The organism is Actinomadura sp. NPDC048955, assembly GCF_040649435.1.
Taxonomy (GTDB): Bacteria; Actinomycetota; Actinomycetes; order Streptosporangiales; family Streptosporangiaceae; genus Spirillospora; species Spirillospora luteofluorescens.
Map to the genome: position 1 here is coordinate 1 of NZ_JBEZJI010000017.1, position 113,260 is coordinate 113,260.

Here is a 113,260-nt window from a genome sequence, read left to right on the forward strand (position 1 = left end):
GGGGTGGGGGGGGGCGCCCGCCTCGGCCGCGGGCCGGCGCGCCCCGCGGGGGGGGGGGGGCCCGGCGCGGGTCTCCGCCCGCCGCGGGCCCCCGGCCGGGACGCCCCGCGCGTCCCGGCCGCCCGTGCTCAGGGCTGGGTCTCGTTGCGGACGGTCTGCCTGATCAGTTCCTGGTCGGGCTGCGCCGCCGCCTTCGCCGAGACGTAGGGACGCAGGTAGGCCTGCTGGACGCCGGGGACGCGGTCCTCGATGACGAACGTCGCCTTGGTGGAGATGTCGGCGCCCGGGGTCCGGACGGTCGGCAGCGTCTTGAAGTCGGCCCTCATCTCCTCCTTGCCGATCGTCGTCAGCACGTAGCCGCGCTGGTTGTTGTAGAAGCGCAGATGCGGGTTGATCTTGAGGAAGGGCTGGTCGGCGGGGTCGGAGTCCTTGCCGTCGCCGGTGCTGGTGATCGAGGTGCACACCAGTTCCGAGCCGACCGTCCTGGAGTCCGGGTCGTCGTAGTCGGCCTTCAGGTCGCTCGCCCAGTGGGCGTGGACGTCGCCGGTGAGGACGACCGGGTTGCGGACCTTCGCGTCCAGCCAGCCCTTGGTGATCCGGTCGCGGGAGGCGGCGTAGCCGTCCCAGGCGTCCATCGAGGTCTTCTTGACGGGCCCGGCGGTGTTGTCGCGCTGGGCGAAGAACACCTGCTGGCCGAGGACGTCCCACCGGGCGGTGGAGCGGCGGAACCCGTCGAGCAGCCACTTCTCCTGCTCGTTGCCGGTGATGGAGCGCTTCGGGTCGGTGGCGGCGGGGCAGTCCTTGTAGCCGTCGCCGCAGCCCTGGTCGTCGCGGAACTGGCGGGTGTCGAGCATGTGGAAGCTGGCCAGCCGGCCCCACCGCACCCGCCGGTAGACCTGCATGTCGGGGCCCGCGGGGATGGACCGGCGGCGCAGCGGCATGTTCTCGTAGTAGGCCTGGAACGCGGCGGCGCGCCGGGCGCGGAAGTCGTCGTAGGAGGGCGTGTCGGAGCCCTCCTCGGGGATGTAGCCGGCCCAGTTGTTCTCGACCTCGTGGTCGTCGAACACGACGAGCCAGGGGGCGGCCTCGTGCGCGGCCTGGAGGTCGCGGTCGGCCTTGTACTGGGCGTGCCGCAGCCGGTAGTCGGCCAGCTTGACCGTCTCGGGGCCCTCGTGGTCGCGGACGTTGCCGCCCGGGATCGTGTAGACGCCCTTCTTGTACTCGTACTGGTAGTCGCCCAGGTGCAGGACCAGGTCGGGGTGCTCCTCGGCCAGCCGCCGGTACGCGGTGAAGTAGCCGTGCTCGAACTGCGAGCACGACACGAAGGCCATGGCGAGCGCGGGGCCGAAGGTGGCGGGGTGGGGGGCGGTGCGCGTCCGCCCGACCGGGGAGACGTGGCCGTCCACGCGGAAGCGGTACCAGTAGTCGCGGCCGGGGCGCAGGCCGTTCAGCTCGACGTGGACGGAGTGGGCGGCGTCGGGACGGGCCGCGGCGGTGCCGCGCCGGTCGATGCGGCGGAACCGGGAGTCGGAGGAGACCTCCCAGCGGACGGGGACGGTCCGGGCGGGCATGCCGCCGAGGCCGTTCTCGGCGTGCGGGTCGAGGGCCAGGCGGGTCCAGAGGACGAACCCGTCGGGTTCGGGGTCGCCTGAGGCGACGCCGAGGGTGAACGGGTCGGAGGGCAGGGCGCGGCCGCGGGGGGCCGCGTGGGCGGTGCCGGGGGCGCCGGTCACGGCGACGGCGGTGAGGAGCCCGCTGGTGGCGAGCCCGCTGGTGGCGAGGAAGGCGCGCCGGTTCAGCGGGCGGGCGGAGTCGGCCATGGAGAGGTGACCTTTCGGAGGGGTCCGGCAGTGCTGCTCGCCGGACAGCCTCACGAAGATCGATGACCAGGGGGTTCCGCTCGGATGACGCCCGCCACAACAGAGACGATCTTTTGGGGGGCTCTAGAAGATCACGCGATGCGCGGAAAGGGTGCTAGACTTCTGAGCTGCAAATGCGCATACAGATAATCCACCCTATGAATAGGAGTGTAGCCGAGGCATGGGACATCGTCAAGCGGGCGCTGTCAACCCCGGGCGGGAAGAGGGGGCGGCGCGAGCCGCCGTCGACGTCGAGCAGGAGTACGTGTCCCGCGTGTACGCACGGCTCGACACCGAGCGCGACAGTGCCGCGACCGCGCTGCGCGAGGGCCCGGCGGCGGGCGGCGGCGCCGCGTTCCAGGCGCGGGTCGAGAGCGCCATCGCCACCGACGAGGCGGCCCGGCGGCTGGTCCGGCTGAACGCCGTCGAGCACGGCCTGTGCTTCGGGCGCATCGACCACCGCGCCGACGCCGGCGGCTCCGGTGACACCTTCTACATCGGCCGCATCGGCCTGCGCGACGAGGACCACGAGCCCCTCCTCATCGACTGGCGCGCCGCCGCGGCCCGGCCCTTCTACACCGCGACGCCGGGGGCGCCGGGCACGCTCGCGCGCCGCCGCCACCTGCACCTGCGCCACCGCGAGGTCGCCCGCCTGGACGACGAGGTGTTCGACCTGGAGGGCCTGGAGGAGTCCGAGCGCGGCGGCGTCGTCGGCGAGGCGGCCCTGCTCGCCACCCTCCGCCGCGGCCGGACGGGCCGGATGAGCGACGTCGTCGCGACCATCCAGGAGGAGCAGGACCAGGTCATCCGCTCCGGCCTCCCGGGGGTGCTGGTCGTCCAGGGCGGTCCCGGCACCGGCAAGACGGTCGCCGCCCTGCACCGGGCCGCCTACCTCCTCTACACGCACCGCGACGTCCTGGAGCGGCGCGGCGTCCTCATCGTGGGGCCGAACGCCACGTTCCTGCGCTACATCGAGCAGGTGCTGCCCGGCCTGGGCGAGACCGACGTCGCGCTGGCCACGGTCGGCGAGCTGTACCCGGGGCTCAAGGCGACGGCGGCCGACAGGCCCGAGGCCGCCGTCGTCAAGGGCGGCCTGCGCATGGCCGGCGTCGTGGAGGCCGCCGTCCGCGACCGGCAGCGCGTCCCCGCCGAGGGGCTGCGCGTCGAGGCCGACGACCTCACGCTGAGCGTGGACGTGGCCAAGTGCGAGCAGATCCGTGAACGCGCCCGCGCCCTTCGCGCCCCGCACAACGTCCAGCGGCGCCGCTTCGTCCACGACATGCTGGAGTCCCTCGCGTTCGACCGGGCCGAGCAGTTCGACCGCATCATGGACGAGCCCCTCGAAGAGATGGCCAGGTCCGGCGGGCTGCCGAGCTGGCTCCAGGAGCTGATCGACGAGGCCGAGGACGAACCCCTGCTGGACGAGACGGACCTCCGCCTGGCCAAGGAGGCCCTCTGGCAGCACCCGGCCGTCAGGTCCGCCCTCGACGGTCTCTGGCCCGAACTGACCCCCGAGCGGCTGCTCACCGACCTCTACGGCTCCGCCGAGGCGCTGGAGCGCGTGGGCGCCGAGGCCGGCCTGTCCCCCGGCGAGCGGGAGCTCCTGCTCCGGCCGCCGGGCTCGCCGTGGACGGTCTCCGACGTCCCGCTGCTGGACGAGGCCGCCGAACTCCTCGGCAAGGACGACTCCGCCGACAAGGCCCGCGCGCGTGCGGCGCAGGCAGCGCTCGCCGAGGAGGAGCGCTACGCCCGCGAGGTCATGCAGACCACCGACGGCTCCGAGATGATCCTGGCGAGCGACCTGATCTCGGCGAGCGAGCTGGCCGAGCGCCACGCCGGCGGCGGTCCGCGCCTCACCACCGCCCAGCGCGCCATGGCCGACCGCGAATGGGCCTACGGCCACGTCATCGTGGACGAGGCGCAGGAGCTCTCGGAGATGGCGTGGCGGACCGTGATGCGCCGGGTCCCGACCCGCTCCCTCACGGTCGTCGGCGACATCGCCCAGACCGGCAGCGCCGCCGGGGCGGCGTCGTGGGGCCAGATGCTCGACCGCTACGTCCCGGGCCGGTGGCGCGAGCAGCGGCTCATGGTCAACTACCGCACCCCGGCCGCCATCATGAAGGTCGCCGCGGACGTCCTGGCCGCCGTCGCCCCGGACCAGACGCCGCCCGAACCGGTCCGCGACGACGGGCCGCCGCCGGTCGCGGTCGCTCTGCCGGTCGCCGAGCTGCCGTCCCTCGTCCGCTCGGAGCTGGTCCTGGTGACCGGCGGCGAGGACATCGGCGGCGCCTTCAAGGAGGGCCGCCTCGCCGTCATCGCGTCGGCGGGGCGCCACGCCGAAATTCTGCGGGCCCTCCCGGACGCAGCCGTCGGCGCGACCCCCGAGGCCCTCGACTCGCCCGTGGTCGTCCTCACCGCCGAGGAGGCCAAGGGCCTGGAGTTCGACTCGGTCGTCGTCGTCGACCCGTCCGGGATCCTCGCCGAGTCGGCCAAGGGCGGCCAGGACCTCTACGTCGCCCTCACCAGGGCCACCCGCCGCCTGACCGTCGTCCACGACGGCGACCTGCCGCCGCTCCTATCGGCTCTGGAGTAGGCCGGCCAGGGTCCGGTCGAGCTCGGCCCTGACGGCCTCGCCCGCGGCCGCAGGGTCCCGGGCGCGGACGGCCTCGACCAGGGCGGCGTGGGCCGCCCGGCCGTGGGCGTCGTCGGAGGCGCGGACGTCCACCAGGGAGGCGAGGTCGAGGAGGCCGTCGCGCAGGACGGGGACGAACCCGGCGAACAGGTCGGCGAGGACCGGGTTGTGCGCGGCGGCGACGACGGCGGCGTGCAGGGCGATGTCGGCGTCGATGAACGCGTCGACGCCGGGGCCGGCGCCTTCGCCGGCCAGGGCCGCGTCGCGGTCGGCGAGCGCCCGGTCGAGGGCGGCCAGGTCGTCCGGCGTGCGGCGCTCGGCGGCCAGTTCGGCGGCGCGGACCTCCAGCATGGCGCGGATCTCGTAGACGTCGGCGACGGAGGCGCGGCGGAGCCGGGCCGGCCAGTCCTCGGCCGGCTCCGTCGCCATGACGAAGACGCCCGCGCCCTGCCGGGCCTGCACGAGACCCGCCCCGGCCAGGGCGCGCAGAGCCTCGCGGACGGTCGAGCGGCCCACGCCCAGCTCCTTGGCGAGCGTCGTCTCGCCGGGCAGCCGCGTGCCGACCGGCCAGGCGCCGGCGGCGATCTGTTCGCGCAGGCGCTGCGCGGCCTGCTCGACGAGCGGGCTGGGACGGAGCGGGCCGAGCGGCATCGGGAGTCCTCCGGGGACGGCGGCGGGGACTCCAGGCTAGGCCACCTCAGCTTGTCTGAGGAGCTGAGGTGTGGTTGGGTGGGCGGCATGTCGTGGCAGGGCCTTCTTCTCGGTCGCCGCGGCGGGGCCTGATCCGGACCGGCACCCCGCCGCGGGGTCCGGTGCCGCCGGTCGTCCGGCGATCGAACGAGGAACAGGCCCGTGAACGTCCCGACTCCCCGCACGCCCTTCCCCACCCTGCGCACCCCGTCCGGCCCGGTGGCGGACGGCGCGCCCTTCTGGAACCCCCAGCGCGGCAGCTCCATGCCGTTCCACCGCTACCGGTCCGTCCACGAGCGCGTGCCGTCGCCCGTGCCGGACGTCGAGCGCACCTGGCCGTCCGGGCGCGTCCAGAGCGCGCCCCTGTGGGTGCCCGTCGACCTGCGGGACGGAAACCAGGCGCTGGCCGAGCCGATGGACACCGCCCGCAAGCGCCGCATGTTCGACCTGCTCGTCACGATGGGCTTCAAGGAGATCGAGGTCGGCTACCCCTCGGCCAGCCGGACCGACTTCGCGTTCGTCCGGCACCTGGCCGAGACGGGGGTGCCGGACGACGTGACGCCCGTGGTGTTCACCCCTGCCCGCTCAGAGCTGATCGAGCGGACGTTCGCCTCCGTCGAGGGGCTGCCGAGGGCCGTCGTCCACCTGTACACGGCGACGGGGCCGGTGTGGCGGGACGTCGTGCTCGGGTCCGGCCGGGACGGGGTGCGGCGGCTGATCCTGGACGGGGCGGCCGACGTGGCGCGGCTCGCCGGGCCGGGCGTGCGGTTCGAGTTCTCCCCCGAGACGTTCAACGTCACCGAGCCCGACTACGCGCTGGAGGTCTGCGACGCGGTGACCGCGCTGTGGGACGCCTCCCCCGACCGCCCGGTGATCCTGAATCTGCCGGCCACGGTCGAGGCCGCCACCCCGAACGTGTACGCCGACCAGATCGAGTACATGCACCGCAACCTGTCCCGGCGCGAGGCGGTCATCCTGTCGGTCCACCCGCACAACGACCGCGGGACGGGCGTCGCGTGCGCGGAACTGGCGATGCTGGCCGGCGCCCAGCGGGTCGAGGGCTGCCTGTTCGGCAACGGCGAGCGGACGGGCAACGTCGACCTGGTCACGCTGGCGCTGAACCTGCACGCGCAGGGCGTCGACCCGCGGATCGACCTCTCCGACATCGACGAGATCCGTCGGACGGTCGAGCACTGCAACCGGCTGCCCGTCCACGAGCGGCATCCGTACGGGGGCGACCTGGTGTACACGGCGTTCTCCGGAACCCACCAGGACGCGATCGGCAAGGGCATGGCCCGCCACGCGCGCCTCGCCGGGGAGCGCGGCGTGCCGCCGGAGCGGCTGCCGTGGGACGTGCCGTACCTGCCGATCGACCCGGCCGACGTCGGGCGCGGGTACGAGGCGGTCATCCGCGTCAACAGCCAGTCCGGGAAGGGCGGCGTCTCCTACCTGCTGCGCACGGAGCACGGGCTCGACCTGCCGCGCCGCCTGCAGATCGAGTTCTCCCAGGTCGTGCAGCGGGCGACGGACGGCAGCGGCGAGGAGGTCACGGCGGACGAGCTGTGGGAGCTGTTCCGCGCCGAGTACCTGGACCGGGCGGAACCGGTCCGGGTGACCGGATGGCGGACCTCCCGCACCGGCCCGGGGCGGCACGTCTTCACCGGCGCCGTCCGCGTCGGCGGCGACGAGCGGGAGCGCACCGGCACGGGCAACGGCCCGCTGGACGCGCTGACCGGCGCGCTGGCGTCCGCCGGGATCGAGGTGGAGGTCCTGCGGTACGCCGAGCACGCGGCCGGGACGGGGCAGGACGCCGTGGCGGTCGCCTACGCCGAGTGCCGGGTGGACGGCGCGACCCGCTGGGGCGCGGGACGCGACACGTCCGTGCTCACCGCGTCGGTGGAGGCCGTCCTGTCGGCGGTCAACCGCGCGAAGAGCGGCTAGACGACTTCAGGGACCGTCTCCACGTCAGGCCGGTTCCGGGGATGCGCAAGGTCATCTGGCGGCGCCCGTCCGCCGAGCGGGTGTAGCGGGCCCCGCGCGCTCCGACGCTGTGCCCGACGCCCTTCTTGGAGAAGTTGAGGCGAAACGGGCCCATCTTCAGTGATTTTCGATAGCTCCAACCCATGGGACGGGGGTGCCCGGCCGGCACGCCGGGCATCCCCGTACCCCGTTCCCGGACGCCCGAAATCCGCAATAGGGACATCTCCGCCGAGGCAAGAGCAGGACATGACCAAATCCGGACCGTCTTCGTCGCGCACCGCCCTTTACCCGTGGCCCCCGGGCGAGGAGCCTGTGCCCAGTCGGAGATCATTTGCATACTCGGAGGTGCGGGTTGGCCAGGCGATCCCTGAGACGAACCCGGCGGACCATGGCGGTGGCCGTGCTGACCGGCGCGGCGCTCGCCGGCGCGGGCGGCGGCGCGACGGCGCTGGCCGGGACGTCCCCGAAGATCGTGGTGAGAGGCGGGGTCACCCAGCCCGTCTTCTCCTACAAGGACGCGATCCGCGAGCACGTCTACGTCGAGTCCGGCGTGGACAGCGACCGGGACGGCAAGAAGGACCGCGTCAACGTGGACATCATCCGGCCGAAGGAGACCGAGCACGGTCTGCGGGTGCCGGTGATCATGGATGAGAGCCCCTACTACGACAACGCGGGGCGCGGCAACGAGAGCGAGCGCAAGACCTACGACGCGAACGGGAACCCGGTGAAGTTCCCGCTCTACTACGACAACTACTTCGTGCCGCGCGGGTACGCGTTCCTCGCCGTGGACATGGTCGGGACGACCCGCTCCGACGGCTGCCCGGTCAGCGGCGGCCCGACCGACGTCCTCGGCGGCAAGGCCGTGATCGACTGGCTCAACGGGCGCGCCCGGGCCTACCGGCCGGACGGCAGCCCGGCGAAGGCGACCTGGACGACCGGCCGCACCGGCATGATCGGCAAGTCCTACGACGGGACGCTCGCCAACGGGGTGGCGGCCACCGGCGTCGAGGGGCTGGAGACGATCGTCCCCATCTCGGCGATCAGCAGTTGGTACGACTACAGCCGGATGAACGGCGTGAAGTACACCGACGACGAGCAGCCGTGGCTCGCCGACTACGTCGACACCGACCCGCCCGCCAAGTGCGCGGCCGTCAACGCGGATCTGGACGAGGGCGAGGACGACGCGACCGGCAACTACAACGCCTACTGGAAGACCGCCGACTACCGGGACGGGACGATCGCGCGCGCCTCCCGGGTCCGCGCGAGCATCTTCGCCGCCCACGGCGTCAACGACCTGAACGTGAAGGACGACCACTTCGCCAAGTGGTGGAGCGCCCTCGCGCGGCGCGGCGTCCAGCGCAAGGTCTGGCTGAGCCAGCGCGGCCACGTCGACCCGTTCGACACCCGGCGGGACGCGTGGGTGGCGACCCTGCACCGGTGGTTCGACCACGAACTGCAGAAGGTGCCCAACGGCATCATGAGCGAGCCGCGCGCCGACATCGAGGTCGGACCGGACCAGTGGATCACCCAGCGGGACTGGCCGTCCCGGGACGCGCGCGGCGTCGTCCTGCGCCCCGGCGCGGACGGTTCCCTCGGCCTGAAGCCGGCCGCGGCGGGCGCGACCGCGTCCTTCACCGACGCCGCCGGACCCCAGGGCGCGGGCTACCCGGAGGAGGAGATGGTCGCCGATCCCACGGCGGCGCGGCCCTACCGGACGGCGTTCGTGTCGGCGCCGCTGCCGAAGACCGGCCGCCTGTCCGGCACCCCGGACGCCCGGCTGAGGATCAAGCTGGACGGACCCACGGCGAACCTCACCGCGCTGCTCGTCGACTACGGCGAGGACACCCGCGTCAACTACCTCGGCGCGGGCTCCGGCATCCGGACCCTGAACACCGAGGACTGCCACGGTGAGAGCACGCCCGCCGACGACGCCTGCTACAAGCGGACCGAGGTCACGACGGTCACCTCGCCGGTCAACGTCGTCGCCCGGGGGTGGCTCGACGCCCAGAACCACCGGTCGCTGAGCAGGCCCGAGCCGCTGAAGTCCGGCCGCTACTACACCGTCTCCTGGCAGACGCTCAGCCAGGAGTACCTGCTGAAGAAGGGGCACCGGCTGGCGCTCGTCCTCGCCGGAACGGACGCCGACTACAACTTCGACACGCCCACCGGCGCCCAGGTCACGGTCGACCTGCGCGGCAGCTCCGTCTCCGTCCCGGTCGTGGCGGCCGGGGAGGACGTGAACACGCTGGTCGCCCCGCCGCCCAGCGCGACCACCTGGCGGGGCCCGTCCGAGGTCAGCCTGCCCGTCCAGGAGCGCAGGCTCTACTGATCCCCTGACACGCCGACCCGGCCGTGAGGCCCGCCGCCCCGAAGCGGCGGGCCTCACTCATGTCACAACGCGACGCTCTCGCCGACCCCGAGAAGGCGGAGGCGATCGGTCAGCCCGGCCTTCTCGAAGGCCGGGGCCAGGGTGCCGCGGCCCTGGGAGAAATGCGCCCAGCCCTCGAAGTGCAGCGGGACGATCTGGGCGGCGCCCAGGATGCCGGCGGCCTCGGCCGCGCCCTCGCTGGTCAGGGTGAGGTAGGCGTCGCCGATCAGCGGGGTCTGGGCACCGCCGGCGAAGAGCACGGCGACGTCGAACGGGGCGAACCGCCCGGCCACGGCCCGGACCACGTCGAGGGACGCGTTGTCGCCGCTCACATAGACCGTGGGCAGGCCCTCGCCGGAGAGGACGAAGCCGGTGACCGGGCCCGTCAGGTGCTCGGTGCCGTCCGGACCGTGCTGGGCGGGGACACCGGTGACGCGCAGCGTCCCGCCGTCCGGGCGGGGCAGCTCGGCGTGCTCCCAGTTCGGCAGCGCGCGGGCGGTGCCGCCGAGGCGTCCGGCGGCTGCCTCCGTCGTCAGCGTCAGCGGAACCCCGGCCAGGTAGGCTCGGCCGCCCGCGTCCAGGTTGTCGGGGTGCTGGTCGTGGGACAGCAGAACCACGTCGACCGGGCCGACGTCGTCAGGCCCGAGCACCGGCCCGGCGGTCTTGGTCAGCTTCCGCGACCCCATCGGGTAGTCGCCGGGCGGGTCGAACGTGGGGTCGACGACCAGCCGCACGCCTCCGATCTCCAGGATCGCGCTCGGTCCTCCGAGATACCGGATGGTCAATGTGGACATCGCTCGCCTCTTCGTCTCGACCTCATGCCACCGGTTGCAAGAAAGGCCGCGCGGCGGAAATTCCCGAGGGCCCGTCCCGAAGCGGCTTCGGCAACGCGCGCGAGCGCGTGACCTGGCCGGTGCCGCGAAGCCGGAGGCGAGCGGCACCGGCCAGATCGCGAAGCGATGCCGCGTTCGCCCAGGCCCGGTCACGCAGCGAGCCGCCAGGCGAGCGAAGTGGGCCGGGACTGTGAAACACGGCCTAGGGGTTGCCGGTGTCCTTGCTGGGCTGGACGCGCTTGGGCTCCCCCGGCATCTTCGGGTAGTTCGGCGGGTACGGCATGTCGCCGAGGCCGTGGTCCTTCTCGTCGCGGTCGGCCATGTCGAGGAGGGCCTCAAGGGAGAAGGACGCGTCGTCGATCGCGGCGTGCAGGTCGCCCACCTCGGCGAAGCGGGCCGGCATCGTGGCGATCGTGAAGTCGTGCGGGTCGACGTCGGGCAGCTCGTCCCAGGTCACGGGCGCCGACACCGGGGCGTGCGGGGCCGGCCGGACGCTGTAGGCCGAGGCGATCGTGCGGTCCCTGGCGTTCTGGTTGAAGTCGATGAACACCTGCTCGCCCCGCTCCTCCTTCCACCACTTCGTGGTGACCTCGGCGGGGGCGCGGCGCTCCACCTCGCGGCCGAAGGCGAGCGCGGCGCGGCGGACCTCGGTGAACGTCCAGCGCGGCTCGATGCGGACGTAGATGTGCACGCCGCCCTTGCCGGACGTCTTGACGTACCCGGTGTACCCCAGCTCCGCCAGCAGGTCGCGGGCCGGGCCGAGCGCCACCCGGACGGCGTCGGAGAAGTCGGTGCCGGGCTGCGGGTCGAGATCGATGCGCAGCTCGTCGGGATGGTCGACGTCGCCCTTGCGGACGGGCCACGGGTGGAAGGTCAGCGTCCCGAGATTGGCCGCCCAGGCGATCACGGCGACCTCGGTCGGGCAGACCTCGTCGGCGGAACGCCCGCTGGGGAAGGCGATCCGGGCCGTCCGCACCCAGTCGGGCGCGCCCTTCGGGATGCGCTTCTGGTAGAACGCGTCGGACTTGCCGGCGCCCATGCCCGCCTGGCCGCGCGCGTAGTCCTCGCGGGTGGCCATCCTGGCGCCCTCGAAGACCCCGGCGGGCCAGCGTTCCAGCGTCGTCGGGCGGTCGCGGGTGGCGCGCAGGATCCCCTCCCCCACGGCCAGGTAGTACTCCACGAGCTGCCGCTTGGTGTAGCCGTGCTCGGGGAAGTAGACCTTGTCGGGATTGGTCACCTTGACGAGCCGATCCCCGACCGGGATCTCGATGAAGGGCGAGGCCATAACCGCACGTTAACCCACGGGCACGACAGTCTTCCCGCGCGGCGCCGCCGGGTACGGTCGAACCATGGAGAAGATCCGCAAAAGCGAGGACGAGTGGCGGTCCCGGCTCAGCCCCGAGGAGTACCACGTGCTGCGGGAGGCGGGCACCGAGAAGCCCTTCACCGGCGAGTACACCGACACCAAGACCGTCGGCGTGTACCGGTGCCGCGCGTGCGGGACGGAGCTGTTCCGGTCGGAGACCAAGTTCGAGAGCCACTGCGGATGGCCGTCGTTCTTCGCGCCGTCCGACTCCGACGCGGTCACGCTGATCGAGGACCGCTCCCTCGGCATGGTCCGCACCGAGGTCCGCTGCGCGGTGTGCGACTCGCACCTGGGGCACGTCTTCCACGGCGAGGGCTACGACACCCCGACCGACGACCGCTACTGCATCAACTCGATCTCCCTCACCCTCGAACCGGCCGAATGACGCAACCTCCCCGGGCCCTGACGCGTCACATCGACGATCGCGGTCACACCGACGATCGCAGCAGTGGCCGTCAGCCCCCGGGGAGTCGCCGTGGACGAGTTCACCCCCTACGAGACCGCGTTACTCTGCGGCGGACCCACACGGGCCGCGCAGGTCGCGCTGCTCGCCCTCTACGAGAAGCGCCGCGTGCGGGTGTCGCGAGGCACGCGGCGCGTGACCGTCGTCGAGCGTGAGGCGGAGGACGCGGTCCAGGCCGCGCTTCTCGACGAGGTCCCCGACACCGGCTTCCAGCTCGGCTACGTCCTCGACGCGGTCGCCGAATCCGACGAGGTGGCCGCCGTCGCGGGCGGTCTGGTCGAGAGGGGCCTCCTGCGCCGGGGGTTCCGCGGCCGGCTCCGGCCTACGCGCAAGGGGAAGGCGGCCCGGCGCAGGCTCCGCGCGGACGCCGGGTCCGGCACACCGTCCGGGCTCGGCGCGTTGAAGGGCGCGGCACCGGACGCGGTCACCAGGCTCGCCGCGCTGGGCACGGCCGCAGTCGAGGACGTAAAGCTCCGCCACGTCATGGAGATGGACAACCCCAAGCCGTTCGACCTGCCCTACGACTGGGCTCTGAACGGGGTCAACCGGAACACCGAGCAGAGTCGCCTGTCCGACACGCAGTACTCGGGCTACTACGACTCGAACGACAGCGGAAACGGCCCCTACTAGCGGGTCTCGGGGACCTCGCAGTCGTCCTTGTCGCTCTGCTTGTTGGCGAGGACGACGCTGCCGTTGTCGTCGCTCTTGCCGTGCACGAAGACGCGGGGCTCGTCGTCGCCGCCGTCCTCGAGGAACTGGGTCGTCCACTTGCACAGGTCGATGGCCGGCTCTGAGTTCTCGTCGGACTCCCCGAGGTCGGTGTAGACGCGGACGAAACTGCCGCTGCGGCGGACGTCGGTGACGTGCTTGACGACCTTCTTGCCGGGGTCCTTCGTCTCGAAGTACGGCACCGCGTCGGTGATCTCGTCGGGGTCATCGGCGGCGCCGACGCGCTCGTTCGGGGACGGGGCGGCGGCCGTGCGGGCGGCGACGGCGGCGCGGGGGGCGGGGCCCGAGCCGCCGGGCAGCGCCAGGACGGCGACGGCCGCGAGCACCGCGGCCGTCGCGGTCACCGCTCCGGCGAGGCCCAGCCGGCGCCGCCGGGAGCCCCGCAGGGACGCGATCAGGCCGTGCAGGCGGGCCGAGAACTCGGACGGCGGCCGGGCGTGCCGTCCGCGGGCGTGCCGGGCGGGAGACTTGGTCACGGACGGCACTTTACTGCCGGCCGCCCCCGCCCCACGCGCGAATCGGAGTGATGCGCGGACTAGGCCAGACCGGCGACCAGTTCGGCGACCGGCTTGCGGCGACCTGTGTAGAACGGCACTTCCTCGCGGGTGTGCAGGCGGGCCTTCGCGCCCCGCAGGTGCCGCATCAGGTCGACGATGCGGTGCAGCTCGTCGGCCTCGAACGCCAGCATCCACTCGTAGTCGCCGAGCGCGAACGCCGACACCGTGTTGGCCCGGACGTCGGGGTAGTCGCGCGCCATCATGCCGTGCTCGGAGAGCATCGCGCGGCGCTCCTCGTCCGGCAGCAGGTACCACTCGTAGGAGCGGACGAACGGGTACACGCACACGTAGGCGCGGGGCTCCTCGTCGGCGAGGAACGCGGGGATGTGGCTCTTGTTGAACTCCGCCGGGCGGTGCAGCGCCATCTGCGACCACACCGGCTCGCTCGCGCGGCCCAGCGCCGTCCGCCGGAACCGGGTGTAGACCTCCTGCAGGTCGTCGGACGTGGGGGCGTGCCACCAGAACATGTAGTCGGCGTCCGCCCGCAGGCCCGCGACGTCGTAGGCGCCGCGCGTGGTGACGTCCTTCTGGGCGGCCTGGTCGAGGAGGTCCTGCACCTCCGCCGCGTCCTGCTCGCCCACGGTCCCCGGGTTCGCGACCCGGAACACCGACCACATGGTGTAGCGGATGACGTTGTTGAGTTCGCGCGCCTTGGGCTTGCCCGGCTGCTCCGTCATGGTCCAACTCCTTCTCGACTGCGCAAATGGTCCAGGACGCGGAGCGCCGCGGCGCGCGCGGAGGCGATGCACGCGGGGATGCCGAGGCCGTCGTAGGCGGCGCCCGCGACGGCCAGCCCCGGCGCTCCGGCGACCGCGGCCCGGACCTTGGCCACGCGGTCGGCGTGGCCCACGTTGTACTGCGGGAGGCCGCCGCCCCACCGGGTCACCCGGCTCTCGGCTGGCAGCTCGGTGACGCCGCACGTCGCGGCGAGCTCGGCCATGGCGGTCGCGGTGAGCTCCTCGTCGGTCCGCTGGAGCAGATGCTCCTCGCCGTACCGCCCGATGGAGCAGCGCACCGCGATGACGCCCGGCTCGCGGTCGCGCAGGTGCGGCCACTTCAGGGAGCTGAACGTGACGGCCTTGACCCCCCGGCCGCCGCGCGCGGTGTCGCACTCGACGTTCGGGACGAGGTAGCCGCTGCCCTCCGGGAGCCGCGGGAACGCGGTGGCCCGGTAGGCGAGCGTGATGATCGCCATGCTGGCGTACTCGATGCCGCCCAGCTCGCGGGCGGCGGCGGGGACGTCCGGCTCCAGCAGCCGGGACGCCGGGGCCGCCGGGACCGCGACCACCACCGCGTCGGCGTCGAGGTGCTCGGGGTCGCGGGTCGGGCCGACGGTGAGCCGCCAGCCGTCCTCGCGGCGGCGCAGCTCGCGGACCGTCGCGCCGGTCCTGACCGTCCCGCCGGCCTCGGCGATGTCGGCGGCGACCAGGTGCGGGAGCGTGCCGAGCCCGTCCGGCAGCGTGGCGAACACCGGGCCGGGGTCCTTCGGCGCGGCGTCCCTGATGCCCTGGACGGCGTGGATCAGCGACCGGTGGGAGCGCGCGGCGGCGGCGACGGCGGGCAGCGTGGACTCGAAGGACAGCCGCTCGGCCCGTCCCGCGTACACGCCGCCGAGCAGCGGCTCCACGAGCCGGTCGACGACCTCGCCGCCGAGGCGGGCGCCGACGTAGTCGGCGACGGAGACGTCCCCGCCGCGCGGCGTCTCCGGCAGCACGAGGTCGAGCGGGACGCGCGCGAGCCCGGCCGGCGACAGCACGTGCGAGGCGGCGAGCGCCTTCAGGTCGGACGGGACGCCCATGACCTGGCCGGACGGGATGGGCCGCAGCTCGCCGCGGCTGAGGATGCCCGAGGACGTGGTGCCGGGGTTCACCAGGTCGCCGGAGCGGCCGAGGTCGCGCACCAGGTCCAGGCCCTCGGGGCGGCGGGCGAGCATCGACTCGGCGCCCTCGTCCACCGGCACCCCGGCGATCTCGCTGACCCGCAGCTTTCCGCCGATCCGGGGGGAGCCCTCCAGGACCGTCACCCGGACGCCCTCGCGGGCGAGCAGGCGCGCGGCGGCGAGGCCCGCGATGCCGCCCCCGACGACAACGGCATGGGACGTGGTCATGCCTCCAGCCTTCCAGACGCCTCGGCGAACCGCGCACCGGGGCGGGTCCGGCGCCGCGCCCGGCCGCCCGGTTTTTTGTCGCGGAGATGACAAGATCCCCAATACCTCGCCAGTGAATACTGGCAAACATGATGCCTCGGAAGACCTCCCTCCTCGTCACGGCCGCCCTCACGGCCGGAGCGCTCGCGGCCGGCGGGCTCGCGTCCCCCGCTTCGGCCGGGTCCCGCGGCGGGTTCGCGCCGGTCCCGCTGCCGTTCTTCTGGCCGAACAACAGCCTCTACGACGTCGCCGCCGCCTCCCCCGACAGCGTCTGGATCGCCGGGAACCAGGGCGAACTGGTGGTGCCCGGCCCGATCCCGGGGACCGGGCAGAGCATCCCCGGAAACCCCGTCGTCCGGCGCTGGAAGGACGCGCGCTGGGTCGAGTACGACCTGCAGAACCTGTCCAGCCGCGGCACCATCACCGACGTCGACGCGGCCGGGCCGGAGGACGTGTGGATCACCGGCCCGAAGTACGGCCCGGGCGACCCGGCGACGACGGCCCCCTACGCGGCGCGTTTCACGGGCTCGCGGTTCGAGCAGGTGGCGCTGCCGTCCGGCGCCCGCGCCGCGAACCTCCAGGCGAGGGCCGACGGCGTCTGGGTCGGCACCGAAAGCGCTGTCTACCGCCGGACGGGCGACACCTGGACGCACATCACCGCGATCCCGGACATGCAGCAGTACGCGTCCTACATCCGGGCGGACGACGACATCTGGTTCCTCGGCACGGTCTCCCGCACCGACCAGACGCTCGTCGCGCACCACTGGGACGGGCGCTCCTGGCGGAGCGTCCCCGTGCACGAGCCCGTACCCGGGACCGGCTTCACCGACGTGATCGCCCTCTCCCCCACGGACGCCTGGGCCACCGGCATCAGCTACCGCACGTCCCCGGCCTCACCCGTCCTGATGCACTGGGACGGCACGGCCTGGACGGGCGTCGCCCCGCCGCCCGGCCTCAACGCGCTCACCAGGATCGTCGAGGGCGGGGACGGGACGCTGTGGGCGCTCGGGCACTCGCTCGACGAGCCGGCCAAGCCCGGCCTGCTCCGCTACGCCGGTGGGACCTGGGAGCGCGTCCCGACCACCGCCGTGCCCAACCGGAGCAACATCTACGCGACCGCGCTCGCCGTCGTCCCCGGCACCGGCGCCCTGTGGACGCTCGGGTCCGTGAACATCGGCGGTCCGGTCGTCCTGACCGACGGCCCGTGACGAGGGACGGCCCGTGACGAGGGACGGCCCGTGACCAACGGAGGCCCGTGACCAACGGCGGCCTGTGACCGCCGCGTACCCGCTTCGTGCCCGGATCGCGACCGGTCCCGGGGAACGGTGATCCGCCGCACCCCGTCCAAGCCCCATGCGGATCGTCAGGAGCATCACCTGTGCCTTGGTCGTCCTGCCGCTGGCCGCGGGCATGGCCGCGTGCGGGAGCGGCGACCACTCCTCCGGGGCGTCGGACTCCGGCCCCCGGGGCGTGGCCACGGCCCCCGCCCTCCCCGGCGGCGCCCGCCGCGCCGAGGGCGTCCCGCAGAGCGCGGGCGCGAAGCCGACGGCGGCGCCCCTGCCCACCGGGCGGGAGGTCGTCCACACCGCCGACCTGCGGGTGCGGGCCGGGGACGTGGAGGCCGCCGCCGCCAAGGCCAAGCAGCTGGTCACCGCGGCGGGCGGCTACGTCGAGCGGGAGTCGACGTCGAGCGACCCGGCCCGCTCCGAGATCGCGCTCAAGATCCCCGGCGACCGGTACGCCGAGGTGCTGGGCCGGCTCGGCACCGAACTCGGCACCAAGCTGTCGCTCAGCCAGCAGGCCGAGGACGTCACGGGCGAGGTGGCCGACGTCGACGCGCGGGTGCGGTCCGCGAAGGCCACGCTGGAGTCGTTCCGCAAGCTGCTCGGCCGGGCGAACTCCGTCGGCGAGATCATGAGCATCGAGCAGGAGATCTCCGAGCGGGAGGCCGACCTGGAGGCGCTCCAGGCGCGCCAGAAGTCGCTCGCGCACCGCACGCAGTTCGCGACCGTGACCGTGACGCTCGTGAGCAGGGCCGCGCCGGCCGAGAAGGACGAGCCCCGCGGTGGATTCGTCGGCGGGCTGGAGAACGGCTGGCACGCCTTCACCGCGTTCGTCGGCGGCGTCGCCGCCGTGCTGGGCTGGCTGCTGCCGTTCCTCGTCACGGCCGCCGTGGTCGGGCTGCCGGCGCTCGCGCTGCGCCGTCGGCGGCGCGCCCGCTCCGCGGCCGACCCGGCGCCGGAGCCGGAACCGGAGAGGGAGCCGCAGAACGCGAAGGCCGCCGTCGGCGCGGGCGAGGGACCCTCGCAGGCGCCGCGGCAGGGACCGCGGCAGGGACCGCCTCCGCCCGCCTAGCCAGTGCGGTGACCTCGAACGTTCACCGGTCTGGGTGAACGCCGGGAAGGGTTCAGGTCACTCTCATGACCCATTCGCCCTTCGCCTCCACGTGGAGGAAGACCGAGCCCGCCACCTCACCTTCAGCGGACGAGATCCCCTTGCCGGACAGGACGTGAGGGCCCTGGTGGAACTCCGGGGTCAGTTCGGTGACGGAGTACCTGCCCCCTTCCCTGTGCTGCATCTGGATTCGCGCCGCTCCGCCGACATAGCGGCAGATGAACGGACCTCGCGAGGCGATGGTGCGGTCGATGACCGGAACGGTGTCACCGGCCTGCAACCAGGCCGACCATGTGCCGGTGCACGTGATGCGCAGTTGGACGGGCCAGTCGGTGCGCAGGGAGAGCGGCTGCACGATCCGGAACGGCCCCGGCTCTTTAGCCAGCCGCACGGCCTTCCCCTGCTGGACGTGTTCGATCCGTCCGCTTCCGTGGAGACGGACGATGACCAACGACGGAATGTCCCAGGCGGGGCGTTGCAGCAGCGCTTCGCCGTCGCCTCGCCCTTTGACGTGGTGTTTCTTGCCCAAATTCGGGGGCGCCACTTTGAACGGCCCAGGCCGCCTCGCCGGACGGGGAGGCCGGGGCGCCTGCTTCGGCTCGCGTGGCCGACGCGTGTCACCGGTGTCCCTCGGACGCTCGGGGCGGGTCTCCGGCCGGACGCCCGTCGCGATCGGCGGCAGTCCCTCGGTGAGGCGGATCGCGTCCGCGGCGCACACGTGGACGTCGCGCGGGGCGCCGCCCGGCGGGGCCCACGCGACGCAGTCCACGGACGGGCCGTGGCGGGGGTCGAAGAAGCAGAGGGGCCGTCCCGACAGGGCGGCTTCGGCGCGGGCGAGCGCGCGGCGCCCCCGGTCGATGCTCCGCAGGACATCGGCGGCGTCCCCGCGGTCACGGTCGCCCAGGATGTCGAGCTTGGCCTGCTCGTACGCGTCCAGGGCGCGACCGTAGTCGGCCATCAGGTCGAGGTCGGCGCCGTGTTCGTCCGGGTCGAGCGGCAACCGCGCGAGTTCCTCACCGAACGCGGTGATCTCGGCTTCGATCTCCGCCAGCTCGTCCCCGCGTCGCCGCTTGAAGATCCCGAACAATCCCGCTCCCCATGATCAGGGAGATCCTACCGGCACGATCGTTTCCCCACGATCCCGGCCAGCCTTCGGGGCCGGGGTCGGTCGAGATCTTCCGGCGTGTCACCTGGCCCGGTGGATGTTCGTGGTCACCGCACTAGTGCGCGTCTTCGGCGCTCGCCTCGTGGACCAGGTCGGCGAGGCGGGCCAGCACGTCCGGGTCCATGGAGGGCAGGACGCCGTGGCCGAGGTTGAAGATGTGCCCCTCGGCGGTGCGGCCGCGGGCCAGCACGTCGCGGGCGCGGCGCTCCACGACCTCCCACGGGGCGAAGAGGACCGCCGGGTCGAGGTTGCCCTGCAGGGCCTTGCCCGGCTCGACGCGGCTGACGGCCTCGTCCAGCGGCACCCGCCAGTCGACGCCGACGACGTCCGCTCCCGCCTCGCCCATCAGGCCGAGCAGCTCGCCCGTCCCGACGCCGAAGTGGATGCGCGGGACGCCGAGCGGCTCGATCTCCTCGAAGATGCGGCGGGCGTGCGGCAGGACGGACTCGCGGTAGTCCTGCGCGGCGACCGCGCCCACCCACGAGTCGAAGACCTGCACGGCGCTCGCCCCGGCCGCGATCTGCACCTTCAGGAACGCGATCGTGAGGTCGGCCAGCCGCTCCATGAGCCGGGCCCACAGCTCCGGCTCGCCGTACATCATGGCCTTCGTGCGCTCTTGGTTCTTGGACGGGCCGCCCTCGATCAGGTACGAGGCGAGCGTGAACGGGCCCCCCGCGAACCCGATGAGCGGCGTGGAGCCCAGCTCGCCGACCAGGCCCTCCACGGCCTCGGTCACGTACGGGACGTCGTCGGGCGTGAGGGGGCGCAGGACGTCCATGCCCGCGGCGTCGCGGATGGGATCGGCGATGACCGGGCCGACGCCGGGCTTGATGTCGAGGTCGACGCCGACCGCCCGGAGCGGCACCATGATGTCGCTGTAGAAGATCGCGGCGTCCACGGCGTACCGGCGCACCGGCTGCATCGTGATCTCGACGATCATGTCGGGGCGGGCGCACGAGTCCAGCATCGGCACGCCCTCGCGGATCCGCAGGTACTCCGGCAGCGAGCGCCCCGCCTGGCGCATGAACCACACCGGCGTGTGCGGCACCGGCCGCCGCCGGCAGGCGAGCAGGAAGGGGCTCTCGGCGAGGCCGCCGTCGTCAGGCGTCCGCGCAGAGTGGTCGTTCGAACGGGCTGCGTCAGCGGTCACGTTGTGATGGTCCCACGAAAAGCCGACGGGAGAGCACCGGAGTGGCGCGTGAGGCGCAACGAACTTCCGGACACGCCGAGCGAAGTCCCGCATTCTGTCACCGGCGCGTGCGAACGTGATGCGTGTCATAGCCGAGGGAGGTTCCCCCTTGTACTGCTTCACCTGCGGTGATGAACGGGTGTTCGAGCAGCCGCCGTGCGAGGACGGCCACGGCGAGGAGTGCCCCGAGCGGGCCTGCGTCGACTGCGGTTCGGCCGTCCTGGTCGGCCTGCCGCCCGCCGTCACCGCCCCGCCCCTCCGCCGGGCCCGCGAGACCGCCCCGGCGCGCGGTCGCTCACGCGCCCGCGCCGCCACCGCGCGGGCCGTGGCCTGACCGGCCCGGCCCCCGAGACGAAACCTGTGCCGTGCCTGCCTCCCCTCCACGTCCACCCGCCGCTTCCTGCGGCACCGCCCCGTCCCACCGCCACCGGCCCGAGCCGGTGCCCGGCGACCCGTCACTCCCCCGCGATCAGGCCGGTCCACCCATGAACCCACCTGCCTTCCAGCGGGCCGTCGACACGCTGCGCGAGATCCTCGACGGGCCCGCCCTCCGGCCGGAGCTCGACCTGGAGGACATGCCCGCCCCGCAGAGCCTGGCGCCGTACGCGGCGGCCATGTCCGGGAGCGTCTACCGCGACGACGACACCGAGGTCGCCATGGGCCGCCTCATCGTCCTGTACGACCCCGACGGCCGCTCCGGATGGACGAACGGCTTCCGCGTCGTCGCCTACATCCGCGCCGACCTGGAGCCCGACATCGCCGCCGACGAGCTGATCGGCTCCGTCGCGTGGGACTGGCTGCTGGAGGCCCTGGAGCCCGCCGGCTACGCCGGGGTGTCGGGAACGATCACCCGCGCGGTGTCGGAGAGCTTCGGCGACAAGCGCGACGAGCCGTCCACCACGGAGCTGGAGCTGCGCGCCTCGTGGTCCCCGACCGGCGACGATCTCACCGCTCACGTGCTGGCCTGGTGCGAGGTGATGTGCACCACGGCGGGGCTTCCGCCGGCCGGTGTCGCGTCGCTGCCGGACCGACCGGGCGGCGGGGGCGGCTGAGCCACGTACGGTAGGGGGCGTGAGCACAGCGTCCGAAACCGAGGCGGCGGGGGAGAACACGGAAGAAGTGGGAGTGTCCGAAACGCGCGCCACCGGCCCCGAACGGGACGCCGGTGCGGAGAAGACGGCGGCGACCCCTCCCGGGACCGTTCCCGGGCCGGCCGGGGCTGACCCCGGCCCGGCGACCCTGGAGGCCGACACCGGTCCCCCCGCCGTCCCCCTGCTGGAGCCGCGCGAGGGCGTCCCGCCGGTGCTCACCGCCCCGGCCGACCTGGAACGCGTCATCGCGGCGTTCGCCGCGGGCACCGGGCCCGTCGCGGTCGACGCCGAGCGGGCCTCCGGCTACCGGTACGGGCAGCGCGCCTACCTGATCCAGCTGCGCCGCGCGGGCGCCGGCACCGCGCTGATCGACCCGGTCGCCTTGCCCGACCTGTCCGGGCTGGACGCCGCGCTCGCCGACGCCGAGATGGTGCTGCACGCCGCCAACCAGGACCTGCCGTGCCTGGCCGAAGTCGGTCTCGTCCCGCGCCGGCTGTTCGACACCGAGCTGGCCGGGCGGCTGCTCGGCTACCCCCGGGTCGGTCTCGGCTCCATGGTCGAGAACGTGCTCGGTTTCGTGCTGGAGAAGGGCTACTCGGCGGCCGACTGGTCGACGCGCCCCCTCCCGGAGGACTGGCTGCGCTACGCCGCCCTGGACGTCGAGCTGCTGGTCGAGCTGCGCGACGTGCTCGGGGAGGAGCTGGAGGCCGCGGGCAAGCTGGAGTGGGCGCGGGAGGAGTTCGCGGCGATCCTGACCACGCCGCCGAAGCCGCCGCGCCCCGACCCGTGGCGCCGCACGTCCGGCATCCACCGGGTGCGCAACCGGCGCGCGCTCGCCGCCGTCCGCGAGGTCTGGGAGGCCCGCGACAAGATCGCCCGGGAGCGGGACCTGTCCCCCGGCCGGGTGCTCCAGGACGCGGCGATCATCGAGCTGGCGCAGAAGTCCCCGAAGACCCCGGCCGAGCTGCAGGCCCTGCCGACGATGCGGGGCCGCGGCGCCCGGCGGCACCAGTCGGCGTGGCTGCGCGCCGTCGCCCGCGCCCGCGAGCTCGGCGAGCGCGCGCTGCCCGAGTCCAACCTGCCCGGCGACGGGCCGCCGCCCGCGCACCGCTGGGCCGACCGCGACCCGGAGGCCGCCAAGCGGCTCACCGCCGCCCGCGCCGTCGTCGCCGCGCTCGCCGACGAGCACTCGATGCCGTCGGAGAACCTCGTGCAGCCCGACTTCGTCCGCCGGCTGGCGTGGACGCCCCCGCCGGAGTCGTCGGCGTCCGCGATCGGCGACGCCCTGCGCGACCTCGGCGCCCGCGGCTGGCAGGTCGAGCTCACCGCCCGGCCGATCGCCAAGGCGTTCCTGCGCCTCGACGGCAAGGGCGAGCTCTAGACCGGACTTGCACGGGGCGGTCGCGAGGCACACACTGGCTTAGGTTAGCTTTGCCTAAAACGTCCGTGTGACCCCCCGAGGAGTGCGTCGATGCTGCTGGGCAACTTCCTCATCGGCCTGCGTGAGGGGCTCGAGGCCGCCCTGGTCGTGAGCATCCTGATCGCGTACCTGGTGAAGACCGGCAACCGCCGGGCCCTGCTGCCCGTCTGGACGGGCATCGGCGCCGCCGTCGTCCTGGCGTGCGGGTTCGGGATCGCGCTGAGCGCCGCGTCGTCGGAGATGCAGTTCAAGACGCAGGAGCTGTTCGGCGGCGTCCTGTCGATCGTCGCGGTGGGGCTGGTCACCTGGATGGTCTTCTGGATGCGCAAGACCGCCCGGTTCATGAAGGCCGAGCTGGAGGGCAGGCTGGAGGGCGCGCTCGACGTCGGCCCGCTCGCCCTCGCCGCCGTCGCGTTCCTGGCCGTCGGGCGCGAGGGCCTGGAGACCGCGCTGTTCCTGTGGACGAACATCTCCAACTCCTCCGGCGGGTCCACCCAGCCGATCACCGGGGCGTTCCTCGGCCTCGCCGTCGCCGTCGCCCTCGGCTACCTGCTCTACCGCGGCGGCCTCAAGATCAACCTCAGGCGGTTCTTCACCTGGACGGGCGCCGCGCTCATCGTCGTCGCCGCCGGCGTGTTCGGCTACGGCTTCCACGACCTGCAGGAGGCCGAGGTGTTCCCCGGCCTGCACGCGGTCGCGCTGGAGCCGCACGCCTTCTTCGCCAAGTTCGGCGGCGCCGGCGACTGGATGCAGACCGTCTTCCAGGGCGTCCTGAACGTCACCCCGCAGATCACCTGGCTTCAGCTGATCATGTGGGCGGCCTACCTGGTGCCGGTGATGGTGCTGTTCCTGCGCAACCCGTCGCCGTCCAAGCCCGCCCCGGCCAAGGCCACCGAGCCGGCGCCGACGTCCTGACGCCGCGTCACAGGTCGGGCAGCGGGTCGCGGGGAAGGCTGTCGCGGGCGAAGACCTCGGCGTCGGCCGCGTTGACGACCGGGACGTACTCGTCGTCGACCTCGAACACGGCACCAGCGAACTCGAACGACGCGCCGACGCCCGTCTCCACCGGCCCGATCCGGGTGCCGCGCGGGTAGCTGCCCCAGATGCTCTTCGGGGTGCTGCGGCTCAGCGAACCGGTGGAGATCACCGAGACCTGGTCGCCGGTGACGACGAAGATGAAGCCCGCGCCGCCGCCGTAGGTCATCGCGGGGAAGATGTAGCGGATCTCCCCGTCGATCCCGAGGAACTCCCTGCAGCGCTCGCGGAGCGGGCGTGGCACCGGCATGGCGGTTGAGGCACCTCCCCCAGGGCGGGTCGACGTCACAATCATGCACTGATCGGACAGATCGTGACCAGTCACGCGGCCGCCAGCGCCGCGGTCGGCGGCAGCCGCGCCGCCCGCGCCGCCGGGTACAGGCCCGCGACCGTCCCGATCGCCAGGGTCGCGGCGAGCGCGCCGCCGAGCGCCCACACCGGCACGACCGGCGGCCACCCCTTCCACAGCGCGAACCCCGCGGTCACCGCCGCGCCGAGCACGACCCCCGCCGCTCCGCCGAACGCCGACAGCAGCAGCGACTCGGCGAGGAACTGGACGCGGACCTGGCCGCGGGTGGCGCCGAGCGACCGGCGCAGCCCGATCTCGCGGCGCCGCTCCAGCACCGAGATCACCATCGTGTTGGCGACCCCGACCCCGCCGACCAGCAGCGCGACGGCCCCGAGCCCGAGCAGCAGCCCGGTGAACGCCCCCGACGCCGCGGCCCGCGCCTCCAGGGCGTCGGAGGGCCGGCTGACCCGGACCTCCTCGGGCCGCTCGGGGTTCACCGTCCGGGCGAGGACGTCCCGGACGTCGCCGACCGAGGCGTCGGCGGAGCGCTCGTAGATCCTCGTGGGGTGCCCGTCGAAGCCGAGGTACCGGCGCGCGGCGTCCCAGCCGACGAGGGCGGAGCGGTCGATCTCCGGGGCCAGCTCCGCCGGCCGGAGCACGCCGAGGACGACGAACCACCGCCCGCCGATCCAGACCTGGCCGCCCGCCCGGTCCAGGCCGAGCCGCCGCGCCGCCTCCGATCCGAGCACGACGACGGGGCGGCCCTCGGTGGCCGCGTCCAGCCGGCGCCCGCTCGCCGTCCCCACGTCGAGGGTCCCGAGCAGCCCGTCCGTGGCGGCCTGCACGGCGATCCCCTGCGTGACCTCCTCCGGGATCCTGTCGGTGCGGCGGACGGTGGCCTCCACCGCCCCGGTCGCGCCGACCGCCGTGACGGGCCCGATCCGCCGCACCATCTCCGGTGCCGTCTCGGGCAGCTCCGCGCTGTCGCCGAACAGCGTGTCGCCCGGCTCGGCCGTCAGCAGGTTCGTGCCGAGCCGGTCGAGCCGCCGCAGCAGGTCCTCCCGGCCGGAGGAGGAGATCCCGATGACCGCGACCACGGTCGCGATCCCGATCGCGATGCCGAGGGCCGACAGCACCACCCGCGCCGGACGGGCCCGGAGCCCTCCGAGCCCGACGCGCAGAACGTCGCCCGCACCGAGCCGCGCGGGCCTCATCGGCTCCCCGCCCCCGCCCGCTCGTCCGCGACGATCACCCCGTCCCGGACCCGGACCCGCCGCGGCGCCCGGGCCGCCACCTCCGCGTCATGCGTGATGACCACGACGGTGGTGCCGGCGCGGTTCAGCCCGTCCAGCAACGCGAGCACCTCCGCGCCCGCCGCTGAGTCGAGGTTGCCGGTCGGCTCGTCCGCCAGGAGCAGGGCGGGCTCGCCCACGACCGCCCGCGCGACCGCGACCCGCTGCTGCTCGCCGCCCGACAGCTCGTGCGGCCGGTGCGCCGTCCGCTCCGCCAGCCCGACCCGCCCGAGCGCCGCCCGCGCCCGCTCCCGCCGCTCCCGGAGCCCGACCCCGCCGTACAGGAGGCCGTCGGCCACGTTGTCGAGGGCGCTCACCCCCGCGGCCAGGTGGAACTGCTGGAACACGAACCCGATGTACCGCGCCCGCAGCGCCGACAGCTCCCGGTCCCCGAGCCCCGCGACCTCGTGCCCGGCGACCCGCACGCTCCCCCGCGTCGGCCGGTCCAGCGTCCCGATCATGTGCAGCAGCGTCGACTTCCCCGACCCGGACGGCCCGGCGATCGCCACCAGCTCCCCCGGCGCGATCACCAGATCGACTCCCCGCAGCGCCGCGACACCGCCCGCGTACTCCTTGACCACCCCGGCCAGCTCCACGATGTCCGAACCCCTGTCGTTCATTCGGCGGGCACCCCGACCTTCACGCCCTCGCGGAGCCCGCTCCCGGAGACCTCGACCCGCCCGCCGCCGAACACTCCGGCCTCCACGGGCACCAGGCGCCGGGAACCGTCCACGACCTCGACCCCGAAGCCGCCCTCCCGCAGCGCCAGCAGCGCCTCGACCGGCACCGACAGCACGCCCTTCCGCCGCTCGCTCTCCAGCTCGACACCGACCGGCGCCTCGTCCAGCCGCCCCGTCTTCGCGCTCCCCACCGAGATGTCGACCCCGATCGTGGTCTTCTGGTCCTGCCCCGACCCGGTCGTCTCGGCGACGCTGCCGACCTCGCTGATCGTCCCCTTGACGGTCGCCCCACCGGGCAGCTCCACCGAGACCCGGGCGCCCTCCCTGGCGCGGTCCTGCTTGTCTGCGTCCAGATCGACGTGCACGACCCGCCTGGTCCCGGCCACCGCCAGGACGGGCTGCCCCTGCGCAATGCGCTTTCCTTCGGGCGCCTTGACCTCCCGCACCCGCACGGCCCCACTCAGGAAGACGACCTGACCAGGGTCGACTTGCCCGGTCTCCTCCAGCCCCCGGTCGTCCTGCCACTTTTCAACGGCGGTCTGCGTGGCGCCGGTGAACTCCCCGTCCACGGTCATTCCGCCATAGCCGAGTGCCCGCAGGTTCTCTTCGAGCTGCTGGACGTCCTTCCCAGAGACGCCCTGACGCAGCGTCCGATACATGGGCCGGCCGCCGTACATCAACGTCACCGGCTTGGCCGCCGCAGAGAACAGCGTCTCCCCGCGCCGAACGGTCGCGCCCAGCTCCGGCGTCCACGTCACGACACCGGACATGCCCGTCCACACGTCTCGGACATCGCCGTAGGTGAGCTTCCCGTCCACCTTCTCGGTGTCCACGACATCGCCCCGGCTGACGACCGCCGTCGCGAGCGGAGCCTGCGCCCCCTGTGCCCGACCCCCGTCCCTGGTCAACGCGAGGCCACCGCCGACGGCCACGACCACCGCGATCCCGCCCGCGACCGCGACCCGCCTCACTTCCCGGCCCCCGGCAGGCTGCCCTTGCACTCCTCCCGCGCCTTCTCCGCCTGCCCCCGGTCGACCTGCCCGGTGGGCAGCTTGTACTGCCCGTCCGGTCCCGGATCCGGAATGTCGACCCCGTGCTCGCGCATGCACTGCGTGAACTTGACGTACTGGTCGCGCACCTTCGGATCCTGGAGATCGGGCATCTTCCCGCCCGCCTGCAGCCACGACTGGCACTTCTTCAGCGCCGCCTCCAACTTCGTGCGGTCGCCCCCCTTCCCCAGCCGCAGCGCGTGCCCGTCCCCACTCCCCGGATCGGGAACGTCCACCCCGTTCTCCCTCATGCACTGCGCGAACTTCAGCTGAGCGTCCTCCGGCGAAACCGACCGCCGAGGCGAAGCAGATCCTGACGCGGCCACCCCACCAGCACTGGCCACCCCACCCCCACCGTCACCCCCACAGCCGGCGACGCCCAGCACAAGCCCCGCAACAACACCCAGAACCAAAACCCTCATGGCGCCCTCTCCCCGAAGCACCCTGCCCCGGCCCGCCCATCAGACCCCCCAAGGGGTTAAACCTGCATTAGTGGCTGGTGGGGCTGCTCGGGGGTTGGGCATGGCCGCTGGGGGCGAGAGCGGCTTGGGTTCTTGCCTCGGTGGACCAGTGGGGGGCGTTCCAGCGGTCGGCGATGGCGGCGGCCTGGGTGAAGTGGGCGGCGGCCTCGTCGTCGCGGCCGAGGAGGCGGGCGAGTTCGCCGAGTGTGTGGGCGACCGGGCGCAGGGCCAGCGAGACGCTCTCCGCGCCTGCCGGCGGACCGTCGCGGTGGGGCAGCAGGTCCGCGTAGATCTCCGCGGCGGCGTCGCGGTCGTTCAGCGCGACGATCGCCATCGCGCGCAGGCTCGTCAGGAAGGTGAAGAAGAAGTCGTGCCGGATCGGGCTCGGTGACATGCGGGCCCGGCGTGCCTCGTCGGTGCGGCCGGCGGCGTGGAGGGCGAGCGCGAGCAGGTCGGTGACCATCGGGCCGAGCGCCTCGTGGAGGGCGCGCACCTCCTCCAGATGGTCGCCGAGGGTGCCGTCGTTCAGCCAGATCACCGCCAGTGCGAGGCCGTGGAAGCCCGCGTGCACCGATCCGGCGCGCTCCATGCGTTCGGTGGCCTCGGTGTAGAGGCGCTGGGCGTCGGTGTACCGGCCCTCGATGAGGACCAGGGTGGCCAGCGCGATCTCGGCGGCGCTGATGGCCTCCGGCATCCGGTAGGCGCGGGCGAGGTCGAGCACCTCCGCCGTCAGGCGGCGCGTGGTCGCGGGGTCGTTGGCCGCGGCGGCGTTCGCGGCCTGGTCGAGCAGCCCGGTCACGCGGTAGAAGGGCAGGTCGTGCTCGACGCCGATCTCCACCAGTTCGCGGGCGTACTCCTCCCCCTCGGGGTCGCCGGCCAGGATCATGAGCGCCGCGGCCCGGAGGCGGGGATCGGTGGCGAGTTCGAGCGCTTCCCGCGCCGCCGCCATGACCGTCGGGTCGTCCTCGCCCACCAGCTCGGCGGCGTACACGCTGAGGAGGCGGGACCGCACGTCGGGGGCGAGGTCGGTCCGCTCCAGCAGGCGGCCGAGGCGGCCGACGACGGGACGGTCGACCGTGCCGTACGTGCGGGCCTGCCAGGGGGTCGGCTCGGTCCAGGCGGTGAACGCGGCGATCACCAGATCGTCGCGGCCGATCGATTCGGCGTACTCCACGGCCCGCTCGCGCGTGGCCCGGGCCGCGGCGACGGCACCGGCCCTGACCTGCGCGCGCAGCAGCCTGCCGAACAGGCCGGCGCGCTCGTCCGGGTCGCTGGAGTTGGCGACGGCGTCGGTGAGGAGCGCGACCGCCACGTCGTGGGCGTAGCGGGCCTCGGCCATCTCGGCGGCCCGGACGCAGTAACCGACGGCCTTCGGCGAACCCGCCCGCGCATAGTGGTGAGCGAGCGCCGCGACGTCGCCGGTGCCCTCCAGGGCCGCGGCGATCCGGGCGTGCATCCTGGTGGCCCGCAACCGGGTGACGTCGGCGACCAGGGTGTCCCTGACCAGCGCGTGAACGAACCGGACGCGCCCAGGCCCGGGCTCGTCGAGCAACCCGGCGATGACGCCCGCGTCCAGCGCGTCCAGCACGCCGTCCTCGCCGGAGTCGGCGGCCCGCACGAGCACGTCCACCGAGCTCTCCCGGCCCGCCACGGCCGCCAGCCGCAGCACGGACACGCCGCTCTGCGGGAGCCTCGCGAGCCTGCGTCGCAGCACGTCCCGTACGCCGTCGGGGACCTCGGAGAGCGCGACCAGCGCGCCCTCGCCGTTCAGCAGCCGCGCGCTTTCCCGCACGTAGAACGGGTTCCCGCCGGTTCGTTCCGCGATCCCGGCGACGGTCGCGTCGTCGGCCTCGCACTCGGCGCGTACGAGCTCCGCGACGGCGTCGCCTTCCAGTCCGGGCAGGTCCAGCCGGAGCGGCGCGGTGCGGGCGAGGGACGCGAGAGTCTCGGTGAGGCGCTCGCTCTCGTCCGCACGGTACGCCGCGACGACCAGGACCGGGGCCCGTGCGCCGACGCAGCCGCCGAGAAGTTCCAGCGTGGCGGCGTCCGCCCAGTGGAGGTCGTCCAGAACGACGGCGACGGGCCGGTCGGCGGCGGCCGCCGCGAGCCAGTTCCACACGGCCCGCCGCAGCCGGAAACGTCCGGCGGCCGCGTCGTCGTCCATCGTCGCGGAGTCGGAGAGCAGCGGCGCCAGGTCGTCTGCGAAGTCTCCCGGCGGAACGTTCGAAGCCACCTTCCGCAGCGCCTCGACCCACGCCCACGCGGGCGGCGCGCCGTCCACCTCGGGACAGCGTCCGGCGGCCACGAGCCACCCGTCCTGTCCGAGCCGCGCCCCGAAGTGCTCAAGGAGCGTCGACTTGCCCAGACCCGCCTCCCCGGTGACGAGCACGACCCGCGCCCCGTCGGCGGCGGCCTCCCCGGCGGCCGTCATCAGCGCCGCGAGCTCGCTCTCCCGCCCCACGAACGAGGCCGCGCTGGGGCCGTTGTCCGGAGGCCGCGGCGCGGTCGCCCGGGACCGGGACGCGGGGACGGCCGAGCGAAGGACCTCCGTGCGCTGGGTGAGGATCGCCTCCTCCAGGGCCACCAGGTCCGGGCCGGGGTCGAGGCCCAGCTCGTCGGCGAAGACGGCGCGGGCGCGGCGCAGCGCGGCCAGGGCATCGGCCTGGCGGCCGCTGCTCCACAGCGCGAGAGCGTGCATGCGCCAGCCCTCCTCGCGCAGGGGTTCGTCGCGGGTGAGGCCCTCGGCCTCGGGCACCACCGCCGCGGGGTCACCGAGCCGCAGCCCCGCGGCGACGCGCAGCTCGCGGGCGACCACCCGCAGCTCGTTCAGCCGGGCGGTCTCGGCCGCGGCCCACGGCTCGTCGGCGACCTCGGCGAACGCGGGCCCGCGCCACAGCGCCAGCGCCTCGTCCAGCCGGGCGCGGGCGTCACGGGGATCGGCGAGCGCACGGGCCTCGTCGAGCATCTCCTCGAAGCGCCACGCGTCCACCGACCTCGGCGGCAGCCGCAGCGCGTAGCCGGGCGACGCGCTCACCAGCAGGCGCGCCGGGGCCCGCGGCGGGCGGCCGGGCTCCAGCAGGCGGCGCAGGTTGGAGACGTACGCCTGCAACGACGCCAGGGCGCGTGCCGGCGCCTCGCCGCGCCACAGGTCCTCGACCATCCGGTCGACCGGCACGACGTGCCCGCGCGCGGCCACCAGCAGGGCCAGGACGCCCCGCTGCCGCGGTCCGCCGAGGGGAACGGGCTCGCCGCCGGCCTCGGCCGCGAACGAGCCCAGCACCCTGATCAAGACCATGAGGGGACACATCGTACGCGCGGCCCACGGACGCGTTCCAAGTCGGCTCCAAGCGCCCTCCAAACCCCCGGGAGCAGCCTTGAGCACGTCGAACGGAACCGAGGAAGGGCAGGACCGGATGAGCGTCAACACCCAGGACATGAAGATCGTCCATCGCGTCTTCCGCCGCGAGTCGCGGCTGCTCATGGAGCTCGTCGCGGCCGTCGCCCCGGGTGACACCGCCCGCGCCAAGTTGATCGCCGACCACTTCCGCGACTACCGGCTGGGGCTGAAGAACCACCACGAGGGCGAGGACGAGCTGCTGTGGCCGCCGCTCCTGTCCCGGGTCGATCTGGAGGCGGACGTCGTCCTGCGCATGGAGGCCCAGCACGAGCGCGTCGCCGCCACGATGACCAGGCTGGACGCCGCGGTCCCGGCGTGGGAGGCCACCGCCGGAGCCGACGAGCGCGACGCCCTCGTGGCGGCCCTCGCCGAGCACCGCGCGGTCCTGCTCGAACACCTCGACGACGAGGAGGCCACCCTCCTTCCGCTCGCGGCCGAGCACATCACCGAGCAGGAGTGGGCCGCGCAGGGCGACCACCTGGTGGCCAACACGCCCAAGCTCACCCTGCTCACGCTCTTCGGCCTCGTCCTGGAGGACGCGAACCCGGCCGAGCGCGCCGTCCTCCTCTCCGTCCTCCCCGGACCGGTGCGCGCCGTCTGGCACGTCATCGGCCGCCCCCGCTACGCCCGCCACATCCGCCGCGTCCGCGCCGCCTGACCGGACCCCGAACACCACTCATCGAGCTCGCCGAAGACCCGCAAGGAGAAGAACCATTTCCCTTAAGAAGATCAACACCGTCCTGGCCTCCGTCTTCATCCTCTTCATCCTCTGGTTCGGGACGGAGTTCATCCTGAGCCCGGAGACCACCGCGCCGGGCTTCGGCCTGCCGGGGTGGCCGTCCGGCGACGGCGGCGGCTTCCTGATCGTCAAGGGGATCCGCGACGTCGTCCTGGCCCTCGTCCTGGGCATCCTGCTCGTGACGGGCCACCGCCGGGCGCTGGGCTGGGTGCTGCTGGTGGAGGCCCTCGCCGCGTACGGCGACATGGTCACCGTGCTGGCCCACCACGGCTCCGTGGCCACCGCGCTCGGTGTCCACTGCCTGACCGCGACGCTGATGGTGGTCAACGGCCTGCTGATGATGCGCGAGACCCGCGAGACCGCGACCGCTCCGGCGTCACCCACCGTGCAGCCCGCCTGACGCCGTCGTTCCGCGGAGGGCCGGTCTCGCGAGGCCGGAACCGGCGGACCCCGGCTCCCCTACCGGGAGTCGGGGTCCGCCTCTGCTCCTCACGCCATGCCGGTCAGAGGCCGGCGGCCTGGCCGGCGCGGCGGGGGCCGGCGGACGCGTGCAGCGTTCCCGTGTCGTCGCGCCAGGTCATGTGGAAGCTGCCCATCTGGTACTGGTACGGCGCCATCGGACGGACCAGGACCCCCATGCGGGCGACCTCGGCGACCACCTCGGGGGGCAGGCGGCTCTCGACCGTCACCGAGTAGTCGTCGGCGAGCGGGAGCATGCGGGGCGCGTCGTCGGCCGCGTACGGGTCCAGGCCGTGTTCGAGGATGCTCGTCATGACCTGCGGCACCGTGATGTGCGGGATGCCGGGCGTGCCGAGGGCGAGCCACGGGCGGCCGTCCCGCAGGAGCAGCGTGTTGCCGATGACCGAGCGGATCCGCCCGCCGCCGGTCAGCCAGCCGCCGAGCATGGCGGTGAGGCTGCTCGTCATGGTGCTGCCGATCATCGGTACGCCGCCGACGACCTGGCCCGGGACGCCTCCGCCCTGCACCGTGTTGACGAGCTGGACCCAGTTGCCCTGGGCGTCGACGACGCTCAGCTCGCAGCTGCCGACGGACTCGCCCGTCCGGCCGGTCGCCTCGCCGAGCGCGCCCGGCGCCGAGCTGAGCCGGACGTGCTCGGTGAGGTCCACCTTGGTGCGGCTCATCCGGAGCACGGCGGCGAGCGCGCGGTGGTACTCCCGCGACATCAGCACGCTGCTCGGGTCCTCGAACACCTCCGGGTCGTTGATGAACCCGGTCTCGTACGCGGCGCGGCGCAGCGCGTGCGCCATGTAGTACAGCGACTCGGGCGACTCGGCGTAGTGCCCGAGCTCGGCGACGCCCAGCTCGTGCAGGATGCCGAGGACCATCGCCGACATGACGGCCTGGCGCTCCGGCGGCGCCTGCTGGACGACCTCGACGCCGCCGTGCCGGTAGCGCAGGCCGTCTCCCCACCGGGGCTCGTCCTGGCGCATGTGCCGCATCTCGATCGGCCAGCCGACCTCGTTCGCCCGCTCGACGAACAGCCGCGCCCACTCACCGTCGATGAACAGGTCCGGCCCCTCGGCGGCCAGTTTCGCCAGCGTCCGGGCCAGCTCCGGCTTCGGCCACCGCTGCCCGGCCTGCGGCAGGTGCCCGTCCGGGGTGAAGTGGCGCCGCCCGGACGCGGTGTTCATGTACAGCTCGGCGCTGTGGCCGAGGACCAGGTGCTCGAAGGAGTCGACCTCGTGGCCCTCCTCGGCCCAGTGGATCGACGGCGCGCACAGCCGGTCCCACGGCCGCGACCCGAACCGCTCGTGCATCGTCTTGAGCCCCGGCATGAAGCCGGGGATGACCGCGCAGGGCCCCTCCGGGATCGCGGTGTACGGCCCCGACGAGATGGCGACCGGGCGGAACGGCGCGAGCCCCGGCACGATCGTGCCCATGCTGTTGAGCTCGTGGCACCGGCCCTGCTCGGCGTCCCAGAACAGCATCGTGACCGTGCCCGCATGACCGGTCATGTCCTGCTGGATCGTCGCGTTGAGCAGGCTGCCGACGATCGCCGCGTCGATGGCGTTGCCGCCCTCCCGCAGGATGTCGAGCATCGCGTCGGTGACCAGCGGGTGCGCACTGGAGCACACCGCCTCCCGGCTTTGCGCCGTCGATTTGGGGCCGATCCGGCCGACCTTGGTTTCGCTCATCGTCCCGTCCTTGTCGAAAGAGGGTTCACCGGCGCCACGCCTCGACGTCGGTCAGGAACGCCGAGAGCTCGGCGATGAAGGCGTCCGGTTCTTCGAGGAAAGCCATGTGCGAGCTGTCCTCGAAGACCCGGAACCGGGCGCCGGCGATGCCGTCCGCCAGCACCGACATGTGCTCCGGGACGGCCTCGTCGTGCCGCCCGCAGGTGACCAGGGTGGGCACGCGTATCCGCGGCAGGCGCGGTGTGACGTCCCAGTCCGCGAGCGCGCCGGTGACCGGGCCGAACTCGCTCGTCCCCCACAGGGCCGCGTACACCTCGTCGCCGAAGCCGCCGAGCGCGTCCTTGAGCGGTGCGGGCCACGGCCGCGCCCGGCACATGTGCCGGCGGTTGAAGACGGCGAGGGCGTCACGGTACTCGCGCGAACGGACCGTGCCGGCCCGCTCGTGCTCGTCGAGCGTCCGGACCACGTCCTCGGGAAGCCGGGCGCGCAGCGCGCTTACCCCGCTGATCCAGTTCGCCACGCTCGGCGGAGAGCTGTTGAGCGAAAGCGACACCGGCGGCGCGGGCGGGTCTCCTAGGGCGTATTCCAGGGCGAGCCACCCGCCCCAGGAGTTGCCGAAGAGATGGAACTCCTCCAGGCCCAGGGCCGCCACGACCGCCCGCAACTCCTCGACGAAGTACGGGATCGACCACGACGGCTCGGGCGGCCGCCGGCCGGACTCGCCGCATCCCGCCTGGTCGTAGAAGATGACTTCCCGGTCGGCGCCCAACTGGGCGAGCGGCGCCAGGTAGGAGTGCGGCAGGCCGGGCCCGCCGTGCAGGCACACGAGCGGGGTCCGGCCGGGAGTGCCGGCGCGCCAGTACGCGACGGAGCCCTGTGGCATGGCGACGAAGCCGGTCGGCTTCTCGGAGAGGTTCACTGGCGTTTCCCGACGACCGAAGGGACAGGGCGAAGGGTGCGCGCCGATACCTCTTCTAGTACGAGGCCGGGGTCTGCACCCAGAGCAGTTCCGAGGAACCGCGGGACAGGTTCTGGCTGCCGTGGACGTCCTTGCCGGGGAAGGTGAGGCTGTCCCCCGCGGAGAGGCGGTGGGTCTCCGACCCGACGGTGATGGCGACCTGCCCCTTGAGGACGAACACGAACTCGGTGTCCGCGCCGTGGGCGAACAGCTCCGGGCCGGTTCCGCCACCGGGTTCGAGCTTCACCCACAGCACTTCCAGGCACCCGCTGGCGTCCGAGCTGACCTGGGCCTCGGTGATGCCGCGGTCCGGGTACTCGTACGCCGCGCGTTCGTCCTGCCGGACGATCTGGCTGCGCGACAGGGTCGCCTGGAACAGGTCGCCGATGTGGGCCCGCAGCGCCTGCGCGATGCGGACCAGGGTCGGCACCGAGGGCGACGCCGTTCCGTGCTCGACCTGCGAGATGAACGCCGCCGACACACCGGCCTGCTCGGCCAGGTCGCGGACCGCCATGCCCCGCTGGGTCCGCAGGCTGTTGATGTTGCGGCCCAGCAGCGTCTTGACGGCGTCGGCGTCACCGTCCGGCACCTCGTCGCCGCGGGCGCCCTCGGCGGGCGCGCCGCCGAAGTGGCCGGGGCGTTTGCTGCCGCTCTGGTGATGTGCCGGCGGACGAGCAGCCAATTCGCTTTCACTCCTCTATGAGGCCTTGTACCAGGGACCGAGCTCGCTGCGCAGCGCGTCGGGCGTCGCGATCGGCCTGGCCAGCAGATCGGCGAGGCCGGTGGCGACGTGGACGAGTTCCGCGTTGCTCTCCGCCTGCCGGTCGCGGCGGACCCGGATGTTGTCCTCCAGGCCCACCCGGCAGTCGGCGCCCCACGACAGCGCGGTCGCGACATGGCGGAACTCGCCCGGAAAACCGGTCGCGGCCACGCTGAGGCTCGCAGCGTCCGGTCCGAGGATACGGGCGGCCGCCTGGGACAGCATGAAGAAGTCGTCCAGGGCGTTGCCTGCGCCGCCGAGCACGCCCAGCACGAGCTGGATCCGCACGGGCCCTTCGAGGGTGCCCTCGTCGAGCAGGAAGCGGATCATGGACAGGTGCCCGAGGTCGTAGGCCTCCAGCTCCGGCGTCACGCCCAGGTCGCGGAACTCGGCGGCGAAGCGGCGGATGGTGCCGAGCGTGTTGGTGAACACGCCTTCGCCTGACTTGTCCAGGACCTCCTGCTCCCAGGCGTGCCGCACCTTCGGCCAGCGCGCCTTGTTCGGAAAGCCCTCGTAGTTCATCGTCCCGAGGTTCAGGGTGCCGATCTCCGGCCGGCAGGCGCGGATGCCGGCGAGGCGCTGCTCCTCGGGCATTCCCGGAGTGCCGCCGGTGCTGATGTTGATGACGGCGTCGGTCCGCTCGCGGACGCCGGCCACGATCTCGCGGAACAGGCCGGGGTCGCCGGAGGGGCGGCCGTCGGCCTCGCGGGCGTGGAGGTGGACGCTCGTGGCGCCCGCCTCGGCGGCGGCGACGGCCTCCTCGATGATGGCCTCCGCGCCGCACGGGATGTGCGGGCTCTGGCTCGGGAGGACGTCGCCGCCGGTCACGGCGGCGGTGAGGACGCACGGCTCGTACTTGTCGCGCAACATGGCTGATCCCTTCGGTAACGGTGGGTACTTCAGGACGCGAGCGTGCCGAGGTCCGCCGGTAGGCAGACGCCGGTCACCGCGGAGGAAAGATCACTGGCGAGGAACGCGAACAGGGCGGCGACCTCGTCCGTGCCGATCAGGCGTTTGACGGGCTGGCGGTCGAGCAGGAGCTCCAGCACCTGCTCCCGGGTGAGGCCGCGCAGGGCCATCTGCTCCGGCAGCTGGCTCTCGACCATCGGCGTCGACATCCAGCCGGGGGCGACCGCGTTGACGGTCAGTCCGTGCGGCGCCCCCTCCAGCGCGGCGACCTTGGTGAGGCCGTTGACCGCGTGCTTGGCCGAGACGTACGCGGCCTTGAACGGCTCGGCCACCATGCCGGAGACGGAGGAGGTGATCAGGACGCGCGACGCCGAGCGGCCGGTCAGCTCCGCCCAGGCGGCCTTCATGGCCAGGAACGGGCCCTTGACCATCACGCCCATGAGCCGGTCCCACTGCTCCTCGGGGAACTCGGGGATCGGCGCGACGAACTGCACGCCGGCGTTGAGGACCAGCACGTCGAGGCGCCCGTGGCGGCGCAGGGCCTCGGCGACCATGAGCCGGTTGCCCTCGGCCGTCGCCACGTCCGCGACGAAGTCGCAGGCACCGCCCTCGACCAGGTCGACGCCGACCACCTCGGCGCCCGCCCGGGCGAGGGCCCGGCAGATCGATTCGCCGAGCGCGCCGGCCGCACCGGTGACCAGGGCGACCCGGCCGGTGAGCAGACCGCTCAGGGAGGTTTCGAACACGCTGGTCAACGCCCCCTCGCTTCTCGTGGCGGATTCACCACATCGTTACTGTCACTTAGGGGCCGTAAGCTATACTTACGCTGAGAAGGGCGTCAAGGATGATGTCGATCCGGACGCCGGCCATCCGCGCTGTTCACTATATTGACGCCACCTGCCCGGGTCGGGCAGGCTGTCACCATGCCGCGCAGCGCAGGGCCGACCGAGGCCGGTAGACCGGGCAACCCGACGCCGTCCATGGCGGTCGTGGGCAACCTCGTGCGCGAGTTGCGCCACGCCGCCGGCCTCAGCATCGCCGCCCTCGCCCAGGCCTCCGACCTGAGCCCGGGCCTGCTGAGCCAGATCGAGCGCGGCCAGGGAAACCCCTCCTTCACGACGCTCGTGAAGCTGTCGCAGGCGCTCGACGTGCCGGTCGGGCGGTTCTTCCTCGCCGACACCGAGGCCGGCGCCCTGGTCCGCGCCGGCACCCACCGGCGCCTGCTGCTGGCCGACGAGAACCTCGAGTACACGCTGATCACGCCGCACATGAACGGCCGGCTCGGCATGATCAAGGCGCAGGTCGCCGCCGGGTGGAGCAACGAGAGCGCGCCGTTCGAGCACCCCGGCGAGGAGTGCATCCTGATCACCGAGGGCGAGCTCATGGTGTGCATCGCGGGCACCCTGCACACGCTCCACGAGGGCGACTCGATCACCTACGACTCCGGCCTGTCGCACTGGTACCGCAACGCCACCGACCGCAATGCCGTGCTCGTCGGCGCCATGACCCCACCGTCGTTCTGACACACGGAACACCCAGGCGCAGCCGATCCGGCTGCGCCTGATTCGTGCGTTCAACATATTGACATCGGATAGCCGGGTCGTCACCATGGCCGACACAAGTTCACTTTGATGAACACGGCCAGGCGCCCGGCTCCCGGGGCACCGCACCTCCCATCCGGCACATCACCGAAGGACCACCATGAGAATTCGTATGGGGCATCGGGCAGTCGTCGCGAGTGTCTCCGTCAGCGCGGCCCTCGCCGCCGGTTGCGGCGGAACATCGGGCTCCGCGGCCAAGGCGCCGCCGAACGTCACGAACGGCGTCGTCTCCATGACCCTCGACGGCCCGGTCAGCAGCTACGACCCGACCCAGGCGAGCACGTTCCAGGACTCCGTCGCCCTCGCCGCGCTGTACGACACGCTGGTCGCCTTCGACCCGTCCGGGAAGCTGGTCCCCGGGCTGTCGGACACGTGGAAGTCCACCCCGAAGACCGCCACCTTCCACCTCCGCGGCGGCGTCACCTGCTCGGACGGCACGGCACTGACCGGCGCGATGGTGGCGGCGTCGCTGAACCGGCTCTTCGATCCGGCGACCAAGGCGCCGCTCGTGCGCCAGGCGATCGGCCCGGGCAACTCGGCGAAGGCGACGTCGACCGCGGACTCGGTGACGATCACGATGGCGAAGGCCTGGTCGGACCTGGTGCCCGGAATGACCGGACCGTTCGCCGGCATCGTCTGCCCGTCCGGCATGAAGGACCCGTCGACCCTGCGGACGAAGTCAGCCGGCACGGGCGCCTTCGTCTCCGAGTCGCAGGTCACCGGCTCCAGCTACACGCTGACCCGGCGGCCGCAGTACGCGTGGGGTCCGGCGTACGCCGCCCAGACGGCGGGCGAGCCGCCGAAGAAGCTGGTGCTCAAGGTGGTGGACGACGAGAACACCCGGGCCAACCTGACCTCCACCGGTGAGCTCCAGATCCCCTCGTTCACCTCCAACGCCTGGGACCGGTTCAAGTCGACCGGCGGGATCACCGTCCGCACCTCGCCGCAGTCCGACACGATGCTCGTCTTCAACGAGACCGCCGGACATCCGACCGCCGACCGCGGCGTCCGGCTCGCGATCGCGCAGGCCTTGGATCGTTCCGTTCTGAACAAGGTGCAGAGCTTCGGCTCCGGCGAGCTGATCTCCAGCCTCGGCCGTCCCTCCTACGAGTGCTTCGACAGCGGCTCGAACGCCCTGGTCCCCAAGTACGACGCGGCCGCGGCCGCCAAGGCCCTCAAGGGCGTGAAGCTCCAGGTCATCGGCACCAACATCCTGGCCGGCGGCGCGGCCAACGACCAGGTCATGTCCGCGCTGCAGGCGGCCGGCGCCACCGCGACGGTCCGCACGATGGACAACCAGGCGTGGGTGTCGGACCTGTTCGGCGGCAAGAACGACTGGGACGTCACGATCTTCGTGTACGGCAACCGGCTGTCGAGCTTCCTGCCGGTCGGGCAGTTCTTCGTGCACGACGCGCCGCCGAAGGGCCTCAACATCGGCGCGACGAACAACCCGGAGGCGGCGCGGGCCTACGACCGGGCCGCGACCGGCTCGGCCGAGGAGAAGTGCGCCGCGCTGACGACCTTCCAGCAGTCGCTGCTGCGCAACGTCGACGTCCTGCCGCTGGCCACCGCGCCGGTGCACGTCCTGTTCGCGGGCGGGACGAGCGGCAGCGTCGTCAACGGGTTCGCGGTGCCGGCCTCGATCCGCGTCGCCAAGGCGGCCGGTTGATGGTGACGACCGCCGCGGGCGCGTCGGCGGCGAGCCGCGGGCTCGCCCGGCGGGTGGCCGGTTCCCCGTGGACCGGCTACCTCGCCCGGCGCCTCGGCGGCGTCGCCGCCGTGCTCGCCTTCCTCGTCGTCGTGACCTTCATGATCGTGCGCTGGGTGCCGGGCGATCCGGCCCGGCAGATCGTCGGGCTGACCGCCGGTGAGGAGGAGGTGCGGCAGGTCCGCGAGCGGCTCGGGCTGACCGAGCCCCTGTGGCGGCAGTTCGGCTCCTACCTCGGCGGACTGGCGCACGGCGACCTCGGCGCCTCCTTCACCACCGGCCAGCCGGTGTCGGCGATGCTCGCCCAGCGGCTGCCGCTCACGATCGCGCTGGCGACGAGCGCGCTGGTCGTCGTGCTGGCCGTGGCGATACCGCTCGGCACCGCGGTCGGGGTCGCGCAGCAACGCGGACGCGCCCGCGCCGCGACATCGTCGTTCGGCGTCGGCGCCTCGGTCCTCGGCGCCATGCCGGAGTACGTCGCCGGGACCCTGCTCGTCTTCGTGTTCGCGCTGACCCTGCGCTGGCTGCCCGTGCAGGGCGGCGCGGGGTTCACCTCGATGATCCTGCCCGCGCTGTCCATCGCCATCGCGCCGGCGGCGGTGCTCACCCGCCTGGTGCGCAACGAGACCGCGACGGTGCTGTCCCAGGACTACGTCACGATGGCGATGAGCAAGCGGCTGTCGAACACGCGCCTGCTCCTGCGGCACGTGGTCCCCAACGTCGTGACCAGCACGCTGACGCTCGGCGGCCTCATCCTCGTCGCGCTGCTCGGGGGGACGGTCGTCGCCGAGAACGTCTTCAACATGCCCGGCATCGGCTCGGAGATCGTGCGCGCGATCGTCAAGCGCGACTATCCGGAGGTCCAGGGGATCATCCTCGTCCTCGGGCTGGTCGCCGTCCTGATCAACCTGATCGTCGACGTCGCGCTGGGCCTGCTCGATCCGCGAGTGCTGACGAGGAGACGCTCATGAGACGCAACCGGCCTCCGGCGCCCCTCGTCGCCGGCCTCGTCCTGGCCGCCCTGATCGTGGTGGTCGCCGTCGTCGCGCCGATGCTGTGGCAGGGACGCGCCGACGCGCTGAGCGCCGACATCCGCCAGGGCCCCTCCGGGGCACACTGGCTGGGCACCGACGCGCTGGGACGCGACGTGTTCTGGCGGACCGTCGTCGCGACGCGGCTGACGGTCGAGATGGCGATCGCCGCCACCGCGATCGCCGCGGTGCTCGGCACGCTGCTCGGGGCGGGGATCGCCGCCGCCGGCACGGCCGTCCGCGCGGTGGGCGACCGGGTCATCGACCTGCTGCTGTCGTTCCCGCCGATCATCATCGCGCTGACGTTCACCGCGATCCTCTCGCCGGGGCGCGCGTCCGTGGTCGGCGCGCTCGGCCTGGCGTTCTGCCCCCAGTTCGCGCGGCTGACGAACCGGCTCGCGCTGTCGGTGAACGAGCGGGACTACGTCGCGGTCGCGCGGCTGCTGGGCGTCGGCCGGTTCCGCGTCCTGATCCGGCACGTGGTGCCGAACATCGCCGCTCCCCTGCTCGTGCTCGTCTCGGTGGGGTTCGCGACCAGCGTGCTGACGGTCTCCGGGCTCAGCTTCCTCGGGCTGAGCGTCCAGCCGCCGGCGTACGACTGGGGCAGCCTGCTGGCGAGCGGGCTGCGCAACATCTACGACAATCCGGGCGAGGCGCTCGGCCCCGCCCTGGCGATCCTGGTCACCGGGCTCGCCGCCGGCCTCGTGGGCGACGGCCTGGTCCGGCACCTGGATCCGCGCGGTGCGCCGCCGCCTCGGCGGCCCGCCCCCGTCCCCGCGCCGCCGCGCCCCGCACCGTCCGGCGGCACGGGGCCGGAAGGCGCCGCGGCGGCGTCCGTGCGGGGCCTGTCGGTCCGCCGGCCCGACGGCCGGGAGCTGATCCACGAGGTGTCGCTGACCGTCGGCGCCGGAGAGGTCGTCGGCATCGTCGGCGAGTCCGGCTCCGGCAAGAGCCTGACCGCGCTCGCGCTCGCACGGCTCCTGCCCCGCGAGCTGGACTGGTCCGCGGAGCACCTCGAGGTGAACGGCATCGATCTGGCCGACCCGGCGAAGGCCCCGCCCGCGCGGCTGGCCACCGAACTCGGGATCGTCTTCCAGGACCCGTCGAGCAGCTTCAACCCGGCGCTGCGGATCGGCACCCAGCTCACCGAGATCCTCCGGGTGCACACCGGGACGTCCCGGCGGCAGGCCGAGGCGATGGCGGTCGCCCGGCTGACCGAGACGCGGGTGTCCTCGCCCGAACTGCGGATGCGCCAGTATCCGCACGAGCTCTCCGGCGGCATGCGGCAGCGCGCGATGATCGCCGCGGCGATGCTGCACGAGCCGAAACTGATCATCGCCGACGAGCCCACCACCGCGCTGGACGTCACCGTGCAGGCCGACGTGCTGCGCCTGCTGAAGCAGATCAACCGCGAGCACGGCACGGCGATCCTGCTCATCTCGCACGACATCGGCGTGGTGTCCGCACTCTGCGACCGGGTCTGCGTGATGTACGCGGGGCGCGTCGTGGAGGAGGTGTCGGTGGAGGACCTCCGCCGGCGCGACGTAAGGCACCCCTACACGCGCGCGCTCCTGGCCGCCTCTCCCGAAACGGCGACGGACCTGGACGGCGCCCGGCTCGTGCCGCTTCCCGGACGCGCACCGTCCGCCGAGGCCCGGGAGGCGGGCTGCGCCTTCGCGCCCCGGTGCCCGCTCGCGGCGCCCGTCTGCGCCGAGGTCGTTCCCGCGCTGGTCGCCGAGCCCTCGGGCAACGCGGTCGCCTGCCACGCCGAGACATCGACCCCGGAGGTCCGGACATGACGCATACCGACGAACCGGGCGACATCGTGCTGAGCGCCGAGGGGGTTTCGGCGGGTTACGGCGCGCGCTCCCGCAACGTCCTGCACGACGTGAGCGTCGCGATCGGCCGCGGCCGCACGATGGGGGTGGTGGGCGAGTCCGGCTCCGGCAAGTCGACGCTGGCCCGGGTGCTGGTGGGACAGCTCGCCCCGGCCCGCGGCGTGGTCCGGCTCGACGGGGCGGACGTCCACCGGCTGCCGCGCAGGGAGCGCTTCGCGGCCCGCCGCCGGATCCAGCTGGTCCCGCAGGACCCGTACTCCTCGCTGGATCCCCGGATGCCGGTCGGGCGGGCGCTGGCCGAGGCGATCGACCCGCGCGGGCGGCTGCGCACCGGCACGCACCGGGACCGCATCACCGAGTTGCTGGAGTCGGTCGCGCTCGACGCCTCCGCCGCGCGGCGGCTGCCGCACGAGTTCTCGGGCGGCCAGCGCCAGCGCATCGTCATCGCGCGCGCCCTGGCCGCCGAGCCCCGGGTCGTCATCGCCGACGAGGTGACCTCCTCGCTCGACACCTCCGTGCAGGCCGAGATCCTGGAGCTGCTGCTCGACCTGCAGAGACGGCTGGGGCTGACCTACGTCTTCATCACCCACGACCTGGCGGTCGCGCAGTACATGTGCACCGACCTGAGCGTGCTGTACCTCGGCACGCTGGTCGAGCAGGGGGCGAGCGACGTCCTCTCCCGCCCGGGGCACCCCTACACCGAACTGCTGCGCGACAGCCGGCCCGATCCGAGCGGCCGGTCGCTGACGGAGCCGGCCGGCGGGCTCACGAGCGAGGACGTCGCCGACCCGGCGAATCCGCCGTCCGGGTGCGTGTTCCACCCCCGCTGCCGGTACGGGCCGCGGACCCACGGGGACCGCGGCCGCTGCGCGGCGGAGCCGCCGGTCCTCCGGGACGTCGCACCGCACGCGCGCAGGACGGCGTGCCACTACCCCATCGGGCCGGCCTCGGAGAACCTCGCCTCGCAGAACCCCGCCGAGGGCGGCCGCGGTGAGTGAGCGCGTGCCCCCCGGCCCGGAGGCCTTCCTGATCCGGGACGTGAACCTGATCGACGGGCACGGCGGGCCCGGCCGCCCCGGCCTCGCCGTGGTCGTCGACCGCCGGCGGATCGCGTGGGTCGGCCCGGCGGAGTCCGCGCCGACGTTCCCGGCGCACGCGATCGTCCACGGCGCCGGCCGCAGCCTGCTGCCCGGACTGATCAACTCGCACGTCCACCTGTCCGCCGACGCCGGGCCGGACTTCACCCGGCAGATCGTGTCCGACTCCCTGCCGCTCGCCGCGCTGAAGAGCGCGACGACGGCCGCGCTGACCCTGCGGACGGGAGTGACGAGCGTCCGCGACTGCGGCGCCGCCGACGGGGTCGTGATCGAGGTCGCCAAGGGGATCGACGACGGCCTCATCCCGGGGCCGCGCGTCCGGGCCGCCGGGCGGGTGATCACGATGACCGGCGGGCACGGCCACTTCATCGGGCGCGAGGCCGACGGGGTGGACGGGGTACGGGCGGCGACCCGCGCCGAGCTCAAGGCGGGCGCCCACTTCATCAAGGCGATGGCGACCGGCGGAGTGCTGACCTCGGGGGTGGATCCCGGGAACACCGCGCTGGTCCAGGAGGAGCTGGCGGTCGCGGCGCAGGAGGCGCACAACGCGGGGCGGCGCATCACCGTCCACGCCATCGGCAACCAGGGGATCAAGAACGCCCTGCGCGCGGGCGTCGACTCGATCGAGCACGGCATCCGGCTCGACGACGAGGCACTCGAACTCGCCGTCGCGCGGGACGCCTACCTCGTGCCGACGCTGCTCGCGGTGGCCTCGATCGTGACGGCCGGGACCGGCGCGGGCATGCCGCCCTGGGTGCACGAGAAGGCCGCGCGGGAGGCGGAGCGGCACCGCGAGAGCTTCGTCGCCGCGGTCCGCTCCGGTCTCAAGATCGCGGCCGGCACCGACGCGGGCACCCCGTACAACCCGCACACGGACCTGGTCCGCGAACTGGAGCTCATGGTCCGGTACGGGCTGACCCCGTCCGAGGTGATCCGCGCGGCCACCCGCAACGCCGCGGAGAACATGGACGTCCTGCACGACACCGGCACGGTGGAGGTGGGCAAACTCGCCGACCTGGTGCTGGTCGAGGGCGACCCCGCCGCCGACATCGGCGCGCTGGCGCGGATCCGGCTGGTCGTCAAGGACGGCCGGATCGTGCACGAGGGCGTGCGAACGGGCGAACACGCGGGCGAGGGCGGACTGGTGGGTGAGGCCTCATGACACACGCGATCCGCGATCCGGCGCTGACGGGCGGGCAGCGGGCGATGCTCGCGGGCGGCCACGGCGACGGCGCCGCGCTGGCCATGCGGGTGATCGTCCGGCTCGCCCGCGCGCTCGGCGCCGAACGGCTGATCCCGGTCGACTCGGCGCACGTCGACGGCTGCCTCTTCCACGGCCAGGTGGGGATCGACCTGGTCGAGCGGCTCATCGCCGGGGGCGCGCGGACCGCCGTCCCGACGACGCTCAACGTCGGCTCGCTGGACCTGCTGCACCCGGGCGTGGTGCGCGGCGAACCCGGCGAGCGGGCGGACGCCCGGCGGCTGATGGACGGCTACGTCGCCCTCGGCGCGAAGCCCACGTGGACCTGCGCTCCGTACCAGCTCCCGGAGCGGCCGGCGTACGGCCGGCACGTGGCGTGGGCGGAGTCGAACGCCATCGTGTTCGCCAACTCGGTCCTCGGAGCCCGTACCGACCGCTACGGCGACTTCGCCGACATCTGCGCCGCCGTCACCGGCTTCGCCCCGCTCGTGGGCCTGCACCTGGACGAGAACCGCGCCGGTCAGGACCTGTTCGAATGTTCGGGGGTGCCCGCCGGTACGTTCGATACGGACGTCGCCTGGGCGGCGCTCGGCCACCTCGCCGGCCGCCGGTCGGGGACCCGCGTCCCCGTGCTGACCGGGTTGCCCGGCGACGCGGACGAGGACCGGCTGAAGGCGTTCGGCGCCGCGGCGGCCTCGGCCGGGGGCGTGGCCCTGTTCCACGCGGTCGGCCTGACGCCGGAGGCGCCCGACGCCGCGACCGCCTTCCGCGGCCGCGCCGCCGAGCGGCGCTTCGAGGTGACCGCGGCGGACCTGCGCGCGGCGTGCGACGAGCTCACCACGGCGCGGGGCGGACGGCTCGACGCGATCAGCGTCGGCACCCCGCACTTCTCGGCGGCCGAGTTCCGCGCGCTCGCCGGGCTGCTGGCCGGCGGGCCGCCGTTCGACGCGGGCGTCGAGTTCTGGATCTCGACGAGCCGGGCCGTCCTCGCCGAGGCCGAACGCACCGGCGACGCGGAGGTCTGCCGCCGCGCCGGAGCACGGATCCTGGTCGACACCTGCACCTACATCGCCCCGGTCCTGCGGACGTCGGCGCGCGTGGTGATGACGAACTCCGCGAAGTGGGCGTGGTACGCGCCGACGAACCTCGGCATCGACGTGGTCTTCGCGTCGCTCGCCGAATGCGTGCTGTCGGCCCGCGCGGGCCGCGTGGTCCGCGACCCCGCCCTCTGGGAGGCGTCATGATCGGGACACCGCTCAGCCCGGGGCGGGCGACCGCCCCCCTGCTGCTGCTGGACGAGCCGCTGTCGTTCTGGGGCGGCAGCGACGTGGCGACCGGCGAGATCACCGACGTCCACCACCCGCAGCGCGGGGCCCGCGCCGCCGGCCGGGTGCTGGCCTTCGCCGCGAGCCGCGGGTCGAGTTCGAGCTCCACGGTGCTCGCCGAGCAGATCCGGCGCGGTACGGCGCCGGCGGCCGTCCTGCTCCGCCGCCCGGACGCGATCGTGACGCTCGCGGCGATCGTGGCCCGCGAGCTCTACGCGATCGAGATGCCCGTCGTCGTGCTGTCCGCCGGCGACTTCGACGCGCTCCCGCGCACGGGCACGGTGACGGTGGCGGCGACGGACGAGGGCGCCGAGGTACGGATCGAGGAGGCGGGACGGCGATGAGCTTCGAGGGGATCGACGGCGAGAGGATGCGGCGGCTCGCCGACGCGCGGCACCTGGTCGACGCGCTGGAGCGGGCGCTGCTCGGCGGCCTCCGGCCCGCGGACGAGCAGGGACGCGTCTCCCGGCCGACGCGCCACGGCGAGTTGCTGCTGATGCCGTCGGAAGTCAGCGGCCATGTCGGCGTCAAGGTGCTCGGCCTGGCACCGGGCAACCCGGCCCGGGGACTCCCGACCATCTCCGGCCTGTACCTGCTGATGGACGCCCGCACGCTCCGGCTGGTGGCCATGCTGGACGGCGGGGAGCTCACCCTCCTGCGGACCCCGGCCGTGTCCGCCCTCGCCGCGCGGCACATGGCGGCCCGGCCGATCCGCACGGCCGTCGTGTTCGGCAGCGGGCCGCAGGCGCTCGCGCATATCGAGACGTTCCACGCGCTGCACGGGCTGCGCGACGTGGTCGTCGCCGGACGTGATCCTGCGCGGACCGAGCGGCTCGTCCGCCGCTGCGCCGACGAGGGCCTTCGCGCCCGCGCGGGCTCGGCCCGTGACGTGCCCGAGGCCGACGTCGTGCTCTGCTGTACCAGCGCCCGCGAACCGCTGTTCGGGGCGGAGCTGCTGGCCCCGCGGACCGTGGTCGTCGCCGTCGGCTCCCACCACCCCGAGGCCCGCGAGCTGGGCGACGACGTCATGGCGGGCGCACAGGTCGTGGTCGAGTCGCGGACGGTCGCGACGACCGAGGCCGGCGACGTGGTCCAGGCCCTCGCCCACGGGGCGATCGAGGAGACCGGCCTGATCGAGCTGGCCGACCTGGTCCGCGGCGAGCCCCTCGCGGACGACGCGAGACCGAGGGTCTTCAAGAGCGTCGGCATGGCCTGGGAGGACCTCGTCGTGGCGGTCGCGGTGCACGAGCGCGAGCGGGCGCCGCGATGACCTCCGGGGACTTCCGCCGGGTCGGCGCCGAAGTCAGCAACTGGGGCCGGTGGGGCGCCGAGGACGAGCGCGGCACCACCAACCTCATCACGCCGCGGGAGATCGTGGGGGCGGCGCGTCTCGTGCGCAAGGGCGCCGTGTTCGACCTCGGGATCCCGCTCGGGGCCGACGGCCCGCAGGCGTTCCCCGGCCGTATCAATCCGCTGCACATGATGACCGAGACCGGTGCGGGCCAGGAGTACCCCGGCGGCGCGAAGTGGTCGGACGACTACGTCGTCATGCCGCTGCAGGCCGGGACGCAGTGGGACGCGTTCGCGCACGTCTGGTACGACGGCCGGCTCTACAACGGGTTCGGCGAGGACGCGGTCGGCCCGCACGGCGCGTCGCGGTGCTCGATCGACGCCCTCGGCGGCGGGATCGCCGGGCGGGGCGTCCTGCTCGACGTCGCCCGGCACGCCGGTGTCGACTGGCTGGAGGGCGGCCACGTGATCGGCCCGGAGACGCTCGACGCAGTCGCGGAGTGCCAGGGCACCGAGATCCGCGCGGGCGACGTCCTGCTGGTCCGGACCGGTTGGTGGAAGAAGTTCGCGGTCGAGCGGGACGCCGCCGGGTGGATGAGCACCGAACCCGGGCTCGGCCTCGACTGCGTGCGGTGGATCCGCGACCACGACCTCGCCGCGCTGGGCATGGACAACTGGGGCATAGAGGTGGCGCCCGGAGAGGACCCCGCCGTCACCAGCCCCGTGCACTGCGTGCTGCTCCGCGACGTCGGGATCCCGCTCGGTGAGATCTTCGACCTGGAGGCCCTCGCGGAGGACTGCGCGGGCGACGGCGTCCACGAGTTCTTCTTCGTCGCGCCGCCGTTGAAGGTCACCGGCGCCGTCGGATCGCCCGTGAACCCGCTCGTGCTGAAGTAGGCGCGGGCAGAATCGCGTAGCGGCAACGGCTCCCGCGTGGGGCTCAGCAGGCTGCCAGGAGTGCGGAGAGTCCGGTCAGGGCCGGGATTCGATGGATCCCGGCCGGCGTCGGAGCCGCCGTGCCCGCTCGGTCGAGCCAGACGGCGTGGAGGCCCGCACTGCGCGCGCCTTCGGCGTCCACGTCCAGTTTGTCGCCGACGTAGGCGACGCGGACGGGCGGCGACTCCAGGGCTGCGCACGCGGCCAGGAAGGCTTGGGGATCGGGTTTCGCGCAGCCGAGGCGGTCGGAGCAGAGGAGCACTTCGAAGTGGTGGCGCAGGCCCAGGGCCGTCAACCGGCGCTCCTGATGGACGGTGGTGGAGTTGGACAGGATTCCTTGGCGGTAGGGAAGCGCGTCCAGCGCCGGCGCCGCGTCGGGGAACGCCGACCATGCCGCTTCGAACAGCGCCTCGTACCGGTCGTGCCAGGCGTCCGCGTCGATGTCGCTCAGCGGACGGTCCACGAACGTGCGGACTCTCGCGCGGCGGTACTCGTCGTAGGTCAGCCGCCCCGCCGCGAGGTCCCGGCGTGCGGTCTCGGTGATCCGGTGCCAGCGGGCCAGTGCGGCCTCGCCGGCGGGCAGGCCCTCCGCCTCGAGGTGGCGCAGCAGCCCGGTCCGTTCCGAGCCGGTGAAATCGAAGATCGTGTCGTCGACGTCCCACAGCACGGCCTCGATCATGATGTGAGGCTAGTTCGTCGACGGAGTGGATGCGCGGGTCGTACGACGTCCGCGCGGCCGAACGGAGCAGGGGATGAAGGCTGTGCGTTTCAGCCGGTTCGGAGGGCCCGAGGTCCTTGAGGTCGTGGAGTTGCCCGACCCGCGCCCGCGCGCCGGTGAGGTGCGGGTCGCCGTGCGCGCGGCCGGGGTCAGTGCCGGCGACTGGAAGAAGCGCGGAGGGCTGATGGAGCGCGATCTCCCCCAGACCCTCGGGTACGAGGCGGCGGGCGTCGTCGACGAGGTCGGCGACGGCGTGGCGGACGCGGCCGTCGGCGATCGCGTGTTCGGGTTCTGCGTCGAGGGGGCGGCCCAGGCCGAGCTGGCCGTGCTGTCCCACTACGCGCCCATTCCGCCCTCGCTCGACTTCGCCGGCGCCACCGCGCTGCCGGCGGCCATCGAGACGGCCGCGCGCGCCCTCGACCAGCTCGGTGTCCGGGACGGCTCCGCGCTGCTCGTCGACGGCGCGTCCGGGAGCGTCGGCAGCGCCGCGGTCCAGCTCGCCGTGGTCCGAGGCGCGCGCGTGATCGGCACCGCCGGGCCGGCGAACCAGGAGTATCTGCGCTCGCTGGGGGCCGAGCCGGTCGTCTACGGCGCGGGTCTGGTCGAGCGGGTCCGCGCACTGGCGCCCAGCGGTGTGGACGTGGCGCTCGACGTCGCCGGAAGCGGGGTGCTGCCCGATCTGATCGAGCTCGCCGGCGGCGCGGAGCACGTCGTCACGGTCGCCGACTTCGGCGGCGCCCGGGAGCACGGGGTGCGGTTCAGCCGCGGGGACGACGGCCGCGCGGTCCACGTGCTCGATGAGATCGGCGCGCTGGTCGAGGCGGGGCGTTTCTCGCCGCCCGTCACGCGGACCTTCCCGCTCGCCGAGGTCGCGGAGGCGCACCGTGCCGGCGAGGGCGGCCGCGCGCGCGGCAAGATCGTCCTGCTGGTCGGCTGATCCGGCCCGCCGAGCCACGGCGATACGGGGCCGGGGGCGCGGCGCCGGGGTAGGGTCCGGGTATGTCACGGGCGGTGTCTCGGGATCCCGATCGGCTCGTTCTGTTCACCGACGCGGTCGTGGCGATCGCCGTGACGCTGCTGGTGCTGCCGCTGGTGGACGTGGTGCCGGAGGCGGTGAACGCGCACCAGCGGTCGGTCGAGGTCGTCACCGAGCATCTCCCGCAGATCTGGGCCTTCACGCTCAGCTTCGTGGTGATCACCCGGCTGTGGTTCGTGCACCACCGGGTGTTCGAGCACGTCGGCGGCTACACGCGCGCGTTGATGGCGCTGAACACGGGCTGGCTGCTCGCCATCGTGATCCTGCCGTTCCCCACGGAGATGGTGGCCTCCTATCCAGGCGACGACCGCTTCACCGTGATGCTCTACATCGGCAACGTCCTCGTCGCGACCGCCTGCCAGGCCGCGCTGACCGTGCTCTCCTACCGGGACCCGGACGTCGCGTCGAAGACGGACCCGGCCGGGATCGAGTCGGTCCGCTCCGCCCTGTCGGCCGTGGTGCTGCTCGCACTGAGCCTCGCCGTGGTCGCGGTGCTCCCCGGTGTCTCGTACTACGCCCTGCTGCTGCTCTTCCTCTCGAAGCCGGTGAGCAGGATCTGGAGCCGCGTCGGCATCTGAGCCGCACCCCCGCGGCGGCGGGGCTTATCAAGGTTTAACCTCCTGGGCGCCATGCTCGGGGCATGCGTGTGCTGATCGTTGAGGATGAGCGGGTGCTCGCGGACACCGTCGCCGAGGGGCTGCGCGACGAGGCCATGGCCGTGGACGTGGTGTACGACGGCGACGACGCGCTGGAGCGGGCCTCCTACAACGAGTACGACGTCGTGGTGCTCGACCGGGACCTGCCGACGGTCCACGGCGACGACGTGTGCCGGGAGCTGGTGGGCCGGCGGAGTCGCGCGCGGATCCTGATGCTGACCGCGGCCGGGGACGTCGACGACCGGGTGGACGGGCTCATGCTCGGCGCCGACGACTACCTGCCGAAGCCGTTCGTGTTCGGCGAGCTGGTGGCGCGGGTGCGGGCGCTGGCGCGCCGGTCGGGGCCGCCGGTGCCGCCGGTCCTCGAAGGGCGGGGCGTCCGGCTCGATCCGCACCGGCGCAGGGCGGCGCGGGACGGGCGGGAGCTGCGGCTGACCAACAAGGAGTTCGCCGTGCTGGAGGAGCTGCTGCGGGCGGAGGGCGGTGTCGTGAGCGCCGAGCGGCTGCTGGAGCGGGCGTGGGACGAGAACATCGACCCGTTCAGCAACATCGTCCGGGTCACGATGGCGACGCTGCGGCGCAAGCTCGGGCAGCCGCCGGTGATCGAGACGGTGACCGGGTCCGGGTACCGGCTGGAGGCGCGGTGAGGAGGCCGAGCGTCAGGACGCGGCTCACGCTGGTGTACGGGTCGCTGTTCCTCGTCACGTCGGCGGCGCTGGTCGCGGTGACGTACCTGCTGACCGTCAGGACGATGGACGGCCGGTTCACCTCGCGCCAGAACGTGGACGGGGCGACGATCACCCGGTTGCGCGCGCTGGCCGTCGACGGGGACCTCACCGAGCTGGTGCGGTTGAAGGCCGACGCCGACCGTGAGCTGGCGCGGCAGAAGCACGACGTCCTGGAGCAGCTGCTGCAGAGCTCCCTGGTGACGATGCTGGTGCTCGGCGTCCTGGCGGTGGTGATCGGGTACGTGGTGGCGGGGCGGATGCTGCGGCCGCTGCACACGGTGACCGCGACGGCGCGGCGGCTGTCGGAGAGCACCCTGCACGAGCGGATCGCGCTGGACGGCCCGCAGGACGAGATCAAGGACCTGGCCGACACCTTCGACCGGATGCTGGACCGGCTGGACCGCGCGTTCGACGCCCAGCGCCGGTTCGTCGCGAACGCCTCGCACGAGCTGCGCACGCCGCTGACCATCAACCGGACGGTCCTGGAGGTCGCGCTGGCGAGCCGCAGGAGCCCGCCGGAGACCAGGGCCCTCGCGGACGTCCTGCTCGGCAACACCGCGCGCCACGAGCGGCTCATCGAGGGGTTGCTGCTGCTCGCGAAGTCGGAGAGGGAACCGGCCGCGCGGGTCGGGACGCCGCTGCGGGACGTGGTGCGCAGCGCCCTCGACCAGCTCGACGGGAAGGCGGAGGAGGCGGGCGTGGACGTCGAGGCGCGGCTCGGCCCGGCCGCCGTGTCCGGTGACCCGGTGCTGCTGGAGCGGTGCGCCGTGAACCTGCTGGAGAACGCCGTGAAGTACAACGTGCGGGACGGGCGGATCTGGGTGCGCACGGGCGTCCGGGACGGCGAGGCGTTCCTGCGGGTGGTCAACACCGGGCGGCCCGTCCCGTCCTACGAGGTCGCGACGATCTTCGAGCCGTTCCGGCGGCTGGGCGCGGACCGGACGGGGTCCAGGGACGGCGCGGGGCTCGGCCTGTCGATCGTGCGGGCGGTCGTCACGGCCCACGGCGGCGCGATCGACACCGTCCCGCGCCCCGACGGCGGCCTGTCGATCACGATCCGGCTCCCCGTGTCCCCCGAACCCGCCCTCACGGTCTAGGGCCTACTTGAATCGGGCTCGGGCCGGCCGGGGCGGGCGGTCAGCCAGCGGTGCACGACCTTGCCGGTCGCATTGCGCGGCAGTTCGGGGATGAAGTAGACGTCGCGGGGGACGGCGTAGCGGGCGACCTGGGCGTGCGCGTAGGCGCGGACGGCGTCGGCGTCGAGCCGGGCGCCGGGCCGCAGGACGACGAACGCGGCGAGGCGCTGTCCCCATTCGGGGTCGGGGACGCCGGTGACGGCGATCTCGCGGATCTCCGGCATCCGCAGCAGGGCGTCCTCCACGTCGCGGGGGACGATGTTCTCGCCGCCGGACACGACCACGCCGTCGCTGCGGCCGTCCACGAACAGCAGGCCGCGGTGGTCGATGTGGCCGAGGTCGCCGGTGGCCAGCATCCCGTCGCGGACCTCCATCGGCTCGCCGCCCGTGTAGCCCTCGAACAGCAGTTCGTTCGCGGCGAAGATGTGCCCGCGGGTGGAGCGGCCGAGGCGGCGGCCGTCCTCGCCGAGGATCGCCAGGGCGGTGTTGCGGGGCGGGCGCCCGGCGGTGCGGGGGTCGATCCGCAGGTCGCGCGGGGTCGCGATGGACACCCAGGACGCCTCGGTGGAGCCGTAGACGTTGTAGAGCCGGTCGCCGAACGCGTCCATGAACCGGGTGGCGAGGTCGCCGGGCAGCGCGGCGCCGCTCAGCGCCGCGATCCGCAGCGAGGACGCGTCGTACCGCTCGCGGACCCCGGGGGCCAGTTCCAGGATCCGCTGCAGCATGATCGGGACGGCGAACAGGGTGACGTCGCGGTGGGAGGCGACGGCCCGCAGGGTCGCCTCGGGGTCGAACCGGCGGTGCAGGACGACCGGCGCCCGCAGCGCCCACGCCATCTGCAGCGCGGCGTAGCCCCAGGTGTGGAACAGCGGCGCTTCGATGATCATGGTCTGCCGGGCGCGCAGCGGGATCAGGGACGTCATCGAGGCCAGCGGCCACAGGCCGGGGCGGGGCGGGCGGCGGGCGCCCTTGGGGCGGCCGGTGGTGCCCGAGCTCAGCATGATCGTCCGGCTCTGGATCTGCGGGGGCGCGGCGGCGGACGCCGGCGCCGAGCGGATGATCTCCGCGATGCTCGGCCCCGGGCCGGCGGGGGCGGCGTCCGGGGCGGTGCGGGGCGGGGGCAGTGTCGCGGCGGGGACGGGGGCCGCCAGCGGGGCGGCGGCGGGCGGCCGGTGATCGGCCCACACCACGGTCCGGCGCAGCGCGATCGGGACGTTCGCCAGCAGCGGCGCGAACTCGGCGTCCGCGACGAGCAGGGTGGGGCGCAGTTCGCCGAGCACGGCGCGGATCTGGCCCGTCCCGAACCCGGTGTTGAGCAGGACGACCTCGGCGCCGCGCCGGGAGCAGGCGACGAGGGTCAGGGCCATGCCGCGGTGGTTGCGGCACAGGACGCCGACGCGGGGGCGGGGGCCGTGCAGGGGCAGCCCGGCGGCGAGGCGGGCGGCGCGCTCGTCCAGCTCGGCGAACGTCAGCTCACCCTCGTCGTCGATCAGGGCGGTGCGGGACGGGGAGCGGGCGGCGGCGGAGGCGACCAGCCCGGCGAGCGTCGTGCCCCAGCGCCGCAGCGTGCCGAACTGGCGGGGCAGCCGGCGGGGGCCGCCGGAGAACAGCAGGCCGGTGCGGAGCAGGAGGGCGGCGAGGTCGCGGATGTGCCCGATCCGCCGGCGCATTCCCGGCCGGTATGCGGGCCTCGCGTGCGTCACCGTGCCCTCCTCCGGTGATTTCCGGTCACGTTACCCATCAGTCATTAACCGGACAAGGGTGTCAAGGGCCTGGCGGCGGGCATCGGGGCGATGAGCGGCGGGTCAGTGGTTACTGACGAGTAGCATTAAGGGTTACCAGCGAGTAGCCTCGTTGTCGCGGGTACTCGTGCCGCCGGCAGGGGCGGCACGAGGCTCGACACCTTCATCCGATCCCATCCCAGGGAGGACGACCCGTGCCTCGCACCGCACGCGACGTCGTATTCGTCGACGGCGTCCGCACGCCGTTCGGCAAGGCCGGCCCCAAGGGGCTGTACGCGCAGACCCGCGCAGACGACATGGTCGTCCGCGCGATCCGCGAGCTGATGCGCCGCAACCCGTCCCTCCCGCCCGAGCGGGTGGACGAGGTCGCCGTCGCCGCCACCACCCAGACCGGGGACCAGGGCCTGACCATCGGGCGGTCCGCCGCCGTGCTGGCCGGGCTGCCGAAGAGCGTTCCCGGCTTCGCCGTCGACCGGATGTGCGCGGGCGCGATGACCGCCGTGACCACCACCGGCGCCGGCATCTCATTCGGCTCCTACGACGTCGCCATCGCGGGCGGCGTCGAGCACATGGGCCGGCACCCGATGGGCGAGGGCGTCGACCCGAACCCGCGGTTCCTCGCCGACAAGCTGGTCGACCCGTCCGCCCTGGTCATGGGCTCGACGGCGGAGAACCTGCACGACCGGTTCCCCGGCATCACCAAGGAGCGCGCGGACGCCTACGCCGTGCGCAGCCAGCGGAAGGTCGCCGAGGCGTACGCGGCCGGCAGGATCCAGCCCGACCTGGTGCCGACCGCGGTCCGCTCCGCCGAGCAGGGCTGGGGCCTGGCCACCGAGGACGAGCCGCCGCGGCCCGGTACGACGATGGAGAGCCTGGCCGCGCTGAAGACGCCGTTCCGCGTGCACGGCAACGTCACGGCGGGCAACGCCGCGGGCCTCAACGACGGCGCCACCGCCTGCCTGCTCGCGGCCGAGGACGTCGCGCGCGAGCTCGGCCTCGCGCCGCGGATGCGGCTCGTCGACTTCGCGTTCGCCGGCGTCGAGCCGGAGGTGATGGGCGTCGGGCCGGTCCCGGCGACCGAGAAGCTCCTCGCCCGCAACGCGCTGACCATGGACGACATCGGCCTCATCGAGATCAACGAGGCCTTCGCCGTGCAGGTGCTCGCGTTCCTGGAGCACTTCAAGATCGCCGACGACGACGTGCGGGTGAACCCGTGGGGCGGCGCGATCGCCCTCGGCCACCCGCTCGCCTCGTCCGGCGTCCGGCTGATGAACCAGCTGTCCCGCCTATTCGAGGAGCGCACGGACGTCCGGTTCGGGCTGACCACGATGTGCGTCGGCATGGGCATGGGCGGAACCGTCCTCTGGGAGAACGCGAACTGGGAGGGCGCCAAGTGAACCCTGACATCTTCAAGGACGAGGTCGTCACGCACGCGCGCGTACGCGAGGTGACGCTGCCCTACGGCGCGGGCACGCTCGCGCTCATCACGCTCGACAACGGCTTCGACCACACCAAGCCCAACACGTTCGGCCCGGGCGGCCTCGCCGAGCTGAACGCCGCGCTCGACGAGGTCGCGGGGCGTGACGACATCGCGGCCGTCGGCGTCACCGGCAAGCCGTTCATCTTCGCCGTCGGCGCCGACCTCAAGGGCGTCCCGATGATCCGGCGGCGCGAGGACGCCGCGGCCATCGGACGGCTCGGCCACGACGTGTTCCGCCGCCTCGGCGAGCTGGGCGTCCCGTCCTTCGCCTACTACAACGGCGCGGCGATGGGCGGCGGCGTCGAGATCGGCCTGCACTGCACCTACCGGACGGTCTCGCGCGGCGTCCCGGCGTTCGCGCTGCCCGAGGCGTTCCTCGGCCTCGTACCCGGCTGGGGCGGCACCTACCTGCTGCCGAACCTGATCGGCGCGGAGAGGGCGCTCAAGGTCGTAATCGACAACCCGATGGCCCAGAACCGGATGCTCAAGGGCGCGCAGGTCCACGAGCTGGGCATCGCCGACGCGATCTTCGACTCGGCCGACTTCCTGGAGGAGTCCCTCGCCTGGACGGCCCGGGTGCTCAAAGGCGAGATCACCGTGCGGCGCCCCGAGGTCGACAGGGGCAAGGCGTGGGACGACGCCGTCGCGATGGCCCGCTGGAACGTCGAGGGCAAGCTGCACGGCGCGGCCCCGTCCTACACGCGGGCGCTGGACCTGGTCGCCGCGGCCAAGGACCGCACCCGCGACGAGGGCTTCGCCGCCGAGGACGAGGCCCTGGCCGACCTCATCATGAGCGACGAGCTGCGCGCCGGGCTGTACGCGTTCGACCTCACCCAGAAGCGCGCCAGGCGGCCCGCCGGGGCGCCGGACAAGGAGCTCGCCCGCAAGATCACCAAGGTCGGCGTCGTCGGCGCCGGCCTGATGGCCTCGCAGCTCGCCCTGCTGTTCGCGCGGCGCCTGGAGGTGCCGGTCGTGCTGACCGACCTCGACCAGGAGCGCCTGGACAAGGGCGTCGGCTACGCGCACGGCGAGATCGACAAGCTGCTCGGCAAGGGGCGGCTGTCCCCCGACAAGGCCAACCGCCTCAAGGGCCTCATCACCGGCTCGCTCACCAAGGACGCGTTCGCCGACGCCGACTTCGTCATCGAGGCCGTCTTCGAGGAGATGTCGGTCAAGCAGAAGGTGTTCGCCGAGGTCGAGGAGTACGTCTCCGCCGAGTGCGTCCTCGCGACCAACACCTCCTCGCTGTCGGTCACCGAGATGGCCTCCGGGCTCGCGCACCCCGAGCGGGTGGTCGGGTTCCACTTCTTCAACCCGGTCGCGGTACTGCCGCTGCTGGAGATCGTCCGGGGCGAGCGCACCGACGAGGCGACCCTGGCCACCGCGTTCGCCGCGGGCCGGACGCTGAAGAAGTCGTGCGTCCTGGTCAAGGACGCCCCGGCGTTCGTCGTCAACCGCGTGCTGCTGCGGCTGCTCGCCGAGATCGTCAGGACGGTGGACGAGGGCACGCCGATCGAGGTCGCCGAGCGCGCCGCCGCCCCGCTCGGCCTGCCGATGCCGCCGTTCGTGCTGATGGGGCTGGTCGGCCCTGCGATCGCGCTGCACGTCAACGAGACGCTGCACGCGGCGTTCCCGGACCGGTTCCCGCTGTCGGACAACCTGGCGAAGATGGTCGCGGCCGGGAAGAGCGGCGTGTACCTGCCCGACTTCACCCTCGACCCCGAGGTCGTGGAGATCTTCTCCGGCGGGACGAGCCCCTCCACCGAGGAGCAGGTCCTCGACCGGGCGCTCGCCGCGCTCGCCGACGAGATCCGGATCATGCTGGACGAGGGCGTCGTCGCGGCCCCGCAGGACATCGACCTGTGCATGATCCTCGGCGCCGGCTGGCCGTTCCACCTCGGCGGCATCACCCCGTACCTGGACAGGTCCGGCGTCGCCGAGCGTGCCGCGGGCGGGCGCTTCCTGGAGCCGGGGGTCGCCTCCCTGCCCTCCTGACGCCTGCCCTCCCGGCCCCGGGCCGCCCGGCCCCGGCCCGGCCGGAAGAAGGGGCGTTCCGAACCACGTTCGGAGCGCCTCTTTTCCGGCGTTCGCCCATGTGGCGGACATGCGCGCGTTCCGGCGGATCATAACCCGCGCACATTCGGGCATACGCCTGACGGTCGTATGCCGGACACCGGGACGTGAAGGGGCCTCGAAATTGAAGGTGCTGCGCACGAAGTCGATCGAGCAGTCGATCCAGGACACCGAGGAGCCCGAGCACCGGCTCCGCCGTGACCTGTCGGCGTTCGACCTGACGGTCTTCGGGATCGGCGTGATCATCGGAACCGGCATCTTCGTGCTCACCGGCGAGGTCGCCAAGGACAAGGCCGGTCCGGCGGTCGCGCTGTCGTTCATCCTCGCCGCCGTCGTGTGCGGCCTCGCGGCGCTCTGCTACGCCGAGTTCGCCTCCACCGTCCCGGTCGCCGGCTCCGCCTACACCTTCTCCTACGCCACGATCGGCGAGTTCCCCGCCTGGATCATCGGCTGGGACCTCATCCTGGAGATGGCCCTCGGCGCGGCCGTGGTGTCGGTCGGCTGGTCCGGATACTTCGCCTCGCTGCTGGACGACGCGGGGATCACGATCCCGACGGCGCTCGCGGCCCCGCCGGGCGAGGGCGGGACGGTGAACATCCCCGCCATCTGCCTGGTGCTGGCGGTGACCGCGCTGCTCGTCCTCGGCGTCAAGATCTCCTCCCGGGTCAACGCGGTGGTCGTCTCGATCAAGGTGGCCATCGTGCTGCTGGTGATCTTCGCCGGGCTGTTCTTCATCAAGGGCGCCAACTACCACCCTTTCATCCCGCCGTCCAAGCCGACGCCGAGCGTGCAGGGCCTCAAGGCGCCGCTGATCCAGGAACTGTTCGGCAGCGCGCCGGTCAGCTACGGCTGGCTGGGCATCTTCTCGGCCGTCGCCATCGTGTTCTTCGCCTACATCGGCTTCGACATCGTCGCGACCGCGGCCGAGGAGGCGCGGCGCCCGCAGCGGGACCTGCCGATCGGGCTCATCGGCTCCCTCGTCATCACCGCCGTCCTGTACGCGGCCGTGGCGACCGTCGTCGTCGGCATGCAGAAGTACACCGAACTGAGCGTCGCCGCGCCGCTCGCGGACGCGTTCAAGGCCGTCGGCCATCCCGTCTTCGCCACGATCATCAGCATCGGCGCGGTCGTCGGCCTCACCACCGTCGTCCTCATCCTGCTCCTCGGGCAGAGCCGCATCTTCTTCGCGATGGGCCGCGACGGCCTGATGCCGCCCTGGCTCTCGGCCGTCCACCCGCGCTTCGGCACCCCCTACCGCGCGACCATCATCATGGGCGTGATCGTCGCGGTGCTCGCCGGGTTCATCCCGCTCGCCGAGCTGGCCGAACTGGTCAACATCGGCACGCTGTTCGCGTTCCTCGTCGTCTCGGTCGCCGTGGTGATCCTGCGCCGCACCCGCCCCGACCTGCCCCGCGCGTTCCGCACGCCCTGGGTGCCGGTCGTCCCGGTCCTGTCCGTGCTGGCCTGCCTGTTCGTGATGATCAACCTGCCGGTGGAGACCTGGCTGCGGTTCCTCGCCTGGATGGTCGTCGGCGGTGTCGTCTACGCCGCCTACGGGTACCGCAACAGCAGGGTCGGTCGTCGGGCGGAGGGAATCTCCTACAAGTCCTGACACCGTCCCCGCCGTGACGGGACTCACGGTGTCCTTTCGACCGACGGGTGTGCACAATGGCGCGCATGGCATCTCCAGCGCGCGTCGCGGTGATCGGGTCGGGCCCGGCGGGGATCTACGCCGCCGAGGCCCTGGTGAAACAGGCCGGCGACGACGTGCGGGTGGACGTCTTCGACCGGCTTCCGACGCCGTACGGGCTGGTGCGCTACGGCGTCGCGCCCGACCACACCTCGATCAAGTCGATCGCCCGGTACCTGCAGCGGGTGCTGGAGAACCCGGCGGTCCGGTTCTTCGGGTGCGTCGAGCTGGGCCGCGACGTCACCCGCGACGACCTGCTCGGATGCTACGACGCCGTCGTCTACTCCACCGGCGCGATGATCGACCGGCACATGCGGATCCCCGGCGAGGACCTGCCCGGCAGCATCGCCGCCACCGACTTCGTCAACTGGTACTGCGGGCACCCCGACGCCGCCGACCACGCGTTCGACCTGTCGGTCGAGGAGGTCGCGGTGGTCGGCGTCGGGAACGTCGCCGTCGACGTCGTGCGGATCCTCGCCAAGACGACCGCCGAGCTGCGCGACACCGACGTCCCCGAGCAGGTGATCGAGGCGCTGTCGCACAGCCGCGTCCGGCGCATCCACATGATCGGGCGGCGCGGGCCGGCGCAGGCGAAGTTCACCACCAAGGAGGCGCGTGAGCTGGGCGAGCTGCCGAACGCGAGCATCCACGTCAACCCGCGGGACATGGAGCTCGACCGGGCGAGCGCGGAGCTCGCCGAGAACGACCGGCACGTCCGCGGCAACATCAAGGTGCTGAGCGCCTGGACGGACGAGCCCGCCGCCGGCCGCGCCCGCCGGATCGACGTGCGGTTCTGGCGCGCCCCCGCCGAGATCCTCGGCACCGACCGCGTCGAGGGCCTCAGGCTGGAGCGCACCCGGCTGGACGAGTCGGGCCGCGTCACCGGGACCGGCGAGTTCGAGACGCTGCCGGTCGGCATGGTGCTGCGCTCGGTCGGCTACCAGAGCGTCCCGCTGGAGGGCGTCCCGTTCGACGAGCGGTCCTTCGTCGTCCCGAACGAGGGCGGCCGGATCCTCGGCCCGGACGGCGCCTTCGTGCCCCGCGAGTACGTCGCCGGCTGGATCAAGCGCGGGCCGTCCGGCGTCGTGGGGACCAACAAGTCCGACGCCGCCGAGACCGTCCGCAACCTGCTGGAAGACCTCGCGGACGCCGGGACGGCGCCCGAGCGGACCATCGAGGAGCTGCTGGAGTCGCGCGGGCTGCCCGTCGTCACCTACGACGACTGGCTGAACCTGGACGCCGCCGAGATCGCCCTCGCCCGCAGTCTCGACCGCGGGGAGCGCGTCAAGCTCGCCCGCTGGGAGGCGATGCGGTCCGCCTGCCGGGGCCCCGCGTGATCCCTTCGAACTCCCCGCCGGGAAACTAGTGACGCAAAGGTGACCCGGACGCTACGGTGCGCGTGTGACCGGCGGTCCTGAACTGCACGGGTTCCCCCCACCCGAGTCGGTCCCCGACCTCAGGTGGCTAGGACCCGACTACATCTCCGTACTGGTGTACGACCTGACGCGGGGTCTCCTACACCAGGATCCGCGGACGTCCGTCCTGGGCGTGCGATGCGAGGGCGTGCCCAGTCTCGCGCCCTCGGTCGACCCGGCGGGCGTCATCCGCGCGCACGACGCCTGCTTCCCGCTCCAGGTCTACGTCCAGGACGGCGCGGGGCGCCCCTGGTGCCTGCGCGGACGATGGACGTACTTCGGACGTGAACTCGGCACGTCCACCGCGTCCATCACCCACGCGTGGCGCCTGCTGTCCGCGGAAGGCGCTTAGCTGTGTTTTCACAGTCCCGGCCCACTTCGCTCGCCTGGCGGCTCGCTACGTGACCGAGCCTGGGCGAACGCGGCATCGCTTCGCGATCTGCCCGATGCCGCTCGCCTCCGGCTTCGCGGCACCGGGCAGGTCACGCGTTCGCGAGCGTGACCGAGGCCACCTCGGGACGGTCTTTAGGAGCGCTCCTGCGAGGCGGCGGGCTCGTCGGCGTCGGCGGTGATGCGGGCCACCGACTCGGTCACGTCGCGCGCCAGCGCCTGCGGCGTGAGCCCGATGTCGGTGAGGATCTGCCCCCGGGACGCGTGGTCGAGGAACTCCTGCGGGATGCCGAAGGTGCGCAGGGGCGCGTCGACGCCCGCGTCGCGCAGCAGCCGGGCCACGGCGTCGCCGACGGCGCCGGTGCGGCCGTTGTCCTCGGCGACGGCGACGAGGGTGTGCTCGCGGGCGAGGTCGAGCAGCGCCGGGTCGAGCGGCTTCACCCACCGGGGGTCGACGACGGTGACGCCGATGCCCTGCGCGGCGATCAGCTCCGCCGCCTCGACCGCGGGCGTCGCCATGGAGCCGGCCGCGACCAGGAGGACGCGGGCGCCGTTGGAGCCGTCGTGGCGGGCCAGCACGTCCATGCCGCCGGCCTTGCCGACCGCCTCGACGTCTGCGGCGGCCGGGCCCTTGGGGTAGCGGATCGCGGTCGGGCCGTCGGAGACCGCCACGCACTCGCGCAGCAGCTCGCGGAGCCGGGCGCCGTCGCGCGGGACGGCGATGCGCATGCCCGGGACGAGCTGCAGGATCGACAGGTCCCACATGCCGTTGTGGCTGGCGCCGTCGCTGCCGGTCACGCCGGAGCGGTCCAGGGCGAAGGTGACGGGCTGGCGGTGCAGCGCCGCGTCCATCAGGACCTGGTCGAAGGCGCGGTTGAGGAACGTGGCGTACAGCGCCACGACCGGGTGCAGGCCGCCCATCGCGAGGCCGGTGGCGGAGGTGACCGCGTGCTGCTCGGCGATGCCCACGTCGAAGATGCGGTCGGGGAAGGCCTCGGCGAACGGCGCGAGCCCCACGGGGTAGAGCATCGCGGCGGTGATGCCGACGACGTCGCGGCGCTCCCGCCCGATCGCCACCATCTCCTCGCCGAAGACCTTCGTCCAGTCGGGCCCGCCCTTGCCGGTGACGAACTTGCCGGTGGCGGGGTCGAACGCGCCGCCGCCGTGCATGCAGTCCTCGGTGTCGTTCTCGGCGGGGGCGTAGCCGCGGCCCTTGGTGGTGATGCAGTGCACGATCACCGGGCGGCCGAACCCGCGGGCGCGGCGCAGCGCCCGCTCGACGGCGTCCTCGTCGTGGCCGTCGATCGGGCCGACGTACTTCATGCCGAGGTCCTCGAACATGGCCTGCGGCTGCAGGACGTCCTTGAGGCCCTTCTTGATGCCGTGCAGCGCCTCGTAGGCGACGTTGCCGACCACGGGCGCCCGCGGCACCGTCTTCTTGATCAGGTCGAGCGCGTTCTCGTAGCCCTGGGTGACGCGCAGGTCGGCCAGGTGCGAGGCGAGGCCGCCGATGGTCGGCGAGTACGAGCGGCCGTTGTCGTTGACGACGACGATGACGGGCCGGTCGACGCCGGCGGCGATGTTGTTCAGCGCCTCCCAGCACATGCCGCCGGTCAGCGCGCCGTCACCGACGACCGCGACGACGGCGCGGTCGTCCTCGCCGCGCAGCTGGAACGCCTTCGCGAACCCGTCGGCGTAGGACAGGGCGGTCGAGGCGTGCGAGTTCTCGATGATGTCGTGCTCGGACTCGGCGCGGCTCGGGTAGCCCGACAGGCCGCCGCGCTGGCGCAGCAGCTCGAAGTCGTGCCGGCCGGTGAGCATCTTGTGCACGTAGGCCTGGTGGCCGGTGTCGAAGAGGATCTTGTCGTGCGGCGAGTCGAAGACGCGGTGCAGCGCGATCGTCAGCTCGACGGCTCCCAGGTTGGGCCCCAGGTGCCCGCCGGTCTTGGAGACCGCCTGGACGAGGAACTCGCGGATCTCCTCCGCGAGCCGAGACAGCTGAGCGGCGTCCAGTCGTTTGAGGTCGCCGGGACCTGTGATCGACTCCAGCAAGCTCACTCGTTTCAACTCCTCCGTCGGGGATTCGGTCTCCCCTGGCTCGGGCCGTTCCGAGTTTAATCCCGGTTCGCCCGCGACGCGCCGCAGACCACCCGCCCGGGGGGTGTGAAAAGACTGACCCCGGTGGGAGGGATGGGGTAGGAAAAGAGCATGGGCGTCGAAGAGATTGTGCTGCTCAACGCGGACGACGAGGCCGTCGGAACCGCGCCGAAGAGCGCCAGCCACCATAGAGACACGCCGTACCACCTGGCCTTCTCCTGCTATGTCACGGACACGGAGGGTCGTGTTCTGATCACTCAGCGCGCCCTCGGCAAGCGGACCTTCCCCGGCGTCTGGACGGGCAGCTGCTGCGGCCATCCGGGCCCCGGCGAGAAGCTCCGCGACGCCGTGCTCCGGCGGTTGCGGGACGAACTGGACATCCAGGACGCAACGCTCACCCCGGTCCTGCCCCGGTTCCATTACCGGGCCGTGGCCGAGGACGGGACGGTCGAGCACGAGCGCTGCCCGGTCGTGCGCGCCGTCGTGCCCGCGGGCGCGGCCGTCCACCCGAACCCCGAGGAGGTCGAGCGGGCCGAGTGGTGGACGTGGGACCGCTGCCTTGAGCTGACCGGTAAGCCCGAGTCCTCGCCGTGGTACCGGCTCCAGCTGGCCGAACTGGAGCCGCTCGGCCCGCCGCTCGACTGGCCCGACGCGGGCCGCTCCGGCCTGCCGCCCGCCCTCGGCTGGTAGCCGCCGGCCGCCGCGCCCCCGTCCGCGCCCGCCGCGGCGCGGGCGGTGGGCGTGTGGCGCGCATCACCGAAAGATCACTATTCGGCGCCCGGTGTTGACCGTCCGTCCGTCCAAGCAGACGCTTGTTTCTCGGTGTAACCGAAGGGACGGACGATGCGAGTACGTGCTCCCCGGCGCCGCTGGACGGCGGTCGCGGCCGTGACGATGACGGCCGCGCTCGCCGTGTCGGCCTGCGGCGGCAGCGACGACAAGGGCTCCAACGACACATCCCAGGTCGAGGTCTTCTCCTGGTGGACCGGTCCGGGCGAGGCGGACGGGCTCGCCGCGATGCAGGCCGACTTCGAGAAGAAGAACTCCGGCACCAAGTTCGTCAACGCGGCCATCGCGGGCGGGTCCGGCACCCAGGCCCAGGCCGTCCTGGCGAGCCGGCTGCAGAACCGCAAGCCGCCGGACTCCTTCCAGGGCCACGCGGGCGCCGAACTGCTCGACTACATCAAGGCCGGGCAGATCGAACCGCTGGACTCGTTCTACGACGAGAACAACCTGAAGTCGGCCTACCCCCAGCAGCTCCTCGACCAGATCAGCTACAAGGGGAAGATCTACTCGGTGCCGGTGAACATCCACCGATCCAACATGCTCTGGTACAACCCGGGCATCCTCAAGGACGCCGGGATCTCCGGTCCGCCCGCGACGATCGCCGACTTCATCACCGCGCTGAAGGCCGTCAAGGACAGGACGAAGAAGGTCCCGCTGTCGCTGGGCGCGCAGTGGACGGCCGACCACCTGCTGGAGAACGTCCTGCTGGGCGACCTCGGCACCGACGCCTACAACGCGCTGTGGAAGCCGGGCGCCGACTGGGGCAGCCCGGCCGTCACCAAGGCGCTGACCGACTACGCCGAGATCATGAAGTACACGACGCTGGAGGCCGCGTCCACCGACTGGCAGGGCGCCGCGAAGGCCGTCGTGGACGGCAAGGCCGCGTTCAACATCATGGGCGACTGGGCGTACGGGTACTTCGTCGGCAGCGCGCCGAACGGCCTCGGCAAGAAGCTCGACACCGACTTCAAGTACGCGCCCTCCCCCGGCACCGACGGCACCTACATGTGGCTGTCGGACAGCTTCACGCTGCCCAAGGGCGCACCCCACCGCGGCGGCGCCCTCGCGTGGCTGAAGGAGGTGTCCAGCAAGGAGGGGCAGGACCTGTTCAACCCGAAGAAGGGTTCCATCCCCGCCCGCAAGGACGCCGACAAGAGCCTCTACAAGGACTACCTCCAGTACGCGTTCGAGCAGTGGAACAAGCCCGGCGTCAAGCTGGCGGGCTCGTTCTGGCACGGCGTCAACGCCAGTAAGAAGCAGCACACCGACATCGACACGGCGGTGGGCCTCTTCCTGCAGAACAAGGACGTCGCCAAGCTCCAGCAGGGGCTGGTGAGCGCGGCCAAGAACAGCGGCCAGTGAGGTCGTCCCCAGGTTCCAGATGGGCCCGTAGCCGCAGGTGGCTGCCCGGGCTGCTGCTGGTCTCGCCGTCCATCGTCGCGATCGGCCTGTTCGTCTACGGGCTCATCTTCTGGAACACGCGGGTCGCGGTGAGCGGCAAGCACGACGAGGTCACCGAGTACGGGTTCGACAAGGGCAGGAACTTCGTCGACCTGTGGGACCAGCCCAGCTGGCCCGGCGCGGTGAAGCACGCGCTGCTGTTCACGGCGGTGTTCGTCGTCGGCGCCCTGGTGCTCGGCGCGTTCCTGGCGTTCCTGATGGACAAGGGCATCAGGGGCGAGGCGTCCTTCCGCGTCGTCTACCTGTTCCCCATGGCGGTGTCGTTCATCGCCAGCGGCGTCGTGTGGCGCTGGCTGATGAACCCGGCGCCGCCGGAGCGCGCGGTCGGCCTCAACCAGCTGTTCGGCAAGCTGCACCTCGGCGCGCTGGCGAACAGCTGGTGGCAGGACCCGGACTGGGGCATGGCGGCCATGGCGCTGCCCGCGATCTGGCAGATGTCCGGGTACGTCATGGCGCTGTACCTCGCCGGGTTCCGCGGCGTCCCCGGGGAGCTGCGGGAGGCGGCGCGGGTGGACGGCGCGTCCGAGTGGAAGGTGTACCGGTACGTGGTGTTCCCCCAGCTCCGCCCGGTGACGCTGTCCGCGCTGATCATCCTCGGGCACATCTCGCTGAAGGTGTTCGACCTGATCATGGCGATCGCGGGCAAGCAGATCATCACCTACGTGCCGGCCGTGGCGGCCTACGTCGAGATCTTCGACCGGCACGACCCGGCGAACGGCGCCACGATCGCCACCTACCTGCTGGTCGCGGTGGCCGTGCTGGTGATCCCCTACCTGGTCTGGTCGGTACGTTCGGAGCGGACGCGATGACGCGCGTGGAGGCATCCCCGGCGCCGGCGCGGCGCCGGCTGAAGGGCGGGCGGCGCGGCGGCGCCACGGCGGAGCCGGGGAGTTCGTCCGGGGTCTGGCGGGCCGTGAAGCTCGCCGTCCTGCTGGCGTTCGTCCTGCTCTTCCTGATCCCCGTGTACGTGCTGGTGGTCACGAGCTTCAAGCCGCTGGACGAGGCTGACCCGAGCACCGCGTGGAACCTGCCGGGCCAGTGGAGCATGTCCGGCTGGAGCTCCGCCTGGGACGCGCTGCGGCCCGGCCTGGAGAACAGCGTCAAGATCGCCGTCTCGGGGTCGCTGATCTCGGCGGTGCTCGGCTCGCTGAACGGCTACGTGCTGTCCAAGTGGCGGTTCCCCGGCGCGGACGTGGTCTTCACGCTGTTCCTGTTCGGCATGTTCATCCCGTACCAGGCGGTGATGATCCCGCTGGCCGGCCTGCTCACCGACATGGAGCTGGTGGGGACGATCCGCGGCCTCGTCCTCGCGCACGTCGTGTACGGCATCCCGATCTGCACGCTGATCTTCCGTAACTACTACGTGACGATCCCGGACGAGCTGGTCGAGGCGGCCCGCGTCGACGGCGCCGGGATGCTCCGCACCTACTGGTCGGTCGTCCTGCCGGTGTCGGCGCCGGCGTTCGCGGTGACGCTGATCTGGCAGTTCACCTCGATGTGGAACGACTTCCTGTTCGCGGTGTTCCTCGGCGCCCCCGACAGCTGGCCGGTCACGGTGATGCTGAACAACACGGCCGGTTCGGGGGCCGTGGCCGTCCAGTACAACCAGCAGATGGCCGAGGCGCTCCTCGCGTCCCTGCCGACCCTCCTCGTCTACCTGCTCCTCGGACGGTTCTTCATGCGCGGCCTCATGGCGGGCGCGTTGAAGGGCTGAGATTTCCACGCGTACGTCAACCGCGTCACCGCCTCAGGCGTCACATGGGTGATCAAGCACCCCATGGGCTTAAAAAACCCATGACGGACAACGACCCTTTCGCCTCGTGCGTTGGCAATTCCTGCGGGATGCGCCTAGCCTCTCGGGCATCGTCGCGCGACACCCGGCCTCCGCCGGGCGTCCCGGCGATCCCGGGGGCGGACGGACCGGCGGACAACGGAGGTGACCGCGTGCAGGCGATGAGTGTTCAGCAGCCCTGGGCGTTCGCGATCGCGCGTGGTGGCAAGAGCGTGTCGAACCAGAGCTTCCCGACCGCCTACCGCGGTCCGCTCCTCATCCACGCCTCGATGCGCGTCGACCTGAAGGCGTGCGACTCCCCGCTGATCCAGGCGGCCGGCTGGGACCCCCGCGACCCGCTCGCGACGATCGGCGCCGTCATCGCGGTCGCCGAACTCGACGACGTCTGCTCCGCCGCCGTCCGCGGCGCCGCCTGCGACTGCGGCCCCTGGGCCGACTCCGCCTCCCACCACTGGCTCCTGTCCGGCATCCGCGCCCTCCCCCGCCCCATCGTCGCCCTGGGCCGCACCGACCTGTGGCAGCCCACCCCCACCCTCCTCAAAGAGGTCGAGACGATGTTCGCCACCGCCGCCCTCAACAACGCCAACTGAGCGTAAAGAAATCACTACGCTAAGTCGTGGAAGTCGGGCGGGGTAACGTAGTCCCTGCATGGATTCGGCACGCCACCAGCGGGAGCGAGAACGTGAGCGTCGCGCACGATCATGGCGGGTTCGGCCCGTACACGGCGGAGGACCTGCACGCCCGAGAGGATGAAGGCCGCGGCCTTGAACTCGAAGACGGGTGGCTGATCGAGTTGTCCCCGAGCGCACCTCACAATTGGGCCGCCAGGCAAGTGCAGAGCATCCTCGAAGAGGCGGCGACGGACGCGAAGGCCTCGGTCTTCATCGCCGGGGGAGGCGATTGGGAGATCAGCACGTCGGCGGGCATCCGCAAGCCCGACGTGTTCGTGGTGCCGAAGAGCGTGGCCCGTGCCTCGATCATCGACCGCAACCCCGTGGTGATTCCAGGCATCGAGGTCCTGCTCGCCGTCGAGGTCGTGTCCCCTGGCAGCGGCAGCGAACGCACCGACCGGGTACGCAAGCTCAAGGAGTACGCGACCCTCGGCATTCCTCAGTACTGGCTCGCCGAGTTCGCTCCCAGTCCCAGCGTCCAGATCTTCGCTCTGGACGACACGGCCGCCACCTACCGTCGAGTCCAAGCGGTGGAGGCCGGGAACGTGCTGGACGCGACGGTGGAGGCGGACACCACCATCACCGTTCGGTTCGACCCGCGGGTGCTCACGGAGTTCTGAGGGCTTCGGCGGCTTTGCGGAGGCGGGCGAACTCGGTGGCGATGCGGTCCAGGGGCCAGCTCGCGTTGAGGCCGCTCGGGTTGGGCAGGACCCAGAGGCGCGCGGGGCCGAAGTCCTCGTCCTGCTGGCCGATCTGCGTCTTGGGCCGGCCGAAGGCGGTGCGGTAGGCGGTCACGCCGGCGACGGCCAGGTAGGCGGGGCGGTGACGTTCGACCAGGGCGGCCAGGCGGCGCCCGCCCTCGCGGAGTTCGGCGTCGGTCAGCTCGTCGGCGCGGGCGGTGGTGCGCGGCGCCAGGTTGGTGATTCCGAGGCCGTACCCGGGCAGGAGGTCCTGCTCTGACGGGTCCAGCCGCCGGTCGGTGAAGCCGGACAGGTGCAGCGCGGGCCAGAAGCGGTTGCCGGGACGGGCGAAGTGGCGGCCGGTCGCCGCCGAGTACAGGCCCGGGTTGATGCCGCAGAACAGGACGCGGAGCGTCCCGGGCCCCTCGGGGAGGATGTCGGGGACGACACGGTCGCGGGCGGCCTCCAGGTCGGCCTTGGTGGGGCGCATCAGAACAGGTTACGGACGATGAGCACCGCCGCGGACGTCCCGACGACGGCGAGGAGCGCGACGCGCAGGCGTCCCGCGTCCAGGTAGCGGCGGAGCGGGCCCGCGGCGAGGAACCCGGCGAACACGAACGGGACCAGCTCCACGCCCGCGACGACCTGCCGGGCCGGGAGGCGTCCGGCGGCGGCGAGGGTGAGGAGCGACAGCAGGGCCCCGGCGATGAAGAACACCGCCAGGGTCGCGCGGACGCGGGGGCCGCTCTCACGCTGGTAGAGCAGCGCCATCGGCGGGCCGCCGATGCCGGACGCGGTGCCGGTCGTGCCGGAGATGACGCCGGCGGTGGCGAGCGTGCGGCGGTTGCGCGGCAGGTCCGCGGTCCAGGTCGTCAGGGCGAGCGCGGCGAGGACGACCACGCCGATCACGACGCCGAGGACGCGGTCCGGGGCGGCGGCCACCAGCCACACGCCGGCCGGCGTGCCGGCTAGGCGGCCGGCGAACGCCCAGCCGAGGCCGCGCAGGTCGGCGTGCCGCACCTCCTGGGCGAGCGTCGCGAACGGCAGGGCGAGCGCGATGACGAGGATCGCGCCCGGCATCAGGGACGGGAACAGCATCGTCACGATCGGCGTCGCGACCAGCCCGACGCCGAGGCCGACGCTGCCCTGCACGATCGCGCCCACCAGCGCGGCAAGGCCCCCGATCAGGACGAACTCGACAGGCGGCACGCCGAGTGAGCCTACCGTCCGGTCAGGCGGACGCTTCGGCCAGGCGGTCGAGCTGGGCGGCGGTCAGGGTCGTGCGGGCGGACTCCACGAGCGGCGGGAGCTGCTCCAGGGTGCGGGCGCTCGCGATGGGCGCGACGACGGTCGGCTGGGCGGCGAGCCAGGCCAGCGCGACGGTCGCGACCGGGACGTCCTGCTCCTCGGCGACGATGTCCAGCGCCGCCAGGACGGCGCGCCCGCGCTCGGTCTCCAGGTGCCGCGCCGCGCCTCCGGCACGCGCGCTGTCCACCGTGGAGCCGGGACGGTACTTCCCGGTGAGGAAGCCGGAGGCGAGGCCGTAGTAGGGGACGGCGGCCAGCCCGTACTTCTCGGCCAGGTCGCGGCGCGGCCCCTCGTAGGAGCCGCGGGAGACGAGGTTGTACTCGGGCTGGATGGCCGCGTAGCGGGCCGTTCCCTCGCGCTCGCCGAACTCCAGGGACGCCTGGAGGCGGTCCAGCTCGATGTTCGACACCCCGATCTGGCGGATCTTGCCGGCGGCGACGAGCCCGTCCAGCGTCGTCATGATCTCCTCGACGGGCACCGAGGGGTCGTCGAAGTGGGTGAAGTACAGGTCGATGCGGTCGGTGCGCAGCCGCCGCAGCGAGTCGTCCACGGCCGCCCTCATCGTCGCCGCGGAGAGGCCCTGGTGGTCGGGGTGGCGGCCGCCCTTGGTGGCGATCACGAGGTCGTCGCGGTTGCCGCGCGACTCCGCCCACTCCCCGATGATCGACTCGGACTCGCCGCCGCGGTTGCCCTCCACCCACGCCGAGTAGGAGTCGGCGGTGTCGAGGAAGTTGCCGCCGGCCCCCGCGTAGGCGTCCAGTATCCGGAACGAGCGCTCCCTGTCCGCGGTCCAGCCGAAGACGTTGCCGCCCAGGCAGAACGGGAAGACGTCCAGTTCACCGATCTTGTGCATGGTGGTGTCCAGCTCTCTCGTTGTCCGTGTCGCGAATCTCAGGGATCATTACCCTGTGCTAGCCGCATGTCTCGCATTCGCCGCCATGGCCGCCCTCCTCACCATCACGCCCGGCGTGGACACGATGCTCGTCGTGCGCAACACGGTGGCCGGGGGGCGCCGCACGGGCCTGCTGTCGTCGTCGGGGGTGGTGACCGGCCTGCTGTGCTGGGCCCTGATGAGCGCGATCGGGTTGACCGCGATGCTGGCGGCGTCCCGTCTCGCGTTCGACGCGGTGCGCCTCGCGGGCGCCTGCTACCTGCTGTGGCTCGGCCTCCGGGCCCTTTGGACGGCGCGGCACCGCGCACCCGGCGCCTCCGAGGAGCGTCCGCCGGCCCCGGCCATCGGGCGCGCCGCCTTCCGCGCCGGGCTGACGACGAACCTGCTCAACCCCAAGGTCGGCGTCTTCTACATGAGCCTGCTGCCCCAGTTCGTCCCGGACGGCGCCTCGGTGTTCTGGACCAGCATGCTCTTCGCCGCCGTCCACGCCGCCGAGAGCCTGCTGTGGCTGGCCGTCATCGTCGCCGCCGCCGGCGCCGCCCGCCGCGCCCTCACCCGTCCCGCCGTGAAGCGCCGCCTCCAGCAGGTCACGGGGCTGGCGTTCATCGGCTTCGGCGTGCGGCTGGCCGTCGAGCGCTGACCGCACGGAAACGGGCCGCCCCCCGCGTTGGGAGGCGGCCCGTCTCGGCGTGCCGGTTACTTGCGGAGCAGGTTCCGCAGGACGTACTGGAGGATGCCGCCGTTGCGGTAGTAGTCGGCCTCTCCAGGGGTGTCGATGCGGACGACGGCCTTGAACTCCTTGCCGTCGGCCTTGACGGTGACCTCCTCCGGGACCCCGCCCTCGTTGAGCGCGGTGACGCCGGTGATGTCGAACGTCTCGGTGCCGGTGAGGCCGAGGGACTCGGCCGACTCCCCGTCCTTGAACTGCAGCGGCAGGACGCCGAGGCCGATCAGGTTCGAGCGGTGGATGCGCTCGTAGGACTGGGCGATGACGGCGCGGACGCCGAGCAGCGCGGTGCCCTTGGCCGCCCAGTCGCGCGACGAGCCGGAGCCGTACTCCTTGCCCGCGATGACCACGAGCGGGGTGCCCTGCGCCGCGTAGTTCTGCGCGGCGTCGTAGATGAACGCCTGCGGCGCGTCCCGCTGGGTGAAGTCGCGGGTGTAGCCGCCCTCGACGCCGTCCAGGAGCTGGTTGCGCAGCCGGATGTTGGCGAACGTCCCGCGGATCATGACCTCGTGGTTGCCGCGACGCGAGCCGTAGGAGTTGAAGTCCTTGACCGCGACGCCGTTGTCCTCCAGGTACTGCGCGGCGGGCGTGCCGGCCTTGATGGACCCGGCCGGGGAGATGTGGTCGGTGGTGACCGAGTCGCCGAGCTTGGCCAGGACGCGGGCGCCGTGGATGTCGGCGACCGGCTCCGGCTCGGCGCCCATGCCGTCGAAGTACGGCGCCTTGCGGACGTAGGTGGACGCGGTGTCCCACTCGAACAGGTCGCCGGTCGGGATGTCGAGTCCCCGCCAGCGGTCGTCGCCCTTGAAGACGTCGGCGTAGCTCTCGGTGAACATCTCCTGCCCGATGGACGACTCGACGATCGCGGCGACCTCCTCCGGCGCGGGCCAGATGTCGGCCAGCCGGACCGGGCCGTCGTCGCCCTCGGCGATCGGGTCGTTGAGGATGTCGATGTCCATCGTCCCGGCGAGCGCGTAGGCGATGACCAGCGGCGGCGAGGCCAGGTAGTTCATCTTCACGTCGGGGCTGATGCGGCCCTCGAAGTTGCGGTTGCCCGACAGCACCGCGGTGACCGCGAGGTCGTTGTCGTTGACCGCCTTGGAGATCTCCGGCTGGAGCGGGCCGGTGTTGCCGATGCAGGTGGTGCAGCCGTACCCGACGAGATTGAAGCCGATCTTGTCGAGGTACGGGGTGAGGCCGGCGCGCTCCAGGTAGTCGGTGACGACCTGGGACCCGGGCGCGAGGGAGGTCTTCACCCACGGCTTGCGGGTCAGGCCCCTGTCCACCGCGTTCTTCGCCAGCAGCGCCGCGGCGATCATCACGTACGGGTTGGAGGTGTTGGTGCAGGAGGTGATGGCCGCGACGGCGACGTGCCCGTGGTCGAGCTCGAAGGACGTCCCGTCCTCCAGGGTGACCGGGACCACGTCGTGCGGGCGCCCGGACCCGTCGGTGCCGTGCGGGCGCGGCTTGTCGCCGGCCGAGTCGCCGCTGATCGCCGGGGAGTCGGAGGCCGGGAACGACTCGCTGGAGGCCTCGTCGGCGGCGCCCTGGATGCTCTCGACGTAGTTCTGCACGTCCCGCCGCCAGGTCTGCTTGGCCTCGGCCAGGGAGATGCGGTCCTGCGGGCGCTTCGGGCCGGCCAGGGACGGGACGACCGTCGCGAGGTCGAGTTCCATGTACTCGGAGAACTCCGGCTCCACCGACGGGTCGAGCCAGAGGCCCTGCGCCTTGGCGTAGGCCTCGACGAGCGCGATCTGCTCCTCGCCGCGGCCGGTGAGCCGCAGGTACTTCAGCGTCTCGTCGTCGATCGGGAAGATCGCGCAGGTGGAGCCGAACTCGGGGCTCATGTTGCCGATCGTGGCGCGGTTGGCCAGCGGCAGCGCGTGCACGCCCTCGCCGTAGAACTCCACGAACTTGCCGACGACGCCGTGCTCGCGCAGCATCTCGGTGATGGTGAGCACGAGGTCGGTCGCGGTCGTCCCGGCGGGCAGCTCGCCGGTCAGCTTGAAGCCGACGACGCGCGGGATGAGCATCGAGATCGGCTGGCCGAGCATCGCGGCCTCCGCCTCGATGCCGCCGACGCCCCAGCCGAGCACGCCGATGCCGTTCTCCATCGTCGTGTGCGAGTCGGTGCCGACGCAGGTGTCGGGGTAGGCGACGCCGCCGCGGTCGAACACCACGCGGGCCAGGTGCTCGATGTTCACCTGGTGGACGATGCCGGTGCCGGGCGGGACGACCTTGAACTCGTCGAAGGCCGTCTGCCCCCAGCGCAGGAACTGGTAGCGCTCCTTGTTGCGCTCGTACTCGCGCTGCACGTTGCGCTCGAAGGCGTCCGGCGAGCCGAAGTAGTCGACGATCACCGAGTGGTCGATCACCATCTCGGCCGGCGCCAGCGGGTTGATCCTGGTCGGGTCGCCGCCGAGGTCGCGCACCGCCTCGCGCATCGTGGCCAGGTCCACCACGCAGGGCACGCCGGTGAAGTCCTGCATGATCACCCGCGCGGGGGTGAACTGGATCTCCTTGCTCGGCTTGGCCTTCGCGTCCCACTGCGCGAGCGCGCGGATGTGGTCGGCGGTGACGTTCGCACCGTCCTCGGTGCGCAGCAGGTTCTCCAGCAGCACCTTGAGGCTGTACGGGAGACGGGCCGAGCCCTCGACGGCGTCCAGCCGGTAGATGTCGTACGACCTGTCGCCGACCTGCAGCTTGTCGAGACTGCCGAAGCTGTTCGCGGACACGGACTCCTCCTCCGTCGCCACCGCGCGTCCGGTCCGGGACATGAGCGCGCGGCGCTGGGTTGATCTTCAGTAAGGCCCGTCCCCGAGGCCGACGCGGGACGGCGCGCGGCGGGACGGGAGCTTCGTCTCCCTTGATCCTGCCTTAGTCGGACTCCTGACCGGGAATCAGGGCCGCCTAACTTCCACCGCTTTTCTCTTGACGTCAAGCTATCTCTAATTTATCTCGACATCAAGCTACTTGCACCCGGCGCCGGACGGCAGAACGGGTGCGGCCGCAGAAACGTTCTGCGGCCGCACCCGTCCTCGCGGTGCGTTCCCTACTTGAGCCAGAGGATCCACGGCGGGTAGCCGAGGTCGCTCGTGCACTTGTAGGCGTTGAAGCCCTCGCGCACGTACTGCTGCCCGGCGTCGATGCATTTGGACTTCGAGGTGTAGCGGGCGTAGGCCTTCCAGTCGGCGGCATGGGCGGGCACGCTCATACCGCAGACGGCCGCGGCGGCGATCCCGACGCCGACGGCTGCCCTGCGAAGGCGCATCTGCGTTCTCCTCCCTGCTGGGGGGCGCGCCCGAAACGATCTTCGGCGCGATGGGTCCACGATGCGCCCGGGATCCGGCCCGCGCAAGAGGTCCAATGGCACCCGTTGCGGATCATGGATTCCTGCCGAGAGCGGGGTCGCCGCTTGGTCATCTTCCGACATGCCGCCCCGCCGTCGCGCACCGGGCGGACGGCGGGGCCTCCGGCGTGCCGGGATCAGAGGGAGTTCCAGAACGAGCAGTTTGCGGCCGTGGCGGTGTCGGTGCGATGGACGGCGCCGGGGGCCAGGGACAGGACGTCGTCCGACGAGCGGTAACGCGGCCACTGCGGTGCCTGCGCCGCCTGGGGCCTGCCGCTGCGCGCGAAGGACGTCCAGTAGCCCACCATGGCGTCGGAGAGCCGCTGCTGCGCCGGGGTCAGGGTGCCGATCAGGCCCGGGAACAGGAACGTCAGCTCGCTGGCGTGCTCGGCGCCCTCCTCGAATCCGGGGACGTCGAGCAGCGGCGGAGCGGCGCGGTCGGCGAACTGGTACGCGTACACCGGGACGCCCGCGCGCTTGAGCAGGCGGAACGCGTCCTGGTGGACGCAGGCCGACAGCACCTCGTTGGAATCCGTCTGGAGCGTCGCCAACGCGATCCTGGGATCCGGGTAGGCCGCCGCCGGGTAGCGGGCCAGCACCTTGCCGGCGTCGGCGCCGTAGGCGGAGCGGACGATGTCCTCGTACTCAGCGGCGGTGATGGGGTTCGGATAGGAGAGGGAGACGAACAGGCGCATCTCGTCCAGCGTGTTGCCGTGCATCACCGGCACATGGTTGAAGCGGCCCTGTTCGATCGCCCGCTTGGGCTGGAGCGGCAGGACGTGGTCGCCGCCCGCCACAGGGCCCGCGTCCGTGGCCTTGGCCTCGAAGGTCTCCAGCAGCGTCTTGACGGGCACCGCGCGCAGGCACGCGGCGTTCGCCGAGGCCGAACCCTTGTCGCACCCCAGGGCCTGGGCGATCGTCACCCCTTCGGCCTCTGCCGAGGCCTCCGTACGGGCGGGCGCGGTGCAGGAGTAACTCTGCGCGATGACCTTGTGGAACAGCCCCGCGGCGGTGGGCGAGACGAGGTTCGCGCAGGAGTCCCAGGATCCCGCGGACTCGCCGAACAGCGTGACGTTTCCGGGGTTGCCGCCGAAGGCCTCAGCGTTGCGCCGGACCCATCGCAGGGCCGCCTGCTGGTCGAGCAGGCCGTAGTTGCCCGCCTGGTAGCGCCGGTCTGCGCCGGTCTCCAGGCCCGGATGCGCGAGCCAGCCGAGCGCGCCGAGGCGGTAGTTGACCGTGACGACCACGACGCCGCCGTCCTCGGCCAGCTTGGCGGCGTTGTAGATGCTCGCGGTGCCGGTCGTGTTGCCGCCGCCGTGCACCCACACCATGACGGGCAGGCCGTGCCGGCGTTGCGCGCGGGCCGGTGTGGTGACGTTCAGGTAGAGGCAGTCTTCCTCGTAGCTCGTCTCTCCGCCGTAGGGGGCGGGGAGCTGCGCGCACTGGCCGCGCGGGAAGGTGGCGTCGCGGACGCCCTGCCAGGGCCGCGCCGGCTGCGGCGGCCTGAAGCGCAGGCCCCCGGTCGGCGGTGCGGCGAACGGGATGCCCTGGAACAGCCGGTGGCCTTGCCGCACCTGGCCTCGCACCACCCCCAGGTCGGTGCGGACGACGGCGGACGAATCCGGTGCCCGGTGCTGGGCCGCGGCCGGAGCCGCCCCTCCTAAGACGAGAACGGACGCGAGCAGCGAGATGGCGGTGAGCCTCACAGGGTCCCCTTTCGGCGCGACGCTCTGGCACCCCCCGATCTCTTCGCATCACATCAGGACTTGATCTCGAAAAGGACGCAAGCGGCCAACGTGTTCGTCTACGACATGATCCGGAGGAATCCGGGCGCGCTCGCGTCAGCGGTCGCGGCGCGGCTCACCAGCGCTGGCGGGCCTCCTCGGCCCAGCCGGTCAGGCCGTCGACGTCGTGCCAGGTGCCGTCGTCGGCTTGCGCGCGGCCGCTGAAATGGCCGAAGCACTGGTGGGTCTCGGTGCCGACGACACCGAGCTCCGTCCGGGCGACCTTCTCATGGAACGGCCGGAACCCGACCTCGACGCGCGGACCGCGGATCGTCCAGGGGCGCAGCCAGTCGGACCGGTCGTAGGTCCAGTCCAGCTCATCGCCGATCTTGTGCAGCCGGCCGCCGACGAACAGCGCGTTCTCGGTCATGCCGGTGCCGTCGGTCCACCTGCCGCCGAGTTGCAGGGCCAGCCCGGGGCCGCTCGCCGCCGCCCAGTTCCACGTCATCCGGTACGGCCACTTGCCGCGCCCGTGGTCGAGGACGGCGAAGGAGCCCTCCCCGATCTCGTGGTCGCCGGACGGAAGCCGCAGCCGCCCGTGCACGGGGCGCCCGACGTCCTTGACCGTGTACTGGAAGCGCCTGGCGCTCCAGGGGACGACCACCCCGAGGGACTCGTGGCCCTCCGGCAGCGCGACCTGGACGTCCAGGTCGACCAGCCCGGGGACCAGCGCCCGCACCCGCGAGCCGGACGGCCCCTGCCGGACGCCGACCGCGAACCCCGCCCCGCGCACCGACGCCTCCCCCGATCCGCTGCGGTCGGGGAACACCGCCCCGCGCGCGAACGGGACCACGCCGTCCCGGGAGATCTCCTCCCCCGTCTCGCGGTCCAGCACGTACACGCCGTGGACCGCCGCGTAGTCGAGCGACGAGGCGACCAGCCCGACGATGTGCCGGGGCGTGACGACGCCCCAGTACTCCCAGCGCTTGGCCCGTCCCCAGCCGCGCAGGTTCGCGCGGTGCAGCGGGCGCCGCGTCCAGCCGACCGCCCGCGGATCGAGCCGCCCGTCCGGCGTGCACAGGTCGACGGGCTCGGTGATCTCGCGCTCATGGGTCGGCATGCCCCGAGGCTACCGAGCGGCCCGCGCGACGCCGTGGCCCCTGGAACGGTTCAGCCCCGGACACGGCCCGTTTAAATAAGTCCATACCTTGGCCAGAGTTTCTCTCGTGCCGGACCGGTCGATCTCCTCTAGGTGATCATTGAACCGCCCTGGAGCGCCGCGGAGCACGAGCGCGCGCTGGACCGGCTCGCCGCCCGGGAGAACTTCCCGGTGGCGGCGCGGGTCCTGCCCGCCCGGCACCGCGCCGCCCTGCGGGCCGTCTACGGCTTCGCGCGGCTCGTCGACGACATCGGCGACGAGGCCCCGCCGGAGCAGCGGCCCAAGCTGCTCGGCCTCGTGGACGACGACCTGGACCGCGTGTTCGCCGGGCGGACGCCCGCCCTGCCGCAGCTGCGGAGGCTGGCGGAGACGGTGCACGCGCACCGGATCCCCGAGGAGCCGTTCCGCGACCTCGTGCAGGCGAACCGGCAGGACCAGACCGTCCACCGGTACGAGACGTTCGCCGACCTGCAGGGGTACTGCGCGCTGTCCGCCGCGCCGGTGGGGCGGATCGTGCTGCGCCTGTTCCGCGCGCACACGCCGCGCCTCGCGGCCGCGTCCGACGACGTCTGCACGGCGCTGCAGATCGTCGAGCACTGCCAGGACGCCGGGCAGGACTACCGCGCGGGCCGGATCTACCTGCCCGGCGAGGACCTGCGGCGGTTCGGCTGCGCCGAGGACGACCTCGCGCGGCCGGTGACGCCGACCCGGCTGCGCGGCGTCCTGGCGCTGCAGGCCGGCCGCGCCCGCGACCTGCTCGACGGGGGCGCCGCGCCGCTGCTGGGGGACCTGACGGGATGGGGGCGCGTCGCGGTGGCGGGCTACGTGGCGGGCGGGCGCGCCGCGCTGTCGGCTCTGGAACGCGGGCGGTACGACGTGCTCGCTCATGCGCTGCGTCCACGGCGGGCCACGCTGCCGGCCGGGTGGGCGCGCGCCCTTGGAAGGAGGGGGCGATGACGGTCTCGGAGACGTGCGAGGGGTCCGAGCGGGTGGTCGAGGCGTACCGGCACTGCGAGCGGGTGGTGCGCGAGGAGGCCCGCAACTTCTCCTACGGGATCCGGCTGATGCCGGCCCCGAAGCGGCGGGCGATGAGCGCGGTCTACGCGTTCGCGCGCGGCATCGACGACATCGGCGACGGCCCGGAGCCGGCGTGCGTGCGGCTCGACCTGCTGGACCGGTCGCGGCAGCGGCTGACGACCGTGCAGGAGGTGCTGCGGCGGAAGGTGGACGTCCGGGCGCTGGAGGGGCATCCGGTGCTGACCGCGCTGGCGGACGCGGCGGGCCGGTTCCCGATCCCCCTGGAGGCGTTCGAGGAGCTGATCGACGGCTGCGAGGACGACGTGCGCGGCGCCGACTACGAGACCTTCGACGACCTGCTGCGCTACTGCCAGCGGGTCGCGGGCTCGGTCGGCCGGCTGTCGCTCGGGGTGTTCGGGTCGGACGGCCGGCAGCGCGCCGAGGGCCTCGCCGACTCGCTCGGCGTCGCGCTGCAGCTCACCAACATCCTGCGCGACCTGCGCGAGGACCGGCTGGCCGGGCGGACCTACATCCCGGCCGAGGACCTGGCGCGGTTCGGCTGCACGCTGAAGCTGGACGAGTCGGGCGCGTTCATCGACCCGCCGTGGCGGCTGAACGAGCTGGTCGGCTTCCAGGCGGAGCGGGCGCGGGCCTGGTACGCCGAGGGGCTGCGGCTGCTGCCGCTGCTGGACCGGCGCAGCGCGGCGTGCACCGCGGCCATGGCCGGCATCTACCGTCGGCTGCTGGAGAACATCGCCGCGCGCCCGCAGATCGCGCTGGACGCGCGGGTGTCGCTGCCGACCTGGCAGAAGGCCGTGGTGGCGGCGCGCGCGCTGTCGGGGGTGGAGCGGTGAGCGTCGTCGTCGTGGGCGGGGGGCTCGCGGGCATCAGCGCGGCGATCGCGCTCCAGGAGTCGGGCGTTCCGGTCACGCTGCTGGAGTCGCGGCCGTGGCTGGGCGGCGCCACGCACTCGTTCGGGCGGGGCGAGCTGAGCGTCGACAACGGCCAGCACGTCTTCCTGCGGTGCTGCACGGCGTACCAGGGGCTGCTGCACCGGCTGCGCGCCGACCACCTCGTCGACGTGCAGGACCGGTTCGACGTCCCCGTCCTGCGGGCGGGCGCGCGGCCGGCGCGGCTGCGCAGGTCGGGCCTGCCGAGCCCGCTGCACCTGCTGCCCGCGCTGGCGCGGTACGCGCCGCTGTCGGCCGCCGACCGGGTGAGGGCCGCGCGTGCCGCGCTGGGGCTGGCGCGCCTCGACCCCGGCGACCCCGTGCTCGACCAGGTCTCCGCCGGGGCCTGGCTCGCGCAGCGCGGCCAGCGGCCGTGGGCGCGGGAGGCGCTGTGGGGCCTGTTCCTCACGTCCGCGCTGAACGCCGAGGTGGACGACGCCGCGCTCGGCCTGTCGGCGATGGTGTGCCGGCGGGCCCTGTTCGGGCGCGCCGACGCGGCCGACATCGGGCTGCCGCTCGTCCCGCTGGAGGAGCTGCACGGCGGCCCGGCGCTGCGGCGCATCGCGGAGATGGGCGGGACCGTCCGGCTGAAGGCGAGGGTGGAGGCCGTCACCGCCGACCCGAAGGTGGTCGTGGACGGGATGCCGATCGCCGCCGACGCGGTCGTCATCGCGGTGCCGCACGAGGCGGCGGCGCGGCTGCTGCCCGCCGAGGCGCTGCCGGACCCGCTGCGCTGGCCCGAGCTGGACGCCAGCCCGATCGTGAACGTCCACGTCGTCTACGACCGCAGGGTCATGGACGCGCCGTTCGCCGCCGCGGTCGGCTCGCCCGTCCAGTGGGTGTTCGACCGGACGGCGGTGAGCGGACTGCGCGAGGGCCAGTACCTCGCGGTGTCGCTGTCGGCCGCCGACCCGTGGATCGACATGCCGACCGCCGAGCTGCGCTCGCGGTTCGTCCCCGAGCTGCGGCGGCTGCTGCCCGCGGCGTGGGGCGCGCAGGTCCGGGAGGTGTTCGTGACGCGGGAGCGGCGCGCGACGTTCCGGCAGCGCCCCGGCAGCGGGGCGGCCCGCCCCGGCGCGGCGACGCGCGCGCCGGGCCTGTACCTGGCCGGCGCGTGGACCGACACGGGCTGGCCCGACACCATGGAGGGAGCAGTGCGCAGTGGTCTCACCGCCGCCCGCCTGGTCCGCCGCCACCTGGAGAAGGTGAAGGACCGATGACGGCCGTGCCCGTTTCGCTGACCGATGTCCGTGAGCTGGTCGACGGCGCGCTGCGCGCCGCGGTCGGGCGGCTCGACCCGCGCACCTACCGGGTCGCGGCCTACCACCTCGGCTGGACCGACGAGGAGGGCCACCCGCGCAGGGCCCCCGCTGGCAAGGCGCTACGCCCGGCGCTGGCGCTGCTGTCCGCGCGGGCCGCCCTGGCTCCCCCGGAGAGCGGGCTGCCGGGCGCCGTCGCCGTCGAGCTGGCCCACGCGTTCTCGCTCCTGCACGACGACATCATGGACCGCGACCGGACGCGCAGGCACCGCCCGGCGGCGTGGACCGTGTTCGGCGACGCGTCCGCGATCCTGGCGGGCGACGCCCTCCTCGCCCTCGCCGGCGAGGTCCTGCTGGAGGCGCCGGGCCAGGGCTCGGCGCGGGCGGCCCGCGCCCTGGCGGCCGCCGTCCGCCGCCTCGTCGCCGGCCAGTCCCTCGACATGGACTTCGAGACGCGCAGGCAGATCGGCGTGGACGAGTGCCTCACGATGGCGTCCGGCAAGACCGCCGCGCTGCTCGCGTGCTCGTGCGCGATCGGGGCCGTCCTGGACGGCGCGCCGGAGCGGCTGTGCGCCGCCCTGGAGGCGTTCGGCGAGGATCTCGGCATCGCGTTCCAGCTCGTGGACGACCTGCTCGGCATCTGGGGCGACCCGGCGACCACCGGCAAGCCCGCGCTGTCGGACCTGCGGTCCCGCAAGATGTCGCTGCCGGTCGTCGCCGCGCTGAACGCGGGGACGCCGGAGGCCTCGCGGCTGGCCGAGCTGTACGCGCGGCCCCTGCCGGCCGAGGACGAGGCGGCCGCGGAGGAACTGGCCGAGGCCGCCGGGCTGGTGGAGGCGGCGGGCGGCCGCGCCTGGGCCGAGATGGAGGCCGAGAGCCGCATCCAGCGCGCCGCCGAGCACCTGCTCACCGCGCGGCTGCCCGAGCCCGTCCGCGCCGAGTTCCTGCACATCGCCGACTTCGTCACCTGCCGGGACCACTGATGACGACGACAGAGCCCACCACCACCGGGACGACGCCCGCCCCGGCACCGCCCGCCGCCGGCGGGACGGCCCGGATCAGGACGGCCGCCGAGGCGCTGGCGGCCGCCCGCGACCATCTGCTCCTGCTCCAGTCGCCCGAAGGCTGGTGGAAGGGCGAGCTGCAGACCAACGTGACGATGGACGCCGAGGACCTGCTGCTGCGCGAGTTCCTCGGCATCCGCGACGACGCCGACACCGCCGAGGCCGCCCGCTGGATCAGGTCGCAGCAGGCCGCCGACGGGACCTGGGCGAACTTCCACGACGGCCCGCCGGACCTGTCCACCACCGCCGAGGCCTACGTCGCGCTGCGGCTCGCGGGCGACCCGCCCGGCGCGGACCACATGATCCGCGCCGCGGCCTTCGTCCGCGGCGGCGGCGGCATCCCGGCGACCCGCGTCTTCACGCGGTTCTGGCTCGCGATGTTCGGCCGCTGGCCGTGGGAGAGGCTACCGGTGCTGCCGCCGGAGATGATGTTCCTGCCGCGCTGGTTCCCGCTGAACGTCTACGACTTCGCGTGCTGGGCGCGGCAGACGGTCGTCCCGCTGACCGTGGTGGCCGCGCTGCGCCCCGTCCGGCCGCTGCCGTTCACGCTGGACGAGCTGTACCCGGGCTACGACGTCCCCCCGGCCCGCAGGCGGGGCTTCTCCGGGTGGGACGCGGCGTTCGGGGCGCTCGACGCGGCCCTGCACGTGTACGAGCGGCACCCGGCGAGGGGCGTGCGCCGGGCCGCGCTGCGCCGCGCCGCCGACTGGATCATCGCGCGGCAGGAGCGGGACGGGTCCTGGGGCGGGATCCAGCCGCCCTGGGTGTACTCGCTGCTCGCGCTGCACCTGCTCGGCTACGGCCTCGACCACCCGATCGTCCGGCGCGGCCTGGACGGGCTGGAGCGGTTCACGATCCGCGACGACCGGGGGCGGCGCCTGGAGGCGTGCCAGTCCCCCGTCTGGGACACCGCCCTCGCGATGAACGCCCTGGCCGACGCGGGCCTGCCCGCCGGGCACCCCGCCCTGGAGCGGGCCGCCGAATGGCTGATCGGCGAGGAGGTGAGGGGCCCCGGCGACTGGTCGGTGCGGCGCCCCGACCTGCCCCCGGGCGGCTGGTCGTTCGAGTTCGACAACGACTGCTACCCCGACACCGACGACACCGCCGAGGTGGTCCTCGCGCTCGGCCGCGCCCGGCACCCGATGGCCGAGCCGGCGATCGAGCGCGGCGTGCGCTGGATGGCGGGAATGGCCTCCAGGGACGGCGGATTCGCCGCGTTCGACGCCGACAACACCCGCGCCCTGTGCCGCCGGCTGCCGTTCTGCGACTTCGGCGAGGTCATCGACCCGCCGTCCGCCGACGTCACCGCGCACGTGGTGGAGGCGATGGCGCACCGCGGCATGGCCGACTCGCAGGTGGTCAAGCGGGCCGTCGTGTGGCTGCTGAAGGCGCAGGAGCCGGACGGGTCCTGGTTCGGCCGCTGGGGCGCCAACCACGTGTACGGGACTGGCAGCGTCGTGCCCGCCCTCATCGCGGCGGGCGTCCGGCCGGGCAGGCCCGCGATCCGCGACGCGGTCGCCTGGCTGGAGCGCCACCAGCGCGACGACGGCGGCTGGGGCGAGGACCTTCGCTCCTACCGGGACCGGACCTGGATCGGGCACGGCGCGTCCACGCCGTCGCAGACCGCGTGGGCGCTGCTCGCCCTGCTGGCCGCCGGCGAGCGCGGACCGGCCGTCGAGCGCGGGGTCCGCTGGCTCGTCGAGCACCAGCGCCCGGACGGCACCTGGGACGAGGACCACTTCACCGGCACCGGGTTCCCCGGCGACTTCTACATCAACTACCACCTGTACCGGCTCGTGTTCCCGCTCTCGGCGCTCGGCCGGTACCTGAAGGAGACGTCCTAAATGGCGATGCCACTGCGCCAGAGCCTGCGCGTCGGGGGCTACGTCCTGCGCAACAAGCTGGCGGGGCGGACGAGATACCCCTTGATCATGGAGCTGGAGCCGCTGTTCGCGTGCAACCTGGCGTGCGCGGGCTGCGGGAAGATCCAGCATCCGGCGGACGTGCTCAAGCAGCGGATGCCGGTCGAGCAGGCGGTCGCGGCGGTCCGCGAGTGCGGCGCGCCGATGGTGTCGATCGCGGGCGGCGAGCCGCTGATGCATCCGCGGATCGGGGAGCTGGTCGCCGAGCTGGTGCGGATGAAGCGGTACGTGTTCCTGTGCACGAACGCGGCGCTGATCCCGAAGAAGATCGACCAGTTCAGGCCGTCGCGCTACTTCGCCTGGGCGGTGCACGTCGACGGGCTCCGCGAGCGGCACGACGCGTCCGTCTGCAAGGAGGGCGTGTTCGACCAGGCCGTGGAGGCGATCAGGATGTGCCGGGAGCGGGGGTTCCGGGTCACGACGAACACGACCGTGTTCAACACCGACACCCCGCAGACCGTCATCGAGGTGCTCGACTACCTGAACGACGAGCTCCGCGTCGACCAGATGATGATCTCGCCCGCGTACGCCTACGAGAAGGCGCCCGACCAGGACCACTTCCTCGGCGTGCAGGAGACCCGCGCCCTGTTCCGCAAGACCTTCGCGGACGGGCGCCGCGAGCGGTGGCGGTTCAACCACTCGCCGCTGTTCCTGGACTTCCTGGAGGGGAAGGTCGACTTCCCGTGCACGGCGTGGGCCATCCCGTCGTACTCGCTGAAGGGCTGGCAGCGGCCCTGCTACCTGATGGACGACGGCTACACCGCGACCTACCAGGAGCTCCTCGACACCACCGACTGGGACGCCTACGGGCGGGGACGCGACGAGCGCTGCGCGAACTGCATGGCGCACTGCGGCTACGAGCCCACCGCCGTGTTCGCGACCATGGGCTCGCTCAAGGAGTCGCTGCGCGCCATGCGGAGCATCTGAGCACGGAGTATCTGAGCACAGGGCCCCGGGTCACTCCGGTTCTTTCCGCAGTTCCTCGAAGACGTCGCGGACGGCGTTCATCAGCGCGTCGGCGTCGTCCGCCAGGCCGGGGTCGACGGAGAGGCCGAAGCACAGGTCGCGGTGGACGCCGAGCCCGGCGATCGCCAGGGGCGTGCCGGGGGCGAGCGGGACGATCGGGTAGACGGCGGTGAGCGGGGCGCCGCACAGCCGCAGCAGCCGGTCGGGCCCAGGAAGGCTGGACACGGTGCCCTGGAGGAACCGCCCGCTGTAGGACATGCGCGCGAAGCGGGCGTGCAGCGGGGGCGGCATCAGCCGTCCGGCCTGCCGCATCACGAACCACGCCGCCTGCGCCCGCGTCCCGGACCGCAGCACCCGGCCACGCTTGGCGATCAGGGCGAGCCGGTCGGTCTCGGCCATCTTCCCGATCGGCAGGTCCACCATCACGGCGGTGGTGTGGTTGCCCACCATCGCGCTGCCCGGCGGCCGCATCATCAGCGGGACCGCGACGCGGCACGTGCCGGGCCGGCCGTCCTCCTCGCTGACGCTCCGGTTCAGGGCGCCCGCGACCGCGCACAGCACGACGTCGGTGACGCGGGCGCCGTGGCGGCGGGCCACGTCCCGCACCGTGCCGAGCGGGAGGACCATGGTGCCGAAGCGGCGCTCGCACGTCCCTGCGGCGGGCAGCTTCTCGGGCCTGCCGACGGCGGTGGCCAGCTGGCCGAGCCCGACCACGGTGGCGACGGCCTTGCGCAGCGGGGCCCGGGGCGGCGCGGCGACCGGCTCGGGCGGCGGCTCCATCAGGTAGACGGCCTGCGCCACGATGCCGACGCCGTCGGCGACCACGTGGTGCATCAGGTAGACGACCGCGGTACGGCCGGGCTCGGCGCCCTTCAGCACGACCATCCGCCAGGGCGGCCGGTCCAGCGGCAGCGCCGCGGACTGGAGCCGGGCCACCTCGGAGCGCAGGCCGGCCATCCCGTCGACGTGCTTCTCGACGACGTGCCACTCCCAGTCGATCCGGTCCAGGTCGCGCCAGACGGGGCGGCGCCAGCGGCCCCGGCGGACGAGCCGCTGCCGGAAGCGGGGCAGCCCGTCGAGGCGCTCCTCGACCACCCGGACGAGGTCGGCGCGGCCGACGTCCCCTCGCGAGGTGTCGAGCATGATGACACCGCCGGGATGCTGCGGGGCCTCGGGCGTCTCCACCGCGAGGAAGAACGCGTCCGGCCCCTGGACGCGCGGCACGGGCGGCCCCGCGAGGCGCTCGGCGAGCCAGACCGGCACGACGACGAACGGCAAGGCGGCGAGGGCGTCCAGCAGGTAGTGGTTCGCGGTCGCCAGGATGACGTAGAGGGTGACCAGGATGTGCACGGTGTTGAGCCCCTGCACCCAGCGCTTGGCCTTCACGCGCGCGAGCTCGACGCCGACCCACAGCGTCCAGGCCATGTGCAGGGACGGGACGGCGGCGAACTCGTCGGCGTGCTTCACCAGCGGTGAGCCCCACGACCCCCAGGTGCGGCCGGTGGCGACGGTGTCGACGAAGCCGAGGCCGGGCGGCATCAGCCTGGGCGGCATGACGGGATACAGCGCGAAGCACGCCAGGCCGGCGAGGTTGAGCATGACGAACGCGTTGCGGGCCGTGCGGTACCGCTCGGGGTGGCGCAGGAACAGCCAGACGAGCAGGGCGAGCGCGCTGCCGACGTAGGTGATGGCGTACTCGTAGTTGGCCAGGACCCGCAGGACGGGCTGGTGGGCCAGCCAGCCGTTGAGGGCGCGCTCCACGTCGATGTGCAGGGCCCGTTCCAGCGCGTAGAGCGACTCCCCGTGCTCGCGCGCCGCCGCCATCCTGGCCTGCTCGGGCAGCATCGCGACCAGCGCGTAGAGCGCGAACAGCGCCAGGCCGAGCAGCAGCTCGTTCCTGGCGCGGAGCCTGGTTCCCGTGGCGCCAGGGGTGAAGACCGCGTCCTGCGCGGCCACAGCTTCCTGTGTGCCCATCGTCCCCCTCGTCCACGGTGGTACCCAGGGACGCCCGCGATCAGACGGCGTTGGCCGCATTCGGAGCCGATGCCCGGTTTGTCCGCATGCCTCGACCCCGCGGGATTCCGGAATCGGGGAACCATCTGGCCGAACCGTACGTCTTCGATATATCGTTGTCGTATCGCGAGAGGTCAGAGAGAGCTCTCAGAAGGTGGTGGAGAACATGGGGCACATGCACGGCCGCGGGCCCTGGGGCCGCGGCGACCTCCCGAACTTCGGCGCCCTGTTCGGCGGCGGGCCGGGCCCCTTCGGCCCGCCCGGCGGGTTCGGTCACGGACCCGGCGGGCGGCCGCCGTGGGCGCGCGGGCGCGGCGGCCCGTGGGGCCGGGGCGCCAAGGCCCGCAAGGGCAACGTCCGGGCGGCGATCCTCGTCCTGCTGGCCGAGGAGCCGCGCAACGGCTACCAGATCATCCAGGAGATCAACGAGCGCAGCGACGGGGCCTGGAAGCCGAGCCCCGGCGCCGTCTACCCGGCGCTGCAGCAGCTCGCCGACGAGGGCCTGATCGCGGGCGACGAGTCCGGCGGCCGCCGCACCTTCCAGCTCACCGGCGAGGGCCGCGCCCACGTCGAGGAGAACGCCGAGCGGCTGGCCGAGCCGTGGGCGGAGATGACGCCCGAGTTCGGCGAGGGCGTCCCGGAACTGTTCAAGCAGGCCGCGCAGACGGGGGCCGCGGTGGTGCAGATCGTCCATTCCGGCTCGCCCGAGCAGGTCGCCCAGGCGCGGGACGTCCTGTCGGAGACCCGCCGCAGCCTGTACCGCATCCTGGCCGACGACCTGGACGGCCCCGGGCCGACGGCCGACGACACCGAGGAGTGATCATGGCCCCGCCCGACGAGATCCGCATCGGCGACGCCGAGCGCGACGCCGTCATGGTCGCCCTGCACGACCACTTCGCCGCGGGACGGCTGGACCGCACCGAGCTCGACGAGCGGCTGGAGTCCGTGCTGACCGCCAAGACGCGCGGCGACCTGCGCGCCCACGTCCGGGACCTGCCGTCCCCGACCGGGCTGCCCGAACCCGCCGTGGACCGTCACCCTCAGACGGCCCACCACCGGCACCCGGCCCACCACCGGCACCCGGCCCACCACCGGCACCTGGCTCACCGCCACCGGCACGGGCCGATCTTCCCGGTCTTCCCGCTGCTGTTCGCGGCGTTCCTGGTGCTCGCCTTCACGGCCGGGCCCGGCACGGGACTCCTCGTCGTCCTGCAGATCGCGCTGGCCGTCTGGGTCCTGCGCGCGGTCCTGCTGGCGTTCGGGATCCGCCGGGCCCGCCGCCACGCCCCCGGCCCCTGACCCGGGACCCTCAGGCGGCCGCCAGGACGCAGCGGTCGGGGACGGCTTCGCGGAGGGCCCGCAGGCCGCGCGCGACCAGCGGGTGGCCGCGGCCGCCGCGCCGCACGCAGGTCAGCACGCGCCGCTTCGGGACGCCGTCCCCGCCGAGCGGCACACGCACGACCGGCTGGTCGGCCGGGCCGCCGGCCAGCCGCGGCACGAGCGACACCCCGAGGCCGTTGGCGACCAGCGCCCAGATCACCGGCCAGGTGGTGGTGTGGTGCGCGATCCGCGGCGTGAACCCGGCGGCGGCGCAGTAGGCCATGACCTGCTGGTGGTGGCCGCAGCTCTCGGGCCGGACGCTGATCCACGGCTCGCCCGAGGCGTCCTCCAGCCGGACGCCTTCGCGCAGCGCCAGCGGATGCCCGACCGGGACGATGAGGTCGAGCGCCTCCTCCAGCAGGGGCTCGCGGTCGAAGCGCGGGTCGCCCGGCGGCGGCGCGGCGGGGGTCGGCTCGATCACCGCGATGTCGGTCTCGCCCGCCGCGAGCAGCCCGACGGCCTCCTCGGTGTCGCACTCGCGGACCTCGACCGCCAGAGCCGGGTCGGCGCGCAGCAGGGCGCCGGCGGCGGGCGCGACGAGCCCCGAGATCGCCGTGGGGAACCCGCACATGCGCAGCGGGCCCGCCTCCCCGGCGCGGTGCGACTCCAGGTCGGCCAGGGCCTCCTCCCACCGGGCGAGGAGGCCGTCGGCGTGCCCGACCAGCAGGTGCGCCGCCGGGGTCAGCCGCACCTTGCGGCCCTGCGGCTCCAGCAGCGGCACCTTCAGCTCCCGCGCCAGCTCGCGCAGGTGGTGGGAGACCGCCGACGGCGTCAGGTGCATGGCCTCCGCCGCCGACGTGACGGTCCCGTACTGGTGGACGAGCCTCAGCATGTGCAGCCGGCGCAACTCGATCATGCGAATATCTTGCACGATCCCCTGCGCGAATCTGAAATGGACGAGAACGTTCCACCGGCCGCAGACTGCCGTCATGAGCGAACCGACCACTCTCGTGTCCCGGCACCTCACCAGCGACGGCGTCGTCACCTGGACGCGCTGCGCCTGCGGGCGGCTGCGGATGGACCTCGTCCCCGCCGGCGGCGGGCGCGGCCTCGCCGCGGGCCCGTGCCCGCACCGCGCGGTCAGCCCCCGTGGAGCGTGAGCTCGTAGTGCAGCGTCCGGTAGCCCTTCAGCTTGTGGGCCAGCGGCACCGCGAACCCCTGCAGGAGCGGGTGCTTGCGGGCGAGCAGCCAGCGGATCGGCCGCGCCTCCTCCTCGGTGAGCAGGCGGACGCGGCCGCGCGCCTCGGGTCCCTTGACCTTGCCCCGGAAGGTGCTCGGGGCGAGCTCCACCTCCGGGTTGCGCGCAAGCCGCTTCGCCTTGAACGCCTTGTCATAGGTACGGAAGTAGGCGCGGTCGCCCCGCACGACGACGTTCACCGGCGTCCCGACCGGCGTCCCGTCCTTGCGGTAGCTCGTCAGCAGGACGGTGCGCTGCTTCCTCAACTTCTCCAGCGTCGTTGTGGTGTCCATACCCGGGAGACGTGGAGGCCGCGCCCGGATGTGACATCACCGCGGCCCGCGCGTCACCCCGCGCGGAGGGCCGCCGCCTCGGAGGCGAGCTTGCCGACACGGTCCCAGTCGCCGTCGCGGACGGCGTCCGCGGGGGTGAGCCAGGAGCCGCCGACGCATCCGACGTTGCCGAGCGCGAGGTAGTCGGCGGCGTTCCGCAGGCTGATCCCGCCCGTCGGGCAGAACCGGATCTGCGGCAGCGGCCCGCCGAGCGCCTTCAGGTAGGAGGCGCCGCCCGCGGCCTCGGCCGGGAAGAACTTCATCGCCGTGATCCCGCCCTCCAGCAGTGCGATCGCCTCGGAGGCGGTCGCGACGCCCGGCAGGAACGGCAGGCCGGTCGCGACCATCGCCGCCTGGAGACGAGCCGTGCAGCCGGGGCTGACCAGGAACTTCGCCCCGGCCGCGGCCGAGCGCTCGGCGTCCTCGGGGCGCACGACGGTCCCCGCGCCCACCACGGCGTCCGGGACCTCGGCGGCGATCCGCGCGATCGCCGCCAGGGCGGACGGGGTGCGCAGCGTCACCTCGATCACCGGGAGGCCGCCCTCCACCAGGGCGCGGGCCAGCGGGACGGCGGCCTCGGCGTCGTCCAGCACCACCACGGGGATGACGGGCGCGAGGTCGAACAGGTCTTCGGCGATCATGCGGGCTCCAGGTCGGGCAGGCTCTGCGCGAGCCGTACGGCGGCACCGAGCAGGGCGGGGCCGGGATGGACGATGAGGGCGGTCGGGATGGCGCGCATGTAGTCCTCGACGGGAGGCTTCTCCTCGAACCGGGCCCGGAACGCGCTGCCCCGCAGCACGTCCGCGATCCGCGGCAGGATCCCGCCGCCGAGATAGACGCCGCCCCGCGCGCCGAGCGTGAGGGCGACGTTGCCCGCGTGCGACCCGAGCAGCGCGCAGAACATCTCCACGGCCTCGCGGCTCAGGGGGTCGTCGCGGTCCTCGCTGATCTGCCGCGGGGCCAGGTCCAGCGCGGGGCGGCCGTCGATCGCGGCGAGGTACCGGCGGATGCGGGCCAGGCCCGCCCCCGACAGGAGGTACTCGGCGGAGGCCGCGCCCTTCTCGGCGCGCAGCAGCCGCGCCACCACGATCTCGCGGTCGGTCGCGGCCGGGACGTCGACGTGGCCGCCCTCGCCGGGCAGCGGCACGAAGCCCGACGGCGTCCGGACGAGCCCGGCGACGCCGAGGCCCGTGCCGGGGCCGACCACCGCGAGGGGCGCACCGGGGTCCGGACGTCCCCGCCCGATGGAGACGAGGTCGTCCTCACCGAGGCGCGGCAGGGCCAGGGCGAGCGCCTCGAAGTCGTTGATGACGTCCAGGTGGGCAAGGCCGAGATGGGCGCGCACCGCCTCCGGGTCGCTCTTGGGCCAGCCCGCGTTGGTCAAATGGAACGTGCCATCAGTCACGGGGCCCGCCACGGCCAGGCACGCCGCCACCGGGCGCACGCCGACCGCGTCGAGATAGGCGGCCGCGGCCTCCGCGAGGCCCGGATGGTCGCGGGTCGGCAGCGCCCTGACCTCCGACAGGGCGCCGTCAGGCCCCTCCACCAGCGCGAACCGGGCATTGGTCCCGCCCACATCCGCGACCAGCCACTTCGCTTCGCTCAGTGTTTCCTGTGGGGGGACGACCCCCCACACCCCCCGGTCCGCTCCGCTCATGATGAGAAGACCCCCGCACCACGTTCCGCCGGGCCGACGACCTGACGGAAGGCCTGGAACAGCTCGCGTCCCGTGCCGTAGGTCTGGTCGGACGGCCCCTCAGCGGGCTCGCGGGCGGCGAACTCCTCGGCGGAGACGAGGACCTCCAGCACCCCGGCGTCCGCGTCGAGCCGGACGACGTCGCCGTCGCGGACGCGGGCGAGCGGCCCGCCCGCCGCGGCCTCCGGCGACACGTGGATCGCGGCGGGCACCGCACCCGAGGCTCCCGACATGCGGCCGTCGGTCACCAGCGCGACGCGGTGCCCCCGGTCCTGGAGCACCGACAGCGGCGGGGTGAGCCGGTGCAGCTCCGGCATGCCGTTCGCGCGGGGCCCCTGGTTGCGGACGACCGCCACCACGTCCCGGTCCAGCTCCCCGGCGGCGAACGCGTCCTGGAGCGCCTCCTGCGAGTCGAACACGCGGGCGGGCGCCTCGACGGTCCGGTGCTCCGGCCTCACCGCCGACACCTTGACGACCGCCCGCCCGAGGTTGCCGCGCACGGTGTGCAGCCCGCCGTGCGTGTCGAACGGATCGGCGGCGGGGCGCAGGACCTCGGTGTCGCCGGACTCCCCGGGCGCCTCCCGCCACGCGACCTTGCCGCCGGCGACCTCCGGGACGTTCCGGTAGGCCGCGAGGGTGTCGCCGCCGACCGTCCGCGCGTCCTCGTGCAGGAGCCCGGCGTCGATCAGCTCGCCGATGAGGAACGCGGTGCCGCCCGCCGCGTGGAAGTGGTTCACATCGGCGGTCCCGTTCGGGTAGAGGCGGGTGAGCAGCGGCGTGGCCTTGGACAGCTCGTCGAAGTCGTCCCAGGTCAGCTCGATGCCCGCCGCGGCGGCCATGGCCACAAGGTGCAGCGTGTGGTTGGTCGAGCCGCCCGTCGCGAGCAGCGCGACGACGCCGTTGACGAAGGCGCGCTCGTCGAGCATCTCGCCGATCGGGGTGTAGCCCTCGCCCAGGTCGGTGATCTTGAGGATGCGCCGGCCCGCCGCCTCGGTGAGGCCGTCGCGCAGCTTCGTGCCCGGCGGGACGAAGCTGGCGCCCGGCAGGTGCAGCCCCATGACCTCCATGAGCAGCTGGTTGGAGTTCGCCGTCCCGTAGAAGGTGCAGGTGCCGGGCGAGTGGTAGGAGGCGGCCTCGGCGGCGAGCAGCTGCTCGCGCCCGATCTCCCCCGCCGCGAAACGCTTGCGGACCTTGGCCTTCTCGCCGTTCGGCAGCCCCGACGCCATCGGCCCGGCGGGCACCAGGATCGCCGGCAGGTGCCCGAACGACAGCGCCCCGATCACCAGCCCCGGCACGATCTTGTCGCACACGCCGAGCAGCAGCGCGCCGTCGAACATGTCGTGCGACAGCGCCACGGCCGTCGCCATCGCCACCACGTCCCGGCTGAACAGCGACAGCTCCATGCCGGCCCGGCCCTGGGTGATGCCGTCGCACATGGCGGGGACGCCCCCGGCGAACTGGGCGGTGCCGCCCCCCGCGCGGATCGCGGTCTTCAGGATCTCGGGGTAGTCCTGGAGCGGCTGGTGGGCGGACAGCATGTCGTTGTACGCCGACACGATCGCGATGTTGGGGGTGACGTCGCCGCGCAGCCACAGCTTGTCCTGGACGCCGCAGGCGGCGAAGCCGTGCGCGAGGTTCGCGCACCCCATCCCGCCGCGCACCGGGCCCTGTGACCGAGCCTCGCGGATCCGGTTCAGGTAGGCGCCGCGCGGACCGGCGCTCCGCTCGACGACGCGCCGGGTCACTGCCGCCAGCACGGGATGCACAGCCATCAGATGCTCCAAGACCAGGGGGATCGCAGGATCACCAAACTAGCGAGACATCGGTCACTCGTTCAAGCGGACTTATGAACTTTGGATGACAAAAGTAAGGATGTTCTCCTAACTGGACGCACGAAAGCCCCGGGTGCTTGACTGGCCGGATGCCCCGCCCCGTCACCCGCCCGGCCTCCGGCGGCGACATGCTGCGCCTGATCCGCGAGGAGGGCGTGGCCACCCGCGCCGAGCTCGGCCGCATCACCGGGCTGTCCCGGCCCGCCGTGGCGTCCCGCGTCGCGGCCCTGATTCGGCGCGGCCTGGTGGTCGAGCGCGCCGACGGGCCCTCCACGGGCGGGCGCCCCCCGGCCCGGCTGGAGTTCAACGCCGCGGGCGGCGCCGTGCTGCTCGCCAACCTCGGCCAGTCCCGCGGCCAGCTCGCCGTCTGCGACCTCGCCGGCACGACCCTGGCCCGCGCCGACGGCCCCCCGGCGGAGGTGAGCCCGGGCAAGACGCTCCCGCGCCTGTTCGAGCAGTGGGAGTCCCTCCTCGCCGAGTCCGGCACCGACGCGTCGAGGATCCGCGGCGTCGGCCTGGGCGTCCCCGACGCCGTCGAGCACGTGGCCGGGAGCTGGGACGCCGTGGAGATCGGCGCCCCCATCTCCGAGCGCTTCGGCGTCCCCGCCTACCTCGACAACGAGGTCAACGCCGCCGCCCTCGGCGAGCACCAGGCCCACCCCGGCGTCGGCGACCTGCTGTTCGTCAAGGTCTCGACCGGGATCGGCGCGGGCATCATCGCGGGCGGCCGCATCCAGCGCGGCGCCCTCGGCGCGGCCGGGGAGATCGGCCACATCCCGGTGCCCGTCCCCGGCGAGGCCCCCTGCCGCTGCGGCAACGTGAACTGCGTCGAGGCCGTCGCCGGCGGGACCGCCCTGCTGGCCCGCTCCCCCGCCGACGACCTGCCCGCCCTGGCGGCGCTCGCCCGCTCCGGCGACCCCGCGACCGTCGCCCTGCTCCGCGACGCCGGCCGCCGCATCGGCGAGGTCGTCGCCACCGCCGTCAACCTGCTCAACCCCGCGGTCGTCGTCCTGGGCGGCGATCTCGCGGGCGCGAACGAGCCCCTGATCGCGGGCGTGCGCGAGATCGTCTACCAGCGGGCCACGGCGCTGGCGACCCGCGACCTGCGCATCGAGCCGAGCCGTCTCGGTGAGAGCGCCGGCCTGACCGGCTGCGCCGCCATGGTCCTGGACCGCATCCTGTCCCCCGACGCGGTCGACGCCGCGGCCGGCGCCTGAGAAGAGCGCGCCGGACACCGCCGGCGTCCGCGCCTTCGTGCGCGACGCGGCGGTAGCACACCCGCCCGGCGGGTCGCCACCGGGCGGGGTGGCAGCCATCGGACATGACTCGGCGGAAACCGCCCCGCAACTCAATGGGCAAAGCGATCATCGGTTCCGGTGACGACAAACTCGACATTTCCCCCCATTGCGGAGCGCCAATCGGCGATCATTGTCACTCTCCGCATATCCCACCACGAGCCCCATCCCCCGCCGGGTAAGACTTTTATCCCCATCCAGCAGAGCTCGGACGAATGAGACTGACTGGCGTTTCCGGAGGATTCGTGGTTACCGTGTCCTTGCTCAACGAAAGCAACATCCGATCGTTCTTTGACTTTTGACCCCAAAAGACAAAACGATCAATAAGGCGGACCGGGTGACCGGGCGGACGAATGGAAAGGGAGAGGGCGAGCGGGGATGGCGGACTTCCATTTCAGTGTCCTGTCCGGGGCGGTCGCCGCGGAGAGCGACGACACCCGCCTGCTCGACGTTCTCGACAGAGCGCTCGCCGAAGCAGACGGCCCGCTCCGCTGGAAGACGCTCCGCAGCGGGATGTGGACGCACGTCCGCCCGGAGAACGGCGAGTGTCCCCCGCAGGGCTGGAAGCTGCACGTCTCCGCGACGCCGGCCTCCGCCCAGGACGTCCTGGCACGCTCGCTGCCCGTGCTGCTGGCGGGCCGTTCCACGTTCAAGTTCGCCGCCACCCGCGACCACGTCGCGGCCATGAACGCGCGCAACACCTCGCGCGGCCATTCCGGGAAGTTCATCACCGTCTACCCGGTCGACGACGACGCGGCCGTCCGCCTCGCGGCGGAACTCCACGCGGCGTCCGCCGGCCTTCCCGGGCCGCGCATTCTGTCCGACCGGCCCTACGGACCGGGCAGCCTCGTGCATTACCGCTATGGAGCATTCGTCGAGGTGCGCAGGATCACCAACGACGGATTCTATGCGTGGGTAATTCTCGACCCCGACGGCAAACCCGTGGAAGACCGCCGCGGTGCGACGTACACGCCGCCCTCCTGGGCCGTCTGCCCTTTCCCTCAGGACGTCCCGCCGGTGGAGGGCCACGACGGCGCCGGCACGGCCGGCGGGTCTGAGAGCGCCCGAAAGAGCGTAGCCCAGAATGGCGCCGGGAACCGGAAGAGCGTCCTGATCGGATCGCGGTTCACCGTCCACGAGGCGATCCGCCACACCAACAAGGGCGGCGTGTACCGGGCGACCGACACCGAGACCGGCGAGGCGATCGTCATCAAGGAGGGCCGCCCGCACGTCGACGTCGACGCGAAGGGGCGCGACACCCGCGACCGGCTGCGAACGGAGGCCCGCGTGCTGGCGGCGGTCGAGGCCCTGGGGATCGCCCCGCGCCCCGTGGCGCTCTTCGCCCAGGCGGGCCACCTGTTCCTGGCGCAGGAGATGATCCCGGGCACCTCGCTCCGGCAGTGGATCGCCGACGTGATCGGCGACGCCGGGTGGGGCCCGCACGTGCCCGCCGTCCTGGAGATGGGCGGGCGCCTGGCCGCGCTGCTGGCGAAGGCGCACGACGCCGGGCTGATCGTGCGCGACTTCAACCCGAGCAACATCATGGTCCGCCCGGACGGCACTCCGGTGATGATCGACCTGGAGCTGGCCCTCACCGCCGACGACACCGAGGCGGAAGGGATGCGGGTGGGCACCCCCGGCTACAGCGCGCCGGAGCAGATGGCCGGCGCCGCCCCGGACCAGGCGGCGGACCACTTCGCCCTCGGCGCGACCCTCTGCCACGTCCTCACCGGCGGGCCGCCCTACTTCCTGGACGAGAGCCCCGCGACCAGGCCCCTGAGCGAGCGCCTGGAGGAATGGCTGGCCGCCCGCACCCTGGACCTCGACCTGCCCGGCCCGCTGGCTCCGCTACTGCTCGGGCTGATGGCCGATGAGCCCGGCCACCGCTGGACCCCGCACCGGGCGCGCGAGGCGCTGGCACAGATGGGCCCGGGCTCGGCCCCGGCGGCCGGGAGCCGCGGGACGCACGACGCTCCGGCCGAGCTGAGCGGGGCCGTCCGCACTTCCTCGTTGCGGGAGCAGTGCCGGCTGTCCACCGCCGGGATCGTCGACCACCTGATCGCCACCATGGACCCGGAATCGACCGAGACGCTCTGGCCCGCCTCGTGCGTCCACGGAGCTCCCGACCCCTGCAGCCTCCAGCACGGCGCCGCCGGGACCCTCGGCGCCCTGACCCGGTGTTTCGAGGTCGAGCCGGAACCGCGCCTGGCCGGGGCCGTCGCCGACGCGGGCCGCTGGATCCTGCGGCGGCTGGGCGAGGACGGCGACCGTCCCCCCGGGCTGTACTTCGGCACGGCGGGCGCCGCGTGGGCGGTGCTCGACGCCGGCCTCGCACTGGACGACGCCGACCTGGTCGAGGGCGCGCTCGCCGTCGCCGACCGGCTTCCGGAGGCGGTCCCCAGCCCGGACGTGACCCACGGGACCTCGGGCCTCGGGCTGACGGCCCTGCACCTGTGGTCGCGCACCGGGCAGGCGCGGTTCGCCGACCGCGCCCTCGCCGCCGCCGACGCCCTCGCCGAGACCGCCGAGGAACGGGAGGGCGGGCTCGACTGGAGCACGCCCGCCGAGATCGAGTCCAAGCTCGCCGGCGCTCGCTACTACGGGTTCGCGCACGGCGTCTCGGGCGTCGGCTGCTTCCTGCTCGCCTGCGCCGAGTCGGTCGGCGGCGACGCCCACCGGGCGCTCGCCGCCCGCGTCGGGGAGACGCTGCTCGACACCATGATCGACACCGGCCGGTCGGCGATGTGGGCGGCGAGCTCGGGGGACGTCGCCACCGCGCCGTACTGGTGCCACGGCTCGGCCGGCATCGGCGGCTTCCTCGGCCGCCTCGGCCGGGCCACCGGCGACGGGCGCTTCCGGCGGGCCGCCGACATGTCCGCCCGCGCGGTCATGGACAACCGCTGGCGCGCGATCCTCGGGCAGTGCCACGGCCTGGCGGGCAACGGCGACTTCCTGCTCGACCTGGCCGCGCTCACCGGCGCCGAACGGCACCGCGCCGACGCGTGGCGGCTGGCCCAGATCGTCCTGGCCAACCGGGCGCACCGCGGCGAACGCGTGGTGTTCCCCGACGAGCAGGGCGGCGTCTCGACCTCCTGGGGAGACGGCCTCGCCGGCGTCCTCGGCTTCCTGGTGCGCCTCCAGCACGGCACGTCGCGGCAGTGGACGGCCGACGAGGCCGCGGTGCACGCCGCCGAGGACGCGACGATCGCGGGGCGGGCGTCATGACCGGGACCCTTCCGGATCTTCCGCCGATGCCGAGCCGGTTCGGCTTCGCCTTCTCGGCCGACGGCCGCTGGGCCACCTGCCTGCGGTCCGCGCAGGACAGCGTCGTCCTGGAGCGATGGGACCTGACCTGGCCGCGCCCATCCCTGCGGACGCTCGACGGCGCCGGCCCCCCGGACGGGGCCGCGGACCTGACCATCGACCGCCGCAGCGGGGCACTGCCGCTGAACGACGGCCGCGTCCTGGTCGTGCGGCCCGCGGTCGGCGAGCACGGGGAGCCCGCCGGCCACGGCACCCTCGTCGCCGCCGAGCCGACCGCCACCGGGCTGAGGATCGTCCGGTCGTGGCCGGTGCCGAGGATGCTCGCCGGGTTCCTGCTGGCCGCCCCGGGGCAGGCGCAGACCGCGGTGCTCGTGGTCGTCGAGAACGAACGCCACTCGCGGATCTGGCGGGTCTCGCTCTCCTCCCCCGTTCTGGAGCCGGTGTTGCGGATCCCCGGCGTGCTGTCGGGAGGCGTCTGGGCCGACGAGGGCCGCACCCTCGCCCTCGACCACGACGGCGCCGGGCACCGGACCGAGGGCATCCTGGTCGATCTGCGCGAGCGCGCCTGGCGGCCCTTCTGGTCGGTCTCCGACACCTCCAGCGACCGGATCGCGGCCTACAGCCCGCGTTCGGGCGTCCTCGCGGTGACCACCACCACGCCGGGCGCGCAACAGCGCGGCGCGCCCCAGATCGGGCTGCGCCTGCCCGGCGGCGGGCCCGTCCGGTTCCCCGAGATCCTCAACCGGTCGGCCGCGTACCGGGCGCCGCTGGCCTTCGACGCCTCCGGCGAGCGGCTGCTCGTCCGGGAGATCGCCGGCGCCACCGCACGCCTCGCCGTGTACGCCACCGGGAGCGACCGGATCACACCGGTCCCCGGTCCGGCGGGCATGCTCTGGGGGCCCGCCCACTGGAGCGGCGACGGCCGGATGCACGTCCGCTTCTCGGCCCCGCACCAGCCGCCGACGCTCGCCACGGTGCGGCGCCCGGCGCGCTCCGGCTGGGACATGGCCGCGCATCCCTCCGACGGCGCGGCGGCCTGGCGGCACGCCGAACTCGTCGAACTCTCCGGCCCGGCGGGGCCGATCGAGGCGATCGTCTACGGCGGACCCGGCTGGCGCGACCGGCCCCGGCTGGTCCTGGCCCTGCACGGCGGCCCGCTGTCGGCGTGGCGGTACGAGTTCGAGCCGCTCTTCCAGTACCTGGCCGCCGCGGGCGTCTCCGTCGTGGCCCCCAACTACCGGGGCAGCACCGGCTACGGCGACGATCATCTGCGGCCCGTCCTCGGCGACTGGGGCGGCCCCGACCTGGACGACGTCGTCCATCTCGGAGACGCGATCGCGCACGGCCGCGGCACCGCGCTGCCGCGCCCGATCGTGCTGGGCGGCAGCTACGGCGGCTTCCTGGCCCTGCTGGCGGCCTGCCGGAGGCCCGACCTGTGGTCGGGGTGCGTCGTGCTCGCCCCCTTCACCTCGGCGTCCAGCCTCCACCGCACCACGACGGGGATGGTCAGGGACCGCGTGTCGCGGCTGAGCCTCTCCGGTCCCCACGACGAACAGGACGCCCGGCGCGACGTTCTGCGGGTGTGCGCGGCGCTGGCGGCGCCGCTGCTGGTGGCGCACGGCGTCCGGGACGAGGCCGTCCCGGTCGAGCAGTCCAGGGCGCTGCGCCGGCGCCTCCTCGAACTCGGCAGGACCGAAGGAGTCGACTTCGACTACCTGGAGACCGCCGACGACCACAACGGGGTCGTCCAGGCATGGTCCCCGGTCCTCCGCAAAGCGGTGGTCCGCTTCTGCCTCACGGCGGGGCGGACCTTGGCCCTCGACAACGAAAGGAGGTGAACGCAATGAACACGTTCGACGGTGACCTCGTGGCCGCTCTGCAGGAGCTGCCCGAGACCGACCCCGTGGAGATCGACGGCATCCAGCTCAGCGGTACCTGCGCCTGTGTCGGTCTGCTCACGCTGCTGAACACCGTGTGCATCGGCATCTCCTGCGCCTGATGCCGCGCATCCCATGCGGTACCCGGGACCCCTGAGAAGAACCCCGGCCCGCAGAACCCCGGTCACGGACCGGCCACGAGCCGGTCCGTGACCGGACCCACTTGCGAGTGTAGAAGACTTCCCCCGACCGTGAACGGAGTCGTGGCGCGTGGCCCTCACCGGCACATCGGGCGACTCCGCGGTGCTGCGCGCCGGCGGCCGGCGGCTGCTGCGCGGCGCCATGGCCCGCTTCCGGCCGGCCCTGGGCGTGCTCGTCCTGCTCACGGCCGTCCGCGTCGCCGCGACGCTGGCGACGCCGGTCATGCTGGCCCGGGCGGTCGACGCGGCCCGCGCCCAGCACGACGCCGGCGCCTCCGCCGCGTGGCTCGCGCTCGTCCTGGCCGCGGCGGCCGTCGCCACCACGGCCGAGGACGTGCTCGGCTCCTACTGCGGCAGCGACATCACCGCCTGGCTCCGGCACCGGCTGCTCGGGCACGTGCTGGCCCTCGGCCCGGCGGGGCGCCGCCGCTTCCCCGCGGGGGACGTCCTGTCGCGGCTCACCGAGTCCGCGTCGGGCCCGGCGGCGTTCCCCGTCCTGCTGCTGTCGGCCGCCGCCACGCTGGCCACCACCGTGGGCGCGCTGATCGGACTGGCCCTGATCGACTGGTGGCTCGCCGCCGCGTTCGCGGCCGGGGTGCCGCCGCTGCTGGTCGCGCTGCGCGTGTTCGTCGTCCGGGCCACCGAGCCGTTCGCCCGCTACCAGGCGTGCCAGGCGGCGATCGCGACGCGGCTGCTCGACGCCCGGCAGGGCATCCGGACGATCCGGGCGAGCGGCACCGCCGCCGCCGAGGTGCGGCGCATCCTCGCGCCGCTGCCCGGCCTCGGCCGGGCGGGCCGGGAGACGTGGGCCGTGCAGGGCAGGGTCAGCCGGCGGCTCGCGCTGCTGGCGCCCCTCACCCAGGTCCTGGTCGTCGGCGTCGCGGGCGTCCGCCTGGGCGCCGGCGAGATCACCACCGGCCAGCTCGTGGGCGCCCTGTCCTACGCCGCCATGGCCGCCGCGTCCGCGTCGGTGTTCGACACCGTCGTCGCGCTGCTCAACTGCCAGGTCGGCGCGGGGCGGATCAACGAGATCCTGACGGCCGTCCCGGCGGTGCGGGCCCCCGCGCGTCCGGTGCGGCTGCCGGACGGGCCCGGCGAGCTGCGGCTGCGCGGCGTCACCGTCCGGCTCGGCGGCCGCGCCGTCCTCGACGGGCTCGACCTCGACGTGCCGCCCGGGGCGACCGTCGCGGTCGTCGGCACGTCCGGGACGGGCAAGAGCGTCCTGATGTCGACCATCGGGCGGCTCCTCGACCCCGACGCAGGGGTCGTCGAACTCGACGGCGTCCCCGTCACCGCCGTCCCGCTCGCGGAACTGCGCCGCGCCGTCGCCTACGCCTTCGAACGTCCCGCGCTGCTCGGCGCGACCGTGCGCGAGACGATCGCCTACGCCCGTCCCGGCGCGACGCGCGCGGAGGTGCACCGCGCCGCCCGCGACGCCGTCGCCGACGCCTTCATCCGCGCCCTGCCGAACGGCTACGACACCCCGCTCGACCGCGCCCCGCTGTCGGGCGGCGAGATGCAGCGGCTGGGCCTGGCCCGCGCGGCGCTCGCCGACGCCCGGATCGTCCTCCTCGACGACGCCACCAGCAGCCTCGACACCGCGACGGAGATGAAGGTGACCCAGGCCCTCCGGCAGATCCTGGCCGGACGGACCAGCCTGGTGGTCGCGCGCCGCCCGGCGACCGCCGCCCGCGCCGACCTCGTCGCCTGGCTGGACGCCGGACGCGTGCGGGCGCTCGCCCCCCACGCGGAACTGTGGGCCGACCCCGCCTACCGCGCCGTGTTCTCCACCGAGGCGACCTCATGACGGCCCCGCCCGCCGCGCGCCTGCTGCACCGCCACCTGCGCGGGCAGTGGCCCGCGATGCGCCGCCTCTCCGCCTGGTCGGTCGTGGAGTCCCTTCCCGTGTTCGCGTCCGGGCTGCTCCTGGCCCGCGCCGTCGACCACGGGTTCCTCGCGGGCCGCACCCTGACCGGCCTCGGCTGGCTGGCCGTCCTCGCCGCGCTGTACGCCGTCGGCGCGGTCGCGACCGGACGGGTCTACCCGTGGCTCGCCGCGACCGTCGAACCGCTGCGCGACTCCCTGGTCACCGAGGTCGTCGCCGCCGCCCTCCGCCGGATGACCGACCGGACACCCGACGCCGCCGGCGCGGGCGTCTCCCAGGTCACCGAGCAGGCGGAGGCCGTCCGGGCGCTGGTGGGGACCGCGCTGCGCAACGTCCGCCAGCTGGTCTCCGCGGGCGCCGCCGCGCTCGTGGGCCTCGCCCTGCTCTCCCCCGTGCTGGCCCTCGTGATCTGCCTGTCGGTGGCGCTCGCCCTGGGGGTGTACGCGGCGTTCGTGGGCCTGCAGATCCGCCGCTACCGGGCGGTCATCCGGCAGGCCGAGCGCATCGGGGAGGCCGCCGCCACCATCGTGCACGGCGTCCGGGACGTCGCCGCCTGCGCCGCCGAGGACCGCGCCGCCGCCACCGTCGGCGAGGTCGTGGACACGCAGGCGGAGGCCCTGCGCGCCTACGCACGCACCCGCTGGGTCCGCCTCCCCGTCCTGGCGCTCGGTGTGCACGTCCCCCTGGTCGCCCTGCTCGTCCTGTCGCCGTACCTGACCGCACACCACGGACTCACCGCCGGGCAGATCGCGGGCGGCGCGGGCTACCTGGTGGCCGGGCTCCAGCCGGGCATCACCGTCCTGGTCGACGCGGGCGGCACGCTCCTGCTCAGCCTCGCGGTGGTCCTGGGCCGCCTCGCCGAGGTGTGCGCCGTCCCCGATTCCCCCCCGCCCGGCACGGCGACAGCCGAATCGTCCGGGATCGAGGCGGACCACGTCACCTTCGCCTACTCCCCGCACGCCGCCCCCGTCATCGAGGACCTGTCACTCCACGTCCCCGAGGGCACGCACCTGGCCGTCGTCGGCCCGAGCGGCACCGGCAAGTCCACCCTCGCGAACCTGCTCACCGGCCTCCTGCACCCCCGCCAGGGCAAGATCACACTGGGCAAGGTCCCCCTCCCCGACCTGGACCCGGCGGACCTGCGCTCCTCGATCACGCTGATCCCGCAGGAGAGCTACGTCTTCGCGGGCACCCTCCGCGACAACCTGGCCTACCTCAACCCCGAGGCCACCACCCCCGACCTGGACGAGGCCGCGGCCGCCGTCGGGCTCCAGGAACTCGTCGAACGCCTGGGCGGCTACGAGACCGGCATCCCCCCCGGCGGCGGCGACCTCTCCCAGGGCGAACGCCAGCTCATCACCCTGGCCCGCGCCTACCTGTCCCCGGCCCCGGTCATCGTCCTGGACGAGGCCACCAGCCACCTGGACCCCGCCACCGAGGCCCGCGCCGAAAACGCCCTGGCGACCCGCAGCGGCACCCTCATCGTCATAGCCCACCGCATAACCTCGGCCGAACGGGCCCACCAGGTCCTCCTACTGGACGGCCCCGTCCCCCTCCTGGGAACCCACGAGACCCTCCAGACCCGCAGCGAAACCTACGCGGACCTAGTAGGCCACTGGCACACCTGAGCCGAGACGGCTTTCGTCGTGCTCATGCGAGCCCCCAGGACGGGCGACCGTCAGCTCGCAGACCCCGTCCTTGCAGGAGCGCTGCAACCGGCCCATGGAGATGGTCTGCACCAGCCCGATCGCCCAGCAGGCCGGACACCCGCGCAGCGCGAGCAAACCGATCGGCGCGAGCAGGAGGCTGCCGATCCCCAGCACCGGCAGCAGCGCGACCGAGCCGATCAACGCCCCGAAGCCCGTCGCCCCGCGTAGCAGGTGCCGGGACAGTGACGTGCTCGCGAAGCCCTGCCTGTCAGTCATCGCCTTCTCCTGAGACCGAGTCGAGTGCGCCTTGCAGCGCCTGTTGGACCGATGCACGGGCGCGGTGCAGCCGTGACTTCATCGCGGGGACACTGAGGCCGAGCGCATCGGCGACCATGCGCCCGCTGTAACCCTGGATGTCGCGCATGATGAGGACGTTGCGCTGGTCGGCGGGCAGAGCGGCGATCGCCGCCGCGACCCGGCCTGCCTCCAGGCGTTGCAGCACCTCGTCCTCGGCCGAGACCGTGCCGGCGTCCGGGACATCGTCGTAGTGCGGCGGCCTCAGCCGCGCCCGCCGCAGGCACTCGTTGCGGACGATGCGGAACATCCACGAGGCCAGCGCACCGGACGCCCGCAGCGTCCCGATCTTGCGGTACAGGATGATCAGCGCCTCCTGCGCGGCGTCCTCGGCGTCTTCCGGCGACGCGCACAGCGTCCGGGCGAACCGGCGCACGTGCGGGTGCGAGCCGGACACCAGCGCGGCGATCGACTCCAGATCACCGCCCTGCGCGGAGGCGATCAGCCGCTCCCCGGGCCAGGCGCCCTCAGCCACGCGAGCGCCCCCGCCTGCGCAGCACGGTCACGCTGCACGCGCACACGAGCACGGCCACACCGATCACGACGGCACCAACGATCACAACAACCTCCCAGTCGAGTCCCTGCCGGGCGCGCCGCCCGACACCCCTAAGAGAGGACCGCCCCCACCCAAAGGATTCACCCACCGCCCGACCCGATGACCTGGTCACCACCGGGCGACCCAGGCCCTCAACGTCCCCCTGCGCATCCCTCGTCATCAAACAGTCGCTTTAGCGACACTTGTTGCAGATAGCAACACAACGGGATGATCCGCCCTATCGTTGGCTACCGAAAGCGGGCGACATCATGGCCAGACCTTGGGAAGCCGATCACGGTGCGGGGTTCCAGCGACGGCTGGGAAAGACGGCGGCCGAAGTGGGCGACAGCCGGACGACGCAGGACTGCCCGGAGATCTGGGAGTTGGACAACGGCGACATCGCCGTCATCGGCCGCGACGCCACCGGCGCCTACCGTGACCGCCTGCCCCCCGGTGTGAGCATCGGTTCCGACGAACGTCTCGTGATCATCTCCGGGCGGCTGCTCTCGGCCGCCAAACCGGACATCCGCGACGCCTGATCGGATCGCCCGGGTTCGGGGGAGGCTGCGCGCCGTCTCGCGTGAGATGTTCTCGGGGCGTCCTGGCCGGGCTTTCTGGGAGGAGGCGCGACAGGTTCGCATGGGCACCGCCGGAAGCAAGCGAGCGCGCCGGTTCCACGAGATCTTGGACGAGGAGTACGGGCTGGCACCCGCTCCCCCGCCCGAGCGTCCACGGGCACGGCGCCCCTGGAGGTTTCTCGCCGGCTCGGCGGTGGGCGTCCTGCTGCTGAGTCCTCTCGTCCGCCGCGCGATGGCCCGCCGCCGCTGACGGTCGGTGCAGCGAAGCGCGCTGACCGTCAGCGCTGGACCTGAGGCAGCGCGGCCTGTGGTTTGAAAGGGCGTGGTTGACCTCAAGTTCGGTTGGGGTTCTAGCGTGGCGGCCACTGGTGGCTTCTGGGGGGAGTTGTGGTGGTTTCTTCGCGGGTGGACGTGGCGGTGCTCGGGCTTGGGGAGATGGGGGGTGCGCTGGCCGGGGCGGTTCTGGGCGGTGGGCATCCGACCGTCGTGTGGAATCGCACCGCGGGTAAGGCGGATGCGCTGGTCGCCGAAGGGGCGCGGGAGGTCGCGGGCGTTCGCGAGGCCGTTCTCGCCGGGCGGGTCGTGGTGGTCAACGTGAAGGGGAACTCCGTCGTTCGTGAACTCCTGGAGGCGGCGGGGGACGTCCTGCGCGGGCGGGTCGTCGTCAACCTGACGGACGGGACGTCGAGCGAGGTCCGGGAGGTGACCGCGGCGGTCGCCGAGCGGGGCGGGGAGTACCTGCACGGGCAGATCATGACCATCGCGCCGGGCGTCGGGCATCCGGACGCGACGGTCTTCTACGGCGGGTCCGCGGCGGCCCACGAGCGTCATCGCGACGTGCTGCGGCTCCTCAGCGGGCACGCGCCGCTGGTGTCCGACGACCCCGGGGTCGCGGTCCTCTACGGCATGGCCGTCCACGGGACGATGTGGGGGCTGCTCAACGGGTTCCTGCACGCGGCCGCGGCCTTGTCGGACGAAGGTGTCGAGGTCGGACGGTTCCTGGAGGAGGCCGAGGGCCCGCTCGCGGCGCTGTCGGCGTTCCTGCCGTCGATCGCGGAAGAGGTCGACCAGGGCCGGTTCGCGACGCCGTACGGGGCGCTTCGTCACCATCTGCCCTCGATCGAGGATCTCGCGCGGGAGAGCCGGGCGCGGGGCATCGACGACGAGCTTCCCGAGTACTCCCGCGCTCTCGTGGCGGCGGCGATCGGGCGGGGCCACGGAGACGACAGCTACTCCAGGCTCGTCGAGCACTTCCGCAAGGCGTAGACCGCGCGGCGCGTTAGCTACGGCCGGTCGCCGAGGCTGAGGAGGAGGGTGCGCAGGGTGGCGGCCAGGTCGTCCTGCTGGTGCTCGTCCAGTGCGGCGAGGAGGCGGCGCTCGTTCTCGAGGTGGGCGGTGACGGCGCGGTCGATGAGGTCGCGGCCGGCGGGGGTGAGGGCGACGAGGACGGTGCGGCGGTTGGCGGGGTCCAGGTCGCGCGTGACGTAGCCCTTGGCGACGAGGCGGTCCAGGCGGTTGGTGACGGCGCCCGAGGTCACCATGGAGGAGCGGGCCAGCGTGCCCGCGGTGATGCCGCCCGGCGAGTCGGCGCGGCGGAGGGTGGCCAGGACGTCGAACTCGCCCCGTTCCAGCCCGAACTCGGCGAAGAGCGCCTTGAGTTCGCGCTCGGCGATCCGGGTCAGCCGGGAGAGGCGGCCGAGGACCCTCATGGGGGACGCGTCGAGGTCGGGGCGGGCGCGGGCCCACTGCTCCACGATGCGATCGACGGCGTCACGCTCCAACGAGCACCTCTCAACGTTGAACTGTTTGACATCAAGGTAGCACCCGGCCTAGCGTCTTCAGCGTTGAACATTTCAACGTTGAAAGGATTCGTCGTGCGACGTGAGATGATCTCTGCCGTTCTGGTGTTCGGGCTGGCCGCCGCGATGGGCGCGCCGGCGCGGGCCGCCGAGGGCGAGGCGGCCGCGTACCCGACCACGATCCGGCTGCCGGACGGGTTCCAGCCCGAAGGCATCGCGACCGGTCCCGGGCCGTTCGCCTATGTCGGGTCCATGGCCGACGGCTCGGTCTACCGCGCCGACCTGCGGACGGGGCGCGGCGCGATCCTCAGCCGCGGGCCCGGTACGCAGGCCCTTGGGCTGAAGAGCGATGCGCGGGGACGGGTGTTCGTGGCCGGCGGGGCGGGGGGTGACGCTCGCGTCCTCGATGCCCGTACCGGCCGGGTGCTGGCGTCCTACCGGCTGGCCGGCGGCCCGTCGTTCGTCAACGACGTCATCCTCGCGCAGGGCGCCGCGTGGTTCACCGACTCCACCAATCCGGTGCTCTACAAGCTGCCGCTCGACGGCGGACGGCTGCCCTCCGACGTGGTGCGCGTGCCGCTCACCGGCGACCTCGTCTACCAGGGCGGCCCCGACAGCCCCGGCAGCGCCGGGTTCAACGCCAACGGCATCACGGCGACGCCGGACGGGCGGGGACTGATCGTCGTGCAGTCGAACACCGGTGGGCTCTTCCGCGTCGACCCGGCCGGCAGGACGCGCAGGGTGGACCTGCACGGAGAGTCGCTGCCGGAGGGCGACGGCCTGCTGCTGCAAGGACGGACGTTGTACGCGGTGCAGAACCGGCTCAACACCGTGGCCGTCCTGCGTCTGAACGCGGCGGGAAGCGAGGGCCGTGTCGTGCGGCGGGTGACGGATGCCCGGTTCGCCCTGCCGACGACCGTGGCCGCCTTCGGTTCGCGGCTGTACCTCCCCAACATCCGGTTCTTCGCCACGGGGCCGACTCCCGACGTCGCGTACAACGCGGTCGCCATCCCCCGCCCGTAGGACGATTCGCGCCTTACCCGAGGGCGCGGCCTGGCTTGGGATCGGGCGAAGATATCTTGAACAACACCGCACGCGGCAATTGACATGGCGGCGGACAACCAGGGCAGATCGAGCGGCGTCGGGCGCCGAACGGAAAGGCGTCCGATTAGTCCATTTTTCTTGATCTGATGGGATACCTGGTTCTATGTCGCGAATAGCTGCGGCGGTGGTGGGCGTCGTGGGACTGCTGATCGCCGTGATGTCCGGGCTCGCGCAGTCCGCCCCGAGCCCGGCCGCCAGCCCCACGCCGCCCGGCGTGGGGAAGAACGGCGAGGCGTGGGCCTGGACACAGTTGGTGAACGGGACGAGCCACACGACCGAGGTCCGGTTCGCCACCACCGAGAAGCCCGCCGGGCACTGCCCCACCTTGCAGTACACCGTGGGCGGCAAGGTGCAGACCGCGGTTCTGAGAAAGGTCAGCGACCCTTACATCACCGGTGGCGGGCTCCAGCAGTTTCCGACGACCTTCTGCGTGGCGCCCGTCCCCGACGGGGCGAGCAACGCGTTGATCGAGCCGTCCACGACCGTGGCGGCCACCGTGTATCCGGGGAATCTCCAGCTTCCGCTGCCCGAGTGGCCGGTGAACGGGCGCCCGCGCAGCGTCGCGGTGATCGGGGACGCGGGATGCGAGGTCACCTCGCCCACGGTCGGCGCCGCGCAGAACCAGGACTGCCAGAAGAACTGGCCGCTGGAGCCGCTCTCCGTCCACGCTGCGGCGCAGTCCCGCCCGGACCTCGTCGTCCACGTCGGCGACTACGTGTACCGGGAGACGCCGGAAGGCGCGAACGACGCCACCCCGGGGTGTGACAGCCAGGGGCAGGCCGCCGACTGGGGGTGCCTCATCAAGGACTTCCTGCGGCCTGCCCAGGCCCTGCTCGCCGAGGCGCCCTTCGTCTTCGCGCGCGGCAACCACGAGGTCTGCACGCCCGGAAAAGTGGGACGGGGCGCCGAATGGTTCCGCTATTTCGCCACGGTCCCCCAGAAGAACAACGAGTGCTTCTCGGTGCCGCAGACCCAGACGGAGCCCGTCCAGATCAATGCGGGCACGTTGCACTTCGTGCTGTTCGACTCCAGTTCGGCGAGTGAGAGGAACAAGCCGGACCAGGCGCAGGCCGCCCAGTACGCGAAATGGTTCGACGAGGTGAACGCCCTGGCCGCCAACCATCCGACGCACGACTACTTCCTCATCACCCACAAGCCGCTGTGGATGGTCAAGCGGGCCTCGTCCGGCGCCGTGACGTGGATCAACCCGACCCTGGCGAGCGCGGTCGGGCAGACCGCGAAGGGGGCACTGGCCGGCAACATCGACCTCGTGATGTCCGGGCACGTGCACCTGTACCAGATGCTCGACTTCCTCAACAGCTCGCGTCCTCCGCAGCTGACCGTCGGCTCGTCCGGGACGACGCTCGACACGCCGCCGGACGACACCAAGGTGACGGGCAAGAACGTCGACGGCCAGACCGTGCAGCACTCGGTCTCGCGGGGCGTTCACGGCTACGCGATGCTGCGCGACACGGGCGGCCAGTGGCATCTCACCTTCCACGGGGTGTCCGGGCAGGCGTGGCCGCTGGACTGCACGCTGAGCACCGGGGCCACCAAGGAGTTCGACTGCAAATGACCGGCGCCGCCGGGCCGGAATCCACGTCAGGGGGTGGAGTCAACCCCACCACCTGGGGTGGGTTTTACCTCCCATGATCGGGTAGCTGAACCCAGTGTCTCCGGAAATGTCAGACGCGAGGGTTGTCATTGGACGGGGACGACCGGGCTGGGAGGCACGATGGTGGGCGGAGCGGTAGTGGGCGGAGCGGTGCGCGGCCGGTTGAGGCCGCTGCTCACCGAAATGGGGCTGCTGGCGGTCCTGTTCGCCTTCTACAAGTGGGGCCGGACGCTGATCGAGCAGGGCCCCGGGCAGGCGATGGCGAACGCGCACCTCCTGTGGGGGTTCGAGCGGGAATGGATGCCGAGCGAGGTCGGATTCCAGCATTGGGCGCTCGGTTGGGACCACGCGGCGCTCCTCGCCAATATCTATTACGTGAGCGTCCATTTCCCCGGAACGGCGCTGCTGCTGATCTGGCTCTATGTACGGCACAGGTCGTCCTATGCGCGGGTGCGGAACGAATTGGTGGCGCTGACGGCGGCCGGGCTCGTGGTGCACACGATGTTCCCGCTGGCGCCGCCCCGCCTGGCGGGGATCGGGGCCGTGGACACGATGCTGACCGTGGGCCCGTCGGCCTATCCGGCGGCGGCGGACGGGATCGCCAACCAGTACGCGGCCATGCCGTCGCTGCACATCGGGTGGGCGATCCTGGTGGCCGTGGCGGTGGTCCGGGTGTCGCGGAGCCGGTGGCGGTGGGTCGTCGCGCTGCACGCGCCGCTCACGGTCCTCGTGGTGGTCGTGACGGCCAACCACTACTGGACGGACGGGATCGTCGCCGCGCTCCTGCTGGCCGGCGCCATGGCGCTGGTTTCCCTGGCGGGGCGGATGCGGCAAGCTGTGAATCATGCTGCCGACGCACACGAGTCCCGAGGTCCCGGACGTCCCCGTGGCGGTCCTGCCGATCGGGAGCCACGAGCAGCACGGCCCGTTCCTCCCGCTCGCGACGGACACGGTGATCGCGTGCACGATCGCGGCGGAGATCGCGAAGGCGTACCCGGTGCGGACGCTCCCGCCAGTGACGATCTCGTGCTCGCATGAGCACGCCGACTGGCCCGGGACGGTGAGCATCTCGGCGGCGACCCTGTACGCGGTGGTCAGGGACGTCGCCGAGTCGCTGCGCCGGGCCGGCGTCCCCAAGCTCGTGCTGGTCAACGGGCACGGGGGCAACTACGTGCTCGGCAACATCGTCCAGGAGGCGCACGGCGACATGGCCCTGTTCCCCGCGCTGGAGCACTGGGAGGCGGCGGAGAGGGCGGCCGGCGCCGAGACTCCCGCCGTCAGCGACATGCACGCCGGGGAGCTGGAGACCTCCATCCTGCTGCACGCCCACCCGGAGCTCGTGCGGGACGGGTACCAGACCGCCGACCACATGGCCGACGACAGGCGGCACCTCCTGACGACGGGAATGGCGGCCTACACGACGTCCGGTGTCGTCGGGCGGCCGTCACTGGCCGGCGCCGGCAAGGGCCGGGAGACGCTGCGGAGCCTCGTCGAGTCGTTCGGGGACGTCCTCGCGGTGCTTCAGCAGCAGGGCCGCCGCACCCGGCAGGGCCGCGATGAAGGTGAGCACCCCGTACACGACGGAGACGGTCAGGCCCTGCGCTGAGCCGAGCCCGGCCGCGCCGAACGCCAGGGCGAGGACGGCCTCGCGCGGCCCCCAGCCGCCGACGTTCACCGGCAGCACCATCACCAGGAGCGCCAGCAGGAGCAGTGGCAGGAGGGTGAGCAGCGGGGCCGTCGCGCCGACGAGGCGGGCGGCGACCACGAACAGGGCCAGGTGCCCCGCCAGCGCCGCGGCCGACAGCCCCACGATCGCGGGCCAGGCGCGCAGGGCGGCGCGCACGTCCGCGAACGCCGGCGCCAGCGACCGGCGCCGCCACCGGGCGAGGACCAGCACCAGCACCAGGACGCCCGCCGCCGGGACCAGCGCGGGCGCCATCGCCGACACCAGCGCGGGATGGGCGAGCAGCGCGGCGGCGCCCGCGACGATCGCGACTCCCTGGCCCGCGACGCGTTCGAGGAACACGGCCCGCACGCCGCGGGCGACGTCGCCCGACCGGTGCCCGTGGCTCACGGCGCGGTGGACGTCCCCGAGCACCCCCGCGGGCAGCACGGCGTTGAGGAACTGGGAGCGGTAGTAGTCCGCGACGGCTCCGCCGAGCGGAAGGCTCAGGCCGAGCCGCCGCGCGACCAGCCACCAGCGGGCCGCGCTGAGCACGGTGGTCAGCAGGCCCAGGAGGAGCGCGACGGCCACGGCCCCGGCGTCCACGGCGTGGAGCGCGTCCACGAACGCGTCCGTGCTGTGCCACCACAGCAGCGCGGTGAGGATGCCCAGCCCGACGAGCAGGCGCAGCCAGGGCAGGTACTTCGTCACGAGGTGCTCCCGGGGAGGACGAGCAGGTCGACGTGGTGGACCTCGGCGGTGAGGCGCCCGGCGGCGCATTCGGTGAGGCGGCGGCCGAGGTAGTCCTCGGCGAAGGGCGCCAGGTCCGGTCGCTGCTCGACGGCGGCGGCGACCCAGCCGCGCAGCCACTCGGCGGTCAGCGCCGCCTGGCCGGGCCCGAGCCGCCACGGGCTCGGGCGCGCCTGGACGGACGCGCCGCGGCGGCCGAACGCCCGGGTCGCGGCGGCGACGGCGTCGGGCCCGAGGAGCCCGCCGCGCCGCTGGTGGGCGTCGAAGGCGGCGGCGAACTCGGCGTCGAGCGGCTCGGACGGGGAGAGCCGGACGCGCCCGACGACCGAGAGGGTGAGCAGCGCCGGGCAGTCCGCCGCGGCGGCGATCGCCTCGACCTCGGCGGCGGTGAGCACGTCCAGCAGCGCGGACGCGGTGACGAGCGAGGCGCCCACCAGGTCGGACGCGCGGAGCGCGCCGATGCCGCCGGCGCGCGTCTCGACCGTCGCGGGCGTCCCGTCGGCGGTGGTGTAGGTGCTCGCGCGGGCGCGGTCGAGCAGGCGCGGATCGCCGTCGTGCAGGATCCAGTGCTGCGGGCCGCGCAGCCGCCCCGCCAGCCAGCGCCCCTGAGAGCCGGTGCCGCACCCGAGGTCCCAGATGACCAGCGGCCCTTCGGGCGGGAGCGCGGCGCGGAGCGGGTCGAGCAGTTCCGTGGCGCGCGCCGTCGCGTCCGCGCCTTCGCGCAACTCCAGCCAGGTCGG

101 protein-coding genes and 2 pseudogenes (1 of these 103 cut by a window edge) are annotated in these 113,260 nt (G+C 73.2%); 61 read left to right on the forward strand and 42 right to left on the reverse strand.

Annotation, left to right across the window (positions count from 1 at the left end; genetic code table 11):
- Positions 1 to 128 precede the first annotated feature (128 nt).
- Positions 129 to 1,820 carry an alkaline phosphatase D family protein gene (locus AB0C84_RS18305; protein WP_361067345.1) on the reverse strand — a complete coding sequence of 564 codons (1,692 nt, stop codon included), beginning with the start codon at positions 1,818 to 1,820 and terminating at the stop codon, positions 129 to 131.
- 220 nt (positions 1,821 to 2,040) lie between these two features.
- Here AB0C84_RS18305 and AB0C84_RS18310 point away from each other — a divergent pair, with 220 nt between their 5' ends.
- Positions 2,041 to 4,452 (forward strand): ATP-binding domain-containing protein, encoded by a 2,412-nt coding sequence (locus AB0C84_RS18310; protein ID WP_361067348.1) that lies wholly within the window; start codon positions 2,041 to 2,043, stop codon positions 4,450 to 4,452.
- On the opposite strand, the gene AB0C84_RS18315 is transcribed toward AB0C84_RS18310, so the two are convergent.
- On the reverse strand, positions 4,435 to 5,142 hold the full coding sequence (locus tag AB0C84_RS18315; RefSeq protein ID WP_179847484.1) for an FCD domain-containing protein: 708 nt from the start codon (positions 5,140 to 5,142) through the stop codon (positions 4,435 to 4,437). The genes AB0C84_RS18310 and AB0C84_RS18315 overlap by 18 nt on opposite strands.
- 303 nt (positions 5,143 to 5,445) lie before the next feature.
- On the opposite strand from AB0C84_RS18315, the gene leuA reads away from it, so the two are divergent.
- On the forward strand, positions 5,446 to 7,122 hold the full coding sequence (gene leuA / locus AB0C84_RS18320) for a 2-isopropylmalate synthase (RefSeq protein ID WP_361067647.1): 1,677 nt from the start codon (positions 5,446 to 5,448) through the stop codon (positions 7,120 to 7,122).
- Here the strand turns inward: leuA and AB0C84_RS18325 are convergent.
- Positions 7,100 to 7,498, reverse strand: a complete 399-nt coding sequence (locus tag AB0C84_RS18325) for a DUF4236 domain-containing protein (protein WP_361067353.1) — start codon at positions 7,496 to 7,498, stop codon at positions 7,100 to 7,102. The two genes, leuA and AB0C84_RS18325, sit on opposite strands and share 23 nt — an antisense overlap.
- Before the next feature lie 51 nt (positions 7,499 to 7,549).
- On the opposite strand from AB0C84_RS18325, the gene AB0C84_RS18330 reads away from it, so the two are divergent.
- Positions 7,550 to 9,490 carry a Xaa-Pro dipeptidyl-peptidase gene (locus AB0C84_RS18330; protein WP_361067356.1) on the forward strand — a complete coding sequence of 647 codons (1,941 nt, stop codon included), beginning with the start codon at positions 7,550 to 7,552 and terminating at the stop codon, positions 9,488 to 9,490.
- Positions 9,491 to 9,552: 62 nt separating this feature from the next.
- Here AB0C84_RS18330 and AB0C84_RS18335 read toward each other — a convergent pair whose 3' ends face one another.
- Positions 9,553 to 10,323 (reverse strand): MBL fold metallo-hydrolase, encoded by a 771-nt coding sequence (locus tag AB0C84_RS18335; protein WP_361067359.1) that lies wholly within the window; start codon positions 10,321 to 10,323, stop codon positions 9,553 to 9,555.
- Positions 10,324 to 10,564: 241 nt separating this feature from the next.
- On the reverse strand, positions 10,565 to 11,647 hold the full coding sequence (locus AB0C84_RS18340) for a DNA polymerase domain-containing protein (RefSeq protein ID WP_179847481.1): 1,083 nt from the start codon (positions 11,645 to 11,647) through the stop codon (positions 10,565 to 10,567).
- A gap of 64 nt (positions 11,648 to 11,711) precedes the next feature.
- Between AB0C84_RS18340 and msrB the strand changes: the two genes are divergently transcribed.
- Positions 11,712 to 12,113 (forward strand): peptide-methionine (R)-S-oxide reductase MsrB, encoded by a 402-nt coding sequence (gene msrB, locus AB0C84_RS18345; protein WP_361067363.1) that lies wholly within the window; start codon positions 11,712 to 11,714, stop codon positions 12,111 to 12,113.
- Positions 12,114 to 12,149: 36 nt separating this feature from the next.
- Positions 12,150 to 12,821, forward strand: coding sequence for a TIGR04222 domain-containing membrane protein (locus AB0C84_RS18350; RefSeq protein ID WP_361067650.1), 672 nt, complete (start codon positions 12,150 to 12,152; stop codon positions 12,819 to 12,821).
- Here AB0C84_RS18350 and AB0C84_RS18355 read toward each other — a convergent pair.
- From AB0C84_RS18355 to hemG, 3 genes are read right to left on the reverse strand one after another with little or no spacing between them, the layout of a single operon-like run.
- Positions 12,818 to 13,396 carry a hypothetical protein gene (locus tag AB0C84_RS18355; protein WP_361067366.1) on the reverse strand — a complete coding sequence of 193 codons (579 nt, stop codon included), beginning with the start codon at positions 13,394 to 13,396 and terminating at the stop codon, positions 12,818 to 12,820. The genes AB0C84_RS18350 and AB0C84_RS18355 overlap by 4 nt on opposite strands.
- Positions 13,397 to 13,455: 59 nt before the next feature.
- Positions 13,456 to 14,154, reverse strand: coding sequence for a hydrogen peroxide-dependent heme synthase (gene hemQ / locus AB0C84_RS18360; protein ID WP_339154209.1), 699 nt, complete (start codon positions 14,152 to 14,154; stop codon positions 13,456 to 13,458).
- Entirely contained in the window at positions 14,151 to 15,584 is a 1,434-nt protein-coding gene (gene hemG, locus AB0C84_RS18365) for a protoporphyrinogen oxidase (protein WP_258939595.1), read from the reverse strand. Before hemG ends, hemQ begins: the two co-directional genes overlap by 4 nt.
- 128 nt (positions 15,585 to 15,712) lie before the next feature.
- Between hemG and AB0C84_RS18370 the strand changes: the two genes are divergently transcribed.
- A complete protein-coding gene (locus AB0C84_RS18370) occupies positions 15,713 to 16,831 on the forward strand; it encodes a hypothetical protein (protein WP_361067371.1) in 1,119 nt (372 codons plus the stop codon).
- Between the two features lie 145 nt (positions 16,832 to 16,976).
- Complete coding sequence (locus tag AB0C84_RS18375; RefSeq protein WP_361067374.1) at positions 16,977 to 17,978, forward strand: DUF4349 domain-containing protein; 1,002 nt, start codon at positions 16,977 to 16,979, stop codon at positions 17,976 to 17,978.
- Positions 17,979 to 18,030: 52 nt separating this feature from the next.
- Here the strand turns inward: AB0C84_RS18375 and AB0C84_RS18380 are convergent, their stop codons facing one another.
- Both AB0C84_RS18380 and hemE read right to left on the reverse strand, forming a co-directional pair.
- Positions 18,031 to 19,104, reverse strand: coding sequence for a hypothetical protein (locus AB0C84_RS18380; protein ID WP_361067377.1), 1,074 nt, complete (start codon positions 19,102 to 19,104; stop codon positions 18,031 to 18,033).
- A 133-nt stretch (positions 19,105 to 19,237) separates the two neighbouring features.
- On the reverse strand, positions 19,238 to 20,254 hold the full coding sequence (gene hemE / locus AB0C84_RS18385; protein ID WP_281382423.1) for a uroporphyrinogen decarboxylase: 1,017 nt from the start codon (positions 20,252 to 20,254) through the stop codon (positions 19,238 to 19,240).
- A gap of 226 nt (positions 20,255 to 20,480) precedes the next feature.
- Here hemE and AB0C84_RS18390 point away from each other — a divergent pair, with 226 nt between their 5' ends.
- The 4 genes from AB0C84_RS18390 (at position 20,481) to efeU (ending at position 23,797) form a co-directional block, all read left to right on the forward strand.
- Positions 20,481 to 20,705, forward strand: a complete 225-nt coding sequence (locus AB0C84_RS18390) for a hypothetical protein (RefSeq protein WP_258939591.1) — start codon at positions 20,481 to 20,483, stop codon at positions 20,703 to 20,705.
- A gap of 151 nt (positions 20,706 to 20,856) precedes the next feature.
- On the forward strand, positions 20,857 to 21,423 hold the full coding sequence (locus AB0C84_RS18395; protein WP_361067381.1) for a DUF3000 domain-containing protein: 567 nt from the start codon (positions 20,857 to 20,859) through the stop codon (positions 21,421 to 21,423).
- 187 nt (positions 21,424 to 21,610) lie between these two features.
- Positions 21,611 to 22,843 carry a ribonuclease D gene (locus AB0C84_RS18400; RefSeq protein WP_361067653.1) on the forward strand — a complete coding sequence of 411 codons (1,233 nt, stop codon included), beginning with the start codon at positions 21,611 to 21,613 and terminating at the stop codon, positions 22,841 to 22,843.
- Between the two features lie 90 nt (positions 22,844 to 22,933).
- The gene (gene efeU, locus AB0C84_RS18405) at positions 22,934 to 23,797 is read left to right on the forward strand and encodes an iron uptake transporter permease EfeU (protein WP_246396217.1); all 864 of its coding nucleotides are present in this window, start codon (positions 22,934 to 22,936) and stop codon (positions 23,795 to 23,797) included.
- 7 nt (positions 23,798 to 23,804) lie between these two features.
- Here efeU and AB0C84_RS18410 read toward each other — a convergent pair whose 3' ends face one another.
- The 6 genes from AB0C84_RS18410 to AB0C84_RS18435 all read right to left on the reverse strand — a co-directional run bounded on the left by AB0C84_RS18410 (position 23,805) and on the right by AB0C84_RS18435 (position 30,983).
- Positions 23,805 to 24,167 carry a hypothetical protein gene (locus AB0C84_RS18410; RefSeq protein WP_258939589.1) on the reverse strand — a complete coding sequence of 121 codons (363 nt, stop codon included), beginning with the start codon at positions 24,165 to 24,167 and terminating at the stop codon, positions 23,805 to 23,807.
- Positions 24,168 to 24,238: 71 nt separating this feature from the next.
- Complete coding sequence (locus AB0C84_RS18415) at positions 24,239 to 25,420, reverse strand: ABC transporter permease (RefSeq protein ID WP_361067386.1); 1,182 nt, start codon at positions 25,418 to 25,420, stop codon at positions 24,239 to 24,241.
- A complete protein-coding gene (locus tag AB0C84_RS18420) occupies positions 25,417 to 26,118 on the reverse strand; it encodes an ABC transporter ATP-binding protein (RefSeq protein WP_361067389.1) in 702 nt (233 codons plus the stop codon). Before AB0C84_RS18420 ends, AB0C84_RS18415 begins: the two co-directional genes overlap by 4 nt.
- Positions 26,115 to 27,149: a peptidoglycan-binding protein gene (locus tag AB0C84_RS18425; RefSeq protein ID WP_361067392.1), complete on the reverse strand. Its 1,035-nt coding sequence runs from the start codon at positions 27,147 to 27,149 to the stop codon at positions 26,115 to 26,117. Before AB0C84_RS18425 ends, AB0C84_RS18420 begins: the two co-directional genes overlap by 4 nt.
- On the reverse strand, positions 27,146 to 27,463 hold the full coding sequence (locus tag AB0C84_RS18430; RefSeq protein ID WP_361067395.1) for a hypothetical protein: 318 nt from the start codon (positions 27,461 to 27,463) through the stop codon (positions 27,146 to 27,148). The genes AB0C84_RS18425 and AB0C84_RS18430 overlap by 4 nt, the downstream gene beginning before the upstream one ends.
- A 253-nt stretch (positions 27,464 to 27,716) precedes the next feature.
- Positions 27,717 to 30,983 (reverse strand): BTAD domain-containing putative transcriptional regulator, encoded by a 3,267-nt coding sequence (locus AB0C84_RS18435; protein WP_361067398.1) that lies wholly within the window; start codon positions 30,981 to 30,983, stop codon positions 27,717 to 27,719.
- Positions 30,984 to 31,062: 79 nt separating this feature from the next.
- Here AB0C84_RS18435 and AB0C84_RS18440 point away from each other — a divergent pair, with 79 nt between their 5' ends.
- Positions 31,063 to 31,743 (forward strand): hemerythrin domain-containing protein, encoded by a 681-nt coding sequence (locus tag AB0C84_RS18440; protein ID WP_361067401.1) that lies wholly within the window; start codon positions 31,063 to 31,065, stop codon positions 31,741 to 31,743.
- A 133-nt stretch (positions 31,744 to 31,876) separates the two neighbouring features.
- Complete coding sequence (locus tag AB0C84_RS18445) at positions 31,877 to 32,224, forward strand: DUF4267 domain-containing protein (protein ID WP_361067656.1); 348 nt, start codon at positions 31,877 to 31,879, stop codon at positions 32,222 to 32,224.
- A gap of 103 nt (positions 32,225 to 32,327) precedes the next feature.
- On the opposite strand, the gene AB0C84_RS18450 is transcribed toward AB0C84_RS18445, so the two are convergent.
- From AB0C84_RS18450 to AB0C84_RS18470, 5 genes are read right to left on the reverse strand one after another with little or no spacing between them, the layout of a single operon-like run.
- Complete coding sequence (locus AB0C84_RS18450; protein ID WP_361067404.1) at positions 32,328 to 33,980, reverse strand: gamma-glutamyltransferase; 1,653 nt, start codon at positions 33,978 to 33,980, stop codon at positions 32,328 to 32,330.
- 25 nt (positions 33,981 to 34,005) lie between these two features.
- Positions 34,006 to 34,899, reverse strand: a complete 894-nt coding sequence (locus AB0C84_RS18455) for a proline iminopeptidase-family hydrolase (protein ID WP_361067407.1) — start codon at positions 34,897 to 34,899, stop codon at positions 34,006 to 34,008.
- A gap of 55 nt (positions 34,900 to 34,954) precedes the next feature.
- A complete protein-coding gene (locus tag AB0C84_RS18460; RefSeq protein ID WP_361067410.1) occupies positions 34,955 to 35,620 on the reverse strand; it encodes an XRE family transcriptional regulator in 666 nt (221 codons plus the stop codon).
- A gap of 15 nt (positions 35,621 to 35,635) precedes the next feature.
- Entirely contained in the window at positions 35,636 to 36,568 is a 933-nt protein-coding gene (locus AB0C84_RS18465; protein ID WP_258939580.1) for a 3-keto-5-aminohexanoate cleavage protein, read from the reverse strand.
- 29 nt (positions 36,569 to 36,597) lie between these two features.
- Entirely contained in the window at positions 36,598 to 37,353 is a 756-nt protein-coding gene (locus AB0C84_RS18470) for an SDR family oxidoreductase (RefSeq protein WP_361067413.1), read from the reverse strand.
- Positions 37,354 to 37,530: 177 nt separating this feature from the next.
- Here AB0C84_RS18470 and AB0C84_RS18475 point away from each other — a divergent pair, with 177 nt between their 5' ends.
- The 10 genes from AB0C84_RS18475 (at position 37,531) to AB0C84_RS18520 (ending at position 48,595) form a co-directional block, all read left to right on the forward strand.
- The gene (locus tag AB0C84_RS18475; protein ID WP_361067416.1) at positions 37,531 to 38,130 is read left to right on the forward strand and encodes an XRE family transcriptional regulator; all 600 of its coding nucleotides are present in this window, start codon (positions 37,531 to 37,533) and stop codon (positions 38,128 to 38,130) included.
- Between the two features lie 190 nt (positions 38,131 to 38,320).
- Positions 38,321 to 39,877: an ABC transporter substrate-binding protein gene (locus AB0C84_RS18480; RefSeq protein ID WP_361067419.1), complete on the forward strand. Its 1,557-nt coding sequence runs from the start codon at positions 38,321 to 38,323 to the stop codon at positions 39,875 to 39,877.
- Complete coding sequence (locus AB0C84_RS18485; RefSeq protein WP_361067422.1) at positions 39,877 to 40,887, forward strand: ABC transporter permease; 1,011 nt, start codon at positions 39,877 to 39,879, stop codon at positions 40,885 to 40,887. The genes AB0C84_RS18480 and AB0C84_RS18485 overlap by 1 nt, the downstream gene beginning before the upstream one ends.
- Entirely contained in the window at positions 40,884 to 42,746 is a 1,863-nt protein-coding gene (locus AB0C84_RS18490) for a dipeptide/oligopeptide/nickel ABC transporter permease/ATP-binding protein (RefSeq protein ID WP_361067425.1), read from the forward strand. The genes AB0C84_RS18485 and AB0C84_RS18490 overlap by 4 nt, the downstream gene beginning before the upstream one ends.
- Entirely contained in the window at positions 42,743 to 43,783 is a 1,041-nt protein-coding gene (locus AB0C84_RS18495; RefSeq protein WP_361067428.1) for an ABC transporter ATP-binding protein, read from the forward strand. The genes AB0C84_RS18490 and AB0C84_RS18495 overlap by 4 nt, the downstream gene beginning before the upstream one ends.
- Positions 43,776 to 45,044, forward strand: a complete 1,269-nt coding sequence (locus AB0C84_RS18500) for an amidohydrolase family protein (RefSeq protein WP_361067431.1) — start codon at positions 43,776 to 43,778, stop codon at positions 45,042 to 45,044. The genes AB0C84_RS18495 and AB0C84_RS18500 overlap by 8 nt, the downstream gene beginning before the upstream one ends.
- Positions 45,041 to 46,327: an aconitase X catalytic domain-containing protein gene (locus AB0C84_RS18505; protein ID WP_361067434.1), complete on the forward strand. Its 1,287-nt coding sequence runs from the start codon at positions 45,041 to 45,043 to the stop codon at positions 46,325 to 46,327. The genes AB0C84_RS18500 and AB0C84_RS18505 overlap by 4 nt, the downstream gene beginning before the upstream one ends.
- Positions 46,324 to 46,752 (forward strand): DUF126 domain-containing protein, encoded by a 429-nt coding sequence (locus tag AB0C84_RS18510; protein WP_179847454.1) that lies wholly within the window; start codon positions 46,324 to 46,326, stop codon positions 46,750 to 46,752. Before AB0C84_RS18505 ends, AB0C84_RS18510 begins: the two co-directional genes overlap by 4 nt.
- Positions 46,749 to 47,678: an ornithine cyclodeaminase family protein gene (locus AB0C84_RS18515; protein WP_361067438.1), complete on the forward strand. Its 930-nt coding sequence runs from the start codon at positions 46,749 to 46,751 to the stop codon at positions 47,676 to 47,678. The genes AB0C84_RS18510 and AB0C84_RS18515 overlap by 4 nt, the downstream gene beginning before the upstream one ends.
- Positions 47,675 to 48,595 (forward strand): cyclase family protein, encoded by a 921-nt coding sequence (locus AB0C84_RS18520; RefSeq protein WP_361067441.1) that lies wholly within the window; start codon positions 47,675 to 47,677, stop codon positions 48,593 to 48,595. The genes AB0C84_RS18515 and AB0C84_RS18520 overlap by 4 nt, the downstream gene beginning before the upstream one ends.
- Before the next feature lie 43 nt (positions 48,596 to 48,638).
- On the opposite strand, the gene AB0C84_RS18525 is transcribed toward AB0C84_RS18520, so the two are convergent.
- Positions 48,639 to 49,313 carry an HAD family hydrolase gene (locus AB0C84_RS18525; RefSeq protein WP_361067444.1) on the reverse strand — a complete coding sequence of 225 codons (675 nt, stop codon included), beginning with the start codon at positions 49,311 to 49,313 and terminating at the stop codon, positions 48,639 to 48,641.
- A 73-nt stretch (positions 49,314 to 49,386) separates the two neighbouring features.
- Here AB0C84_RS18525 and AB0C84_RS18530 point away from each other — a divergent pair, with 73 nt between their 5' ends.
- The 4 genes from AB0C84_RS18530 to AB0C84_RS18545 all read left to right on the forward strand — a co-directional run bounded on the left by AB0C84_RS18530 (position 49,387) and on the right by AB0C84_RS18545 (position 52,869).
- A complete protein-coding gene (locus tag AB0C84_RS18530; protein ID WP_361067447.1) occupies positions 49,387 to 50,289 on the forward strand; it encodes an NADP-dependent oxidoreductase in 903 nt (300 codons plus the stop codon).
- Positions 50,290 to 50,351: 62 nt separating this feature from the next.
- Positions 50,352 to 50,966, forward strand: coding sequence for a TMEM175 family protein (locus AB0C84_RS18535; RefSeq protein WP_361067450.1), 615 nt, complete (start codon positions 50,352 to 50,354; stop codon positions 50,964 to 50,966).
- 62 nt (positions 50,967 to 51,028) lie between these two features.
- Positions 51,029 to 51,691 (forward strand): response regulator transcription factor, encoded by a 663-nt coding sequence (locus tag AB0C84_RS18540; RefSeq protein WP_361067453.1) that lies wholly within the window; start codon positions 51,029 to 51,031, stop codon positions 51,689 to 51,691.
- Entirely contained in the window at positions 51,688 to 52,869 is a 1,182-nt protein-coding gene (locus tag AB0C84_RS18545; protein ID WP_361067456.1) for an ATP-binding protein, read from the forward strand. Before AB0C84_RS18540 ends, AB0C84_RS18545 begins: the two co-directional genes overlap by 4 nt.
- On the opposite strand, the gene AB0C84_RS18550 is transcribed toward AB0C84_RS18545, so the two are convergent.
- The gene (locus tag AB0C84_RS18550; protein WP_361067459.1) at positions 52,866 to 54,611 is read right to left on the reverse strand and encodes an AMP-binding protein; all 1,746 of its coding nucleotides are present in this window, start codon (positions 54,609 to 54,611) and stop codon (positions 52,866 to 52,868) included. The genes AB0C84_RS18545 and AB0C84_RS18550 overlap by 4 nt on opposite strands.
- 233 nt (positions 54,612 to 54,844) lie before the next feature.
- Here AB0C84_RS18550 and AB0C84_RS18555 point away from each other — a divergent pair, with 233 nt between their 5' ends.
- The 5 genes from AB0C84_RS18555 to AB0C84_RS18575 all read left to right on the forward strand — a co-directional run bounded on the left by AB0C84_RS18555 (position 54,845) and on the right by AB0C84_RS18575 (position 61,660).
- A complete protein-coding gene (locus AB0C84_RS18555) occupies positions 54,845 to 56,047 on the forward strand; it encodes a thiolase family protein (RefSeq protein WP_361067462.1) in 1,203 nt (400 codons plus the stop codon).
- Positions 56,044 to 58,125: a 3-hydroxyacyl-CoA dehydrogenase NAD-binding domain-containing protein gene (locus AB0C84_RS18560; protein WP_361067465.1), complete on the forward strand. Its 2,082-nt coding sequence runs from the start codon at positions 56,044 to 56,046 to the stop codon at positions 58,123 to 58,125. The genes AB0C84_RS18555 and AB0C84_RS18560 overlap by 4 nt, the downstream gene beginning before the upstream one ends.
- A gap of 208 nt (positions 58,126 to 58,333) precedes the next feature.
- The gene (locus AB0C84_RS18565) at positions 58,334 to 59,815 is read left to right on the forward strand and encodes an amino acid permease (protein WP_361067659.1); all 1,482 of its coding nucleotides are present in this window, start codon (positions 58,334 to 58,336) and stop codon (positions 59,813 to 59,815) included.
- A gap of 65 nt (positions 59,816 to 59,880) precedes the next feature.
- Positions 59,881 to 61,230 carry an FAD-dependent oxidoreductase gene (locus AB0C84_RS18570; RefSeq protein WP_361067468.1) on the forward strand — a complete coding sequence of 450 codons (1,350 nt, stop codon included), beginning with the start codon at positions 59,881 to 59,883 and terminating at the stop codon, positions 61,228 to 61,230.
- A gap of 64 nt (positions 61,231 to 61,294) precedes the next feature.
- Positions 61,295 to 61,660, forward strand: coding sequence for a hypothetical protein (locus AB0C84_RS18575; protein ID WP_179847444.1), 366 nt, complete (start codon positions 61,295 to 61,297; stop codon positions 61,658 to 61,660).
- A gap of 173 nt (positions 61,661 to 61,833) precedes the next feature.
- On the opposite strand, the gene dxs is transcribed toward AB0C84_RS18575, so the two are convergent.
- Positions 61,834 to 63,756, reverse strand: coding sequence for a 1-deoxy-D-xylulose-5-phosphate synthase (gene dxs, locus AB0C84_RS18580; RefSeq protein WP_361067473.1), 1,923 nt, complete (start codon positions 63,754 to 63,756; stop codon positions 61,834 to 61,836).
- Positions 63,757 to 63,906: 150 nt separating this feature from the next.
- Between dxs and idi the strand changes: the two genes are divergently transcribed.
- From idi to AB0C84_RS18610, 6 genes are all read left to right on the forward strand, one after another.
- Positions 63,907 to 64,485, forward strand: coding sequence for an isopentenyl-diphosphate Delta-isomerase (gene idi, locus AB0C84_RS18585; protein WP_361067476.1), 579 nt, complete (start codon positions 63,907 to 63,909; stop codon positions 64,483 to 64,485).
- Between the two features lie 153 nt (positions 64,486 to 64,638).
- Positions 64,639 to 65,943, forward strand: coding sequence for an ABC transporter substrate-binding protein (locus AB0C84_RS18590; RefSeq protein ID WP_179847441.1), 1,305 nt, complete (start codon positions 64,639 to 64,641; stop codon positions 65,941 to 65,943).
- The gene (locus tag AB0C84_RS18595) at positions 65,940 to 66,851 is read left to right on the forward strand and encodes a sugar ABC transporter permease (RefSeq protein WP_258939559.1); all 912 of its coding nucleotides are present in this window, start codon (positions 65,940 to 65,942) and stop codon (positions 66,849 to 66,851) included. The genes AB0C84_RS18590 and AB0C84_RS18595 overlap by 4 nt, the downstream gene beginning before the upstream one ends.
- Complete coding sequence (locus AB0C84_RS18600; protein ID WP_361067481.1) at positions 66,848 to 67,756, forward strand: carbohydrate ABC transporter permease; 909 nt, start codon at positions 66,848 to 66,850, stop codon at positions 67,754 to 67,756. Before AB0C84_RS18595 ends, AB0C84_RS18600 begins: the two co-directional genes overlap by 4 nt.
- A 239-nt stretch (positions 67,757 to 67,995) precedes the next feature.
- Complete coding sequence (locus tag AB0C84_RS18605; RefSeq protein ID WP_258939557.1) at positions 67,996 to 68,424, forward strand: hypothetical protein; 429 nt, start codon at positions 67,996 to 67,998, stop codon at positions 68,422 to 68,424.
- 92 nt (positions 68,425 to 68,516) lie between these two features.
- Positions 68,517 to 69,125, forward strand: a complete 609-nt coding sequence (locus tag AB0C84_RS18610; RefSeq protein WP_258939556.1) for a Uma2 family endonuclease — start codon at positions 68,517 to 68,519, stop codon at positions 69,123 to 69,125.
- Here the strand turns inward: AB0C84_RS18610 and mug are convergent.
- The 3 genes from mug to AB0C84_RS18625 are packed head-to-tail and all read right to left on the reverse strand — an operon-like array spanning position 69,112 to position 71,346.
- The gene (mug, locus tag AB0C84_RS18615) at positions 69,112 to 69,675 is read right to left on the reverse strand and encodes a G/U mismatch-specific DNA glycosylase (RefSeq protein ID WP_361067486.1); all 564 of its coding nucleotides are present in this window, start codon (positions 69,673 to 69,675) and stop codon (positions 69,112 to 69,114) included. The genes AB0C84_RS18610 and mug overlap by 14 nt on opposite strands.
- Entirely contained in the window at positions 69,675 to 70,394 is a 720-nt protein-coding gene (locus AB0C84_RS18620; protein WP_258939554.1) for a sulfite exporter TauE/SafE family protein, read from the reverse strand. Before AB0C84_RS18620 ends, mug begins: the two co-directional genes overlap by 1 nt.
- Before the next feature lie 22 nt (positions 70,395 to 70,416).
- On the reverse strand, positions 70,417 to 71,346 hold the full coding sequence (locus AB0C84_RS18625; RefSeq protein ID WP_361067490.1) for an aldo/keto reductase: 930 nt from the start codon (positions 71,344 to 71,346) through the stop codon (positions 70,417 to 70,419).
- A gap of 85 nt (positions 71,347 to 71,431) precedes the next feature.
- On the opposite strand from AB0C84_RS18625, the gene AB0C84_RS18630 reads away from it, so the two are divergent.
- On the forward strand, positions 71,432 to 72,025 hold the full coding sequence (locus AB0C84_RS18630; protein ID WP_361067493.1) for a LysE family translocator: 594 nt from the start codon (positions 71,432 to 71,434) through the stop codon (positions 72,023 to 72,025).
- A gap of 56 nt (positions 72,026 to 72,081) precedes the next feature.
- Here the strand turns inward: AB0C84_RS18630 and AB0C84_RS18635 are convergent, their stop codons facing one another.
- From AB0C84_RS18635 to AB0C84_RS18650, 4 genes are all read right to left on the reverse strand, one after another.
- Positions 72,082 to 74,847, reverse strand: coding sequence for an aconitate hydratase (locus AB0C84_RS18635; protein ID WP_361067496.1), 2,766 nt, complete (start codon positions 74,845 to 74,847; stop codon positions 72,082 to 72,084).
- 317 nt (positions 74,848 to 75,164) lie between these two features.
- Positions 75,165 to 75,383: a hypothetical protein gene (locus tag AB0C84_RS18640; RefSeq protein ID WP_361067499.1), complete on the reverse strand. Its 219-nt coding sequence runs from the start codon at positions 75,381 to 75,383 to the stop codon at positions 75,165 to 75,167.
- A 215-nt stretch (positions 75,384 to 75,598) separates the two neighbouring features.
- The gene (locus tag AB0C84_RS18645) at positions 75,599 to 77,167 is read right to left on the reverse strand and encodes a carboxylesterase family protein (protein ID WP_361067502.1); all 1,569 of its coding nucleotides are present in this window, start codon (positions 77,165 to 77,167) and stop codon (positions 75,599 to 75,601) included.
- Between the two features lie 154 nt (positions 77,168 to 77,321).
- Entirely contained in the window at positions 77,322 to 78,305 is a 984-nt protein-coding gene (locus AB0C84_RS18650) for a DUF2804 domain-containing protein (RefSeq protein ID WP_361067505.1), read from the reverse strand.
- Positions 78,306 to 78,437: 132 nt separating this feature from the next.
- Here AB0C84_RS18650 and hpnC point away from each other — a divergent pair, with 132 nt between their 5' ends.
- From hpnC to hpnH, 6 genes are read left to right on the forward strand one after another with little or no spacing between them, the layout of a single operon-like run.
- Positions 78,438 to 79,301: a squalene synthase HpnC gene (gene hpnC / locus AB0C84_RS18655; protein WP_361067508.1), complete on the forward strand. Its 864-nt coding sequence runs from the start codon at positions 78,438 to 78,440 to the stop codon at positions 79,299 to 79,301.
- The gene (locus tag AB0C84_RS18660; RefSeq protein ID WP_179847430.1) at positions 79,298 to 80,215 is read left to right on the forward strand and encodes a squalene/phytoene synthase family protein; all 918 of its coding nucleotides are present in this window, start codon (positions 79,298 to 79,300) and stop codon (positions 80,213 to 80,215) included. The genes hpnC and AB0C84_RS18660 overlap by 4 nt, the downstream gene beginning before the upstream one ends.
- Positions 80,212 to 81,531 carry a hydroxysqualene dehydroxylase HpnE gene (hpnE, locus tag AB0C84_RS18665; RefSeq protein WP_258939545.1) on the forward strand — a complete coding sequence of 440 codons (1,320 nt, stop codon included), beginning with the start codon at positions 80,212 to 80,214 and terminating at the stop codon, positions 81,529 to 81,531. The genes AB0C84_RS18660 and hpnE overlap by 4 nt, the downstream gene beginning before the upstream one ends.
- On the forward strand, positions 81,528 to 82,553 hold the full coding sequence (locus AB0C84_RS18670) for a polyprenyl synthetase family protein (protein ID WP_361067512.1): 1,026 nt from the start codon (positions 81,528 to 81,530) through the stop codon (positions 82,551 to 82,553). The genes hpnE and AB0C84_RS18670 overlap by 4 nt, the downstream gene beginning before the upstream one ends.
- Positions 82,553 to 84,478 carry a squalene--hopene cyclase gene (gene shc / locus AB0C84_RS18675; protein WP_361067515.1) on the forward strand — a complete coding sequence of 642 codons (1,926 nt, stop codon included), beginning with the start codon at positions 82,553 to 82,555 and terminating at the stop codon, positions 84,476 to 84,478. The genes AB0C84_RS18670 and shc overlap by 1 nt, the downstream gene beginning before the upstream one ends.
- Entirely contained in the window at positions 84,479 to 85,483 is a 1,005-nt protein-coding gene (gene hpnH, locus AB0C84_RS18680) for an adenosyl-hopene transferase HpnH (RefSeq protein WP_179847426.1), read from the forward strand.
- 30 nt (positions 85,484 to 85,513) lie between these two features.
- On the opposite strand, the gene AB0C84_RS18685 is transcribed toward hpnH, so the two are convergent.
- Positions 85,514 to 87,496 carry a phosphatase PAP2 family protein gene (locus tag AB0C84_RS18685; protein ID WP_361067519.1) on the reverse strand — a complete coding sequence of 661 codons (1,983 nt, stop codon included), beginning with the start codon at positions 87,494 to 87,496 and terminating at the stop codon, positions 85,514 to 85,516.
- A gap of 205 nt (positions 87,497 to 87,701) precedes the next feature.
- Between AB0C84_RS18685 and AB0C84_RS18690 the strand changes: the two genes are divergently transcribed.
- Both AB0C84_RS18690 and AB0C84_RS18695 read left to right on the forward strand, forming a co-directional pair.
- Positions 87,702 to 88,355, forward strand: coding sequence for a PadR family transcriptional regulator (locus AB0C84_RS18690; RefSeq protein ID WP_361067522.1), 654 nt, complete (start codon positions 87,702 to 87,704; stop codon positions 88,353 to 88,355).
- 2 nt (positions 88,356 to 88,357) lie between these two features.
- Positions 88,358 to 88,834 carry a DUF1707 domain-containing protein gene (locus AB0C84_RS18695; RefSeq protein WP_361067525.1) on the forward strand — a complete coding sequence of 159 codons (477 nt, stop codon included), beginning with the start codon at positions 88,358 to 88,360 and terminating at the stop codon, positions 88,832 to 88,834.
- 10 nt (positions 88,835 to 88,844) lie between these two features.
- Here the strand turns inward: AB0C84_RS18695 and AB0C84_RS18700 are convergent, their stop codons facing one another.
- Positions 88,845 to 89,771, reverse strand: coding sequence for a LysR family transcriptional regulator (locus AB0C84_RS18700; protein WP_258939540.1), 927 nt, complete (start codon positions 89,769 to 89,771; stop codon positions 88,845 to 88,847).
- Between the two features lie 73 nt (positions 89,772 to 89,844).
- Here AB0C84_RS18700 and AB0C84_RS18705 point away from each other — a divergent pair, with 73 nt between their 5' ends.
- Complete coding sequence (locus tag AB0C84_RS18705; protein WP_179836280.1) at positions 89,845 to 90,015, forward strand: hypothetical protein; 171 nt, start codon at positions 89,845 to 89,847, stop codon at positions 90,013 to 90,015.
- On the opposite strand, the gene AB0C84_RS18710 is transcribed toward AB0C84_RS18705, so the two are convergent.
- The 4 genes from AB0C84_RS18710 to edd are packed head-to-tail and all read right to left on the reverse strand — an operon-like array spanning position 89,996 to position 93,892.
- Positions 89,996 to 90,385 carry a PPOX class F420-dependent oxidoreductase gene (locus AB0C84_RS18710; protein WP_361067528.1) on the reverse strand — a complete coding sequence of 130 codons (390 nt, stop codon included), beginning with the start codon at positions 90,383 to 90,385 and terminating at the stop codon, positions 89,996 to 89,998. The two genes, AB0C84_RS18705 and AB0C84_RS18710, sit on opposite strands and share 20 nt — an antisense overlap.
- 53 nt (positions 90,386 to 90,438) lie before the next feature.
- On the reverse strand, positions 90,439 to 91,065 hold the full coding sequence (eda, locus tag AB0C84_RS18715; RefSeq protein WP_361067531.1) for a bifunctional 4-hydroxy-2-oxoglutarate aldolase/2-dehydro-3-deoxy-phosphogluconate aldolase: 627 nt from the start codon (positions 91,063 to 91,065) through the stop codon (positions 90,439 to 90,441).
- The gene (gene glk, locus AB0C84_RS18720; protein ID WP_361067534.1) at positions 91,062 to 92,081 is read right to left on the reverse strand and encodes a glucokinase; all 1,020 of its coding nucleotides are present in this window, start codon (positions 92,079 to 92,081) and stop codon (positions 91,062 to 91,064) included. Before glk ends, eda begins: the two co-directional genes overlap by 4 nt.
- Positions 92,078 to 93,892 carry a phosphogluconate dehydratase gene (gene edd / locus AB0C84_RS18725; protein ID WP_361067537.1) on the reverse strand — a complete coding sequence of 605 codons (1,815 nt, stop codon included), beginning with the start codon at positions 93,890 to 93,892 and terminating at the stop codon, positions 92,078 to 92,080. The genes glk and edd overlap by 4 nt, the downstream gene beginning before the upstream one ends.
- A gap of 149 nt (positions 93,893 to 94,041) precedes the next feature.
- On the opposite strand from edd, the gene AB0C84_RS18730 reads away from it, so the two are divergent.
- From AB0C84_RS18730 to AB0C84_RS18755, 6 genes are all read left to right on the forward strand, one after another.
- Positions 94,042 to 95,169, forward strand: a complete 1,128-nt coding sequence (locus AB0C84_RS18730; RefSeq protein WP_258939536.1) for an ROK family transcriptional regulator — start codon at positions 94,042 to 94,044, stop codon at positions 95,167 to 95,169.
- Positions 95,170 to 95,625: 456 nt separating this feature from the next.
- Positions 95,626 to 98,472 (forward strand): class IV lanthionine synthetase LanL, encoded by a 2,847-nt coding sequence (gene lanL / locus AB0C84_RS18735; RefSeq protein WP_361067542.1) that lies wholly within the window; start codon positions 95,626 to 95,628, stop codon positions 98,470 to 98,472.
- Positions 98,469 to 100,349 (forward strand): alpha/beta fold hydrolase, encoded by a 1,881-nt coding sequence (locus AB0C84_RS18740; RefSeq protein WP_361067545.1) that lies wholly within the window; start codon positions 98,469 to 98,471, stop codon positions 100,347 to 100,349. The genes lanL and AB0C84_RS18740 overlap by 4 nt, the downstream gene beginning before the upstream one ends.
- A gap of 5 nt (positions 100,350 to 100,354) precedes the next feature.
- Entirely contained in the window at positions 100,355 to 100,510 is a 156-nt protein-coding gene (locus AB0C84_RS18745) for a VenA family class IV lanthipeptide (protein WP_360361401.1), read from the forward strand.
- A gap of 148 nt (positions 100,511 to 100,658) precedes the next feature.
- On the forward strand, positions 100,659 to 102,395 hold the full coding sequence (locus AB0C84_RS18750) for an ABC transporter ATP-binding protein (protein WP_361067548.1): 1,737 nt from the start codon (positions 100,659 to 100,661) through the stop codon (positions 102,393 to 102,395).
- A complete protein-coding gene (locus AB0C84_RS18755) occupies positions 102,392 to 104,101 on the forward strand; it encodes an ABC transporter ATP-binding protein (protein ID WP_361067550.1) in 1,710 nt (569 codons plus the stop codon). The genes AB0C84_RS18750 and AB0C84_RS18755 overlap by 4 nt, the downstream gene beginning before the upstream one ends.
- On the opposite strand, the gene AB0C84_RS18760 is transcribed toward AB0C84_RS18755, so the two are convergent.
- The gene (locus AB0C84_RS18760) at positions 104,078 to 104,398 is read right to left on the reverse strand and encodes a hypothetical protein (RefSeq protein WP_339154273.1); all 321 of its coding nucleotides are present in this window, start codon (positions 104,396 to 104,398) and stop codon (positions 104,078 to 104,080) included. The two genes, AB0C84_RS18755 and AB0C84_RS18760, sit on opposite strands and share 24 nt — an antisense overlap.
- The gene (locus AB0C84_RS18765; protein ID WP_361067554.1) at positions 104,391 to 104,951 is read right to left on the reverse strand and encodes an RNA polymerase sigma factor; all 561 of its coding nucleotides are present in this window, start codon (positions 104,949 to 104,951) and stop codon (positions 104,391 to 104,393) included. The genes AB0C84_RS18760 and AB0C84_RS18765 overlap by 8 nt, the downstream gene beginning before the upstream one ends.
- A gap of 329 nt (positions 104,952 to 105,280) precedes the next feature.
- Between AB0C84_RS18765 and AB0C84_RS18770 the strand changes: the two genes are divergently transcribed.
- The 3 genes from AB0C84_RS18770 (at position 105,281) to AB0C84_RS18780 (ending at position 106,855) form a co-directional block, all read left to right on the forward strand.
- Positions 105,281 to 105,550, forward strand: coding sequence for a hypothetical protein (locus AB0C84_RS18770; protein ID WP_179849820.1), 270 nt, complete (start codon positions 105,281 to 105,283; stop codon positions 105,548 to 105,550).
- 25 nt (positions 105,551 to 105,575) lie between these two features.
- Positions 105,576 to 105,839, forward strand: coding sequence for a DUF6082 family protein (locus AB0C84_RS18775; protein ID WP_361067662.1), 264 nt, complete (start codon positions 105,576 to 105,578; stop codon positions 105,837 to 105,839).
- A gap of 140 nt (positions 105,840 to 105,979) precedes the next feature.
- On the forward strand, positions 105,980 to 106,855 hold the full coding sequence (locus AB0C84_RS18780) for an NAD(P)-binding domain-containing protein (RefSeq protein WP_361067557.1): 876 nt from the start codon (positions 105,980 to 105,982) through the stop codon (positions 106,853 to 106,855).
- Between the two features lie 17 nt (positions 106,856 to 106,872).
- Here the strand turns inward: AB0C84_RS18780 and AB0C84_RS18785 are convergent, their stop codons facing one another.
- Positions 106,873 to 107,370, reverse strand: a complete 498-nt coding sequence (locus tag AB0C84_RS18785) for a MarR family transcriptional regulator (RefSeq protein WP_361067560.1) — start codon at positions 107,368 to 107,370, stop codon at positions 106,873 to 106,875.
- A gap of 93 nt (positions 107,371 to 107,463) precedes the next feature.
- Between AB0C84_RS18785 and AB0C84_RS18790 the strand changes: the two genes are divergently transcribed.
- The 4 genes and pseudogenes from AB0C84_RS18790 to AB0C84_RS18805 all read left to right on the forward strand — a co-directional run bounded on the left by AB0C84_RS18790 (position 107,464) and on the right by AB0C84_RS18805 (position 111,713).
- Positions 107,464 to 108,411 (forward strand): superoxide dismutase, encoded by a 948-nt coding sequence (locus AB0C84_RS18790; protein WP_361067563.1) that lies wholly within the window; start codon positions 107,464 to 107,466, stop codon positions 108,409 to 108,411.
- Between the two features lie 184 nt (positions 108,412 to 108,595).
- Positions 108,596 to 110,068 carry a metallophosphoesterase gene (locus AB0C84_RS18795; protein ID WP_361067566.1) on the forward strand — a complete coding sequence of 491 codons (1,473 nt, stop codon included), beginning with the start codon at positions 108,596 to 108,598 and terminating at the stop codon, positions 110,066 to 110,068.
- A gap of 339 nt (positions 110,069 to 110,407) precedes the next feature.
- Positions 110,408 to 110,902, forward strand: a pseudogene (locus AB0C84_RS18800) (phosphatase PAP2 family protein); the annotation flags it as partial.
- A 49-nt stretch (positions 110,903 to 110,951) separates the two neighbouring features.
- On the forward strand, positions 110,952 to 111,713 hold the full coding sequence (locus AB0C84_RS18805; protein WP_361067569.1) for a creatininase family protein: 762 nt from the start codon (positions 110,952 to 110,954) through the stop codon (positions 111,711 to 111,713).
- Here AB0C84_RS18805 and AB0C84_RS18810 read toward each other — a convergent pair.
- Positions 111,711 to 112,550: pseudogene (locus tag AB0C84_RS18810) on the reverse strand (lysylphosphatidylglycerol synthase domain-containing protein); the annotation flags it as partial. The gene AB0C84_RS18805 and the pseudogene AB0C84_RS18810 overlap by 3 nt on opposite strands.
- Positions 112,478 to 113,260, reverse strand: partial view of an SAM-dependent methyltransferase gene (locus AB0C84_RS18815; protein ID WP_361067572.1) — the 3' portion only. The gene runs 15 nt beyond the window's last position; the window shows 783 of its 798 coding nt (coding positions 16-798); the start codon falls outside the window, past its right edge; the stop codon is at positions 112,478 to 112,480. The pseudogene AB0C84_RS18810 and the gene AB0C84_RS18815, both read right to left, overlap by 73 nt.

Bases quoted from the DNA above. Each gene is read 5' to 3' on its own strand.
- AB0C84_RS18435 (WP_361067398.1), bottom strand. From the start codon at position 30,983: ATGGTCTTGATCAGGGTGCTGGGCTCGTTCGCGGCCGAGGCCGGCGGC.
- AB0C84_RS18770 (WP_179849820.1), top strand. From the start codon at position 105,281: ATGGCCAGACCTTGGGAAGCCGATCACGGTGCGGGGTTCCAGCGACGG.
- AB0C84_RS18340 (WP_179847481.1), bottom strand. From the start codon at position 11,647: ATGGCCTCGCCCTTCATCGAGATCCCGGTCGGGGATCGGCTCGTCAAG.
- AB0C84_RS18375 (WP_361067374.1), top strand. From the start codon at position 16,977: ATGCGGATCGTCAGGAGCATCACCTGTGCCTTGGTCGTCCTGCCGCTG.
- AB0C84_RS18745 (WP_360361401.1), top strand. From the start codon at position 100,355: ATGAACACGTTCGACGGTGACCTCGTGGCCGCTCTGCAGGAGCTGCCC.
- AB0C84_RS18640 (WP_361067499.1), bottom strand. From the start codon at position 75,383: ATGCGCCTTCGCAGGGCAGCCGTCGGCGTCGGGATCGCCGCCGCGGCC.
- AB0C84_RS18760 (WP_339154273.1), bottom strand. From the start codon at position 104,398: ATGACTGACAGGCAGGGCTTCGCGAGCACGTCACTGTCCCGGCACCTG.
- AB0C84_RS18475 (WP_361067416.1), top strand. From the start codon at position 37,531: ATGCCGCGCAGCGCAGGGCCGACCGAGGCCGGTAGACCGGGCAACCCG.
- AB0C84_RS18335 (WP_361067359.1), bottom strand. From the start codon at position 10,323: ATGTCCACATTGACCATCCGGTATCTCGGAGGACCGAGCGCGATCCTG.
- AB0C84_RS18510 (WP_179847454.1), top strand. From the start codon at position 46,324: ATGATCGGGACACCGCTCAGCCCGGGGCGGGCGACCGCCCCCCTGCTG.
- AB0C84_RS18630 (WP_361067493.1), top strand. From the start codon at position 71,432: ATGGCCGCCCTCCTCACCATCACGCCCGGCGTGGACACGATGCTCGTC.
- AB0C84_RS18535 (WP_361067450.1), top strand. From the start codon at position 50,352: ATGTCACGGGCGGTGTCTCGGGATCCCGATCGGCTCGTTCTGTTCACC.
- AB0C84_RS18705 (WP_179836280.1), top strand. From the start codon at position 89,845: ATGAGCGAACCGACCACTCTCGTGTCCCGGCACCTCACCAGCGACGGC.
- leuA (WP_361067647.1), top strand. From the start codon at position 5,446: ATGCCGTTCCACCGCTACCGGTCCGTCCACGAGCGCGTGCCGTCGCCC.
- AB0C84_RS18625 (WP_361067490.1), bottom strand. From the start codon at position 71,346: ATGCACAAGATCGGTGAACTGGACGTCTTCCCGTTCTGCCTGGGCGGC.
- AB0C84_RS18600 (WP_361067481.1), top strand. From the start codon at position 66,848: ATGACGCGCGTGGAGGCATCCCCGGCGCCGGCGCGGCGCCGGCTGAAG.
- AB0C84_RS18695 (WP_361067525.1), top strand. From the start codon at position 88,358: ATGGCCCCGCCCGACGAGATCCGCATCGGCGACGCCGAGCGCGACGCC.
- AB0C84_RS18465 (WP_258939580.1), bottom strand. From the start codon at position 36,568: ATGTTGCGCGACAAGTACGAGCCGTGCGTCCTCACCGCCGCCGTGACC.
- AB0C84_RS18420 (WP_361067389.1), bottom strand. From the start codon at position 26,118: ATGAACGACAGGGGTTCGGACATCGTGGAGCTGGCCGGGGTGGTCAAG.
- AB0C84_RS18490 (WP_361067425.1), top strand. From the start codon at position 40,884: ATGAGACGCAACCGGCCTCCGGCGCCCCTCGTCGCCGGCCTCGTCCTG.
- glk (WP_361067534.1), bottom strand. From the start codon at position 92,081: ATGAGCGGAGCGGACCGGGGGGTGTGGGGGGTCGTCCCCCCACAGGAA.
- AB0C84_RS18530 (WP_361067447.1), top strand. From the start codon at position 49,387: ATGAAGGCTGTGCGTTTCAGCCGGTTCGGAGGGCCCGAGGTCCTTGAG.
- AB0C84_RS18415 (WP_361067386.1), bottom strand. From the start codon at position 25,420: ATGAGGCCCGCGCGGCTCGGTGCGGGCGACGTTCTGCGCGTCGGGCTC.
- AB0C84_RS18395 (WP_361067381.1), top strand. From the start codon at position 20,857: ATGAACCCACCTGCCTTCCAGCGGGCCGTCGACACGCTGCGCGAGATC.
- hemG (WP_258939595.1), bottom strand. From the start codon at position 15,584: ATGACCACGTCCCATGCCGTTGTCGTCGGGGGCGGCATCGCGGGCCTC.
- AB0C84_RS18710 (WP_361067528.1), bottom strand. From the start codon at position 90,385: ATGGACACCACAACGACGCTGGAGAAGTTGAGGAAGCAGCGCACCGTC.
- AB0C84_RS18660 (WP_179847430.1), top strand. From the start codon at position 79,298: ATGACGGTCTCGGAGACGTGCGAGGGGTCCGAGCGGGTGGTCGAGGCG.
- AB0C84_RS18730 (WP_258939536.1), top strand. From the start codon at position 94,042: ATGCCCCGCCCCGTCACCCGCCCGGCCTCCGGCGGCGACATGCTGCGC.
- AB0C84_RS18605 (WP_258939557.1), top strand. From the start codon at position 67,996: ATGAGTGTTCAGCAGCCCTGGGCGTTCGCGATCGCGCGTGGTGGCAAG.
- AB0C84_RS18520 (WP_361067441.1), top strand. From the start codon at position 47,675: ATGACCTCCGGGGACTTCCGCCGGGTCGGCGCCGAAGTCAGCAACTGG.
- AB0C84_RS18485 (WP_361067422.1), top strand. From the start codon at position 39,877: ATGGTGACGACCGCCGCGGGCGCGTCGGCGGCGAGCCGCGGGCTCGCC.
- AB0C84_RS18330 (WP_361067356.1), top strand. From the start codon at position 7,550: ATGGCGGTGGCCGTGCTGACCGGCGCGGCGCTCGCCGGCGCGGGCGGC.
- AB0C84_RS18590 (WP_179847441.1), top strand. From the start codon at position 64,639: ATGCGAGTACGTGCTCCCCGGCGCCGCTGGACGGCGGTCGCGGCCGTG.
- AB0C84_RS18570 (WP_361067468.1), top strand. From the start codon at position 59,881: ATGGCATCTCCAGCGCGCGTCGCGGTGATCGGGTCGGGCCCGGCGGGG.
- AB0C84_RS18740 (WP_361067545.1), top strand. From the start codon at position 98,469: ATGACCGGGACCCTTCCGGATCTTCCGCCGATGCCGAGCCGGTTCGGC.
- AB0C84_RS18450 (WP_361067404.1), bottom strand. From the start codon at position 33,980: ATGAGCGAAACCAAGGTCGGCCGGATCGGCCCCAAATCGACGGCGCAA.
- AB0C84_RS18755 (WP_361067550.1), top strand. From the start codon at position 102,392: ATGACGGCCCCGCCCGCCGCGCGCCTGCTGCACCGCCACCTGCGCGGG.
- AB0C84_RS18315 (WP_179847484.1), bottom strand. From the start codon at position 5,142: ATGCCGCTCGGCCCGCTCCGTCCCAGCCCGCTCGTCGAGCAGGCCGCG.
- AB0C84_RS18690 (WP_361067522.1), top strand. From the start codon at position 87,702: ATGGGGCACATGCACGGCCGCGGGCCCTGGGGCCGCGGCGACCTCCCG.
- shc (WP_361067515.1), top strand. From the start codon at position 82,553: ATGACGACGACAGAGCCCACCACCACCGGGACGACGCCCGCCCCGGCA.
- AB0C84_RS18515 (WP_361067438.1), top strand. From the start codon at position 46,749: ATGAGCTTCGAGGGGATCGACGGCGAGAGGATGCGGCGGCTCGCCGAC.
- AB0C84_RS18670 (WP_361067512.1), top strand. From the start codon at position 81,528: ATGACGGCCGTGCCCGTTTCGCTGACCGATGTCCGTGAGCTGGTCGAC.
- AB0C84_RS18305 (WP_361067345.1), bottom strand. From the start codon at position 1,820: ATGGCCGACTCCGCCCGCCCGCTGAACCGGCGCGCCTTCCTCGCCACC.
- AB0C84_RS18370 (WP_361067371.1), top strand. From the start codon at position 15,713: ATGATGCCTCGGAAGACCTCCCTCCTCGTCACGGCCGCCCTCACGGCC.
- hpnH (WP_179847426.1), top strand. From the start codon at position 84,479: ATGGCGATGCCACTGCGCCAGAGCCTGCGCGTCGGGGGCTACGTCCTG.
- AB0C84_RS18310 (WP_361067348.1), top strand. From the start codon at position 2,041: ATGGGACATCGTCAAGCGGGCGCTGTCAACCCCGGGCGGGAAGAGGGG.
- hemQ (WP_339154209.1), bottom strand. From the start codon at position 14,154: ATGACGGAGCAGCCGGGCAAGCCCAAGGCGCGCGAACTCAACAACGTC.
- mug (WP_361067486.1), bottom strand. From the start codon at position 69,675: ATGCGCCCCACCAAGGCCGACCTGGAGGCCGCCCGCGACCGTGTCGTC.
- eda (WP_361067531.1), bottom strand. From the start codon at position 91,065: ATGATCGCCGAAGACCTGTTCGACCTCGCGCCCGTCATCCCCGTGGTG.
- AB0C84_RS18685 (WP_361067519.1), bottom strand. From the start codon at position 87,496: ATGGGCACACAGGAAGCTGTGGCCGCGCAGGACGCGGTCTTCACCCCT.
- AB0C84_RS18795 (WP_361067566.1), top strand. From the start codon at position 108,596: ATGTCGCGAATAGCTGCGGCGGTGGTGGGCGTCGTGGGACTGCTGATC.
- AB0C84_RS18525 (WP_361067444.1), bottom strand. From the start codon at position 49,313: ATGATCGAGGCCGTGCTGTGGGACGTCGACGACACGATCTTCGATTTC.
- efeU (WP_246396217.1), top strand. From the start codon at position 22,934: ATGCTGCTGGGCAACTTCCTCATCGGCCTGCGTGAGGGGCTCGAGGCC.
- AB0C84_RS18805 (WP_361067569.1), top strand. From the start codon at position 110,952: ATGCTGCCGACGCACACGAGTCCCGAGGTCCCGGACGTCCCCGTGGCG.
- msrB (WP_361067363.1), top strand. From the start codon at position 11,712: ATGGAGAAGATCCGCAAAAGCGAGGACGAGTGGCGGTCCCGGCTCAGC.
- edd (WP_361067537.1), bottom strand. From the start codon at position 93,892: ATGGCTGTGCATCCCGTGCTGGCGGCAGTGACCCGGCGCGTCGTCGAG.
- idi (WP_361067476.1), top strand. From the start codon at position 63,907: ATGGGCGTCGAAGAGATTGTGCTGCTCAACGCGGACGACGAGGCCGTC.
- AB0C84_RS18495 (WP_361067428.1), top strand. From the start codon at position 42,743: ATGACGCATACCGACGAACCGGGCGACATCGTGCTGAGCGCCGAGGGG.
- AB0C84_RS18540 (WP_361067453.1), top strand. From the start codon at position 51,029: ATGCGTGTGCTGATCGTTGAGGATGAGCGGGTGCTCGCGGACACCGTC.
- AB0C84_RS18700 (WP_258939540.1), bottom strand. From the start codon at position 89,771: ATGATCGAGTTGCGCCGGCTGCACATGCTGAGGCTCGTCCACCAGTAC.
- AB0C84_RS18325 (WP_361067353.1), bottom strand. From the start codon at position 7,498: ATGCAAATGATCTCCGACTGGGCACAGGCTCCTCGCCCGGGGGCCACG.
- AB0C84_RS18480 (WP_361067419.1), top strand. From the start codon at position 38,321: ATGGGGCATCGGGCAGTCGTCGCGAGTGTCTCCGTCAGCGCGGCCCTC.
- AB0C84_RS18505 (WP_361067434.1), top strand. From the start codon at position 45,041: ATGACACACGCGATCCGCGATCCGGCGCTGACGGGCGGGCAGCGGGCG.
- AB0C84_RS18650 (WP_361067505.1), bottom strand. From the start codon at position 78,305: ATGCCGACCCATGAGCGCGAGATCACCGAGCCCGTCGACCTGTGCACG.
- AB0C84_RS18410 (WP_258939589.1), bottom strand. From the start codon at position 24,167: ATGCCGGTGCCACGCCCGCTCCGCGAGCGCTGCAGGGAGTTCCTCGGG.
- lanL (WP_361067542.1), top strand. From the start codon at position 95,626: ATGGCGGACTTCCATTTCAGTGTCCTGTCCGGGGCGGTCGCCGCGGAG.